At 60.5% G+C, this 110,177-nt stretch carries 100 protein-coding genes and 2 tRNA genes (1 of these 102 only partly in view); 39 read left to right on the plus strand and 63 right to left on the minus strand.

What is annotated here, in order from left to right; translation table 11 throughout:
* The 6 genes from AC07W0_RS08310 to AC07W0_RS08335 form a co-directional block, all read left to right on the plus strand.
* Positions 1 to 143, plus strand: the final stretch of a protein-coding gene (locus tag AC07W0_RS08310; RefSeq protein ID WP_102617317.1) for an HlyD family secretion protein. 901 nt of this gene lie to the left of the window's left edge; the window shows 143 of its 1,044 coding nt (coding positions 902-1,044); the start codon falls outside the window, past its left edge; its stop codon occupies positions 141 to 143.
* A gap of 2 nt (positions 144 to 145) precedes the next feature.
* Entirely contained in the window at positions 146 to 2,887 is a 2,742-nt protein-coding gene (gene rbbA / locus AC07W0_RS08315) for a ribosome-associated ATPase/putative transporter RbbA (RefSeq protein WP_102617316.1), read from the plus strand.
* Position 2,888: 1 nt separating this feature from the next.
* Positions 2,889 to 4,013 (plus strand): ABC transporter permease, encoded by a 1,125-nt coding sequence (locus tag AC07W0_RS08320; protein ID WP_046382207.1) that lies wholly within the window; start codon positions 2,889 to 2,891, stop codon positions 4,011 to 4,013.
* 174 nt (positions 4,014 to 4,187) lie between these two features.
* Positions 4,188 to 4,264, plus strand: a tRNA-Met gene (locus tag AC07W0_RS08325).
* Positions 4,265 to 4,531: 267 nt separating this feature from the next.
* Positions 4,532 to 7,174: a bifunctional lysylphosphatidylglycerol flippase/synthetase MprF gene (mprF, locus tag AC07W0_RS08330; RefSeq protein WP_102617315.1), complete on the plus strand. Its 2,643-nt coding sequence runs from the start codon at positions 4,532 to 4,534 to the stop codon at positions 7,172 to 7,174.
* Positions 7,174 to 8,454, plus strand: coding sequence for a virulence factor family protein (locus AC07W0_RS08335; protein ID WP_102617314.1), 1,281 nt, complete (start codon positions 7,174 to 7,176; stop codon positions 8,452 to 8,454). Before mprF ends, AC07W0_RS08335 begins: the two co-directional genes overlap by 1 nt.
* A gap of 107 nt (positions 8,455 to 8,561) precedes the next feature.
* Here AC07W0_RS08335 and recJ read toward each other — a convergent pair whose 3' ends face one another.
* Together recJ and AC07W0_RS08345 are read right to left on the minus strand one after the other, a co-directional pair.
* Complete coding sequence (gene recJ / locus AC07W0_RS08340) at positions 8,562 to 10,271, minus strand: single-stranded-DNA-specific exonuclease RecJ (protein ID WP_046487044.1); 1,710 nt, start codon at positions 10,269 to 10,271, stop codon at positions 8,562 to 8,564.
* Between the two features lie 57 nt (positions 10,272 to 10,328).
* Positions 10,329 to 10,871: a YaeQ family protein gene (locus AC07W0_RS08345; protein ID WP_017846127.1), complete on the minus strand. Its 543-nt coding sequence runs from the start codon at positions 10,869 to 10,871 to the stop codon at positions 10,329 to 10,331.
* Between the two features lie 148 nt (positions 10,872 to 11,019).
* On the opposite strand from AC07W0_RS08345, the gene AC07W0_RS08350 reads away from it, so the two are divergent.
* Positions 11,020 to 12,219, plus strand: a complete 1,200-nt coding sequence (locus AC07W0_RS08350) for a CaiB/BaiF CoA transferase family protein (RefSeq protein ID WP_046382203.1) — start codon at positions 11,020 to 11,022, stop codon at positions 12,217 to 12,219.
* 16 nt (positions 12,220 to 12,235) lie between these two features.
* The gene (locus AC07W0_RS08355) at positions 12,236 to 13,105 is read left to right on the plus strand and encodes a TIGR02285 family protein (RefSeq protein ID WP_102617313.1); all 870 of its coding nucleotides are present in this window, start codon (positions 12,236 to 12,238) and stop codon (positions 13,103 to 13,105) included.
* Positions 13,106 to 13,275: 170 nt separating this feature from the next.
* On the opposite strand, the gene AC07W0_RS08360 is transcribed toward AC07W0_RS08355, so the two are convergent.
* Positions 13,276 to 13,560 (minus strand): DUF3509 domain-containing protein, encoded by a 285-nt coding sequence (locus AC07W0_RS08360; RefSeq protein WP_017846130.1) that lies wholly within the window; start codon positions 13,558 to 13,560, stop codon positions 13,276 to 13,278.
* Between the two features lie 313 nt (positions 13,561 to 13,873).
* Here AC07W0_RS08360 and AC07W0_RS08365 point away from each other — a divergent pair, with 313 nt between their 5' ends.
* Entirely contained in the window at positions 13,874 to 14,095 is a 222-nt protein-coding gene (locus AC07W0_RS08365; protein ID WP_017846131.1) for a hypothetical protein, read from the plus strand.
* A gap of 97 nt (positions 14,096 to 14,192) precedes the next feature.
* On the opposite strand, the gene thrC is transcribed toward AC07W0_RS08365, so the two are convergent.
* The 9 genes from thrC to ffh form a co-directional block, all read right to left on the minus strand.
* Positions 14,193 to 15,602: a threonine synthase gene (gene thrC / locus AC07W0_RS08370; protein ID WP_017846132.1), complete on the minus strand. Its 1,410-nt coding sequence runs from the start codon at positions 15,600 to 15,602 to the stop codon at positions 14,193 to 14,195.
* A 67-nt stretch (positions 15,603 to 15,669) separates the two neighbouring features.
* Positions 15,670 to 16,974 (minus strand): homoserine dehydrogenase, encoded by a 1,305-nt coding sequence (locus tag AC07W0_RS08375; RefSeq protein WP_017846133.1) that lies wholly within the window; start codon positions 16,972 to 16,974, stop codon positions 15,670 to 15,672.
* Between the two features lie 129 nt (positions 16,975 to 17,103).
* The gene (locus tag AC07W0_RS08380; protein ID WP_003175893.1) at positions 17,104 to 17,835 is read right to left on the minus strand and encodes a thioredoxin fold domain-containing protein; all 732 of its coding nucleotides are present in this window, start codon (positions 17,833 to 17,835) and stop codon (positions 17,104 to 17,106) included.
* 156 nt (positions 17,836 to 17,991) lie between these two features.
* Positions 17,992 to 18,888, minus strand: a complete 897-nt coding sequence (xerD, locus tag AC07W0_RS08385; protein WP_017846134.1) for a site-specific tyrosine recombinase XerD — start codon at positions 18,886 to 18,888, stop codon at positions 17,992 to 17,994.
* 223 nt (positions 18,889 to 19,111) lie between these two features.
* A complete protein-coding gene (rplS, locus tag AC07W0_RS08390; RefSeq protein ID WP_003175895.1) occupies positions 19,112 to 19,462 on the minus strand; it encodes a 50S ribosomal protein L19 in 351 nt (116 codons plus the stop codon).
* 45 nt (positions 19,463 to 19,507) lie between these two features.
* Positions 19,508 to 20,281: a tRNA (guanosine(37)-N1)-methyltransferase TrmD gene (gene trmD, locus AC07W0_RS08395; RefSeq protein WP_169864091.1), complete on the minus strand. Its 774-nt coding sequence runs from the start codon at positions 20,279 to 20,281 to the stop codon at positions 19,508 to 19,510.
* The gene (gene rimM / locus AC07W0_RS08400) at positions 20,263 to 20,799 is read right to left on the minus strand and encodes a ribosome maturation factor RimM (protein WP_008014731.1); all 537 of its coding nucleotides are present in this window, start codon (positions 20,797 to 20,799) and stop codon (positions 20,263 to 20,265) included. The genes trmD and rimM overlap by 19 nt, the downstream gene beginning before the upstream one ends.
* 5 nt (positions 20,800 to 20,804) lie before the next feature.
* Complete coding sequence (rpsP, locus tag AC07W0_RS08405; protein WP_003175899.1) at positions 20,805 to 21,056, minus strand: 30S ribosomal protein S16; 252 nt, start codon at positions 21,054 to 21,056, stop codon at positions 20,805 to 20,807.
* 251 nt (positions 21,057 to 21,307) lie between these two features.
* On the minus strand, positions 21,308 to 22,684 hold the full coding sequence (gene ffh / locus AC07W0_RS08410; protein WP_017846136.1) for a signal recognition particle protein: 1,377 nt from the start codon (positions 22,682 to 22,684) through the stop codon (positions 21,308 to 21,310).
* Between the two features lie 219 nt (positions 22,685 to 22,903).
* Between ffh and AC07W0_RS08415 the strand changes: the two genes are divergently transcribed.
* The 3 genes from AC07W0_RS08415 (at position 22,904) to AC07W0_RS08425 (ending at position 26,551) form a co-directional block, all read left to right on the plus strand.
* Positions 22,904 to 23,716, plus strand: a complete 813-nt coding sequence (locus tag AC07W0_RS08415) for a cytochrome C assembly family protein (RefSeq protein ID WP_026139922.1) — start codon at positions 22,904 to 22,906, stop codon at positions 23,714 to 23,716.
* A 12-nt stretch (positions 23,717 to 23,728) separates the two neighbouring features.
* Positions 23,729 to 24,967 carry a transporter associated domain-containing protein gene (locus tag AC07W0_RS08420; RefSeq protein ID WP_102617312.1) on the plus strand — a complete coding sequence of 413 codons (1,239 nt, stop codon included), beginning with the start codon at positions 23,729 to 23,731 and terminating at the stop codon, positions 24,965 to 24,967.
* A gap of 273 nt (positions 24,968 to 25,240) precedes the next feature.
* The gene (locus tag AC07W0_RS08425) at positions 25,241 to 26,551 is read left to right on the plus strand and encodes an MFS transporter (protein ID WP_102617311.1); all 1,311 of its coding nucleotides are present in this window, start codon (positions 25,241 to 25,243) and stop codon (positions 26,549 to 26,551) included.
* A 122-nt stretch (positions 26,552 to 26,673) separates the two neighbouring features.
* Here the strand turns inward: AC07W0_RS08425 and purT are convergent, their stop codons facing one another.
* From purT to AC07W0_RS08450, 5 genes are all read right to left on the minus strand, one after another.
* Positions 26,674 to 27,855: a formate-dependent phosphoribosylglycinamide formyltransferase gene (gene purT / locus AC07W0_RS08430; RefSeq protein ID WP_026139924.1), complete on the minus strand. Its 1,182-nt coding sequence runs from the start codon at positions 27,853 to 27,855 to the stop codon at positions 26,674 to 26,676.
* A 69-nt stretch (positions 27,856 to 27,924) separates the two neighbouring features.
* A complete protein-coding gene (locus AC07W0_RS08435) occupies positions 27,925 to 28,392 on the minus strand; it encodes a VUT family protein (protein ID WP_102617310.1) in 468 nt (155 codons plus the stop codon).
* Between the two features lie 163 nt (positions 28,393 to 28,555).
* Positions 28,556 to 28,771, minus strand: a complete 216-nt coding sequence (locus AC07W0_RS08440) for a DUF1289 domain-containing protein (RefSeq protein WP_017846142.1) — start codon at positions 28,769 to 28,771, stop codon at positions 28,556 to 28,558.
* Positions 28,768 to 29,292, minus strand: a complete 525-nt coding sequence (locus AC07W0_RS08445; RefSeq protein ID WP_017846143.1) for a gamma carbonic anhydrase family protein — start codon at positions 29,290 to 29,292, stop codon at positions 28,768 to 28,770. The genes AC07W0_RS08440 and AC07W0_RS08445 overlap by 4 nt, the downstream gene beginning before the upstream one ends.
* 35 nt (positions 29,293 to 29,327) lie before the next feature.
* On the minus strand, positions 29,328 to 29,930 hold the full coding sequence (locus AC07W0_RS08450) for a CoA pyrophosphatase (protein WP_046486983.1): 603 nt from the start codon (positions 29,928 to 29,930) through the stop codon (positions 29,328 to 29,330).
* Positions 29,931 to 30,076: 146 nt separating this feature from the next.
* Here AC07W0_RS08450 and AC07W0_RS08455 point away from each other — a divergent pair, with 146 nt between their 5' ends.
* The 7 genes from AC07W0_RS08455 to nagE all read left to right on the plus strand — a co-directional run bounded on the left by AC07W0_RS08455 (position 30,077) and on the right by nagE (position 38,571).
* A complete protein-coding gene (locus tag AC07W0_RS08455; protein WP_017846145.1) occupies positions 30,077 to 30,625 on the plus strand; it encodes an NUDIX hydrolase in 549 nt (182 codons plus the stop codon).
* Positions 30,626 to 30,662: 37 nt separating this feature from the next.
* Positions 30,663 to 31,166, plus strand: coding sequence for a L,D-transpeptidase family protein (locus AC07W0_RS08460; RefSeq protein WP_017846146.1), 504 nt, complete (start codon positions 30,663 to 30,665; stop codon positions 31,164 to 31,166).
* A gap of 262 nt (positions 31,167 to 31,428) precedes the next feature.
* Complete coding sequence (locus AC07W0_RS08465) at positions 31,429 to 32,160, plus strand: GntR family transcriptional regulator (RefSeq protein ID WP_017846147.1); 732 nt, start codon at positions 31,429 to 31,431, stop codon at positions 32,158 to 32,160.
* Between the two features lie 36 nt (positions 32,161 to 32,196).
* On the plus strand, positions 32,197 to 33,303 hold the full coding sequence (gene nagA, locus AC07W0_RS08470; protein ID WP_102617309.1) for an N-acetylglucosamine-6-phosphate deacetylase: 1,107 nt from the start codon (positions 32,197 to 32,199) through the stop codon (positions 33,301 to 33,303).
* The gene (locus tag AC07W0_RS08475) at positions 33,296 to 34,306 is read left to right on the plus strand and encodes an SIS domain-containing protein (protein WP_371918416.1); all 1,011 of its coding nucleotides are present in this window, start codon (positions 33,296 to 33,298) and stop codon (positions 34,304 to 34,306) included. Before nagA ends, AC07W0_RS08475 begins: the two co-directional genes overlap by 8 nt.
* Positions 34,307 to 34,342: 36 nt before the next feature.
* The gene (ptsP, locus tag AC07W0_RS08480; RefSeq protein ID WP_102617307.1) at positions 34,343 to 36,853 is read left to right on the plus strand and encodes a phosphoenolpyruvate--protein phosphotransferase; all 2,511 of its coding nucleotides are present in this window, start codon (positions 34,343 to 34,345) and stop codon (positions 36,851 to 36,853) included.
* A 26-nt stretch (positions 36,854 to 36,879) separates the two neighbouring features.
* On the plus strand, positions 36,880 to 38,571 hold the full coding sequence (nagE, locus tag AC07W0_RS08485; protein WP_046486976.1) for an N-acetylglucosamine-specific PTS transporter subunit IIBC: 1,692 nt from the start codon (positions 36,880 to 36,882) through the stop codon (positions 38,569 to 38,571).
* A 181-nt stretch (positions 38,572 to 38,752) separates the two neighbouring features.
* On the opposite strand, the gene AC07W0_RS08490 is transcribed toward nagE, so the two are convergent.
* Positions 38,753 to 39,064: a YqfO family protein gene (locus AC07W0_RS08490; protein ID WP_017846152.1), complete on the minus strand. Its 312-nt coding sequence runs from the start codon at positions 39,062 to 39,064 to the stop codon at positions 38,753 to 38,755.
* A 4-nt stretch (positions 39,065 to 39,068) separates the two neighbouring features.
* The gene (gene purL, locus AC07W0_RS08495) at positions 39,069 to 42,965 is read right to left on the minus strand and encodes a phosphoribosylformylglycinamidine synthase (protein ID WP_017846153.1); all 3,897 of its coding nucleotides are present in this window, start codon (positions 42,963 to 42,965) and stop codon (positions 39,069 to 39,071) included.
* Positions 42,966 to 43,251: 286 nt separating this feature from the next.
* Between purL and mltF the strand changes: the two genes are divergently transcribed.
* Positions 43,252 to 44,712 carry a membrane-bound lytic murein transglycosylase MltF gene (mltF, locus tag AC07W0_RS08500; RefSeq protein WP_026139926.1) on the plus strand — a complete coding sequence of 487 codons (1,461 nt, stop codon included), beginning with the start codon at positions 43,252 to 43,254 and terminating at the stop codon, positions 44,710 to 44,712.
* Between the two features lie 39 nt (positions 44,713 to 44,751).
* Here the strand turns inward: mltF and AC07W0_RS08505 are convergent, their stop codons facing one another.
* From AC07W0_RS08505 to treP, 5 genes are all read right to left on the minus strand, one after another.
* Complete coding sequence (locus AC07W0_RS08505; RefSeq protein WP_017846155.1) at positions 44,752 to 45,048, minus strand: PTS sugar transporter subunit IIB; 297 nt, start codon at positions 45,046 to 45,048, stop codon at positions 44,752 to 44,754.
* A gap of 2 nt (positions 45,049 to 45,050) precedes the next feature.
* Entirely contained in the window at positions 45,051 to 47,582 is a 2,532-nt protein-coding gene (ptsP, locus tag AC07W0_RS08510) for a phosphoenolpyruvate--protein phosphotransferase (protein ID WP_102617306.1), read from the minus strand.
* Between the two features lie 122 nt (positions 47,583 to 47,704).
* Positions 47,705 to 48,925: a maltoporin gene (locus tag AC07W0_RS08515; protein WP_026139927.1), complete on the minus strand. Its 1,221-nt coding sequence runs from the start codon at positions 48,923 to 48,925 to the stop codon at positions 47,705 to 47,707.
* Positions 48,926 to 49,036: 111 nt separating this feature from the next.
* A complete protein-coding gene (gene treC, locus AC07W0_RS08520) occupies positions 49,037 to 50,683 on the minus strand; it encodes an alpha,alpha-phosphotrehalase (protein WP_102617305.1) in 1,647 nt (548 codons plus the stop codon).
* A 118-nt stretch (positions 50,684 to 50,801) separates the two neighbouring features.
* On the minus strand, positions 50,802 to 52,244 hold the full coding sequence (gene treP, locus AC07W0_RS08525; RefSeq protein WP_017846159.1) for a PTS system trehalose-specific EIIBC component: 1,443 nt from the start codon (positions 52,242 to 52,244) through the stop codon (positions 50,802 to 50,804).
* Positions 52,245 to 52,482: 238 nt separating this feature from the next.
* Between treP and treR the strand changes: the two genes are divergently transcribed.
* Positions 52,483 to 53,187: a trehalose operon repressor gene (gene treR, locus AC07W0_RS08530; protein ID WP_017846160.1), complete on the plus strand. Its 705-nt coding sequence runs from the start codon at positions 52,483 to 52,485 to the stop codon at positions 53,185 to 53,187.
* Positions 53,188 to 53,343: 156 nt separating this feature from the next.
* Here treR and guaA read toward each other — a convergent pair whose 3' ends face one another.
* The 4 genes from guaA to AC07W0_RS08550 form a co-directional block, all read right to left on the minus strand.
* Positions 53,344 to 54,921 carry a glutamine-hydrolyzing GMP synthase gene (gene guaA, locus AC07W0_RS08535; protein ID WP_017846161.1) on the minus strand — a complete coding sequence of 526 codons (1,578 nt, stop codon included), beginning with the start codon at positions 54,919 to 54,921 and terminating at the stop codon, positions 53,344 to 53,346.
* A gap of 82 nt (positions 54,922 to 55,003) precedes the next feature.
* Positions 55,004 to 56,473 (minus strand): IMP dehydrogenase, encoded by a 1,470-nt coding sequence (gene guaB / locus AC07W0_RS08540; RefSeq protein ID WP_017846162.1) that lies wholly within the window; start codon positions 56,471 to 56,473, stop codon positions 55,004 to 55,006.
* A 240-nt stretch (positions 56,474 to 56,713) separates the two neighbouring features.
* Entirely contained in the window at positions 56,714 to 57,262 is a 549-nt protein-coding gene (locus AC07W0_RS08545) for a sugar ABC transporter ATPase (RefSeq protein ID WP_102617303.1), read from the minus strand.
* A gap of 136 nt (positions 57,263 to 57,398) precedes the next feature.
* Positions 57,399 to 58,166 (minus strand): sulfite exporter TauE/SafE family protein, encoded by a 768-nt coding sequence (locus tag AC07W0_RS08550; protein WP_102617302.1) that lies wholly within the window; start codon positions 58,164 to 58,166, stop codon positions 57,399 to 57,401.
* Positions 58,167 to 58,265: 99 nt separating this feature from the next.
* Between AC07W0_RS08550 and AC07W0_RS08555 the strand changes: the two genes are divergently transcribed.
* The 4 genes from AC07W0_RS08555 (at position 58,266) to leuA (ending at position 63,394) form a co-directional block, all read left to right on the plus strand.
* Positions 58,266 to 59,156 (plus strand): LysR family transcriptional regulator, encoded by an 891-nt coding sequence (locus AC07W0_RS08555; protein WP_079444631.1) that lies wholly within the window; start codon positions 58,266 to 58,268, stop codon positions 59,154 to 59,156.
* 30 nt (positions 59,157 to 59,186) lie between these two features.
* The gene (xseA, locus tag AC07W0_RS08560; protein ID WP_017846166.1) at positions 59,187 to 60,566 is read left to right on the plus strand and encodes an exodeoxyribonuclease VII large subunit; all 1,380 of its coding nucleotides are present in this window, start codon (positions 59,187 to 59,189) and stop codon (positions 60,564 to 60,566) included.
* A 3-nt stretch (positions 60,567 to 60,569) separates the two neighbouring features.
* Entirely contained in the window at positions 60,570 to 61,391 is an 822-nt protein-coding gene (locus AC07W0_RS08565) for a M23 family metallopeptidase (RefSeq protein ID WP_017846167.1), read from the plus strand.
* Positions 61,392 to 61,714: 323 nt separating this feature from the next.
* Entirely contained in the window at positions 61,715 to 63,394 is a 1,680-nt protein-coding gene (gene leuA, locus AC07W0_RS08570; RefSeq protein WP_017846168.1) for a 2-isopropylmalate synthase, read from the plus strand.
* A gap of 167 nt (positions 63,395 to 63,561) precedes the next feature.
* Here leuA and AC07W0_RS08575 read toward each other — a convergent pair whose 3' ends face one another.
* From AC07W0_RS08575 to trmJ, 21 genes are all read right to left on the minus strand, one after another.
* The gene (locus AC07W0_RS08575; protein WP_017846169.1) at positions 63,562 to 64,353 is read right to left on the minus strand and encodes an amidohydrolase; all 792 of its coding nucleotides are present in this window, start codon (positions 64,351 to 64,353) and stop codon (positions 63,562 to 63,564) included.
* The gene (locus AC07W0_RS08580) at positions 64,341 to 65,489 is read right to left on the minus strand and encodes a pyridoxal phosphate-dependent aminotransferase (protein WP_046382181.1); all 1,149 of its coding nucleotides are present in this window, start codon (positions 65,487 to 65,489) and stop codon (positions 64,341 to 64,343) included. The genes AC07W0_RS08575 and AC07W0_RS08580 overlap by 13 nt, the downstream gene beginning before the upstream one ends.
* Before the next feature lie 114 nt (positions 65,490 to 65,603).
* Positions 65,604 to 67,073, minus strand: a complete 1,470-nt coding sequence (der, locus tag AC07W0_RS08585; RefSeq protein WP_017846171.1) for a ribosome biogenesis GTPase Der — start codon at positions 67,071 to 67,073, stop codon at positions 65,604 to 65,606.
* Between the two features lie 258 nt (positions 67,074 to 67,331).
* Positions 67,332 to 68,483, minus strand: a complete 1,152-nt coding sequence (gene bamB, locus AC07W0_RS08590) for an outer membrane protein assembly factor BamB (RefSeq protein ID WP_017846172.1) — start codon at positions 68,481 to 68,483, stop codon at positions 67,332 to 67,334.
* A complete protein-coding gene (locus AC07W0_RS08595; protein WP_017846173.1) occupies positions 68,476 to 69,117 on the minus strand; it encodes a YfgM family protein in 642 nt (213 codons plus the stop codon). The genes bamB and AC07W0_RS08595 overlap by 8 nt, the downstream gene beginning before the upstream one ends.
* A 41-nt stretch (positions 69,118 to 69,158) precedes the next feature.
* Complete coding sequence (gene hisS, locus AC07W0_RS08600) at positions 69,159 to 70,448, minus strand: histidine--tRNA ligase (RefSeq protein WP_017846174.1); 1,290 nt, start codon at positions 70,446 to 70,448, stop codon at positions 69,159 to 69,161.
* A gap of 23 nt (positions 70,449 to 70,471) precedes the next feature.
* The gene (gene ispG / locus AC07W0_RS08605; RefSeq protein WP_017846175.1) at positions 70,472 to 71,581 is read right to left on the minus strand and encodes a flavodoxin-dependent (E)-4-hydroxy-3-methylbut-2-enyl-diphosphate synthase; all 1,110 of its coding nucleotides are present in this window, start codon (positions 71,579 to 71,581) and stop codon (positions 70,472 to 70,474) included.
* A gap of 2 nt (positions 71,582 to 71,583) precedes the next feature.
* Positions 71,584 to 72,609 carry a RodZ domain-containing protein gene (locus AC07W0_RS08610; protein ID WP_102617301.1) on the minus strand — a complete coding sequence of 342 codons (1,026 nt, stop codon included), beginning with the start codon at positions 72,607 to 72,609 and terminating at the stop codon, positions 71,584 to 71,586.
* On the minus strand, positions 72,609 to 73,367 hold the full coding sequence (gene pilW, locus AC07W0_RS08615; RefSeq protein WP_046382178.1) for a type IV pilus biogenesis/stability protein PilW: 759 nt from the start codon (positions 73,365 to 73,367) through the stop codon (positions 72,609 to 72,611). Before pilW ends, AC07W0_RS08610 begins: the two co-directional genes overlap by 1 nt.
* Before the next feature lie 12 nt (positions 73,368 to 73,379).
* Positions 73,380 to 74,528 (minus strand): dual-specificity RNA methyltransferase RlmN, encoded by a 1,149-nt coding sequence (gene rlmN / locus AC07W0_RS08620; protein ID WP_017846178.1) that lies wholly within the window; start codon positions 74,526 to 74,528, stop codon positions 73,380 to 73,382.
* Positions 74,529 to 74,556: 28 nt separating this feature from the next.
* Entirely contained in the window at positions 74,557 to 74,982 is a 426-nt protein-coding gene (gene ndk / locus AC07W0_RS08625; protein ID WP_017846179.1) for a nucleoside-diphosphate kinase, read from the minus strand.
* 91 nt (positions 74,983 to 75,073) lie between these two features.
* Complete coding sequence (gene iscX / locus AC07W0_RS08630; protein ID WP_017846180.1) at positions 75,074 to 75,274, minus strand: Fe-S cluster assembly protein IscX; 201 nt, start codon at positions 75,272 to 75,274, stop codon at positions 75,074 to 75,076.
* Between the two features lie 14 nt (positions 75,275 to 75,288).
* The gene (gene fdx / locus AC07W0_RS08635) at positions 75,289 to 75,630 is read right to left on the minus strand and encodes an ISC system 2Fe-2S type ferredoxin (RefSeq protein WP_017846181.1); all 342 of its coding nucleotides are present in this window, start codon (positions 75,628 to 75,630) and stop codon (positions 75,289 to 75,291) included.
* 3 nt (positions 75,631 to 75,633) lie between these two features.
* Entirely contained in the window at positions 75,634 to 77,496 is a 1,863-nt protein-coding gene (gene hscA / locus AC07W0_RS08640) for a Fe-S protein assembly chaperone HscA (RefSeq protein ID WP_046382175.1), read from the minus strand.
* A 51-nt stretch (positions 77,497 to 77,547) separates the two neighbouring features.
* Entirely contained in the window at positions 77,548 to 78,069 is a 522-nt protein-coding gene (gene hscB, locus AC07W0_RS08645; protein ID WP_046382174.1) for a co-chaperone HscB, read from the minus strand.
* Between the two features lie 8 nt (positions 78,070 to 78,077).
* Positions 78,078 to 78,401 carry an iron-sulfur cluster assembly protein IscA gene (gene iscA / locus AC07W0_RS08650; RefSeq protein ID WP_010565230.1) on the minus strand — a complete coding sequence of 108 codons (324 nt, stop codon included), beginning with the start codon at positions 78,399 to 78,401 and terminating at the stop codon, positions 78,078 to 78,080.
* A gap of 29 nt (positions 78,402 to 78,430) precedes the next feature.
* On the minus strand, positions 78,431 to 78,817 hold the full coding sequence (gene iscU, locus AC07W0_RS08655; protein WP_003443374.1) for a Fe-S cluster assembly scaffold IscU: 387 nt from the start codon (positions 78,815 to 78,817) through the stop codon (positions 78,431 to 78,433).
* Positions 78,818 to 78,916: 99 nt separating this feature from the next.
* Positions 78,917 to 80,131 carry an IscS subfamily cysteine desulfurase gene (locus AC07W0_RS08660; protein ID WP_046382173.1) on the minus strand — a complete coding sequence of 405 codons (1,215 nt, stop codon included), beginning with the start codon at positions 80,129 to 80,131 and terminating at the stop codon, positions 78,917 to 78,919.
* A 50-nt stretch (positions 80,132 to 80,181) separates the two neighbouring features.
* A complete protein-coding gene (iscR, locus tag AC07W0_RS08665; protein WP_003194020.1) occupies positions 80,182 to 80,673 on the minus strand; it encodes a Fe-S cluster assembly transcriptional regulator IscR in 492 nt (163 codons plus the stop codon).
* Positions 80,674 to 80,976: 303 nt separating this feature from the next.
* Positions 80,977 to 81,759, minus strand: a complete 783-nt coding sequence (gene cysE / locus AC07W0_RS08670; protein ID WP_046382172.1) for a serine O-acetyltransferase — start codon at positions 81,757 to 81,759, stop codon at positions 80,977 to 80,979.
* Between the two features lie 2 nt (positions 81,760 to 81,761).
* Positions 81,762 to 82,532 carry a tRNA (cytosine(32)/uridine(32)-2'-O)-methyltransferase TrmJ gene (gene trmJ / locus AC07W0_RS08675; protein WP_003210307.1) on the minus strand — a complete coding sequence of 257 codons (771 nt, stop codon included), beginning with the start codon at positions 82,530 to 82,532 and terminating at the stop codon, positions 81,762 to 81,764.
* Positions 82,533 to 82,677: 145 nt separating this feature from the next.
* On the opposite strand from trmJ, the gene suhB reads away from it, so the two are divergent.
* The gene (gene suhB / locus AC07W0_RS08680; protein ID WP_017846186.1) at positions 82,678 to 83,493 is read left to right on the plus strand and encodes a type III secretion system regulator SuhB; all 816 of its coding nucleotides are present in this window, start codon (positions 82,678 to 82,680) and stop codon (positions 83,491 to 83,493) included.
* A gap of 142 nt (positions 83,494 to 83,635) precedes the next feature.
* Here the strand turns inward: suhB and AC07W0_RS08685 are convergent, their stop codons facing one another.
* From AC07W0_RS08685 to queA, 6 genes are all read right to left on the minus strand, one after another.
* Positions 83,636 to 84,178: a glycine zipper 2TM domain-containing protein gene (locus tag AC07W0_RS08685; protein ID WP_053257883.1), complete on the minus strand. Its 543-nt coding sequence runs from the start codon at positions 84,176 to 84,178 to the stop codon at positions 83,636 to 83,638.
* A 124-nt stretch (positions 84,179 to 84,302) separates the two neighbouring features.
* The gene (gene secF / locus AC07W0_RS08690) at positions 84,303 to 85,217 is read right to left on the minus strand and encodes a protein translocase subunit SecF (protein WP_017846188.1); all 915 of its coding nucleotides are present in this window, start codon (positions 85,215 to 85,217) and stop codon (positions 84,303 to 84,305) included.
* A 9-nt stretch (positions 85,218 to 85,226) separates the two neighbouring features.
* Complete coding sequence (gene secD, locus AC07W0_RS08695; RefSeq protein WP_017846189.1) at positions 85,227 to 87,095, minus strand: protein translocase subunit SecD; 1,869 nt, start codon at positions 87,093 to 87,095, stop codon at positions 85,227 to 85,229.
* A gap of 62 nt (positions 87,096 to 87,157) precedes the next feature.
* Positions 87,158 to 87,496 carry a preprotein translocase subunit YajC gene (yajC, locus tag AC07W0_RS08700; protein WP_003175975.1) on the minus strand — a complete coding sequence of 113 codons (339 nt, stop codon included), beginning with the start codon at positions 87,494 to 87,496 and terminating at the stop codon, positions 87,158 to 87,160.
* A 43-nt stretch (positions 87,497 to 87,539) separates the two neighbouring features.
* Complete coding sequence (gene tgt, locus AC07W0_RS08705; protein WP_010565220.1) at positions 87,540 to 88,655, minus strand: tRNA guanosine(34) transglycosylase Tgt; 1,116 nt, start codon at positions 88,653 to 88,655, stop codon at positions 87,540 to 87,542.
* A gap of 5 nt (positions 88,656 to 88,660) precedes the next feature.
* Positions 88,661 to 89,710: a tRNA preQ1(34) S-adenosylmethionine ribosyltransferase-isomerase QueA gene (gene queA, locus AC07W0_RS08710; protein ID WP_017846191.1), complete on the minus strand. Its 1,050-nt coding sequence runs from the start codon at positions 89,708 to 89,710 to the stop codon at positions 88,661 to 88,663.
* A gap of 108 nt (positions 89,711 to 89,818) precedes the next feature.
* Here queA and AC07W0_RS08715 point away from each other — a divergent pair.
* From AC07W0_RS08715 to AC07W0_RS08730, 4 genes are all read left to right on the plus strand, one after another.
* Positions 89,819 to 89,903: transfer RNA gene (locus AC07W0_RS08715), tRNA-Leu, on the plus strand.
* A 163-nt stretch (positions 89,904 to 90,066) separates the two neighbouring features.
* The gene (locus tag AC07W0_RS08720) at positions 90,067 to 91,395 is read left to right on the plus strand and encodes a tyrosine-type recombinase/integrase (protein WP_090400686.1); all 1,329 of its coding nucleotides are present in this window, start codon (positions 90,067 to 90,069) and stop codon (positions 91,393 to 91,395) included.
* Between the two features lie 990 nt (positions 91,396 to 92,385).
* Positions 92,386 to 93,366 carry an integrase domain-containing protein gene (locus tag AC07W0_RS08725; protein ID WP_090400688.1) on the plus strand — a complete coding sequence of 327 codons (981 nt, stop codon included), beginning with the start codon at positions 92,386 to 92,388 and terminating at the stop codon, positions 93,364 to 93,366.
* Positions 93,363 to 93,638: a hypothetical protein gene (locus AC07W0_RS08730; RefSeq protein ID WP_090400689.1), complete on the plus strand. Its 276-nt coding sequence runs from the start codon at positions 93,363 to 93,365 to the stop codon at positions 93,636 to 93,638. The genes AC07W0_RS08725 and AC07W0_RS08730 overlap by 4 nt, the downstream gene beginning before the upstream one ends.
* A 178-nt stretch (positions 93,639 to 93,816) precedes the next feature.
* On the opposite strand, the gene AC07W0_RS08735 is transcribed toward AC07W0_RS08730, so the two are convergent.
* Positions 93,817 to 96,009: a TonB-dependent receptor gene (locus tag AC07W0_RS08735; RefSeq protein WP_090400690.1), complete on the minus strand. Its 2,193-nt coding sequence runs from the start codon at positions 96,007 to 96,009 to the stop codon at positions 93,817 to 93,819.
* A 360-nt stretch (positions 96,010 to 96,369) separates the two neighbouring features.
* On the opposite strand from AC07W0_RS08735, the gene AC07W0_RS08740 reads away from it, so the two are divergent.
* Complete coding sequence (locus AC07W0_RS08740) at positions 96,370 to 96,567, plus strand: hypothetical protein (protein WP_102617300.1); 198 nt, start codon at positions 96,370 to 96,372, stop codon at positions 96,565 to 96,567.
* A gap of 430 nt (positions 96,568 to 96,997) precedes the next feature.
* Here AC07W0_RS08740 and AC07W0_RS08745 read toward each other — a convergent pair whose 3' ends face one another.
* The 3 genes from AC07W0_RS08745 to AC07W0_RS08755 all read right to left on the minus strand — a co-directional run bounded on the left by AC07W0_RS08745 (position 96,998) and on the right by AC07W0_RS08755 (position 98,775).
* On the minus strand, positions 96,998 to 97,306 hold the full coding sequence (locus AC07W0_RS08745) for a DUF3077 domain-containing protein (RefSeq protein ID WP_102617299.1): 309 nt from the start codon (positions 97,304 to 97,306) through the stop codon (positions 96,998 to 97,000).
* A 713-nt stretch (positions 97,307 to 98,019) separates the two neighbouring features.
* On the minus strand, positions 98,020 to 98,307 hold the full coding sequence (locus AC07W0_RS08750) for a hypothetical protein (protein ID WP_146013166.1): 288 nt from the start codon (positions 98,305 to 98,307) through the stop codon (positions 98,020 to 98,022).
* A gap of 72 nt (positions 98,308 to 98,379) precedes the next feature.
* Positions 98,380 to 98,775, minus strand: a complete 396-nt coding sequence (locus AC07W0_RS08755) for a DUF6966 domain-containing protein (RefSeq protein WP_309474170.1) — start codon at positions 98,773 to 98,775, stop codon at positions 98,380 to 98,382.
* Positions 98,776 to 98,896: 121 nt separating this feature from the next.
* Between AC07W0_RS08755 and AC07W0_RS08760 the strand changes: the two genes are divergently transcribed.
* Complete coding sequence (locus AC07W0_RS08760; protein WP_102617297.1) at positions 98,897 to 100,270, plus strand: transposase; 1,374 nt, start codon at positions 98,897 to 98,899, stop codon at positions 100,268 to 100,270.
* A gap of 308 nt (positions 100,271 to 100,578) precedes the next feature.
* On the opposite strand, the gene AC07W0_RS08765 is transcribed toward AC07W0_RS08760, so the two are convergent.
* On the minus strand, positions 100,579 to 101,115 hold the full coding sequence (locus tag AC07W0_RS08765) for a dihydrofolate reductase family protein (RefSeq protein WP_102617296.1): 537 nt from the start codon (positions 101,113 to 101,115) through the stop codon (positions 100,579 to 100,581).
* A 606-nt stretch (positions 101,116 to 101,721) separates the two neighbouring features.
* Between AC07W0_RS08765 and AC07W0_RS08770 the strand changes: the two genes are divergently transcribed.
* Positions 101,722 to 102,771, plus strand: coding sequence for a GIY-YIG nuclease family protein (locus tag AC07W0_RS08770; RefSeq protein WP_102617295.1), 1,050 nt, complete (start codon positions 101,722 to 101,724; stop codon positions 102,769 to 102,771).
* A gap of 189 nt (positions 102,772 to 102,960) precedes the next feature.
* Positions 102,961 to 103,323, plus strand: a complete 363-nt coding sequence (locus tag AC07W0_RS08775) for a DUF167 domain-containing protein (RefSeq protein WP_017846747.1) — start codon at positions 102,961 to 102,963, stop codon at positions 103,321 to 103,323.
* 228 nt (positions 103,324 to 103,551) lie between these two features.
* On the opposite strand, the gene AC07W0_RS08780 is transcribed toward AC07W0_RS08775, so the two are convergent.
* Positions 103,552 to 104,202 (minus strand): LysE/ArgO family amino acid transporter, encoded by a 651-nt coding sequence (locus tag AC07W0_RS08780; RefSeq protein ID WP_017846746.1) that lies wholly within the window; start codon positions 104,200 to 104,202, stop codon positions 103,552 to 103,554.
* Between the two features lie 544 nt (positions 104,203 to 104,746).
* On the opposite strand from AC07W0_RS08780, the gene AC07W0_RS08785 reads away from it, so the two are divergent.
* Positions 104,747 to 105,400 carry an NBR1-Ig-like domain-containing protein gene (locus AC07W0_RS08785; protein WP_017846744.1) on the plus strand — a complete coding sequence of 218 codons (654 nt, stop codon included), beginning with the start codon at positions 104,747 to 104,749 and terminating at the stop codon, positions 105,398 to 105,400.
* A 449-nt stretch (positions 105,401 to 105,849) separates the two neighbouring features.
* Here AC07W0_RS08785 and AC07W0_RS08790 read toward each other — a convergent pair whose 3' ends face one another.
* On the minus strand, positions 105,850 to 106,737 hold the full coding sequence (locus tag AC07W0_RS08790; protein WP_046484739.1) for a LysR substrate-binding domain-containing protein: 888 nt from the start codon (positions 106,735 to 106,737) through the stop codon (positions 105,850 to 105,852).
* 126 nt (positions 106,738 to 106,863) lie between these two features.
* Between AC07W0_RS08790 and AC07W0_RS08795 the strand changes: the two genes are divergently transcribed.
* Together AC07W0_RS08795 and AC07W0_RS08800 are read left to right on the plus strand one after the other, a co-directional pair.
* The gene (locus AC07W0_RS08795; RefSeq protein ID WP_026139993.1) at positions 106,864 to 107,373 is read left to right on the plus strand and encodes a hypothetical protein; all 510 of its coding nucleotides are present in this window, start codon (positions 106,864 to 106,866) and stop codon (positions 107,371 to 107,373) included.
* Positions 107,374 to 107,743: 370 nt separating this feature from the next.
* Positions 107,744 to 108,073 (plus strand): hypothetical protein, encoded by a 330-nt coding sequence (locus AC07W0_RS08800; RefSeq protein ID WP_017846741.1) that lies wholly within the window; start codon positions 107,744 to 107,746, stop codon positions 108,071 to 108,073.
* A 44-nt stretch (positions 108,074 to 108,117) separates the two neighbouring features.
* Here AC07W0_RS08800 and AC07W0_RS08805 read toward each other — a convergent pair whose 3' ends face one another.
* Positions 108,118 to 108,753 (minus strand): LysE family translocator, encoded by a 636-nt coding sequence (locus AC07W0_RS08805; protein WP_102617294.1) that lies wholly within the window; start codon positions 108,751 to 108,753, stop codon positions 108,118 to 108,120.
* Between the two features lie 166 nt (positions 108,754 to 108,919).
* Here AC07W0_RS08805 and AC07W0_RS08810 point away from each other — a divergent pair, with 166 nt between their 5' ends.
* Positions 108,920 to 109,291, plus strand: coding sequence for a PH domain-containing protein (locus tag AC07W0_RS08810; RefSeq protein ID WP_102617293.1), 372 nt, complete (start codon positions 108,920 to 108,922; stop codon positions 109,289 to 109,291).
* A gap of 200 nt (positions 109,292 to 109,491) precedes the next feature.
* On the plus strand, positions 109,492 to 110,004 hold the full coding sequence (locus AC07W0_RS08815) for a type VI secretion system amidase effector protein Tae4 (RefSeq protein WP_079444668.1): 513 nt from the start codon (positions 109,492 to 109,494) through the stop codon (positions 110,002 to 110,004).
* Positions 110,005 to 110,177 lie beyond the last annotated feature (173 nt).

Below are 110,177 nucleotides of genomic sequence, written 5' to 3' on the forward strand. Positions count from 1 at the left end.
CGAGCCTCATCGCGCGCCACCTCAACCAAGTGAAAACGGGCACCCGCGGCATCGGCTATGCGCGCCTCGATCCGAACCCGCCCAATTGGCCGGACACCCTGCAAAAGCGCATTCAGGCCGATCCTGTCGACGCCGAGGATTGATAATGGAGACTCGCGCAGCGCTGATTGCCGAGGTTTCCAACGCGAGCCATGTCTACGGCAAGGTTCTAGCGCTCGACAATGTCTCGCTCGCACTGCCAAGCGGCCAGATGACGGGCATCATCGGCCCTGACGCCGCTGGCAAGTCCACGCTGCTCGGCCTGATCGCCGGTGCGCGGAAGATGCAGACCGGATCGGTCGAGGTCCTCGGCGGCAGCATGAGCAATGCCCGGCACCGCCGCTCTGTCTGCACACGCATTGCCTATATGCCGCAAGGGCTCGGCAAAAACCTCTATCAGGAGATCAGCGTCCGCGAGAACCTGGCCTTCTTCGCCACCCTCTTCGGCCTGTCCGCATCGGAACGTGACGCACGCACCCGGCGCCTGGCGGCGGCGATTGGCTTACTCGCGTTTCTCGAGCGGCCGGCCGGAAAGCTGTCGGGCGGCATGAAGCAAAAGCTCGGCCTGTGCTGCGCGCTCATTCACGACCCCGACCTACTCATTCTCGATGAGCCGACGACCGGCGTCGATCCGTTGTCGCGTCGACAGTTCTGGGACCTGATCAGCGAACTGCGGCGCGAGCGGCCGACGATGAGTGTCGTCATCTCCACCGCCTATATGGACGAGGCCGGCCAATGCGACTGGCTCATCGCGATGGATCACGCCCGCGTGCTTGCCTGCGGCACTGCGGATGAACTGCGCGAGAAGACTGGCCAACAAGACATCGAAGCGGTGTTTGCCGCCCTGCAGCCGGGGCAAAAATCGACGGTGCAGCGCTTCGTCATTCCGCCGCGCCAACCAGGCAGCGAGGCGCCGGTCATTGTCGCGAGGAATCTGACACGCCGTTTCGGCAGTTTCACCGCGGTCGATAACGTCAGCTTCGCCATCGAGCGCGGAGAAATCTTCGGCTTCCTCGGTTCGAACGGCAGCGGCAAGACCACCACCATGAAGATGCTGACCGGACTGCTGGCGCCAAGCGAGGGAGAGGCCGAGGTCTGCGGCAAACCAGTCGATGCCAACGACCTGTCGGTCCGCCAGCGCGTCGGCTTCATGTCGCAATCGTTCTCGCTCTATGGCGAACTCACCGTGCGGCAAAACCTGCGTCTTCATGCGCGCCTTTTTCATCTGGCCGCGGACCACGCTAACGCGCGTATCGCCCAGCTCATGGTCGATGTCGGCCTTGTCGACTATGCCGACACCGAAGCGAACTCGCTGCCGCTCGGCGTGCGACAGCGCCTTTCGCTGGCCGTGGGGATCGTTCACGACCCCGAGCTGCTGATCCTTGACGAGCCGACCTCGGGCGTCGATCCGCTGGCACGCGATGAATTCTGGCGCTTGCTCGGCGATCTCTCGCGAACCCGCAATGTCACGATCTTCGTCTCCACGCATTTCATGAGCGAAGCCATGCGCTGCGACCGCATCTCATTGATGCACGCAGGTCGTGTCCTCGTCTGCGACACACCGCAAAACGTCATTACCGCCAAGGGCAGCGCGAATCTCGAAGAGGCGTTCATCGCCTATATCGAGGATGCCGAGCCCGCTGCGCCCGCGCCCTCCGTGGCGGATGCCGAGGCGCAGACCCAGCGCGATGCAGCGGCGTTGTCGCCCAGCCGCTCGACCTTCATGCCGCTGCGCCGCCTCCTGGCCTTTACCAAGTGCGAGACGTTGTCGCTTATGCGCGATCCGGTGCGGCTCGCCTTCGCCTTCCTCGGCTCCTTCATCATGCTGTTGATCTTCGGCTTCGGCGTCTCCAGCGATGTGACCAACCTCACCTATGCGGCGTTCGACCACGACGACACGCCGGAGAGCAGAGCCTATCTCGCCAACTACTCGAGCTCCCGATATTTCACCGAAAAGACGCCGATCCGCAGTGTCGACGAAATGCAAAGGCGCCTGAAGTCGAACGACATCACGCTGGCCATCGAAATCCCACCTGGCTTCGGGCGCCTGGTAAAGCGCGACTCGGATTGGCAGGTATCGGCCTGGATCGACGGCGCCAACACCTCGCGCGCCGCCACCATCGAGGGTTACGTCGAGTCGGCGCACAACCTCTTCGCCGAAGAGAGAAAGCGCCAGTCCAGCGACGTAGCGAGCAAGAAACCGACGACCAGCATCGTGATCCGCAACCGTTACAACCCGACGGCCGAGAGCATTTATGCAATCGGGCCGGCCGTGCCGGCGATGCTGCTCATGATGTTTCTCGCCATTCTCACAGCCGTCAGCGTTGCCCGTGAAAAGGAGATCGGCACGATCACGAACTTCTACGCCACGCCCACGACGCGCCTGGAGTTCCTGATCGGCAAACAACTGCCCTACATTGGCGTCGGCATGATCAATTTCTTCATCATGACCGTGACCGTGCGGTTCCTCTTCGATGTTCCGCTCAAGGGCGACGGCCTCACGCTGACCCTGGGCGCGCTGTTCTATGTGGCGGCGGCCACCGGCTACGGGCTGTTCATCTCGACGTTCACCTCAAGCCAGGTCGCAGCGGTGTTCGCCGGAGCGGTGCTGTCGATGCTGCCGACCATGCAGTTCTCCGGCATGCTGCAGCCCGTCTCGACGCTGGAGGGCGGCGCGCGCCTCATGGGGTACCTCTGGCCGACGAGCTATTACATGCACATGAGTGTCGGTGCGTTCACCAAGGGGCTTGGCTTCACCGACATGGTGACCGACCTGCTCGCGCTGAGCCTGTTTTGCCCGGCCTTCTTATTGCTGTCCGCGCTGCTCCTGCGCAAACAGGAGAAATAAGATGCAGAGTCTCTCCAACATTTTCTGGCTCGGCGTCAAAGATCTGCGCACCCTCTCGAAGGACCTGATGATGATCCTCTTCATCATCTATTCCTTCGGCCTCAGCATTTATATGCAGTCGACCGGAGCCGGCGAGACCGTCAACAATGCCTCCGTGGCGATCGTCGACGAGGACCACTCCAGCCTGTCGCGATCGATTGCCGGACTGTTCTATCCGCCGTACTTCCAGGCAGCCAAGATGATCAGCGCCGCCGACATCGATCGCGGCATGGACAACGGCCTTTACACCCTCGTCATCGTGATTCCTCCGCACTTTGAAGCGGATGTGCGAAAGGGCCGCGATATCGAAGTCCAGGTCAACGCAGACGCCACCGCAGTCCAGCAGGCGTCCCTGGGGTCGGGCTATATCCAGAACATGGTGACCGACGAAGTCACGCGCTACCGACAGGAAGCGCAGCAAACCACCGGGCTGCCCTCCGATCTCGTCGTGCGCCGCGCCTTCAATGCCAACGGCACACAATCCTGGTTCCGCGCGATCGTCGGCCTTGCCGATCAGTTGTCGATGCTGATCATTATCCTGACCGGCGCGGCGCTCTTGCGCGAGCGCGAGCACGGCACGATCGAGCACTTGTTGGTGATGCCGTTGACGGCCTTCGAGATAGCGCTCGCCAAAGTGTGGTCGAGCGGGCTGGTGATCTTCATCGGTTTCATCTGTTCCCTGTTGTTCGTGGTCGAGGGCCTTCTCGACGTTCCGATTGCCGGCTCGCGCGGTGTGCTGCTGCTCGGCACCCTCATCTATATCTTCGCAACAGCGGCGATCGGCATCTTCCTCGGCACCCTCGCCCGCACCATGGCGCAATTTGCCCTGCTGATGATGATGGCCGTCATGCCGATGATGATGCTGTCGGGCGGCATGTCGCCCATCGAGAGCCAGCCGCAATGGGTCCAGTACGTGACGTGGTTTTTCCCGTCGCGGCACTATGTGAGCTTCATGCAGGCGATCGTGTATCGAGGCGCGGGCCTCGACATCGTGTGGAAAGAGTTCGTGACGGTCCTGGTGATGGGCGTGACATTTATCGCGATGAGTTTGCTGCTGTTCCGTCAGTCTGTTGCGACCTTGCGTTAAGGCTTTTTTGCGCCTGCCCGCGTCAGGCGTGGACGATTGTCCGACAAAAAACCTTGCCCGAGCGCGCACTTAGCGCATTTCGTTGAGATTCAACGGCAAATTCGCACTTATTTGACCCAACGGCCCATTAACGGTTGACACTCCGCCGCTGGGCTGTAGAATGCCGGCCACAGACGCGGGATGGAGCAGTCTGGTAGCTCGTCGGGCTCATAACCCGAAGGTCGTCGGTTCAAATCCGGCTCCCGCAACCAAACATCAAAAAAGGCTACTCGAAAGAGTGGCCTTTTTTGTATCTGGAAAAAAAGTTCTTCTGAAACAATGACATGGCATCTTTCATGAAACCCTAGACGTTTCGTGGAGTCCATTTCATCGCACCCTATGCTTGATCCTTCTACGACCAATGGCCGCAGTCGCCGCATCCGGTGATCCGCGTTAATATTTGTAATTATTTTGTCCATAGGGATTGGTAACTTGGCTGGATACCCCCATCCTGTCGCGCACAATCCACGAGGTGATTGATGCGCGCCAACTCGTCTGAACCACAAGACCCTGTCACAGCGACACAACCGATCACTCCCACCCGTTTGCGCTGGCTGGATCTGTTAAGCAAGTATCGGCAACCCATCGGGTTGGCCGTGACGCTGTTGCTGTTCGCAATCGCCCTGATCGCCTGCCGACACCTGCTGCTGGAACTGGATCTCTACGCCCTCCACGACTCGATCCTGGAAGTACCCAAACCGGCGTTGCTGGGCGCGTTCGTCGCCGCCATCGCCGGCTTCGTCATTCTATTGGGCTATGAGTTCTCCGGCGCACGCTACGCCGGGGTGAAACTGCCCCGCAAGACCCTCGCCCTCGGCGGCTTTACCGCCTTTGCCATCGGCAACGCCATTGGCCTGTCGATGCTCTCGGGCGGTTCGGTGCGTTACCGTTTATATGCGCGCCATGGCATCGGGGCTTCGGAAGTCGCCCGCATGACCGTGTTCGCCAGCCTCTCCCTGGGCTGCGCCCTGCCGCCGCTGGCGGCCTTGGCCACCTTGAGCAACTTGCCCGCCGCGTCCACTGCCCTGCATGTGTCGCAAGGCTTGCTGGGGGCGATTGCCGGCGTCGTGTTGCTGTTGTCGGCCGCGCTGTGCATCGGGATTTATCGCCGTCGCCTGCCGGAACAGCCCTACACGGACAACCTGCTGGTCAAGGTCGGCCGCCGCACCCTGCGCCTGCCCGGTCGACGCCTGACGTTCCTGCAACTGATCATCACCGCGCTGGACGTCGCCGCTGCCGCCACCGTCCTTTATATGCTGCTGCCGGAAGCGCCACCGTTCGGCCCGTTCCTGCTGGTGTACCTGCTGGCGCTGGCCGCTGGCGTACTCAGCCATGTGCCGGGTGGTGTCGGGGTGTTCGAGGCGATCCTGCTCGCGGCCTTTGCCGATAAGCTCGGCGCCGCGCCATTGGCCGCCGCCCTGCTGCTGTACCGCATGATCTATGTGGTGCTGCCGCTGCTGATCGCCTGTGTGTTCCTGCTGGTCAACGAGGCCCAGCGCCTGTTCCAGACCCAGCAGAGTCTGCGCGTGGCGTCGGGCTTCGCCGCGCCGGTGCTGGCCTTACTGGTTTTTTTGTCCGGCGTGGTCCTGCTGTTTTCCGGCGCCACGCCGGAGATCGACTCACGCCTGGAAAACATCGGCTTCCTGATTCCCCACCGCCTGATTGACGCCTCGCACTTTGGCGCGAGCCTGATCGGCGTGTTGTGTCTGTTGCTGGCCCAAGGCCTGCGTCGACGCTTGTCGGCGGCCTGGATGTTGACCATGGTGCTGCTGCTGACCGGCGCCCTGCTCTCGCTGCTCAAGGGCTTCGACTGGGAAGAAGCCAGCCTGATGACCATGACCGCCGTGCTGCTGGCGATCTTCCGCCGCTCCTTCTACCGCGCCAGCCGACTGACCGAATTGCCGTTCTCGCCGCTGTATCTGGTAGCCAGCGTGTGCGTGCTGGGGGCGTCGATCTGGCTGCTGCTGTTTGCCTATCAAGACGTCCCGTATAGCCACCAACTGTGGTGGCAGTTCACCCTCGACGCCAACGCCCCGCGCGGCCTGCGCTCGCTGTTGGGGGCTGCGGTGCTGCTGGTGATCGTGTCGCTGACCTGGCTGCTGCGTACCGCGCGCCCGGTGATCCACCTGCCGACAGCCGAAGAACTGGAACGCGCCACCAAGATCCTGATGGCCTCATCGCAACCCGACGGCGGCCTGGCGCTGACCGGCGACAAGGCGCTGCTGTTCCACCCCAACGACGAAGCCTTCCTGATGTACGCCCGTCGCGGGCGCAGCCTGGTCGCCCTGTACGACCCGATCGGCCCGACCCAACCCCGCGCCGAGATGATCTGGCAGTTCCGCGACCTGTGCGACATCCACCATGCGCGCCCGGTGTTCTACCAGGTACGCGCGGAAAACCTGCCGTACTACATGGACATCGGCCTGACCGCGATCAAGCTGGGCGAAGAAGCCCGCGTCGACCTGAAACGCTTTGACCTGGAAGCCAAGGGCAAAGAGATGAAGGATTTGCGCTACACCTGGAACCGTGGCACCCGGGATGGCTTGTCCCTGGAGATCCACGAACCGGGCACGGCGCCGATGGACGAACTCAAGGTTATTTCCGACGCCTGGCTGACCGGCAAGAACGTGCGGGAGAAGGGGTTTTCCCTGGGACGCTTCAGCGACGACTACCTCAAGCACTTTCGCATCGCGATCATTCGCTTCGAAGGGCACCCGGTGGCCTTCGCCAACCTGCTCGAGACCCACAGCCACGACCTGGCCAGCCTCGACCTGATGCGCGCCCACCCCGATGCGCCCAAGCTGACCATGGAATTCATGATGGTCGGCCTGATTCAACACTATAAGAGCCACGGTTATGCTCGCTTCAGCCTCGGCATGGTGCCATTGTCTGGCCTGCAACCGCGTCGTGGCGCGCCGCTGACCCAACGCCTGGGCTCGATGGTGTTCCGCCGTGGCGAGCAACTGTATAACTTCCAAGGTTTGCGCCGCTTCAAAGACAAGTTCCAGCCTGACTGGGAACCCCGTTACATGGCCGTGCCCGCAGGACTTGATCCGCTGGTGGCACTGGCCGATACCGCCGCCCTGATCGCAGGCGGCTTGACTGGATTGGTGAAACGCTGATGATTCGACGCTCCTGGCGGTATGTATTAGCCTTTGTGGTGCTGCTCGCCGTGGTCCTGGGTGGCGGCTATTGGTACTGGAACCGCCCCGCCCCACAGCCGACCCTGGAGCAACTGCCCCAGGCCGATGGCTCGGTGATGACCCGCGTCACCCCGGCCGGCACCCCCAAAGCCCGCGTGGCCGTGGCGGTGATGGCCGACGAGACCCTGACCGACAGCCAACTGATTGCCCTCAGCCAGGGCGGCAAGGCGCAGATCGTGCAGGTGATCCTGCCCAAGGATGACTGCACACTGCAGCAACAGGCACTGCAAGGCGCCCTGAGCCAGCTCAAGGGCCCTGCGACGCTGGTCAGCGGCATCGGCCCTGGCGCCGCCCTCGCCTGGCGCTGGCTGGCCACACAGAACGACGACAAGGCCAATGCCATCTCCGTCGGCTTCGCCCTGGTGCAGGAAGGCTGCAAAGACCCGCTGCCGAAAACCGCCGCCCACGGCAACTGGCTGGTGGCGTGGAACGACAACCCTGACGATGAAAGCGCCAGTTTCGTGCGCGACACCCCGCGTGCCACCACCAGCATCAGCGACTACGACATTCACTACCCTCAAGTGCTGAATAACGAACTGCGCAAGCAACTGGTCGGTTCGGACAACGGCGGCCTGGCGATTCCGGTCGTGGAAGTCCCGGCAGGCCAGGCCAAGGACACCGTGACCCTGTTCCTCTCCGGTGACGGCGGCTGGCGTGACCTCGACCGCGACGTGGCCGGTGAAATGGCCAAGATCGGCTACCCGGTCGTGGGCATCGACACCCTGCGCTACTACTGGCAGCACAAGACCCCGGAACAAAGCGCCAAGGACCTCAGCGAGCTGATGCAGCACTATCGGCAGAAATGGGGCACCAAGCGCTTCGTACTGACCGGCTATTCGTTCGGCGCCGACGTGTTGCCGGCCATCTACAACCGCATGCCGGAAAGCGAGCAGCAGCGCGTCGACGCAATCATCCTGCTGGCGTTCGCACGCACCGGCAGCTTTGAAATCGAAGTGGAAGGTTGGCTGGGCAACGCCGGCAAAGAAGCCGCGACCGGCCCGGAAATGGCCAAGCTGCCAGCGGCCAAGGTGGTGTGCATCTACGGTGCCGAAGAGGTCGACGAGAGCGGCTGCACTGACAAGACCGCCGTCGGCGAAGCGATCGAGCTGCCGGGCGGGCACCACTTCGATGAGAACTACCCGGCGCTGGCCAAGCGTTTGGTGGATATCATCGTCAAGCACCAGGCCAAGGCCGAGTAATTCCGCGCTGTACGCAAAACCCAATGTGGGAGGGGGCTTGCCCCCGATAGCGATAGGTCAGTCATACCGCTATCGGGGGCAAGCCCCCTCCCACATTGGGGTTGGAACTAGCGCGGCTCGATATGCGCAATCATCAACTGCACGGTTTCCTGCCCACGGAACTCGTTCACATCCAGCTTGTAGGCCAACTCCACCCAACGCACGGTCGGGTTCGGCCAGACTTCACGGTCAACCCCAAACGCAATGCCATCGAGCTTCACGGAGCCGCATTCGCTCTTGAGCACCACTTTCAGGTGCCGCTCCCCCACCACACGCTGCTCGACCAACTGAAACACCCCGTGAAACAACGGCTCGGGGAAGTGCTGCCCCCAGGGGCCGGCATGCCGCAGCGCGCGCGCCAGCTCCAGGTGAAACTCTTCCACCGCCAGGGTGCCGTCGGACAATAGCCGGCCGGTCAAGTCTTCTTCGCGCAGTTGCCGACGCACTTCGGCATCGAAGGCCTGGGCAAACAACGGGAAATTCGCCTCGGGCAATGTCAGGCCGGCCGCCATGGCGTGTCCGCCGTATTTGCTGATCAGGTTGGGATGCTGGCTCGCCACCACCGCCAGCGCATCGCGGATGTGAAAGCCCTGCACAGAGCGGCCCGAGCCCTTGAGCAGGCCATCACCGGCGTCGGCAAAGGCGATGGTCGGGCGGAAATAGCGCTCTTTCATGCGCGACGCCAGGATCCCGATCACACCTTGGTGCCACTCCGGGTCGAACAGGCACAAGCCATACGGCATCGACTCCAGCGGCAAGTCCTTGAGCTGGGCCAGGGCCTCGCGCTGCATGCCTTGTTCGATGGATTTGCGGTCCTGGTTCATGCCGTCCAGTTGCGCGGCCATCTCCCGTGCGGCGGCGAAATCCGTGGTGAGCAGGCATTCGATGCCCAGGCTCATATCGTCCAGGCGCCCGGCGGCATTGAGCCGTGGCCCGAGGATAAACCCGAGGTCGGTGGACGTGAGGCGAGCGTGGTCACGCTTGGCCACTTCGAGGATCGCCTTGATCCCTGGCCGCGCGCGACCGGCACGAATACGCTCCAGGCCCTGGTGGACCAGGATGCGGTTATTGGCGTCCAGCGGCACCACGTCGGCAACGCTGCCCAGGGCGACCAAGTCAAGCAACTCGCCAATGTTCGGCTGCTGCGTGTTCTCGTACCAGCCCAGGCTGCGCAAACGGGCACGCAGGGCCATCAAGACATAAAAGATCACCCCGACCCCGGCCAACGCCTTGCTCGGAAACTCACAGCCGGGCTGGTTCGGGTTGACGATGGCATCCGCCGCCGGCAACTCATCCCCCGGCAAGTGGTGGTCGGTGACCAGCACCTTGAGCCCCGCCGCTTTCGCTGCCGCCACGCCTTCGACGCTGGAGATGCCGTTATCCACGGTGATCAGCAACTGCGGCTCGCGCTGCAGCGCTACGGCGACGATTTCCGGCGTCAGGCCGTAGCCGTATTCGAAACGGTTGGGCACCAGGTAATCAACATGGGCCGCACCGAGCAAGCGCAGGCCCAGGGTGCCCACCGTACTGGCAGTGGCGCCATCGGCGTCGAAGTCGCCGACGATCAGGATGCGCTGGCGTTGCTCCAAGGCCGTCACCAGCAGGTCTACCGCGGCGTCGATGCCCTTGAGCTGCTGATAAGGGATCAACCGCGCCAGGCTCTTGTCCAGCTCAGCCTCCGAGCGCACCCCGCGCGCGGCGTAGAGGCGGGTCAACAGCGGTGGCAAGTCTCCGAGAAACGGCAGGACAGCAGGCAAAGGGCGGGGATCGATACGCATGGGACGCTGGGGAATTCTCTGTAGGGGAAATATTAGCGGCAAGCTACAAGCGCTAGCTCAACCGCGCTCGCCGATCAGCCATTGCAGTTGCACTTCATGCTGGCCACGATCATCGGTGACGAAGATCGTGCCTTCACTGATCATCACGTCCCACTTGATCACGCGGGGCATGTCCTTGGCCAGGGTCTCGAGGACTTCCTGCGGCACGGCGGCGATGTGGACGTTCTTCAGGGTTTTCGCCACCGGAATCACCTTGCCTTCCCACACGCGCAGGCTGCCGTAAGCCAGCAGACTGGTACGCTCGGCGCGACGCGAGCACCAGGTCAGGCGGTCGGCATCGGGCTGGCCGACTTCGATCCAGTGCAAAACCCGATCATCCAGACTTTTTTCCCACAGGGCTGGCTCGTCTACATCTGACAGACCACGGCCAAACGACAGCTGCTCGCTGTACCAAAGGGCGTAGGCCAGCAGACGCACGGTCATGCGCTCTTCGGTTTCCGAAGGGTGGCGGGCAATGGTCTGTTTGACGCTCTCGTACACCGAGCGATCGAGGTCGGTGAGGTTGAGTTCGAACTTGTAGGTCGTGGACGGCTGGGCCATGAACGGGCTTCTAGAGACAGGGAAAGGCGGGCAGTCTAACCGATGGTAGGGCTATTCAACGAATCCTGCGCTGCATCATCCTTATCCCTGCGCGACTCGCCTATGTTAAAAGGCATTACACCACTGTGCTGCGTATGAAAGGTTCCTCATGTCGTTTAACGCCAAACCGCTTGCCGGCCTGAAAGTCATCGAACTCGGCACCCTGATCGCCGGCCCGTTCGCTTCACGCATCTGCGCCGAATTCGGCGCCGAAGTGATCAAGGTCGAATCCCCGGACGGCGGCGACCCGCTGCGCAAATGGCGCAAGCTGTACGAAGGCACCTCACTGTGGTGGTTCGTACAGGCACGCAACAAAAAATCACTGACGCTGAACCTCAAGCACCCCGACGGTCTGGCCATCCTCAAGCAGTTGCTGGCGGACGCCGACATCCTGATCGAAAACTTCCGCCCCGGCGTCCTGGAAAAGCTCGGCCTGAGCTGGGACACCCTGCACGCGCTGAACCCCAAGCTGGTGATGGTGCGCCTCTCGGGCTTTGGCCAGACCGGCCCGATGAAAGACCAGCCGGGGTTTGGCGCGGTCGGCGAATCGATGGGCGGGCTGCGTTACATCACCGGCTTTGAAGACCGCCCGCCGGTACGCACCGGGATTTCCATCGGCGACTCCATTGCCGCCCTGTGGGCGGTGATCGGCGCGCTGATGGCGTTGCGTCACCGCGAGGTCAACGGCGGGCTGGGCCAGGTGGTGGATGTGGCACTGTATGAGGCCATCTTCGCCATGATGGAAAGCATGATCCCGGAGTTCGATGTGTTCGGGTTCATCCGCGAACGCACCGGCAACATCATGCCCGGCATCACACCGTCCTCGATCCACACCAGCGCGGACGGCAAGCATGTGCAGATCGGCGCCAACGGCGATGCGATCTTCAAGCGCTTCATGTCCGCCATCGGCCGTGAGGATCTGGCCAACGACCCGCAATTGGCCAGCAATGACGGGCGTGACGAGCGCCGCGACGAGCTGTATGGCGTGATTGATCGCTGGGTCAATTCGCTGCCGCTGGAACAGGTGGTCGAGCAGCTCAACAAGGCCGAGGTGCCGGCCAGCCGCATCTATAGCGCCGAAGACATGCTCGGGGACCCGCAATTCCTGGCGCGGGAAATGTTCCTCAAGGCGCAACTGCCCGACGGCAAGGACTTCAAGATGCCAGGCATCGTGCCCAAGCTCTCCGACACCCCTGGCAGTTGCGAGTGGGTGGGGCCGCAACTGGGCGAACACAACAGCGTGGTACTCGGTGAGCTGGGCTATGACGCGGCGGCCATCATCCGCTTGCGTGAGCAAGGGGCGATCTGATGGCGCGTTCAAGATAATGACTCGCCGCTGGCTATTGCACCTGTGCGCGCCCTTGCTGGCGCTATTGCCGCTACCGACCCAGGCGGCGCAGACCTTGATCTGGCTGGTTCGCGACCTGCCGCCGCTGACGATCTTCGAAGGCCCGCAAAAAGGCCAGGGCGCCATCGACGAATTGTTGCCGATGCTGATGGAGCACCTGCCGGAGTATCAGCACCAGGTCCAGCACGTCAACCGTGCGCGGGGCATGCAGATGCTCCAGGCGCCCTCCCTCACCTGCGACCCTACCCTGCTGTGGACGCCGGAGCGGACCCAATGGATTGTGTATTCCGACCAGGCGTTTCCCGTGGTGAGCAATGGCGTGGTCGTCCGCCAGCAAAACCGTGAAGTCCTGGCGCCCTTTGTCGTGCAAGGCAAGGTCGACCTGGACGCGATGCTACGGGACAAGAGCACACGCCTGGGCATCATCGCCGAGCGCAGCTACGGGCCATTCATCGACGGCATGTTGCAGCAAGGCGACACGCACAATCGGGTGATGCACTACGGCACCGACGCCTTGGGCAGCCTGCTGCAAATGCAGCGCCTGGGACGCCTGGAAGGCGTACTGGGTTACTGGACCGAAATTCGCTATCACGCATTGCGGCAAGGCATCGATCCCGAAGGGCTGGCGTTCTATCCGATTGCCGGCACCGCGCCCTATCAGCACATCCATATCGGTTGTTCGGATACGCCCGAGGGGCGCGAGGTCATGGCGCGTATCAACCAGTTGCTGGGCGACCTGCCGCAGGCGCAGTTGCTGCGTTCCTACGCGTCATGGCTCGACCCGGCCCTGCGCGAGCAATACCTGCTGGACCATTCGCGATTCTATGAAGAAGTGCCCACCCCGTGATAAATCGCGGGCAAAAAGAAACCCCGAAGAGTGGGGAGACACTTCGGGGTTAAACGTGGCCTACAAAGACCAGTACAGCAAGTCACAAACACCGGAGCACAATGTCTGCTCTTGCTGTTACTAAATCTGACCGGCCACGCCGTAGGAAGTTTCCGCGGATAAACAATTCTTCATGCGAGGGCGCTGCTGCGGGTCTGGGCCGCATTGCGCAAGGCAGCGATGACCGAGGGCTCCAGGCGCCCTTCGGCGATTTTCAGATCGCGCAGCAAGCAATCCACGACATCCACCAGGACGCGCTTGTCGGTCAGTTGCGCCCGGTCGACTTCACGCTCGACCACGATGGCACCAGCAGGGTTCTTTACGGTTACCAGGCACTCGCCCTGCACACCAGCGGTGGTCAGCGTAACCTGATAAGGGCTCAGCGCTTCTTCGAGCAATAGGCTGATACTTTCCATTTCGATCACCACTCAATAGTTCGGGAACAATCGTTTCAATGGGGGTTGCCTCTCTCCTAAGTGACTGTTTGTAACGTAGGAAAGTTCGCTTTTTCGTGTTTATGGAGCCGTCAGGGAGTGACTTGATCCAGCATGCGCTTGCAACATGACAACGAAAAAACGGCCGCACATAACTGCTTACGCAATGGGCGGCCGTTTCAGGGTTCGCCCTGCAGCGCGGCGGAGGGTGAACCCTATATTCGGTAAGCGCTGATCACGCTGTCACGCAGCTAGAAGTGCATGTCAAAGGCCCTTATTGCTAAGGATGAACATGATGGTGGAACACAACGAACAACAAGCGTCGATGGAGAAGATGCATGCTGACGTATCTCGCATCTATGCCGAGATTTCACGCATGCATGCCGAGCGAGGCAAGCTCAACGCGGAGTCCTTGAAGATAACCTGTGAGACTTTCTGGTACCCCGTGGGTATCGCCACGGGTTTCTACGCCGCTGTCGGCACCGTGATTGTCGTGGCGCAGAAACTACTCTCATAACGCTCAGCAACCCGGGCCTGCCTGAAACGAAAAGCGCCGCTGACCCACGGAAGGGAAAGCGGCGTTTTTGTCTGCGCCAGGGCGCCGGCCGTTTGCCTTACAGCGGCTTACCGCGATTGCCATGCTGGCTGACAAACGCCTGCATCGCCTTCAGGTCATTCGGCAGCACGGTGCAACGCTCTTCACGCTCGAACAGGTCGGACAGATGCGCCGGCAACTCCAGCGCCTTGCCAACGCCGGCCTTCTCCACCGCTTCCGGGAATTTGACCGGGTGCGCGGTGCCGAGAATCACCATCGGGATATCCAGGCTGCGACGGCATTCGCGCGCAGCCCTCACGCCGATCGCGGTGTGCGGGTCGAGCAGTTCGCCGGTCTGGGCATAGACTTCCGCGATGGTTTCGCAGGTCTGTGCATCGTCCACGGCCAGGGAGTCGAACAGCTTGCGGGTTTCGGTCCAGCGCTCTTCATCGACACTGAAACCGCCACCGCTTTTGAAGGTGTCCATCAAGCCGGCAATCGCCGCACCGTTGCGGCCGTGCATGTCGAACAGCAGGCGTTCGAAGTTCGACGACACCATGATGTCCATCGACGGCGACAAGGTGGCGTGCAGGGTTTCCTTGACGTACTGGTTGCCGCTCATGAAGCGGTGCAGGATGTCGTTGCGGTTGGTGGCGACGATCAACTGGTTGATCGGCAGGCCCATGTTGCGCGCCAGGTAGCCGGCGAAGATGTCGCCGAAGTTGCCGGTCGGCACCGAGAACGACACCGAACGCGCCGGCCCGCCCAGCTGCAGCGCGGCGTGGAAGTAGTAGACGATCTGGGCCATGATCCGCGCCCAGTTGATCGAGTTCACCGCAACCAGGCGCGTGCCCTTGAGGAAGCTCTGGTCAGCGAAGCTGTTCTTGACCATTTCCTGGCAGTCGTCGAAGTTGCCTTCGATGGCGATGTTGTGGATGTTCTCACCGAAGATGGTGGTCATCTGCCGACGCTGTACTTCCGACACGCGCTTGTGCGGGTGCAGGATGAAGATGTCGACGTTTTCGCAGTGCTTGCAGCCTTCGATGGCCGCCGAGCCGGTATCACCGGAAGTGGCGCCGATGATCACCACGCGCTCGCCGCGCTTCTCCAGCACGTAATCGAGCAGGCGCCCCAGCAGTTGCAGAGCGAAGTCCTTGAACGCCAGGGTCGGGCCATGGAACAGCTCCAGGACCCACTCATTGCCATTCAGCTGGCGCAGAGGCGCGATGGCGTTGTGGGAAAACACGCCATAGGTCTCTTCCAGGATCTTTTTGAAATCCGCATCCGGAATGCTGCCGGTGACGAACGGGCGCATCACCCGGAACGCCAGTTCGTGATACGGCAGGCCGGCCCAGGAAGCGATTTCTTCCTGGGTGAAGCGTGGCAGGTTTTCCGGCACGTACAGGCCGCCGTCGGTGGCAAGACCTGCCAACAAAACGTCTTCGAAATTCAGGGCCGGTGCCTGGCCGCGGGTGCTGATGTAACGCATGACTGGCTCCTCTAAAACATTCTCGAACAGGGGCCGCCGATCACACGGGGCCCCTGGAACAAATCGGTTAGTTCAGGTGTTCGACGCGAATCCGTACCACCGGCCCCACTACGCCTTGCAAGGCTTCCAGGGCTTTGATGGCATCGTTGATGTGCTGCTCGAGCACGCGGTGAGTCAGCAGGATCATCGGCACCTGGCCGTTCTGCTCCTCGACTTCCTTCTGCATGATCGACTCGATGTTGATGCCACGTTCCGACAGGATGCTGGCAACCTGGGCCAGTACGCCCGGATGATCCTTGGCCTGGATGCGCAGGTAGTAGGCGCTTTCGCACGCCTCGATCGGCAGGATCGGGTGGGCCGACAACGAATCCGGCTGGAAGGCCAGGTGCGGCACGCGGTTTTCCGGGTCGCTGGTCATGGCGCGAACCACGTCCACCAGGTCGGCGATCACCGACGAAGCGGTCGGTTCCATACCGGCGCCGGCACCGTAGAACAGGGTCGAACCGGCGGCGTCACCGTTGACCATCACGGCGTTCATCACGCCATTGACGTTGGCGATCAGGCGGTCGGCCGGGATCAGCGTCGGGTGTACGCGCAACTCGATACCGGCCGCGGTGCAGCGCGCCACGCCCAGGTGCTTGATGCGATAGCCCAGGGCTTCGGCGTAATTCACGTCGGCAGTGGTCAGTTGGGTGATGCCTTCGGTGTAGGCCTTGTCGAACTGCAGCGGGATGCCAAAGGCAATGGACGCAAGGATGGTCAGTTTGTGCGCCGCGTCGATGCCTTCAACGTCGAAGGTCGGGTCGGCTTCGGCGTAACCCAGGGCCTGGGCTTCGGCCAGCACGTCTTCGAAGGTGCGGCCCTTCTCGCGCATTTCGGTGAGGATGAAGTTACCGGTGCCGTTGATGATGCCGGCCACCCAGTTGATGCGGTTGGCGGACAGGCCTTCACGGATCGCCTTGATCACCGGGATACCACCGGCCACCGCGGCTTCGAACGCGACGATCACGCCCTTCTCACGCGCCTTGGCGAAGATCTCGTTGCCGTGGACGGCGATCAGCGCCTTGTTGGCGGTGACCACGTGCTTGCCGTTTTCGATCGCCTTGAGCACCAGCTCGCGGGCAATGGTATAGCCGCCCACCAGCTCGATGACGATATCGATTTCTGGGTTGGTCGCCACGGCGAAGACATCGTTGGTAATCGCAATACCGGTCGTTTCGAACTGAGGCTTTGGCGAACGCGTGGCAATTTGCGCCACTTCAATCCCGCGCCCTGCACGGCGGGAAATTTCTTCAGCATTACGCTGAAGTACGTTGAAGGTGCCGCCACCGACGGTCCCTAACCCACAGATGCCTACTTTGACCGGTTTCACTGAAGAACTCCCCATGAAACGGCCGACGCGAGGTCGGCCGTGGAAAACAGCCGCACAACCGCGGCTTTCAATTAATGGCCCATCGACTTATCGAAGGGCCATGATCGTCAAAGGTTCGACGATGCTGGTTTATTTGGCACTCAGCGCCAGTTTGGCAACTTGCGGTGCCGGCTGATAGCCCGGAATCACCTGGCCGTCAGCCAAAACGATGGCCGGTGTACCGTTCACACCAATGGACTGGCCCAGGGCGAACTGCTTGGAAACCGGATTGGCGCACTTGGCCGCTTTGATTTCCTTGCCGTCGACCATCTTGTCCATCGCCGCTTTCTTGTCGGCCGAGCACCAGACCGCCTGCAACTGCTCGTCGCCCGGCGAACCGAGGCCCTGACGCGGAAACGCGACATAGCGCACTTCCACACCGAGCTTGTTCAGCGCCGGCACTTCGGCGTGCAGCTTGTGGCAGTACGGGCAGGTGGTGTCGGTGAACACGGTGATGTGCGTCTTGGTCTCGCCGATGGCTGGGTAGACCACGGTTTCTGCAACCGGAATGCCGTTGATCAGCTTGGACACGCCCAGGCGCTCGGCTTTCTCGGTCAGGTTGACCGGCTTACCGTCCTTCAACTGGAACAGGTAGCCCTGGACAATGTACTGGCCGTCGGCACTGGCATACAACACGCGGCTGCCCTTGAGCTTGACTTCGTACAGGCCGGCCATCGGGCTGGCACTGATGCTTTCGATCGGTGTGTCGAGTTGCAGGTTGGCCAGGCTCTTGCGAATAGTCTGCTCGGCAGCGTCATCGGCGACGGCAAAGGTGGAAACCAACGCAATGGCTGCGGCGGCAATAATCTGGGTCAAGCGCATGGGAACTCCTGAAGGCAGATGCAGGGACGGGTGTGTCGAACACCGATCTGGAAACACGGCACTGTAATCACAAGTCACGCCGTCCCCTTTGCTAACCGGCAAAGCCTACCACAGTTGGGCCGCAGGGCAGCCCGTGGCGGGATAATTTGGCGGTTTTCAGCCTCGCGGATGGTGCTTGGCGTGCATATCCTGCAAGCGCGCCCGTGCCACATGGGTGTAGATCTGGGTTGTGGATAAGTCGCTGTGGCCAAGGAGCATTTGCACCACGCGCAAATCCGCGCCGTGGTTGAGCAAATGCGTGGCAAATGCATGGCGCAGGGTATGCGGCGACAGGCTCTTGCCGATCCCCGCCACCTTGGCCTGGTGCTTGATGCGATGCCAGAAAGTCTGGCGGGTCATCTGCTCACCGCGCTGGCTGGGGAACAGCACATCGCTGGGGCGCCCACCGAGCAGTTCGCCGCGCGCATCGCGCATGTAGCGCTCGACCCACACAATCGCTTCTTCGCCCATCGGTACCAGCCGCTCCTTGCTGCCCTTGCCCATCACCCGCAGCACGCCCTGGCGCAGGTTGACTTGCTCGAGGGTCAGGCTGATCAGCTCGGTCACCCGCAGGCCGCAGGCGTACAGCACTTCGAGCATGGCACGGTCGCGCTGGCCGATGGCTTCGCTCAAGTCCGGGGCGGCGAGCAAGGCGTCGACATCGGCTTCCGACAAGGACTTGGGCAATGGCCGACCCAATTGCGGCATGTCGACCTGTAACGTCGGGTCGAGGGCAATGAGCTTTTCCCGCAGCAGGTAGCGATAAAAGCCACGCACACCGGAAAGGAAGCGCGCGGTGGAGCGCGGCTTGTAGTTCTGCTCCAGGCGCCAGGCCAGGTGATCGAGGATCAACTCACGGCCAGCATTGATCAGCTCGAGGTTTTTTTCCTGCAGCCAGCCGTTGAACAGCGCCAGGTCGCTGCGGTAGGCCTGGCGGGTGTTGTCCGACAGGCCTTTTTCCAGCCAGAGGGCGTCGAGGAAGCGGTCAATCAGAGGATGGTCGATGGCGGGCATGGGGGCTCAGGCAGATGACGGAGGTGCCTGGTAGATCCTATCGCAAGCAAGTCGGCTCCCACATTGGATTTGTGTCGTGCATCGATTTTATGACCACTAATGATCAAGTGTGCAAGCTGGCCCGCCTGCGATAGCCGCGCCGCCGACCCGGACCCGTCAATAAATCCCAGGCACAAAAAAAGCAGCCCGCAGGCTGCTTTTTTTCTGCATCGGGAAGCTGGACTTAAGCCAGTTTTTCCTTGATGCGAGCTGCTTTACCGGACAGGTCACGCAGGTAGTACAGCTTGGCTTTACGCACGTCACCGCGACGCTTAACAGCCATGCTGTCGATTTGCGGGCTGTAGGTCTGGAAAGTACGCTCTACGCCAACACCGTTGGAGATTTTACGAACAGTGAAAGCACTGTTCACACCACGGTTACGCTTGGCGATTACCACGCCTTCGAACGCTTGCAGACGCGAACGGTCGCCTTCCTTCACTTTCACCTGAACGACAATGGTGTCGCCCGGGGCAAAGGTAGGGATCTCTTTGGTCATCTGCTCTGCTTCGAGTGCAAGGATGATTTTGTTAGTCATGCTGTGCTCCTAAGGTAAGTCAATGGACCTACCATCGATACGTTGTTAACTATCGTCCCGCGCGAGGATGTATTCCTCGAGCAGCTTCTTCTCTTCTCCAGAAAGCGAGCGGCTTTCCAGAAGATCGGCGCGTCGTTCATAGGTCCGACCAAGGGACTGCTGTAAACGCCAACGCCGGATGTGTGCGTGATTGCCACTTAGCAATACGTCGGGAACACGCTGATCCGCATACACCTCCGGTCGGGTGTAGTGCGGGCAATCCAGCAAACCATCCGTGAAGGAATCTTCCTCCGCGGAGTCCGCATGCCCTAAAGCTCCAGGCAGCAGTCGTGTAACCGCATCTATCAGGACCATCGCCGGCAGCTCACCGCCAGACAGGACATAGTCCCCAATCGACCACTCTTCATCGACATGAGCTTCAATGAAACGCTCGTCAATGCCTTCATAGCGACCGGCAATCAGGATCAGTGCTTCCTCATTCGCCAGTTCGCGTACCGCCGCCTGTTTCAGCTGACGGCCTTGAGGGGACAGGTAAATTACCTTCGCCTTCTCCCCGGCGGCAGCCTTGGCCTGAGCCAACGCGTCTTCCAGGGGCTTGATCTTCATCACCATGCCCGGGCCACCGCCAAATGGGCGATCGTCCACAGTGTGATGTCGATCCGTCGTGTAGTCTCGCGGGTTCCAACAGGTGAGCTGCAAGAGCCCCTGTTTCACCGCCCGACTGGTGATGCCGTACTCGCTGATGGCGGAGAACATCTCGGGAAACAAACTGATCACTTCAATGCGCAAATTAGCCACGCTTAGAAGTCCGCGTCCCATTCCACCTTCATCTCGCCCGCGGCCAGGTCGACGGCCAACACGCATTGCTCGGTATAGGGCAACAGGCGTTCGCGATCATCCAGGCTGCCAGCGCAAGGCTTGACCACCATTACATCATTGGCGCCGGTTTCCAGAAGATGATCGATTTTCCCGAGCAATTGCCCGAGTTGATCAATAACCTTCAGACCTTCCAGCTGGTACCAGTAGTACTCGCCGTCGGTCAATTCAGGGAACAGGTTGCGCGGCACGCAGATCTCATAACCGGCCAGAAGACGAGCTTCTTCACGATCATCAAGACCCTTGAGCTTTGCGACCAGGAACTTATCGTTCCCGCGTCCACTGACCAGCTCGACCTGTTTCACATTCCCCTCGCGCTTGAGCGTCCAGGTTTTGTACTGCAACAGGTTTTCAGTCGGATCAGTAAAGGAATACACCTTCACTTCGCCGCGAACGCCATGAACAGAGTAAATCTTGCCGATAACGATCAAATCATCAGCAACAGCTGGCGTCGCGTTCATATTGCTCAGGCTGCGGCCTTAGCCGAGTCCTTCAACAACTTGGCAACACGCTCGGAAGGCTGTGCACCAACGCTCAGCCAGTAGGCTACGCGCTCTTGGTTCACGGACAGACGAACTTCTTGACCACGAGCAACAGGGTTGAAGAAACCAACCTGTTCCTTGTGCGAACCGTCACGCGGGTTGCGGCTGTCGGTTACGGTCAAGTGGTAAAACGGGCGCTTTTTGGAGCCGCCAAGGGCAAGACGGATTGTTAGCATGTGAACATCGTTCCTGTAGTCGGTGCTGCAAATCTAAATGCACAGCGGGCATAGGTGCCCGAAAGGCCGCATATTCTAAAGAATATCCGGACTTTTGCAAATGTCTTTTTCTGGCGCCTATCAGCGTGCCATTCAGATCTGCTATAGAGCCGTCGGTTAAAACGGCAAGTCAGCTCCCGCCAGACGGCGGGTTTGCTGGAGATCCCACATCCCTGTGGGGCGGAGCAGGAGCACGCTCCCGCTCGAATACTTTACATTTTCGGCATGCCGCCGCCGGGCAACATACCGCCCATGCCGCGCATCATCTTGGCCATTCCGCCCTTGGCGGAGAATTTCTTCATCATCTTCTGCATCTGCTTGTGCTGCTTGATCAAGCGACCGATGTCCTGCACCTGGGTGCCGGAGCCCATGGCGATCCGACGCTTGCGCGAACCGCTGATCAGCTCAGGGTCGCGGCGCTCGGCCGGGGTCATGGAGTTGATGATGGCTTCCATCTGCTTGAACTGCTTCTCTGCCGCGCCCTGGGCATTGCCCATTTGCGCCAGGTTCACACCGCCGATGTTCGGCAGCTTGTCCATCAGGCCGCCGAGGCCGCCCATGTTCTTCATTTGTTGCAACTGATCGCGGAAGTCTTCGAGGTCGAAGCCCTTGCCCTTCTTCAGTTTCTTGGCCAGTTTATCGGCCTTGTCCTTGTCGAGCGTCGCTTCGGCCTGCTCGATCAGGCTGAGCACGTCGCCCATGCCGAGGATACGCGAAGCGATACGTTCAGGGTGGAACGGTTCGAGCGCGTCGCTCTTCTCGCCCATACCGATGAATTTGATCGGCTTGCCGGTGATGGCGCGCACCGACAGCGCGGCACCGCCACGGGCGTCGCCGTCGACCTTGGTCAGGATCACGCCGGTCAGCGGCAGTGCGTCACCAAAGGCTTTGGCGGTGTTGGCCGCATCCTGGCCGGTCATGGCGTCGACCACGAACAGCGTCTCGACCGGGTTGATCGCGGCATGCAGCGCCTTGATCTCGCCCATCATCTCTTCGTCGATGTGCAGGCGACCGGCGGTATCGACGATGACCACGTCGATGAACTTCAGCCTGGCTTCTTTGATCGCCGCGTTGGCGATGTCGACCGGCTTCTGGCTCAGGTCGGACGGGAAGAAGGTCACGCCCACTTCGCCCGCGAGCATTTCCAGCTGCTTGATGGCCGCCGGACGGTATACGTCGGCCGACACCACCATCACGGTTTTTTTCTTGCGCTCTTTAAGGAAGCGCGCCAGCTTGCCAGCGGTGGTGGTCTTACCCGCACCTTGCAGACCGGCCATCAGCACGACGGCCGGCGGCACGGCGCTGAGGTTCAGGTCTTCGTTGGCCGCGCCCATCAGGCTTTCGAGCTCGGCCTGGACGATCTTCACAAAAGCCTGGCCCGGCGTCAGGCTGCGGGACACTTCGGTGCCGACCGCGCGCTCCTTGACCGAGTTGACGAAGTCCTTGACCACAGGCAAGGCCACGTCGGCTTCCAGCAACGCCATGCGTACTTCACGCAGGGTGTCTTTGATATTGTCCTCGGTCAGCTTGGCCTTGCCGGTTACATGGCGCAGCGTCTGCGAGAGACGGTCAGTCAAGTTTTCAAACATGCGCGATCCTTTCAGGCCCTATGGTAGACCGAGGTAATGGCGGCCCAGGCTGTGATAAATCGCTATTAAAAACAGCGCTCGGCGAGCCTGCGGCGTGGGCAGGTCGCGGATTATAGCGAAGACTGCGCCCATGCACACCCGCTGTCTGGCCCTGAAGTCTTTCGTGGAACGCAGGTGTATGCCAAACTCAGCGCCTTTCGGGCTTGCCTAACAGGATTTATGCTCCCTTTGTCACCCAGTTTGCTACCCAGTCTCGCCGCCGCCTTTTTATATGCCGCTGCGACCCTCTACCAGGGCACTCGCCTGGCGCAAGGCGCCAAGGCCGACACTCGCCTGCTGGCAGGCCTTGGCGTCCTCGCCCTGCTCGCCCATGCCGCGAGCCTGTTCACCCACTTGATGACGCCGGTCGGCCTGGGCCTGGATTTTTTCAGCGCCGCCAGCCTGATCGCCGCCGCGGTGATCGCCCTCACGCTGATCGCCTGCGCACGCATCCCGGTGGAAAACCTGCTGGTGCTGCTATTCCCCCTGGGCATGCTGACGGTGCTGCTGGCGCAATTCGCCCCCACCGGCACGGTGCAGGTGATCGACGAAGAGCCGGGCATCCTTGCGCATATCCTGCTGTCGATCCTGGCCTATGGCATGTTCACCATCGCGGTGTTCCAGGCGTTGCTCCTGCTCGTGCAGGACCATCAGCTCAAGCACAAGCATCCGTCGGGCCTGATCAAGAACTTCCCGCCGCTGCAAACCATGGAAAGCCTGCTGTTCAGCTTCCTGTGGGCCGGCTGGACGCTGCTGTCGCTGTCGCTGATCTCTGGCTGGCTGTTCGTCGAGAACCTGTTCGCCCAGCACCTTGTGCATAAAACCCTGCTGGCGTGCCTGGCGTGGGTGGTGTTCAGTGTGCTGCTGTGGGGCCGCAACCGCCTTGGCTGGCGCGGGCACAAGGCGATCCGCTGGACCCTGGCCGGTTTCTGCCTGCTGATGCTGGCCTACTTCGGCAGCAAGCTGGTTCGCGAATACATCCTGCATATCTGACGGGCAGCGATCATGGACAACTTGCCCTTAGGGCCGATGCTCGCGGTAATCGCCTTGCTGATTTTGTGGGCGGCGCTGTTTACCGCCATCGAAGCCGCACAACAACACCTGCTGGCCCTGCGCCCCGGTACCCGCCAGGGCGACAAAGCCGCCGCCCGCCTGCACTTCCCACGCCCCAGCATGATCCTCTGCAACACCCTGTGCCGTGCTGGCGTGGTGATCCTTTGCACCCTGCTGGCGATCTACGCCTGGGCGCAAAACGGCGCGTGGCTGGGCTGGCTGGTCTCCTGCACGATCCTGCTGGTGCTGGCCGATTACCTGCCGCGCGCCCTGGCCACCCGCCATCCGCAAGCGGTGCTGGGCTTCGGCAACGCCCTGCTGGGCGTGCCGCTGAAAATTATCTACCCCCTCGCCTGGCTGCTCAATGGCATCAGCCTGCTGTTGCTGCGCCCCTTTGCCCGCCCGCCGGGCATGGTGAAAAAAAGCGACGACCCGCAGCCCGACCATGATGACGAACCCGAGCCAGAGGGAGATGAACGTCGCACGCCCGGCATGCCCGGCATCCACGCGCTGGACAACATCACCGTCAACGACATCCTGGTGCCGCGCAGCGAAGTGGACGGCATCAATCTGGACGACTCGCTCGAAGCGATCCTCGAGCAACTGCGCAACTCCCAGCGCACCCGCCTGCCGGTGTTCCACAGCGACATCAACCAAGTCGAAGCCGTGCTCAACACCCGGCTGATCCAGCACCTGCTACCGGATGCCAGCCTGACCAAGGAGACCTTGCTCGAGGCCTGCTACGAACCCTACTTCGTCCCGGAAAGCACGCCCCTGCAACTGCAACTGCTGAACTTCCACAAGCAACAGCGGCGCCTGGGCATGGTGGTGGACGAGTATGGCGAAGTGCTGGGCATCGTCACCCTGGAAGACATTCTCGAAGAAATCGTCGGCGAATTCGAAAGCGAACAAAGTGCCGACAACCCGCATATCGAAGCGCAACCGGACGGCCGCTACATCGTCGACGGCACCGCCTCGATCCGCGAATTGAACAAGAGCCTGGCCTGGCACCTGCCCAGCGACGGGCCCAAGACCCTCAACGGCCTGGTGACCGAAGCGCTGGAAACCATTCCCGATTGCGCGGTGTGCCTGAAGATCGGCCGCTACCGCCTGGAAATCCTCGAGACCGAAGACAACCGCGTGAGCAAGGTGCTGATCTGGCACACCAGCCGCGTGCCGGTTGCCACGTAGCCTCGCCGACGGAACACACTGATCCACTGTGTGCAGACGATCAGATTTTCCCCCTTGTTGGATGCGCAACCCCCTTCCTATAATCGGGTCGGCTTACCCAAGCCGCGCCCGACCGCGTGCTATCCGCACGGACCGCGTCCAGGCACTGCCTTGCCCTGTACGACCGGTGTCCGCTCTCATCCCGAGCCGCTCCGCCCACAACCCTGATCCATGGGTGTTCGACCAATAATAATCCGCGTCCAAACGCGCACTGCCCCTCAGGGATACCGCCATATGAGCACCACCTATAACGAGGCTTCGACCGCCGCCCCGACCAACTCGACCGCCCGCGTCGCCACTGCCAGCATCGTCGGCACGGCCATCGAGTTCTACGACTTCTATATCTATGCCACTGCGGCCGCGCTGGTGATCGGCCCGGTGTTCTTCCCACAGACCTCCGGCACGGCGCAGATGCTCGCGTCGTTCCTGACCTTCGGCATCGCGTTCATCGCCCGCCCGCTGGGTTCGGCGCTGTTCGGCCACTTTGGCGACCGTATCGGCCGCAAATCGACGCTGGTGGCTTCGCTGCTGCTGATGGGGGTGTGTACCACGCTGATCGGCTTGCTGCCGGGGTATGACAGCATCGGCGCCTGGGCACCGATTCTGTTGTGCGTGCTGCGTTTCGGCCAAGGCCTGGGGCTGGGCGGGGAATGGGGCGGTGCGGCGTTGCTCGCCACCGAGAACGCGCCGAAGGGCAAACGCGCGTGGTTCGGCATGTTCCCGCAACTCGGTCCTTCGATTGGCTTCCTGGCGGCCAACGGCCTGTTCCTGATCCTGGCCATGAACCTGAACGACGAGCAGTTCCGCAGTTGGGGCTGGCGCATCCCGTTCATCCTCAGCGCAGCGCTGGTGATGGTCGGCCTGTATGCGCGGCTGAAGCTGCATGAAACCCCGGTATTCGCCAGTGCGGTAGCGAAAGAAGCGCCGGTAAAAGTGCCGTTGGTGGAACTGTTCAGCCAGCATTGGCTGCCGGTGCTGCTGGGTGCCGCGTCGATGGTGGTGTGTTATGCGCTGTTCTATATCACCACGGCGTTTTCCCTGAGCTACGGCGTTTCGACCCTGGGCTACAGCCGCGAGACATTCCTCGGCTTGCTGTGTTTTGCCGTGTTGTTCATGGGCCTGGCGACGCCGCTGGCAGCCTTGGCCAGCGATCGATTCGGGCGCAAGCCGGTGCTGATTGTCGGTGCGCTGCTGGCGATTCTGTCGGGGTTCACCATGGAGCCGTTGCTGACCCACGGTTCGACCTGGGCCGTGGCGCTGTTCCTGGCCCTGGAGCTGTTCCTGATGGGTGTGACCTTCGCGCCGATGGGCGCGTTGCTGCCGGAACTGTTCCCGACCCGCGTGCGTTATACCGGCGCTTCGGCGGCGTATAACCTGGGTGGGATCGTCGGTGCGTCGGCGGCACCGTTCTTCGCGACCAAGCTGGTGGCGATGGGCGGGCTGAGTTATGTCGGCGGGTATGTGTCGGCGGCAGCGTTGCTGAGTTTGATTGCGGTGCTGTGCCTGAAAGAGACGCGGGATAACGATTTGAACAAGGTTGCCTGATAGATCGCTATCGGGGGCAAGTCGAATCGTCGCACCGCCCCTCCCACACTTAACCGCGTTTAATCTGTAGGAATGCGGTCAAAATGTGGGAGGGGGCTTGCCCCCGATAGGCACGACGCGGTTTAGAGCTCTACAACAACCGCCTGAGCCGCACGGGTCGCCTTGGCGCGAGCCGCTTCAATCGACTCATCCCGCGCCAACGCCACGCCCATGCGGCGCTGGCCGTTGACTTCCGGCTTACCGAACAGACGCAACGCCGTGTCCGGCTCGCTCAGGGCCGCGCCGAGGTTGGCGAAAGCGGTCTGGGTCGATTGCCCTTCCACCAGGATCACCGCCGATGCCGAAGGCCCGAACTGACGGATCAATGGGATCGGCAGGCCCAGGATGGCGCGCGCGTGCAGGGCGAACTGCGACAGGTCCTGGGAAATCAAGGTGACCAGGCCGGTGTCATGCGGGCGTGGCGACACTTCGCTGAACCACACCTGATCGCCCTTGATGAACAACTCCACGCCAAACAGGCCGCGGCCGCCCAGGGATTCCGTGACGGCCTTGGCCACGCGCTCAGATTCCGCCAGGGCAATCGGGCTCATGGCCTGAGGCTGCCAGGATTCCTGGTAATCGCCTTTCTCCTGACGGTGGCCGACCGGCGCACAGAAGGTCGTGCCGCCGATGTGGCGCACGGTCAGCAGGGTGATTTCGTAGTCGAAGTCGATAAAGCCTTCGATGATCACCCGGCCCTTGCCGGCACGCCCGCCTTCCTGAGCGTAATCCCAGGCTTTCTGCACGTCGTCGGCACTGCGCAGCAGGCTCTGGCCCTTGCCCGACGAACTCATCACCGGCTTGACCACACACGGGAAGCCCAGGTCTTGCACGGCCTTGCTGTAGTCTTCGAAGGTATCGGCGAAGTGGTACGGCGAGGTCGGCAGGTCCAGCTCTTCGGCGGCCAGGCGCCGGATGCCTTCGCGGTTCATGGTCAGCGACGCGGCGCGCGCGGTCGGGATCACGGTGAAGCCTTCGGCCTCCAGCTCCACCAGGGTGGCGGTGGCGATGGCTTCGATTTCCGGCACGATGAAGTGCGGTTTTTCCGCCTCGATCACCGCACGCAGGGCCGCGCCGTCGAGCATGTTGATCACATGGCTGCGATGAGCCACCTGCATCGCCGGCGCGTTGGCGTAGCGATCCACGGCAATCACTTCAACGCCCAGGCGTTGCAGTTCGATTACCACTTCCTTGCCCAGCTCACCGCAGCCACACAGCAAAACGCGGGTCGCGGTTGGCGACAATGGAGTTCCGATTCGGGTCATCTCAGGTCCTCAGGGGAGCGGATCATGGGGAGAAAGGCCGGCATTTTACATGAACTGCACAGATTGGCTTCAGTTGGCGACAGCACCTTTGCGGATACGCCAGGCCATGATCAGCCAGACCGCGGTGACCCCGGCGAATTTCGACGCCAGCGCGGTGCCCACCACGGCAGGCGTAAGCGCGCCGATCAAGCCGAAAAAGATAAAGGTATCGAGGGGAATGCTCAGCGCCGAACTTATCCACAGGCGATCGTGGAGCGGGCGCTTGGTGATGCTGAATACCAGCCAGTCAATGCACTCGGACACCGCGAACGCAGTGGCGCTGGCCAGCGCGATGGACGGATCGGAGGTGATATACGACAGCGCCAGCGCCGCCAGCATGGCAAGAATCGCGCCGTGGCCGAAGCGGGTTTGCACCATGTCGCGCAGGATAAACACCAGGCCACCCCAGGCGGACCAGATCACATCCAGGTGCGGCGCGGTGGAGAAGGCGAAGTTGATCAGCACGACGCTGCTGATGTAGGCGATCAGGAAGAGCATGGGGGGGATGGACCTGTGGGTAATGCCGCACAGGGTACACAATTACAGGGATGTCGTCTGGGATGGCGCCATCGGGGGCGAGCCCCCTCCCACATTCGACCGCGTTTAATCTGTAGGAACGCGGTCAAAATGTGGGAGGGGGCTTGCCCCCGATAACGATGGTTCAGCCAGCGGATTTACCGGACGCCATAAACACCAACCCACCCGCCAGCGCCCGCTCATGACACAACCCCAACACCACCCGACGCTCGGCGTTGTCCATGCGGCTCCAACGCGTGATTTCTTCCACGGTACGCTGGCAGCCGGTGCAAATGTCGTCGTCATCCAGCGCGCAAATGCTCACGCACGGCGAGGCGACGGGGCGCTCTGGCGGCTTCATTCTTCCTGCTCGACCAGATCCCGCGCATAACGCTGGGCGTTATGCACATAGTGCGCAGCGCTGGCCTCGAGCATCTTCTTCTGCGCGTCGGTCAATTCGCGCACGACTTTGCCCGGCGAGCCCATGACCAGGGAGCCATCGGGAATCTCCTTGCCTTCTCCGATCAGCGAATTGGCGCCGATGATGCAGTGCTTGCCGATCTTCGCGCCGTTGAGGATCACCGCGTTGATGCCGATCAGGCTGTAGTCGCCGACGGTGCAGCCATGCAGCATGGCGTTATGGCCGATGGTCACGCCGGTGCCCAGGGTCAGCGGGTAACCCATGTCGGTGTGCATCACGCTGCCGTCCTGCACATTGCTGTTCTTGCCGATCAGGATCAGTTCGTTGTCGCCACGCAACACCGCGTTGAACCAGACATTGGCGCCCTCCTCCAGCTTGACCTTGCCCACCAGCGTGGCATTCGGCGCCACCCAGCTGTGTGGGTGCGTCTCGACGCGGGCGTCGCCCAGGCGGTATTTCATGATATGTCCTCACGACTGGCCATTTAAACGATGGCTTATAGATGGATGAAGCTCTTGGGCGGCTGGTGCAGGCTGATGTTGGCATCGTCATAGAGCAAATTGATCAGTTCGACGATCATGATTGCCGTCAGCCCCCAGATCTTGTATTCGCCGAACCGATAGCTCGGCACGTACCAACTGCGGCCCTGGTAATCGATGCGGTGCGTATGTTCGCGCGGGTCCTGGCGGAAAAACTCCAGGGGCACGCTGAAGACGGCGGCGATTTCGGCGTCGTTGGCCAGGTATTCGACGTAGTCCGGGATGACGCCAACGTAGGGCGTGACCCGAATGCCATGCAGGGAAATCAGCGGGCTCAACGGGCCGATCACCTCGACCAGGCCGGGCGGCAGGCCGATTTCTTCTTCGGCTTCGCGCAGGGCGGTGAAGATCAGGTCCGGGTCTTCGGGGTCGCGACGCCCGCCGGGAAAGGCCACTTCGCCACCATGGGTCGACAGGCCGCTGGCGCGCAGGGTCAGGATCAGCTCAGGTTCGTCACTGCGGGTAATCGGCACCAGCACGGCGGCCTCGGGGAAACGCCCGTCGGTCTCAAGCCGTTGCGGTGTGTGATTGCTTACCCGGCGAAGTAGCTCGTCCAGCATGAGTCATCTCGGTCTGTTGGCTACTTTGCATCATGCACCAAAGCGCGCGGGCGCCCAACCCCAAAACCGAAGGGCTGTCGCGAAACGACAACTTGCAGGGCCCTGCCGCCCACGCCAAGATAGGCAGACTTTCCAGGAACCCCAGCATGAATTTCTGCAGCCAGTGCGGTAAACCGGTCACCCAACGCATTCCCGAAGGCGACGCACGCCTGCGTTTTGTATGCGATCACTGTCATACCATTCACTACCAGAACCCCAATATCGTCGCCGGCACCGTGCCGGTGTGGGGCGATCAAGTGTTGTTGTGTCGCCGCGCCATCGAGCCCCGCCTGGGTTACTGGACCCTGCCCGCCGGTTTCATGGAGAACGGCGAGACCGTGGAACAGGCCGCCATGCGCGAGACCATGGAAGAAGCCTGCGCCCATGTACGCAACCTGAGTCTCTATACGCTGATCGACGTGCCGCATATCAGCCAGGTGCACGTGTTCTACCGCGCCGAGCTGATTGACCTGAACTTCGCCGCTGGCCCCGAAAGCCTGGAAGTGCGACTGTTCGACGAGGCCGATATCCCTTGGTCCGAGCTGGCTTTCCGCACAGTCGGGCGTACCTTAGAATACTTCTTCGCCGACCGTCGCCTACGGTCGTTCCCGGTGCGCAACGAAGCTGTGCCGCCGCTGTCCCAGCCCGCCCAATAACAAACCGGCAGATCGTCGTCCAAGGGAAATCGTTTTAATGCGTTGGTTGCTTGCTTTGCTCTGCCTGTCGTTCGCCACGTTGTCCTCAGCCACCACCCTGGAAACCCTGGGCGGCAAAACGGTCGAGAAAATTCTGGTCCTCAAGTCCGCCCATCAGTTGCAACTGATCAACGACGGCAAACCCCTCAAGACCTACCGTATCTCCCTGGGCAAAAACCCCAAGGGCACCAAGCTGATCGAGGGCGACCGTCGCACGCCGGAAGGCTTGTATTGGATCGACTGGCGCAAAACCAGCGACCGCTACAACCTGTCCATGCACATCTCCTACCCCAATATCAGCGATTCGGCCCGTGCCCGCCGCCAAGGCGTGAACCCCGGCAGCATGATCATGATCCACGGCACGCCCGACACCGCAGAGTACCCGGAACAGTGGTTTCACACCCTGGACTGGACCGACGGCTGCATCGGCATGCGTAACGTCGACATGCGCGAAGTCTGGAACCTGGTCAAGGACGGCACCCTGGTCGAGATCCGCCCGTAACCTTCGCCCCTCGGTCAATTAACTAAAAAAAGTTTCCTGCCCTCGACAGCGCCTGCCGGTGAATACCAATTCACCCCGCAGGCTGCGCAGCTCTGCGCGCCTTAAAGACCTCTCTAATACCACTTGATACCAGACACCACTAAGGCGCCCTTAAACCAGGAGCCAAAGCGTTTTGGCAGCATTGACATGGTATTTAAGTGGTATTAGTTTCCGGCCAATACCGGGCGACAACACACTAATAACCGCATCGGAAACCTGACAGATGAACCCCATCCTGACGCTGCGTCCCGACGACAAGCAATCCACGCCGCTGTACCTGCAACTGGCCCGCAACCTGGAAGCGGCGATCCACGCCGGCCAATGGAAATCTGAACAGGCCCTGCCGTCGGAACGCGCCCTCAGCGAGCAGTTGAGCATCTCGCGCGTCACCGCCCGCAAGGCGCTGGAAGTCTTGTTTGCCCAAGGCCTGATCCGTCGCAGCCAAGGCTCCGGCACCTTTATCACGCCACGCCTGGAACAACCGCTGTCGCGCCTGTCGGGCTTCAGCGAGATGCTGCGACTCAAGGGGTTTGTGCCCAGCTCCCAGTGGCTGGAACGCGACATCAGCGCGCCGACCCACGAAGAGCTGATCCGCCTGGGCCTGTCGCCGACCGACAAAGTGGCGCGGCTCAAGCGCCTGCGCAAGGCGGACGACACGGTGATGGCCATCGAAATGACCACCATGCCCGCCGCCGTGCTGCCGCACCCGCAAGCCATCGGCCAGTCCCTCTACGAGTACCTCGAAGGCATCGGCAAACCCATCGTGCGCGCCCTGCAGCATATCCAGGCGATCAACGCCTCAGACGAGTTCGCCGCGCTGGTCGGCATCGCCCCCGGCACCGCCATGCTGTTGATGACCCGTGTCGGCTACACCGCCGACAACACCCCAATCGAAATCACCGACACCTACTGCCGCAACGACTACTACGACTTTGTCGCCGAGCTGCGTCGATAGGCCTTTGCCGCGCACTGCGGCCTTAGAGAACTGCCCATGTCCGAAGACAATATCCTCACACCCCATGGCTGGATTCGCGGCCGCCTGGTGCATGAACACGGCAAGGTGATCGCCATTGAAGGCGCACCTTGCGACCCGGCCGACAACGACCAGCCCTACCTGCTGCCGGGTTTTATCGACCTGCACGTCCACGGCGGTGGCGGCAAAGACATCATGGAAGGTGCCGACGCCTTCGAAACCATCACCCGCACCCACGTGCGCTTTGGCACCACGTCGCTGCTGGCCACCACCATGACCGCGCCGGTGGATGAAATCTCCAGCGTGCTCGGCCAGCTCGGCAGCTTCTGCGCGCAGCGCCCGAGCGGCAGCGCCCGGGTCCTCGGCGTACACCTGGAAGGGCCCTACATCAATCCGGGCAAACTCGGCGCGCAACCCAACTTCGCCCACACCGCATTGATGGAAGAAGTGGAAGCCTACCTGCGCCTGGCGCCGATCCGGGTGATCACCATCGCCCCGGAAATCGCCGGGCATGACCGCCTGATCCGCGCCCTCAGTACACGCGGCGTGCGTATGCAGATCGGCCACACCCTGGGCAGCTATGAAGAAGGCGTCGCGGCCCTCGCCGCCGGCGCCACCAGCTTCACGCATTTGTATAACGCCATGAGCCCGCTGCATCACCGCGAGCCCGGCATCGTCGGCGCGGCGCTGGCCCACGCGCAGTACGCGGAATTGATCCCGGATTTGCTCCACGTACACCCCGGCGCCATGCGCGTGGCCCTGCGCGCGATCCCATGCCTGTACTGCGTCACCGATTCCACCGCTGCCGCCGGCATGCCCGACGGCGAATACAAGCTGGGCAGCCACACCGTGACCAAATGCCTGGGCGGCGTGCGCCTGGCCGACGGCACCCTGGCCGGCAGCACCCTGACCATGGATCAGGCGCTGCGCAACCTGGTGAAGATCGGCCTGCCCATCAGCGAAGCCTCACAACGCCTGTCGCAATTTCCGGCGGACTACCTGGGCCTGGAACAACGCGGCCGCCTGCAACCCGGCAGCTTTGCCGACTGCGTGCGCCTGGACCGCTCCCTGCACCTCACCGACGTCATGGTCGAAGGAGAAACCATTGTCTTCAAAAATGCTTGAAGAGGCCCTCGCCTCCAGCGACGCGGTCGCGGCGCAGCTGCAACGCCTGGCCCCCCGCCTGCAAGACATCGCCGAGCGCCTGCGCCGTCAGCCGCCGCACGTGGCGATGACTGTCGCTCGCGGCAGTTCCGACCACGCCGCGAGCTACTTCGCCTACCTGGCCATGCAGCACGTGGGCATTCCGGTGGCGTCGTTGCCGATGTCGGTGGTGACCCTGCTGCACGCGCCGTTGAAGGTCAGCGGCCAGGTCGCGTTCGGCTTCTCTCAGTCGGGCCAGAGCCCGGACCTGGTCGACAGCCTGCGCCTGCTGCGCCAACGCGGCGCCTTGAGCATCTCGCTGGTGAATGCCGAAGACTCGCCCCTGGAAGCCGCCTGCGAATTCCATGTGCCGCTGTGCGCCGGGCCGGAACTCAGCGTGGCCGCGACCAAGAGCTTTATCGCCACCCTCAGCGCCAGCGCGCTGTTGATCGGCCACTGGAACCAGGAAACCGACCTGCTGCACGCCTGCCGTGCGTTGCCCGATGGCCTGCGCGAGGCGGCCAAACAGGATTGGACGAACGCCATCGACGCCCTGCGCGACTGCCAGCAGTTGATGGTCATCGGCCGAGGCGCCGGTTTTGCCATCGCCCAGGAAGCCGCGCTCAAGCTCAAGGAAACCTCGGCGATCCAGGCCGAAGCCTTCAGCAGCGCCGAGGTGCGTCATGGGCCGATGGCCTTGATCGACGACAACTACCCGCTGCTGATATTCGCCCCACGCGGTGCCGAGCAAGCCGGCCTGTTGAGCCTGGCCGCCGATATGCGCCAACGCGGCGCCCGCGTGTTGCTGGCGGCGCCGGACGATATCGCCGAACGCGACCTGCCGCTGAGCCGCGCCGAACACCCGAGCCTGGACCCGATCCTGGCCATCCAGAGTTTCTATGTCATGGCCGCCGGCCTGGCGCTCACCCGTGGCATGAACCCGGACCAGCCGCGCCACCTGAGCAAAGTGACCCGCACCCACTGAGTGGCGTGCCGCGATTTCCTGATGAGTACCGTGCCCATGTCCAACAACAATAATGCATTGACCCTCGGCGCCCCCCTCAGCGGGCCGGTGCTGGCCCTGGGCAACGTCCCCGACGAAGTATTCGCCAGCGGCGCCATGGGTGACGGCCTGGCCATCGATCCGCTGAACGATAGCCTGTACGCACCGTGCGACGGCGAGATCATCCATGTCGCGCGCACCGGGCATGCGCTGACGCTTCGCGCGCAGAACGGCGCCGAGCTGTTGATGCATGTGGGCATCGACACCGTGGAGTTGAACGGCGAAGGGTTTGCCCTGCTGGTGAAGAACGGTGCGCAGGTGAGCAAGGGCCAGGCGCTGATGCAGTTCGATCTGGACCGGATTGCGCGCCAGTGCAAAAGCCTGGTCAGCCTGATCATTCTCACCAACAGCGAGCGCTTCGAACTGACACCGCTGCCGCTGCGCTCAGTCAAACACGGTGAACCGCTGGCGCGCGTGGCGCTGCGTTCCGGCGCCGCGCTGCAAACCGCTGTGGATAACTCCGTCGCGCAAGCCAGCGCCAACGTGCGGATCACCCATCGCGGCGGCTTGCATGCGCGTCCGGCGGCATTGATCCGCAAGACCGCACAAGCGTTCAGCAGCCAGACGCAGTTGCATTTCGCCGGCAAGTCGGCGGCGTGCGACAGCTTGATCGGCCTGATGGGGCTGGGCATCGGTGAGGGCGATGAGGTGCGTGTCACCTGTCGCGGCAAGGATTGTGCGGCGGCGTTGCAGGCGCTGGTCGCCGCGCTGTCTGTCGCCATCGGCGAAGAACCTCACACGCCGATGGCGGCTGCTCCACGCCGCGCGAACACCGAGGTCGGTGTGTTGCAAGGTGTCTGTGCGGCACCGGGCCTGGTGTGCGGGCCGCTGTTCCGCCTGAGCACGATCGAGTTGCCGGCCGATACCGGCAACCACTGCGCCGACGAACAGTTGCAACGGCTGGACGCGGCCCTTGAGCAAGTGCGCGGCGAAATCCGCATCACCCTGGACCTCGCCCGCCAACGCCGAAATGCCGAAGAAGAAGACATCTTCGCCGCCCACCTCGCCTTGCTGGAAGACCCGGCCCTGCTGGACACCGCCACCCGCGCCATCGAGCACGGCAGCGCCGCGCCCCACGCCTGGCGCGATGCGATCCAGGCGCAATGCGCGGTGTTGCTGGGCCTGGGCAAGCCGTTGCTGGCCGAGCGCTCCAACGACCTGCGCGACCTGCAACAACGGGTACTGCGCGTGCTGCTCGGCGAAGCATGGCACGTCGAGTTGCCTGCCGGGGCGATTGTCAGCGCCCACGAGCTGACCCCGTCGGACCTGCTCCAACTGAGCGCGCAACACGCCGCCGGCCTTTGCATGGCCGAGGGCGGCGCCACCTCCCATGTCGCGATCCTGGCCCGCGGGAAAGGCTTGCCGTGCGTGGTGGCATTGGGCGCCGAAGTGCTCGATGTGCCCCAAGGCCAACGCGTGGTGCTCGATGCGGCCAATGGTCGCCTGGAGCTGGCACCGAGCGCGGCGCGCCACGCCGAAGTCGAGCGGATTCGCGACACGCAGAACCTGCGTCGCCAGGAACAACAGACCCAGGCCCGACTGCCAGCGAACACCCGCGATGGCATGACCATCGAAGTCGCCGCCAATGTCGCCTCCAGCGCCGAGGCCCAGGTGGCGTTTGAAAACGGCGCCGACGGCATCGGCCTGCTGCGCACCGAGTTCCTCTTCGTCGACCGCCGCACCGCGCCGGATGAACAGGAACAACGCCAGGCCTATCAAGCCGTGCTGGATGCGATGGGCGACAAGTCGGTGATCATCCGCACCATCGACGTGGGCGGCGACAAACAGCTCGACTACCTGCCGCTGCCGGTCGAGGCCAACCCGGTGCTGGGCCTGCGCGGCATTCGCCTGGCCCAGGTGCGCCCCGACGTGCTCGACCAGCAACTGCGCGCACTGCTGCAAGTCAGCCCGCTGGCGCGCTGCCGCATCCTGCTGCCGATGGTCAGCGAAGTCGACGAACTGCTGCAGATCCGCCAACGCCTGGATGAACTGTGCGCCGAGCTGCAACTGACCCAACGCCCGGAACTGGGGGTGATGATCGAAGTGCCCGCCGCCGCGCTGATGGCCGAACAACTGGCCAGGCATGCCGACTTCCTGTCCATCGGCACCAATGACCTATCCCAGTACACCCTGGCCATGGACCGCGACCACGCCGGCCTCGCCGCGCGGGTCGATGCGCTGCACCCGGCGCTGCTGCGGCTGATCGCCCAGACCTGCACGGGCGCGGCCAAACACGGGCGTTGGGTCGGCGTGTGCGGCGCCTTGGCATCCGACCCGCTGGCGACGCCGGTGTTGGTCGGGCTGGGGGTCAGCGAGCTGTCGGTCAGCCCGCCGCAGATCGGCGAAATCAAGGACCGCGTCCGCCACCTGGACGCGGCGCAATGCCGGCAACTGAGCCTGGGCCTGCTCGACCTGAGCAGCGCCAAGGCGGTACGCCAAGCCTGTCAACACCACTGGCCGCTGAGCTGACAACAACAAGAAAAGGGAGACACGCCATGTACCAACACCTTATCGAAGGCCTGCAACGCCTGGGCCGTGCGCTGATGCTGCCGATCGCGATCCTGCCGATCGCCGGCCTGCTGCTGCGCCTGGGCGACACCGACCTGCTCAACATCGCGGTGATGCACGACGCCGGGCAGGCGATCTTCGCCAACCTTGCGCTGATCTTCGCCATCGGCATCGCCGTGGGCTTTGCCCGCGACAATAACGGCACGGCCGGTTTGGCCGGGGCCATCGGCTACCTGGTGATGATCTCGACGCTCAAGGTGATGGACTCGACCATCAACATGGGCATGCTCGCCGGGATCGCCAGCGGCCTGATGGCGGGCGGGTTGTATAACCGCTTCAAGGACATCAAGCTGCCGGAGTACCTGGCGTTCTTCGGCGGGCGGCGATTCGTGCCGATTGTCACCGGGTTCAGCGCGGTCGGCCTGGGCGTGATCTTTGGCCTGATCTGGCCGCCGATCCAGCACGGCATCAACAGCTTCGGCGTGTTGCTGATGGAAAGCGGCAGCCTGGGGGCCTTCGTGTTTGGCGTGTTCAACCGCCTGCTGATCGTCACCGGCCTGCACCATATCCTCAACAACATGGCGTGGTTCGTGTTCGGCAGCTTTACCGACCCGGTGACCGGCGCGGTGGTGACCGGCGACCTGACCCGCTACTTCGCCGGTGACCCGAAAGGTGGCCAGTTCATGACCGGCATGTTCCCGGTGATGCTGTTCGGCCTGCCCGCCGCGTGCCTGGCGATGTACCGCAATGCCCTGCCGGAACGACGCAAAGTGATGGGCGGGATTTTCCTGTCGATGGCGCTGACCTCGTTCCTGACCGGCGTGACCGAGCCGATCGAATTCGCCTTCATGTTCCTCGCGCCGTTCCTGTACCTGCTGCACGCGCTGCTGACCGGGCTGTCGATGGCGGTCACCAACCTGCTGGATATCCACCTCGGGTTTACTTTCTCCGGCGGCTTTATCGACATGGTGCTGGGCTGGGGCAAGTCCACCAACGGTTGGCTGGTCGTACCGGTCGGCCTGGCTTATGCGGCGATTTACTACAGCGTGTTCAGCTACTGCATCCGCCGCTTCAACCTGAAGACACCGGGCCGCGAAGATATCCCGGTGGCGCAGGCCGAAGCGATGAGCGATAACCAGCGCGCCACGGCTTACATCCACGCGCTGGGAGGTGCGGACAACCTGCTCAGCGTCGGGGCTTGCACCACGCGCCTGCGCCTGGACATGGTCGACCGCAACAAAGCGGTGGATGCACAGTTGAAAGCCCTCGGCGCGATGGCCGTGGTGCGGCCGGGCAACGGCGGCAGTTTGCAGGTGGTGGTCGGGCCGATGGCCGACAGCATTGCCGATGAGATTCGCCTGGCGATGCCAGCGTTTGTGGCCGGCGCGCCGGTGGATAAACCGGTCGCGGTCAATGTGCAGGAAGCCGAGCAATGGTTGAGTGCACTGGGCGGCCGGGGGAATGTGCGCCAGCTGGAAGCGGTGGCGATGACCCGGTTGCGGGTGGAATTGGGGGATGATTCGGTGGTGTCCGAGGCTCAACTGACGGCGCTTGGTTGCCAAGGCGTCAGCCAACTTGATAGCGGTGTTTGGCACCTGCTGATTGGTGACAAGGCCTCGGGCTTGAGTGAGGTATTGGAGCGACTGGTCAGCGGCCATGAGGTCGGCGCCAGGGTTTAAGAGAGGTAGTGGTTGTTCTGGCCTCATCGCGGGCAAGCCCCCTCCCACATTTGACCGAGTTCCAACGCTGGAATGCGGGTAAATGTGGGAGGGGGCTTGCCCGCGATGAGGCCCTTACAGCCAACAAAAAACCCACTGACCAAACTGGCCCAGCGGGTTTCTCGTTCACGCAATCAACGAATCAGAAATCCGCCAACCGCCACACCTCATACGCCGGTGTCTCATAGGGATGGCTCAGCTTCAACGCAGCCACAACAGCCACGATCAGCTCATCCGCCACCACCAGCTCAACCTTCCACTCTTCAACCACTTCAACCTGGCCGACTTGCCCGAGAAACGGCTGGCTGCCGTCCAACGCGCGGAATTGGCCCTGGCCCAGCACTTGCCAGGCGCAGCTGTCGTAGTCGCCGATGCGCCCGCCGCCAGCTGCGAAGACGGCAGCTTTCACCGCCTCCACATGGCTGCCGGGCACGAAGAAGCTGAGCTTGTACACCGCCTTAGTTCACCCACACGCGCGCGTTGCGGAACATCCGCATCCACGCGCCGTCTTCGTTCCACTCTTCCGGGCGCCACGAGTTCTGCACGGCGCGGAATACACGCTCCGGGTGCGGCATCATGATGGTGACGCGACCGTCGCGGCTGGTGAGGCCGGTGATCCCGCGCGGCGAGCCGTTCGGGTTGGCCGGGTAGCTTTCGGTGACCTTGCCGTGGTTGTCGACGAAACGCATGGCCACGCAACCGGATACATCAGCTTCGAGCAAGGCTTCTTCACTGGCGAACTCGGCATGGCCTTCACCGTGGGCGATGGCGATGGGCATACGCGAACCGGCCATGCCTTGCAGGAAGATCGAGTTGGACTCCTGCACCTGCACCATGGCGACACGGGCTTCGAACTGCTCGGAACGGTTACGCACGAAGTGCGGCCAGAACTCGCTGCCCGGGATCAGTTCGTGGAGGTTGGACATCATCTGGCAACCGTTGCACACACCCAGGGTGAAGCTGTCGTTGCGCTCGAAGAAGCCCTGGAACGCGTCGCGGGCACGGCTGTTGAACAGGGCCGACTTGGCCCAGCCTTCACCGGCACCCAGCACGTCGCCGTAGGAGAAACCGCCGCAGGCCACCAGGCCTTTGAACTCATTGAGGTCGACGCGACCGGCGAGGATGTCGCTCATGTGTACGTCGATCGCATTGAAGCCGGCGCGGTCGAACGCGGCCGCCATTTCCACCTGACCGTTGACACCCTGCTCGCGCAGTACGGCAACCTGTGGGCGAATGCCTTTCTTGATGTACGGCGCGGCGATGTCCTGGTTGACGTCGAAGCTGAGCTTGGTGCTCAGGCCCGGGTTGTCTTCTTCCAGGATCACGTCGAATTCCTGCTCGGCGCAGTCGGCGTTATCGCGCAGGCGCTGGATCTGGTAGCTGGTCTCGGCCCACTGGCGTTGCAGCAGACGGCGCTGGCCTTCGAACACGGTGTCGCCGTTGAAGACGATGTCGATCTGACCGTTGTTGATCGGCTGGCCGATCACGGCCACGCAATCGCCCAGGCCGGCGGCGCTGAACTGTGCCAATACGTTTGGCGTCGCGTCCTGGCGCACCTGGATCACCGCACCCAGCTCTTCGTTGAACAGGATGCCGTTGAGTTCAGAGGCGTCCTCGGCAACGCTGTCGAGCACCAGGTTCAAGCCGCAGTGACCGGCGAAGGCCATCTCGACCACGCTGGTCAACAGACCACCGTCGGAACGGTCGTGGTAGGCCAGCAGGTGGCCGTCGGCGTTGAGGCCCTGGATCACGGCGAAGAAGGCTTTCAGGTCTTCGGCGTCATCGACGTCCGGGGCATGTTTGCCGAGCTTGCCATGGGTTTGCGCGAGGATCGAGGCGCCCATGCGGTTCTGGCCACGGCCCAGGTCGATCAGGATCAGATCGGTGGTGCCCTTGTCCATGCGCAGTTGCGGGGTCAGGGTCTGGCGGATGTCGGTGACCGGCGCGAAACCGGTGACGATCAACGACAGCGGCGAGGTGACGCTCTTGTCCACGCCTTCGTCGTTCCAGCGGGTGGCCATGGACATGGAGTCCTTGCCCACCGGAATGGTGATCCCCAGTTCAGGGCACAGCTCCATGCCGACAGCCTTGACGGTGTCGTACAGGCGCGCGTCTTCGCCGGGGTGACCGGCAGCAGACATCCAGTTGGCCGACAACTTGATGTCGGACAGCTTGCCGATACGGGACGCGGCGATGTTGGTGAGGGTTTCACCAATGGCCATGCGGCCCGACGCCGGAGCGTCCAACAGGGCCAGCGGCGTGCGTTCGCCCATGGCCATGGCTTCACCGGTGTAGACGTCGAAGCTGGTGGCGGTGACGGCAACGTCGGCCACCGGCACTTGCCATGGGCCGACCATTTGGTCACGGGCCACCAGGCCGGTGATGGTGCGGTCGCCGATGGTGATCAGGAAGCTTTTGCTCGCGACCGCCGGGTGGTGCAGCACGCGTTCGATGCTGTCGGCCAATTCCAGTGTGCTTGGGTCGAAGTCATCGCCCAGCTCGGTTTCACGTACCGCCGAACGGTGCATGCGCGGGGCTTTGCCCAGCAGCACTTCGAGCGGCATGTCCACCGGGCTGTTGCCGAAGTGGCTGTCGGTGACCGTCAGTTGCGGCTCGGCAGTGGCTTCGCCGACCACGGCAAACGGGCAACGCTCGCGTTCGCAGATGGCCTGGAAGCGCGCGAAGTCTTCAGGACCGACGGCCAGGACGTAGCGTTCCTGGGACTCGTTGCTCCAGATTTCGTGCGGGGCCATGCCCGGCTCGTCGTTTGGAATGTTGCGCAGTTCGAAACGGCCGCCACGCTCGCCATCGTTGACCAGTTCCGGGAAGGCGTTGGACAAACCGCCGGCGCCGACGTCGTGGATGAAGCTGATCGGGTTCTTGTCGCCCAACTGCCAGCAACGGTCGATGACTTCCTGGCAGCGACGCTCCATCTCTGGGTTTTCGCGCTGTACCGAAGCGAAGTCCAGGTCTGCCGAGCTGGTGCCGGTGGCCATGGAGGAAGCCGCGCCGCCGCCCAGGCCGATCAGCATCGCCGGGCCGCCGAGCACGATCAGCTTGGAGCCGACGAGGATCTCGCCTTTCTTGACGTGTTCTTCACGGATGTTGCCCATGCCGCCGGCCAACATGATCGGCTTGTGGTAACCGCGCACTTCGTCGCCACGCGGGGTGGTGATGGACTGTTCGAAGGTACGGAAATAACCGGTCAGCGCCGGACGGCCGAATTCGTTGTTGAACGCGGCGCCGCCCAGCGGGCCTTCGATCATGATGTCCAGCGCGGTGACGATGCGCTCCGGCTTGCCGTAGGGCACTTCCCACGGCTGTTCGAAGCCCGGGATCTGCAGGTTGGACACGGTAAAACCGGTCAGCCCGGCCTTGGGCTTGGCGCCACGGCCGGTGGCACCTTCGTCGCGGATCTCGCCGCCGGAACCGGTGGCTGCGCCCGGGAACGGGGCAATCGCGGTCGGGTGGTTGTGGGTCTCGACTTTCATCAGGATGTGTACCGGTTCCTGCACCGCGCCGTACTGGCGGGTTTCAGGGTCCGGGAAGAAACGGCCGGCGACGCTGCCGACGATGACCGAAGCGTTGTCCTTATAAGCCGACAGAACGCCTTCGCTGTGCATCACGTAGGTGTTCTTGATCATGCCGAACAGGCTTTTTTCCTGGCTTTCGCCGTCGATGTCCCAACTGGCGTTGAAGATCTTGTGACGGCAGTGCTCGGAGTTGGCCTGGGCGAACATCATCAGTTCGATGTCGTGCGGGTTGCGCTTCAAGCCGTTGAAGGCGTTGACCAGATAATCGATCTCGTCTTCGGCCAGGGCCAGGCCCAGCTCGGTGTTGGCCTTCGCGAGGGCGGCGCGGCCACCGCCGAGCACGTCAATCGCGGTCAGCGGCTTGGGCTCGGCGTGGCTGAACAGAGCACCGGCCTGTTCCAGCTGGCTGACGATGATCTGGGTCATGCGGTCGTGCAGGCTGCCGGCGATCAGCTCGGCTTCGGCCTCGCTGAACTGGCCCGCGACATAGAAGGCAATACCGCGTTCCAGGCGCTGGATTTTTTCCAGGCCGCAGTTGCGGGCGATATCGCTGGCCTTGCTCGACCAGGGCGAGATGGTGCCGAACCGCGGCAGAACCAGGAACAAGCGGCCGGTCGGCTCTTGAACGGGAACGCTTGGGCCGTACTTCAGAAGGCGTGCCAGCACTTGCTGTTCGTCGGCGGTCAAGACGCCGGTCACGTCGGCGAAATGAGCAAATTCAGCATACAGGCCTGTAACAGCTGGAACCTTCTGGCTCAGTTGCTCAAGGAGTTTGCTGTGGCGAAAGGCAGAAAGGGCAGGAGCGCCGCGCAGGATCAACATCTTCGGGACAGCCTCGGGAAGGGGTGTGCTTTGAGGCCGTGCATTCTAACGTAAACCGTCGTCAACGGCACCCGAAACACTAACGCTGGCCGCTGCCGAACGTCAGTTGGCTGGGTTTGCACGGTGTCGGGGTGTTATCCAGGGCGGCGGGCACAGTTATTTTAACCGTCACAATCGCTCTCCAAGCCACGTTTCTGCGGGCTGCAGCACAGTTTCAAGGCGGCTAGCAGACAAGTCCCCCGCTGTCGAGATATGGCGCCGTGGGCCGTTTGCGTATACTGCGCAGATGTTCTCCCCAACTGCTTTGCGCCCGCGATGCGCCAAATGGCTCATCGCCACCGGACTCTTCCTGATGCTCAGCGCCTGTGTTGATAAGCCCAGCACGCTCGAGCGAATCAAGGAGGATGGCGTATTGCGGGTGATTACCCGGAACAGCCCGGCCACGTATTTCCAGGACCGCAACGGTGAAACCGGTTTCGAATACGAACTGGTCAAGCGCTTTGCCGACGACCTGGGGGTGAAGCTGGAAATCGAGACCGCCGACAACCTCGACGACCTGTTCGGCCAGTTGGGCAAACCCAACGGCCCGGTCCTCGCCGCCGCCGGCTTGGTCAGCAGCGAGCGACGCAAGCAGCAGGTACGCTTTTCCCACCCGTACCTGGAAGTTACCCCGCAGATCATCTACCGCAACGGCCAGTCGCGCCCCACCAACGCGGCAGACCTGGCGGGCAAGAAGATCATGGTGCTCAAGGGCAGCACCCACGCCGAACAACTGGCCGAGCTTAAAAAGCAGAACCCTGCGATCGAATACGAAGAATCCGACGCCGTTGAAGTGGTCGACCTGCTGCGCATGGTCGACGAGGGCCAGATCGACCTGACCCTGGTGGACTCCAACGAAGTGGCGATGAACCAGGTGTACTTTCCCAACGTGCGCGTGGCGTTCGACCTCGGCGATGCCAGCAACCAAAGCTGGGCCGTGGCCGCCGGCGAAGACAACAGCCTGCTCAACGAGGTCAACAGCTACCTGGACAAGGTCGGCAAGAACGGCACCTTGCAGCGCCTGAAAGATCGCTATTACGGGCACGTCGATGTACTCGGCTACATGGGCGCCTACACCTTCGCCCAGCACTTGCAGCAGCGCCTGCCCAAGTACGAGAAACACTTCAAGACCTTCGCCAAGGAAGAAAAGGTCGACTGGCGCCTGTTGGCCGCCATCGGCTATCAGGAATCACTCTGGCAACCGGCGGTCACCTCCAAGACCGGCGTGCGCGGCCTGATGATGCTGACCCAGAACACCGCCCAGGCGATGGGCGTGTCCAACCGCCTGGACGCCAAGCAAAGCATCATGGGCGGCGCCAAGTACCTGGCGAAGATCAAGGACGAGCTGGACGACGATATCGCCGAGCCGGACCGCACCTGGTTTGCCCTGGCCGCCTACAACGTGGGCACCGGGCATCTGGACGACGCGCGCAAGCTGGCGCAGAAGGACGGCCTGAACCCGAACAAGTGGCTGGACGTGAAGAAAATGCTGCCGCGCCTGTCGCAGAAGCAGTGGTACAGCAAGACCCGCTACGGCTATGCACGGGGCGGCGAGCCGGTGCATTTCGTGGCGAACATCCGGCGCTACTACGACATCCTCACCTGGGTGACCCAGCCACAGCTGGAAGGCAACCAGGTAGTCGAAGGCAACCTGCATGTGCCAGGGGTCAACAAGACCAAGCCGCCGGAAGAGAACCCGCAGCTGTAAACCCGAAGCCCCCAAACACCCCCTCCCACATTTGAATCGCTACTGGCCTTGGAGGCCGGTGAGCAGATGTACCGCGCCACCCGCCAGCACCATCACTCCCGACACTCCCGCCGCCTTTAACGCCGCCGCATCCACCCGCGCCGCATCCCGCAGTTGCACACGCACCCGCGTCAGCGCCACGCGTTGTTGCGACTGGAGGTTATCCGCGCCACCGAGGGCATTCAGCACATCGGCGGACAACAGGTTCTCCGCCGCCGGCACAGGCGCCGCGACGGTTTCGGCGATCAAGTCCGGGGTCAGGGCTTTCCAGAACGCCCGCTGCAATTTCTCGAACATGCTCAGTGCTCCACGACAGGTGAGGTTTCAACGGTGGCCGCGTGGTACAGGCGCAAGGCCTCGCGCACCTGCGCGGCTTCTTCAAGGCCGAGCACCTGATGGGCGATGATCTGGCAGTCCGCCAGGTCCAGCTCGCGCACGGTGGCCTTGATGGTCGGGATCAGCGGTACGCTGACCGACAGCTCGTCCACCCCCAGCCCGATCAACACCGGCACCGCCAACGCTTCAGACGCCAGCGCCCCGCACACGCCAACCCACTTGCCATGGGCATGGGCGGCCTTGACGGTGGTGGCGATCAGACGCAGCACCGCAGGGTGAAAGCTGTCGGCCTGGCTGGCCAGGCGCGGGTGATCGCGGTCCATCGCCAGGGTGTATTGGGTCAGGTCGTTGGTGCCGATGGAGAAAAAGTCCACATGGGGCGCGAACACGTCCGCCATCAAGGCCGCGGACGGCACTTCGATCATGATGCCCAGCTTCGGCAGCTCGGTGAGCCCCAGCGCCAACGCTTCCTCTTCAAGCATCGTGCGCGCCAGGCGCAGCTCCGAGAGCAGGCTGACCATCGGCAGCATGATGTGCAGCCGCGTCAACCCGGCACTCGCGAGGATCGCGCGGAACTGTTCGCGCAACAACTCGGGGCGCTCCAGGCACAAACGAATACCGCGCAAGCCCAGGAACGGGTTGGTCTCGGCGTCCATCGGCACATAGGCCAACGGCTTATCGCCGCCGACATCCAACGTGCGTACCACCAGGTTGCGCTCCGGGCCCAGGGCGCGAGCGATGGCGTTGTAGGTGCCGGCTTGCTCCTCGGGGCTCGGTGCGCGATGGCGGTCCAGGTACAGAAACTCTGATCGCAGCAGCCCCACGCCTTCGCCGCCCAGGCTCAGGGATTGCTCGACCTCCTGAAGCGACGCGACGTTGGCCGTGACTTCGACGTGATGACCATCGCGGGTGATGGCCGCCAGGCGTGCCTGCGCGACGTCGCGTTGGCGCCGCACTATTTGCTCCCGGTGGGTGGCCTGCAATTGCTCGATCTCGGCCAGGTCCGGGTCCAGGTGCAACTCGCCCTTGTCGGCGTCCAGCAACACTTGCCGACCGTCAGCCAACGCCAGCACCTGCGGCGGCGCCCCGCAAATCGCCGGCAGCCCCAGCGCCCGGGCGAGGATCGCGACGTGGCTGGTCGCCCCGCCGCCGACGGTGACGAACCCGAGCACCTTGTGCGTGTCGAGGCTGGCGGTCTGCGACGGCGTCAGTTGCTCGGCGATCAGGATCGCGCGCTCAGGCAGTTCCCAGGCGCGGTCGTGAATGCCGAGGATCAGTTTCAGCACGCGCTGGCCGACATCGGCCAGGTCCGCCGCACGTTCGGCGAGCAGGGCATTGCCCAGGCCCTGGAACAGTTGGGCGGTGGCGAGCGTGGCGCTGTTCCAGGCAAAGGCGGCGCTTTTGCCGACGGCCAGCAGGTCGTGGGCTTGCTCCAGCAGGGTCGGGTCTTCGAGCAGTTCCTGATGGGCGCGGAAGATCTGCGCCTGGGCACTGCCGACCGCCTTGGCCTGCAAGCTCTGCAAGGCCTCGGTAGCGGCGTGCAGGCCACGGTCCAACGCCGCGCGTTCGAGTGCTTCGCCGCCGCCCGTTTCGGGAATGCTCAGCGCCGGCTCTGCCACCTGGACCACCTGGCCAAACGCCGAGCCCGGCGACGCACACACGCCCCGCAGCAGGCTCGTGGATGCCAGCGACACACGCGGTTCGACGTCCTCGACCGGCGCCGCGACGCTCTCGCCGCACCCCTCGGCCAACAGCGCCACCAACGCCTTGATCGCTGCGGCGGCATCCTCTCCCGCCGCGCTCACCTGCAAGGTGTCGCCCTGCACGGTTTGCAGTGCCATGATCGCCACCAGCGACTTGGCGTTGGCGCTCTGGGTTTGCTTGTGCAGGTAGATACTGGCGTCGAACCCCTTCGCCGCCTGGGCAAACACCGCCGCCGGGCGCGCGTGCAAACCGTTGGCATTGGGCAACGTCAACGGTTTGGAGAACAGTGCGTCGCCCTCCTCTTCGTCCTCGGTTTCAGCCGCCTCGCCTGGCGACAGGCGCACCAGCGGCTGGCCCAGCGTGACCGGGCCGCTGTCCGACGCCAGCAGCGCAAACGGCTCGCCGCTGACCACCAGCATCAAGGTCAACAGGCTCCGGGCATTGAGCGCTACGTAGTCGGCGTCGAACTCGATCAACGGCTGCCCGGCCTCCACCCGCTGGCCTTCCCCGACCAAACGGCTGAACCCCTTGCCCGCCAGGTTCACGGTGTCCAGGCCGATATGCAGCAGCACCTGGACGCCATTGTCAGCCGTGATGCTCACCGCATGGCCAGTGTTCTGGATATTGCTGATCACCCCGGCCAACGGTGCGCAGAGGGTCTGCGAGGTCGGGTCGATGCACAGGCCGTCGCCGATCAGGCGGCTGGAGAACACCGGGTCGGGGACCTTGTCCAGTGCCAGCAGCACGCCCGACAAGGGCGCAAGCAATTCCAGGGGTTGAGTTGCGGTCATGACTTCACCTGCTGTTTTGTTCTGTAAAAATCATTGGGTGGATACAAATCCCGAGGTGACAAAGATCAAATGTGGGAAGGGCTTGCCCCCTCCCCCATTTAAGCCTGTCTACATCCGAAGATTCACTTCCACCAGTACTCGACTTGCACACCGACGTTCGAGCCATGCCGCGCGGTGCCGTAGGCGCCGGTGTCAGACAACGCCGACCCAGCCGCCAGCTCATTCGCCGCGCGTTTGGCCGCTGCGTTCCAGCTCGCATAGGTGTAGTACAGACGCACTTCCGGGCGCGCCCAGAAATCCGGGCCTTTGGGCGACCAGGTCGGGGCGAAGGTGAATTTGCTCAGTTTGCGCGTACCGCCGGTGGCGTCGACCTGATCATGACCAAGCTCGGTGACCAGTTTGAACTGTTCACTGATGGCATAGGCCGGGCGCACACCGATGGACATCCAGGTCTGGTCCTGGCTGCCGGGGCGAATGTCTTTCTGGTACACGGCCTCGATCTGCCCACCGAAACGCGGGGTCACCTGCCAGTCGAAAAACTCCACGGCGCGGTAGCTTTTGCTGCTGTTATCCAGGGCCGTATTGCCGGTGTAGCCAAGGCCGGTGCCGGGACCTTCGCCATACTGCAGGGCGAACTTGTTCTTGCCGCCGAGGAAAGGTTTTTGCACATGTTGCGCGGTCAGCGCCCAACCGCTGTTGGCATCACGCCCACCGGCTTTTTCGATGTAGCTCAAGCCCAGTTCCAGCTCGCCGCCGGGGTTGGTCTTGAAGCCGGCCACGTTGAAGTCGTGACGCGTGGCGTATTCCTTCTGGTACAGGTTGTCCTTGCGCGAAAGCGCGTAGCTGTATTTCAGGTCGCCAATCAGCACATCCTCGATGCCGCCGCCCGTGGCGCTCTGGTTCCAGTAGTAGAAATCGGAGATATGGATGTCGTTACGCTTGTAGTAACGCCGCCCTGCCCACAGCGAGCCGCCGTTGAGGCTGGGCAGGTTGGACCACTGTGCATACATCTGCGGCATGCGCGCCGAGCCGTTGTCTTCGCCCTGGAATTTAAGCGCGCGGTCGTACTTGTTGTAGAGCGAAGCCATGGCGTCGACGCTGAGCACGGAGCCGTCGTCGAGGGTCAGCAGGTCCTGGCGCAGTTCCAGTTCGGCGTACTGTTCGCATTCGTTGCCCAACCGGTATTTGGATTGCGCGCCCGGCAGTTGGAAGCATTGCTGCTTGCCACTGCCGGTCGACGTCCCCGCGCCGCTACGCAAGTAACCGGCAAACTCCAGGGCCTGAGCGCCGAACGGCAAGCTCAGACACGATGCAACGAGGCCCAGCTTTATTGTTGTTTTCATGAAGTACTCCGATATTTTTATTATGTTTGTGTGAAGCGCCCGGTGCTCCCACACCGGGAATTGACCTTCTGCTTCGCGTCGCGCGGGGCAGTTGCAACGACGTTCCAGCCGTCAGTCCTTGAGGTGCAGCGCAAAGGATTCGTAAGGCCGCAACAGCAGCGGGCCCGTGCTGACCTGGCAATCGGGGTAGTTGCTGATCAGCAGGCGTTGTCGGGTAGCGGCGTTGAGGACGTGATCGGGCAGCTGGATTTCGCAGGGTTTGCCGTAGAAGTTGTTCAGCACCAGCAGGCGCTCGCCATGGCCTTCGCGCAGGTAGGCCCAGACCTGGAGGTGGCCCAGCAACAGTTCGCGGTAAACGCCGTCTTGAATCAGCGGCTCCTGGCGACGCAAGGCGATCAGGCTGCGGTAGTGATGCAGCACCGAATCCGGGTCATCCCGTTGGCTGTCGACGTTGATCTGCGCCGCGTTGGCCGGGATGCCGATCCACGGTTCGCCGCTGCTGAAACCGGCATGCTGGCGGGCATTCCACTGCATCGGCGTGCGCCCGTTGTCCCGCGACTTCTGCATGATCGCCGCCATGCTCGACGCCTCGGACTCACCGGCATCGCGCTTGAGGCGGTAGATGTTGAGAGTTTCGACATCGCGGTACTGCTCGATCGTGTCGAAACCCGGATTGGTCATGCCCAACTCCTCGCCCTGGTACACATACGGCGTGCCCTGCAGGAAGTGCAGCGCCGTGGCGAGCATCTTGGCCGAGACCACACGATGCTCACCGTCATCCCCAAAGCGCGAGACCACCCGTGGCTGGTCGTGGTTACACCAGAACAGCGCGTTCCAACCGCCGCCGGCCTGCATGCCCAGTTGCCAGTCGGAAAAGATCTGCTTGAGCTGCAGGAAATCGAAGTCGGCCTTCACCCACTTCTGCAGGTTCGGGTAGTCGACTTTCAGGTGGTGGAAGTTGAAGGTCATCGACAGTTCTTTGGACTCCGGCCGCGAGTAGCGGATGCAGTGTTCCAGGCTGGTGGATGACATCTCGCCGACGTTGATCAGGTCATGGCCTGCGAAGACTTCGCGGTGCATTTCCTGCAGGTACGCGTGTACGTTCGGACCGTCGGTGTAGAAACGCCGACCGTCGCTGGCGTCCTCGGGGAAATCGGCGGGCTTGGAGATCAGGTTGATCACATCCAGGCGGAAACCGCCGACGCCTTTGTCGCGCCAGAAACGCATCAGCTTGAACACCTCGGCGCGCACCTTGGGGTTGTCCCAATTCAGGTCGGCCTGGGTGTGATCGAACAGGTGCAGGAAGTACTGGCCGGTTTGCGCTTCGTATTCCCAGGCCGAGCCGCCGAATTTGGATTCCCAGTTGTTCGGCTGGTCGCGCCAGATATAGAAGTCGCGGTACGGGTTGTCGAGGCTGCTGCGCGCCTGCTGGAACCACTCGTGCTCGATGGAGGTGTGGTTGACCACGATGTCGAGCATCAACTTGATGCCGCGCTTGGCCGCTTCGCTGATCAGCCGGTCGCAATCGGCCATGGTCCCGTAGCTCGGGTCGATGGCGTAGTAGTCGCTGATGTCGTAGCCGTTGTCGCGCTGCGGCGAGCGCAGGAACGGGGTGATCCACAGGCAGTCGACGCCCAGCCATTGCAGGTAGTCGAGTTTGTCCACGATACCCAGCAGGTCACCGGTGGCGTTACCCGCGTGGCTGTGAAAGCTTTTGGGGTAGATCTGGTAGATCACCGAGTGTTGCCAGTTTTGCATGGTGGGTTCCTTCAGTAAAATTGTGTACCCGCCGCTCGGGCCTCATCGGGAGCAAGCCCCCTCCCACAGGGGGAACGCATTCAACTGTGGGAGCGGGTTTGCTCGCGAACGCGGTAATTCAGGCAACGCGATACCCAGGCCGCACGATCTTCATGCTCAATGCACAGGTCAGAACAAACGGCACGACCATCGCGATGACCATCCCGATCACAAACATCGGGATGGCATGCGGCACGATCGAGATAAACCCGGGCAAGCCGCCGACCCCGATGGCCGAGGCCTGCACCTTGTTCAGCGACAGGAAAATGCTGCCCAGTGCCGAGCCCAGCAGCGCGGCATAAAACGGGAACTTGAAGCGCAGGTTCACGCCGAACATCGCCGGTTCAGTGATGCCGAAATACGCGGAGACAGCGGAAGTCGAGGCCATGCTTTTGTCCCGCGCATTGCGCGCCATGTAGAACACCGCCAGCGCGGCGCTGCCCTGGGCCAGGTTGGACATGACGATCATCGGCCAGATAAACGTGCCGCCCTGGGTGGAGATCAGTTGCAGGTCCACCGCCAGGAACATGTGGTGCATGCCGGTGATCACCAGCGGCGCATACAACAGGCCGAAAATCGCTCCGCCGAGCATCGGCGCCAGGTCAAACAGGGTGACCACACCCTGGGTGATCAGGATGCCGAGGTGACGGGTCACCGGGCCGATGATCGCCAGCGCGAGCACGCCGGTGACGACGATGGTGGTGATCGGCACGACCAACAGTTGGATGGCATTCGGCACCCGCGCGCGCAGCCATTTCTCGATGACACTCATCACATACGCCGCCATCAGGATCGGCAGGATCTGCCCCTGGTAGCCGACTTTCTCGATCTTGAACCATCCGAAAATATCGAAGTACGGCAGGCTCTGGCCATCGAGGCCGGCCACCGCCTTGCCGTAGTTCCAGGCGTTGAGCAGGTCCGGGTGGACCAGCATCAGGCCAAGCACGATGCCGAGGATTTCACTGCCGCCAAAACGCTTGGCCGCCGACCAGCCCACCAGCGCCGGCAGGAACACGAACGAGGTGTTGGCCATCAGGTTGATCAGGCTCCACAGGCCATCCAGGTTCGGGTAGGCCTCCAGCAGCGTCTTGCCCTCGATGAACATGCCCTTGGCGCCCATCAGGTTGTTCACGCCCATCAACAGGCCGGCGATGATCAACGCGGGCAGGATCGGCATGAACACATCGGAGAACACCCGCACCAGACGCTGCATGGCGTTGGTCTTGTCGGCGCCCTTCTTCTTGACGTCGGCGATGGTGGCGGCGGCGAGGCCGGTCTGTTCGCGCAGGGCGGCATAGACCTTTTCCACTTCGCCGGGGCCGATCACCACCTGGAACAGCCCACCGGTAAAGAACGAGCCCTTGACCAGGTCGACTTGGTTCAACGCGCTGCCGTTGACCAGGCTCGGGTCCTTGAGCGCCAGGCGCAGGCGGGTCACGCAATGGGCGGCTTGCTCAAGATTATCGCGGCCCCCGAGGTGCTCGAGAATTTCGCGGGCGATGTTCGAATAGTCGTGGCTCATGCTTGGTTTCCACTTTGATTTTTTTATTTGGGGGGCAGTCATTGGCAGCACGCCGAAGGCAAAAGTACTCGTACAGACGAGTTAAAGCAACAACTCGTCTGTACGAGTTACATATTGTCTATTTTTTCTGGATCAGGCCCCGCCACAGCCCACAGATTTCCATGGGCCCAATGGACAAACCCCAGCCGTGCCACTAAGGTTCCTGCCTTGAACGCAAACGCGGCACAGAGCCATCCCCATGAGCAAATACAACCAGATCTATACCGATCTGCTTGCCAACATCACCACCGAACGCCTGCAACGCGGCACCCGTCTTCCCTCTGAAACCGAACTGATGGATGCCTACCAGGCCAGTCGTGGCACCGTGCGGCGGGCCATCGAGCAGCTGCAGGAGCGTGGGTTTGCGCAGAAAATCCATGGCAAAGGCACGTTTGTGTTATCGCCCAACCCCATCGAGTTCCAACTGGGCGGCATCGTCAGCTTCCACGAAACCCACGCCGACCTGGGCGATGACGTCCACACCGACGTCGTCGAATTCACCCAGTTCCCGCTGGAAGGTTCGCTGCTGCAGCATATCGAGGCCGAACCCGGCACCCTGATCACCCGCATCAAACGGGTGCGGCGCATCGGCGGCAAACGGGTGATCCTCGACATCAACCACTTCGTCGCCGACCTGATCCCCGGCCTGGACCGCACCATCGCCGAGCAGTCGATCTACGCCTTCATCGAACAGACGTTGCAGCTGCACATCAGCTACGCCCAACGCACCATCGAAGCCCTGCCCCGCGGCAAAGACGACCAGGCACACCTCGACCTCGAGGGGCAAAGCCATGTGATCGTGGTAAGCAACCAGACGTTTCTGCAGGACGGGCGGCAGTTCGAGTACACCGAGTCGCGGCATACGTTGGATAAGTTCTACTTTTCGGATATTGCGCGGCGCTAAGGCCGAGCGAAGCTCAAACGTGGCCGCGGGCCGCTATCGCGAGTAAGCCCGCTCCCACACTTTTGCTGCGGCGTTTGATTTATCGTGTTTCAGATGCGCAGAACCCCGGCATATGGCCGGGGTTCTGTTATTCAGCATCTACCTGCTAGGGCAGGATCATTCCCACTCAATCGTCGCTGGCGGCTTGCTCGACACGTCATACGTCACGCGCGAGATGCCTTCGATTTCATTGATGATACGGCCGCTGACGGTTTCCAGCAGTTCGTAAGGCAGGTGTGCCCAACGGGCGGTCATGAAGTCGATGGTTTCCACCGCACGCAGGGCCACGACCCAGGCGTAACGACGGCCGTCACCGACCACGCCCACCGATTTCACCGGCTGGAACACTACGAACGCCTGGCTGACTTTGTGATACCAGTCGGCCTTGCGCAGTTCTTCGATGAAGATGTGGTCGGCGCGACGCAGCAGGTCGGCGTATTCCTTCTTCACTTCACCGAGGATCCGCACACCCAGGCCCGGGCCCGGGAATGGGTGGCGGTAGACCATGTCGTAGGGCAGGCCCAGTTCCAGGCCGAGACGGCGGACTTCGTCCTTGAACAGCTCACGCAGCGGTTCGACCAGCTTGAGGTTCATTTCCTCGGGCAGGCCACCCACGTTGTGGTGGGACTTGATCACGTGGGCCTTGCCGCTTTTGGCGCCGGCCGACTCGATCACGTCGGGGTAGATGGTGCCCTGGGCGAGGTACTTGATGTTGTCCAGTTTGTTGGACTGGGCATCGAATACGTCGATGAAGGTGCGGCCGATGATCTTGCGCTTCTTCTCCGGGTCGGACTCGCCGGCCAGGTTGTTCAGGAACTGATCTTCAGCGTTGGCGCGGATCACCTTGACGCCCATGTTCTCGGCGAACATGGCCATCACTTGCTCGCCTTCGTGCAGGCGCAGCAGGCCGTTGTCGACGAATACGCAGGTCAGTTGATCACCGATGGCCTTGTGCAGCAGCGCGGCAACCACGGAGGAGTCAACGCCGCCGGACAGGCCGAGCAGGACGTTGTCGGTGCCGACCTGGGCACGCACGTGGGCGATGGCGTCTTCAGCGATTTTCGACGGAGTCCACAGGGCTTCACACTCGCAGATATCGAGGATGAAGCGCGACAGGATGCGCCCGCCTTGCTTGGTGTGGGTCACCTCCGGGTGGAACTGCACGCCGTAGTAACCACGCTCGTCATTGAACATGCCGGCGATCGGGCAGCTCGGGGTGCTGGCCAGGATGTGGAAGTCTTGCGGCATCTTGGTGACTTTGTCACCGTGGCTCATCCACACGTCGAGGCCGAACAGGCCGTCGGCGTCGACGTGGTCTTCGATGCCGTCCAACAGGCGGCTCTTGCCGACCACGTCGACACGGGCATAACCGAATTCACGCAGCTCGGAACCTTCAACCTTGCCGCCCAACTGCTCGGCCATGGTCTGCATGCCGTAGCAGATACCGAACACGGGCACGCCCAGGTCGAATACGGCTTGCGGGCAGCGCGGGCTGTTGGCTTCGTGTACCGACTCGGGGCCGCCGGCGAGGATGACGCCTTTCGGTGCGAATTCGCGGATCGCTGCGTCGTCCATGTCGAACGGATGCAGTTCGCAGTACACGCCGATTTCACGCACGCGACGGGCGATCAGTTGGGTGTACTGGGAACCGAAATCGAGGATCAGGATACGGTGGGCGTGAATGTCGAGGGCCATGAGATCAGTCTCGTCTAATGAATCAGAAACAACTCGGGGCTGAATAAGACAGCCCCGGTTACTTAACTTTATGCTGGAAGCCTCAACCTACGCGGTAGTTTGGCGCTTCCTTGGTGATCTGCACGTCATGGACGTGGGATTCGGCCATACCGGCGCCGGTGATCCGCACGAACTCTGGCTTGGTACGCATTTCGTCGATGTTGGCGCTACCGGTGTAGCCCATCGAGGAACGCAGGCCGCCCATCAGTTGATGGATGATCGCGCTCAGGGTGCCTTTGTACGGCACACGGCCTTCGATGCCTTCCGGAACGAGTTTCTCGGCGCCTGCCGAAGAGTCCTGGAAGTAACGGTCGGAAGAACCTTGCGCCTGGGACATGGCGCCCAGCGAACCCATGCCGCGGTAAGCCTTGTACGAACGCCCCTGGAACAGTTCGATCTCGCCCGGGGCTTCTTCAGTACCGGCGAACATCGAGCCCATCATCACGCAGGAAGCACCGGCGACGATGGCCTTGGACAGGTCACCGGAGAACCGGATACCGCCGTCGGCGATCAACGGAACGCCCGTGCCTTCGAGGGCCTCGGCGACGTTGGCGATGGCGCTGATTTGCGGCACGCCCACGCCGGCGACGATACGCGTGGTGCAGATCGAGCCAGGGCCGATACCGACCTTGACCGCATCCGCGCCCGCTTCGGCCAGGGCCTTGGCGGCAGCGCCGGTGGCGATGTTGCCGCCGATCACCTGGACTTCAGGGAAATTCTGTTTGACCCAGCGAACGCGGTCGATCACGCCCTTGGAGTGACCGTGGGCGGTGTCGACCACCACCACGTCCACACCGGCAGCAACCAGGGCCGCTACGCGATCACCGGTGTCTTTACCGGTGCCGACTGCCGCGCCGACGCGCAGACGACCTTGGTCATCCTTGCTGGCCAGCGGGTAAGCCTTGGCTTTTTCGATGTCGTTGACGGTCATCATGCCCTTGAGGGCGAACTTGTCGTCGACGATCAGCACGCGCTCGATGCGGTGCTTGTGCAGCAATTCGCGCACGTCGTTCTTGTTGGCGCCTTCCTTGACCGTGACCAGACGCTCTTTAGGCGTCATCACTTCGCGGACGGTGACTTCAAGACGGTTCTCGAAACGCACGTCACGGGAGGTGACGATGCCGACGAGGTCGCCATTGTGCAGCACCGGAACGCCGGAGATGTTGTGCAGACGGGTCAGTTCGAACAGGTCGCGCACGGTGGCGTCAGCGTCGATGGTGATCGGATCTTTCACCACCCCGGCTTCATAACGCTTGACCTTGCGCACTTCGGCAGCTTGCTGCTCGACGGTCATGTTCTTGTGGATGATGCCGATACCGCCTTCCTGAGCCATGGCGATGGCCAGACGGGCTTCGGTGACGGTATCCATGGCAGCGGAAACCAGGGGAATATTCAGCTCGATGCCACGGGTTAGGCGGGTCTTGAGACTGACTTCGTTAGGAAGCACCTCGGAATAACCGGGCACTAGGAGAATGTCGTCGAATGTCAGAGCTTCTTGGCTGATACGCAGCATCGCGGGGGCTCCCGAGCGGGAAAATGGAAGCGCGCCATTATACTCAGACACCCCTCAGGTCTCAACGTAAAACTCTGACAAACTTGGTAATACTGATAGATGGAGAAAAGATGCTGCTTTTCTGTAGGAGCGAGCTTGCTCGCGAAGAACACCAAGACACCGCGTTTAACCAGACTACCCGGATTATCGTTGACGATTTTCGCGAGCAAGCTCGCTCCTACAAAGGGTTGAGCTTGCAGCCTACAACTCGACTTTGACCCAACTGATCTTCTGGTCCAACCAATCGGCAAATTCGTCGATAAAGCTCTGCTTGAACCCCGCCTCCGCCCAGTTGTTGAAGATGAATCCGAGGTTGGAAAACCCACATTCCTGCAGGAACAGAAAACCGTTGATGTCATCCTCATGCCCACACAGCGGGCAGGTGAAGTTGTCGGTGTGGCCGGGCATCCACTCTTCCAGGCTGTCGAACAGCGCCTCGCCGATTTCCTTGAGGCATTCCGGGCAGCCGGCTTCTTCGAGAAAACCCTTGGCCGGTGTATAGATGCAACGCTTGTAGATGATTTCCAGGCCATTGACGGGTTCGTTGAACGGCAGCGCATCCGGGTGCAGCACCACGGCGCGGGCGCCGTCGGCCAGGGCGTAGGCCATGCGGTTGCCGGTGCGCCCGCAGGTGGCCAGCTCTTCCTTGATGATGTTCTTGCGCACCAGCCAGCGCACGATCGCCCGGGCACGGGGTTCGTGGACGGGCAAGGTGGAGATTTTCGGGACAAGGATGCTTTGGGAATTCATGGGAGCCCTGCGGTATGACGTCTGGCGCCGTCGCGGGCAAGCCCGGCTCCCACCTTGCAATGCGATCGACTGTGGGAGCGGGCTTGCTCGCGAAGAAGCCCTGAAGGCAGGCAGCTTAATCCCTGCCCGACACAGGTCAAGTACTCAGGTACCGCCCAATCAAGGCAATGCCACTGCCCAGCACCAGCCACGTGACCAATCGCACAAACGCCTCACGGGACATGCGCAACGTCAGCCGCCGCCCACACCACAACCCCAGGGCCATCGCCGGCAGCAGGCAAAACGCCAGCAGCAACAGCGGCATGTCGGCATACACCCCGGCGATCAGGAACAGGCTCAGGCGCACCACGGTGCTGCAACTGATCAACGCGCTTTGCGTGGCGCGCGCGGCGTCCTTGGGCAAACGACTGCTCAAGTAGATCGCATATAAAAAGCCGCCACTGCCGAACAACGCACCGAACAAACCGCCGACGGTGCCCATGGGAACCGCCCAGCCCGCCGCCAGTTGCGCCGGCCGGGCCTTCACCGCCAAGGTGTAAATCGCGTAGGCGCTGATAAACAGCCCCATCAACAACAGCAACAGATCCGAATGCAGGTTGAGCAAAAACACCACGCCCAGGGTGCAACCGATCGCCATGCACGGCAGCAGTTGCAACAGCTCCGGCTTGTTCACATCCCGTCGCGATTGCAGCAGGTTGCCGAAGGCCGCGATGAAATCCAGCAACACCAGCAGCGGGATGATCTTCGACAGCGGCATGAACACAAGCAGGATCGGCCCCGCCACCAGCGCCGTACCGAACCCGGCGATGCCAAACACGATATAGGCCACGGCAACGCCCAGGCCGATCACCAGCCAATCTGTACCGCCAAACGACCAATGACTCATCAGCTCAACCGGGCTCATGGGCAATTCCTTGAAAGAGAGGTGCATCACTTTAGCCATCGGTGAGAGTTGCGACTAATATCTTCAAAGCCCTCTACCCATCTCGAAAAGGCATGACGCGTGATTTCCACCCGCCAACTGCGCTACTTCGTCGAAATCGCCGACAGCGGCAGCTTCAGCGCCGCCGCCGAGCGCCTGTTTGTCGCACAATCGGCCCTGAGCCGGCAGATCAAAGAACTGGAAAACCAACTGCACACGCCATTGTTCGAACGCACCGCGCGCCAGCCTCGGCTGACCGCCGCCGGTGAAGCCTTCTACCCGCGGGCGCGCAACCTGCTGAGTGAACTGCACAAGGCCAGCGAGATGGCGACGCAAGTGGGTAACGGCCAGGTCGGCACCCTGCGCTTGAGCCATTCGAGCACCGTGCCGATGAGCGGCGCGCTGCTGCGCGGCATCAGCACCTGGCTGGAGCGCTGCCCCGGCGTATCGATGGATATCGCCAAACTGTCCTCCGAAGCCCAACTCGAAGAAATTGCCGACGGTCGCCTGGACGTCGGCCTACTGCGCCTGCCGGTGCTGCGCCAGCGCGAAGGCGTGCGTGTGGTGCCTTTATACAGCGAGCAGTTACTGCTGGCCGTACCGCCGAACCACGCGCTAGCCCGCTGCCAGGCACCGGTCGAATTGGCCCAACTCAAGGACGAAGCGTTTATCTCGGTCCCCCATCCCCAGCGCGGCGGGCTGAGCTATCTGTCGGCCGAGTTGTGCATGCGTGCCGGATTTTTCCCCAAGGCTGCACGGGTCATGTCGCGCAAGACCACGCAGTTGCAGTTGATCCAGGCCGGCTTCGGTATTGCCTTGTTACCAAAATCGATGCAGGACATCGCCCCGGCCGCCGTGCATTTTTTACCCCTGGCCGACCCGGACTGCCTGAGTACCGTGGCCCTGGCCTGCCCGCACACACCGAGCGCGTTGGTGGAGCAATTCTGCCAAACCTTGCGCGAATGCCTATAAACTGCCGCCCATGATTAAAGATCCCTCTCCATGATTAAAGATCCGTTCGCCCGCCTGGGCCTGGACCGCGAGGTCCTGACTGTCAGCCAACTCAACGGCCGTGCGCGGGTGTTGCTGGAAGACGTGTTCACCAATATCTGGGTCGAAGGCGAGATCTCCAACCTCGCCCGCCCGGCGTCCGGCCATGTGTACTTCACCCTCAAGGACAGCGGCGCCCAAGTGCGTTGCGCGCTGTTCCGGCAGAACGCCGCGCGGGTGCGCCAGGCCTTGAAGGACGGCCTGGCGGTGAAAGTGCGCGGCAAGGTCTCGCTGTTCGAGGGCCGTGGCGACTATCAACTGATCCTCGACACTGTCGAGCCCGCCGGCGATGGCGCGCTGCGCCTGGCCTTCGATGCGCTGAAGGAAAAACTCAGCGCCGAAGGCCTGTTCAGCGCCGACCGCAAGGTGGCGTTGCCGGCCCATCCGCAGCGCATCGGCATTATCAGCTCGCCGACCGGCGCGGTGATCCGCGACATCATCAGCGTGTTCCGCCGCCGCGCGCCGCAGGTGCAACTCACCTTGATCCCCACGGCCGTACAGGGCCGCGAAGCGGTGGCGCAGATTGTGCGCGCGCTGAAGCTGGCCGATGCGCGTGGCTTCGACGCATTGATCCTGGCCCGTGGCGGCGGCTCGCTGGAAGACCTCTGGTGCTTCAACGAAGAAGCCGTGGCCCGCGCGGTGGATGCGTGCGTGACGCCGATCGTCAGCGCCATCGGCCATGAGACCGATGTGTCGATCAGCGACTTTGTCGCCGACGTGCGCGCGCCGACACCGTCTGCCGCTGCAGAACTGCTGGCTCCGGACGCCAGCAACCTGGTGCGCCAGGTCGACAGCCTGCACCGCCGCCTGGTGATGCTAATGCGCAACCGGCTAAGCCACGACCGCCTGCGCCTCGAAGGCATGGCCCGCCGCCTGCGCCACCCCGGCGAACGTCTGCGCCAACAGGCCCAGCGCCTGGACGACCTGGACATGCGTCTGCGCCGCGCCTTCGAACGCAGCCTCAATACCCGCCGCGAACGCTTGATCCGCCTGGAAACCCGCCTCGCCGGCCAACACCCCGGCCGCCAACTGGCCTTGCTGCGCCAACGCCTGGACAGCCTCGCCGAACGCCTGCCCCGCGCCATGCGCGAAGGCCTCAAGGCGCGCCGCCTGCAACTGCAAAGCCAGGTGCAGACGCTGCAAGTGGTCAGCCCGCTGGCGACTCTCGGCCGCGGCTACAGCATCCTGCTCGACGAGCGCGGCCAGGCGATTCGCAATGCCGCGCAGACCCACACCGGCCAGCGCCTGACTGCGCGCCTCGGTGAAGGCCAATTGCAAGTGCGGGTGGAAGACAACCACCTGACACCCGTCACCCTTTCGTTATTGGATTGATCGATGCCACGTTTTTTCAGCCTGTTGATGCTGCTGTGCCTGACCGTCAACGCCCACGCCGACAGCTTCATCATCCGGGCCTTGAACAAGCCGGTGCCCGGCGGTGTGGCTGTCGTCGACCTGGGCCCCGCGGCGGCCGCGCCGAAAGCCACCTACCAGGGCAAGCCGGTCTTGGTGGTCAAGGAGCAGGCCAACTGGCTGGCGATTGTCGGCATTCCGTTGACGGTCAAACCGGGCAACGAACGCATCAGCAGCGGCGGGCGCAACCTGCCGTTTATCGTCGGCTACAAGCAGTACCCGGAACAGCGCATCACCCTGAAGAACAAAAGCCAGGTCAACCCCGCCCCGGCGCAACTCAAGCGCATCGAGGCCGAGCTGGCGGTGCAGATCAAGGCTTACCGCCGTTTCAGCCCTAACCTGCCAAGCAACCTGCTGCTGGACAAACCGGTCAACGGCCCGCTGTCGAGCAAGTTCGGCGTGCGTCGCTTCTTCAACGGCGAAGAACGCAATCCGCATTCAGGCCTGGATTTCGCCGTCCCCGCCGGCACACCGATCAAGACCCCGGCGGCGGGCAAGGTGATCCTGACCGGCAACTACTTCTTCAACGGCAACACCGTGTTCGTCGACCACGGCCAGGGCTTTATCAGCATGTTCTGCCATATGTCGAAGATCGATGTCAGTGCGGGCCAGCAACTGGCACGCGGCGCGGTGGTGGGCAAGGTCGGCGCGACGGGTCGCGCGACCGGGCCGCATATGCACTGGAATGTCAGCCTGAACGATGCACGGGTGGATCCCGCGATCTTTATCGGCGCATTTCAACCTTGACCGACTCGATTGCGCAGCCGATAAAGGCCGCGCAATTAAAACCAGCCTCAGACTATTTACCAAGCATAAAATCTCGTTTCCTACGCCCACAGAAGAACTTATCTCAATTTTTCTGGACTACTTGCCATCTTTCACCCCGGCGGTTAGGGTTGAGCTTATGAAAACCTCTCACACACTCATTTTGCTCCGCCAGCACCGCAGCCTGTGCCTTGTCAGCGCACGACTGCCAGGCTGAATCGATCTGCCTCGTCCCTTGTTTTATACCCCATAACAGTTTTCCGGCAGGCCGCCCTTTTTCGGCCCCTCCACCAAAGGATTTCCCGATGAGCATGCTCAAAGACCCGTCTTCGAAGTACCGCGCGTTTCCGACTATCGATATTCCGGACCGCACCTGGCCGTCGAAAACCATCACCACCGCGCCGATCTGGTGCAGCTCCGACCTGCGTGATGGCAACCAGTCGCTGATCGAACCGATGGATGCAGTGAAAAAACTGCGCTTCTGGAAGACCCTGGTAGCCGTCGGCGTGAAGGAAATCGAAGCCTCGTTCCCGGCCGCTTCGCAAACCGACTTCGACTTCGTCCGCACCCTGATCGAAGGCAACCACATCCCCGAGGACACCACCATCCAGGTGCTGACCCAGGGCCGTGAAGACTTGATCGAGCGCACCTTCGAATCCCTGCGCGGCGCGAAAAAAGCCATCGTCCACCTGTACAACGCCACCTCGCCGTCCTTCCGTCGCATCGTGTTCAACCAGGACAAGGACGGGATCAAGGCCATCGCGGTCAACGCGGCCAAGCTGTTCGTCAAATACGCCGCCCAGCAGCCGGAAACCCAGTGGACGTTCGAATACTCGCCAGAGACCTTCAGCGCCACCGAGCTGGAATTCGCCAAGGAAGTGTGTGACGCAGTGATCGAGGTGTGGAACCCGACGCCCGAGCACAAGATGATCCTCAACCTGCCGGCCACCGTTGAATGCGCCACGCCGAACATCTATGCCGACCAGATCGAGTGGTTCGGTCGTCATGTCAACCGTCGTGACAGCGTGATCATCAGCCTGCACACCCACAACGACCGTGGCACCGGCGTAGCCGCCACCGAATTGGGCCTGATGGCCGGCGCCGACCGTGTCGAAGGCTGCCTGTTCGGCAACGGTGAGCGTACCGGTAACGTCGACCTGGTCAACGTGGCGTTGAACCTCTACACCCAGGGCGTGAACCCTGAGCTGGACTTCTCCGACATCGACGGCGTGCGCAAAGTGGTCGAGGAATGCAACCAGATCCAGGTGCATCCACGTCACCCGTATGTCGGCGACCTGGTACACACAGCATTCTCCGGCTCCCACCAGGACGCAATCCGCAAGGGCTTCGCCCAGCAGAAACCCGACGCCCTGTGGGAAGTGCCGTACTTGCCGATCGACCCGGCCGACATCGGCCGCAGCTACGAGGCGGTGATCCGGGTGAACAGCCAGTCGGGCAAAGGCGGCATCGCCTACCTGCTGGAGCAGGAATACGGCATCAGCTTGCCGCGTCGCATGCAGATCGAGTTCAGCCAAGTGGTTCAGGCCGAAACCGACCGCGTGGGCCTGGAGATGAGCGCTTCGCAGATTCACGCGCTGTTGCAGCGTGAATACCTGCAAGCCAACACGCCCTACGCGCTGGTCAGCCATCGTCTGCAGGAAGAAAACGGTAACAGCACCGTGGAAGTGGAAGTCTCGGGCAAAGGCCAGGGCGAAACCAACCTGCACTGGCACGGCAAGGGCAACGGTGCGCTCGAAGCCCTGGTCGCCAGCCTGCCGATTGGCGTGGAAATCATGGATTACAACGAACACGCAATCGGTGCCGGCACCAACGCCAAGGCTGCGGCCTACATCGAGCTGCGAGTGAACGGTGAGCGTCCGGTGCATGGCGTGGGCATTGATGAAAACTTCACCACGGCCAGCTTCAAGGCGGTATTCAGCGCCCTGAACCGCTCGCTGAGCCATCTGGAAGCGAAAGCGGCGTAAACGAGCGCTGACATGCAAAAGGCCCCTGGGTGAGAACTCAGGGGCCTTTTTTGTTGGGCTTTGGATGTGTGTGGTCTGTTGGGGCCTCATCGCGGGCAAGCCCACTCCCACATTTTGACCGTGTTCGGCTCGAATGTGGGAGTGGGCTTGCCCGCGATAGCGGTCTGTCAGACAAACTGAAAAGTATCGGCATCCAGGTTCGCCGGAAATTTGCTGCGGTAAGCCGCCAATTCATCCGCTTTGAGGCACACCGTAAACACCCCATCCGCCTCCCCCGCACTCAACAGGCTCTCACCCTGGAAGTCCAGCACCTGGCTATCCCCGGTATAAGCGAAGCCTTTGCCGTCGGTACCCACCCGATTGACCGCCGCCACATAACACAGGTTCTCGATCGCCCGCGCTGGCAGCAACCGGTTCCAATGCTGGCGTCGCGCCCCCGGCCAGTTGGCCGTGTACAGCAGCAGGTCGGTGTCCTGAGCGTCACGACTCCACACCGGAAAGCGCAGGTCGTAGCAAATCAATGGGCGAATACGCCAGCCCTTTATCTCGAACAGCACCTGGCGCTCGCCGGGCGTGTAGTGATTGTGCTCGCCGGCCATGCGGAACAGGTGGCGCTTATCGTAATGCAGCACCTCGCCATCCGGCCGCGCCCATAACAGGCGGTTGCGGTGGCTGCCGTCGGCGGCCTGGATGATCACACTGCCGGTGATCACCGCGTTGTACTTCGCCGCCTGGCTCTGGAGCCAGCGATGGGTCGGGCCATTTTCCGGTTCGGCCTGGGTGGCCGAGTCCATGGAGAAACCGGTGGTGAACATCTCCGGCAGGATGATCAGGTCGGCGCCACGGGCCTGTTCCAGCAACAGTTCGAAGTGATCGAGGTTGGCCTGGCGGTTGTGCCAGGCCAGGCTGGTCTGGACCAGGGCGATGTTCAGGTCGGGTAGTGCATTCAGATCACGCATAGTTTCTCAGCTGCTTGTTGCAGCGTCTCCTCGCGTTTGGCAAAGCACAGGCGCACCAGGCGCTGGCCTTGGGGTGGATGCTGATAGAACACCGAAACCGGGATCGTCGCTACGCCATGCTCGCGGGTCATCCACAACGACATGGCAACGTCATCCAGGTCTGGGCGAATCGCTGAATAATCCACCAGTTGGAAGTAAGTACCGGTGACCCGGGTAAAGCTGAAACGCGACGGCGTCAACAGGTCGCAGAACAGGTCGCGCTTGGCCTGGTAAAAGGCCGGCAGTTCTTCGACGTGTTCCGGGTGTTCGGCCATGAAGTCTGCCAACGCGTACTGCAGCGGGGTCACGCCGCAAAAGTTGACATATTGATGCACCTTGCGCAATTCGATGGTCAGTGCCGGTGGCGCGACCACGTAGCCGGTTTTCCAGCCGGTGACGTGATAGGTCTTGCCGAAGGAACTGACCACGAACGCACGTTGATACAGTTCTTCGTGGGCCAGCACGCTGACATGAGGCACACCGTCAAACACCAGATGTTCGTAGACCTCATCGCTGACCAGGTAAATATCGCGGTCGCGGATCAAGGCCGCCAACAGGTCCAGCTCGGCGCGGCTGATCAGTGCGCCGGTGGGGTTATGCGGCGTGTTCAGGATGATCATGCGCGTGCGCGCAGACAACGCCGCCTGGATCTTTTCAAAGTCGAGGCTGAAGTTTTCCAGGTTCAGTTGCACATGCACGCAGCGACCGCCGGCCAACTCGACCGAAGGCTCATAGCTGTCGTAGCACGGGTCGAACACGATGACCTCATCGCCGCTGCGGATCACCGCCTGGATCGCGCAGAAGATCGCCGCCGTGGCTCCGGGCGTGATCGTCACTTCGCTGTCGGGGCTGACCGTGGCGCCATAGCTGCGCGCGATCTTGGCCGCCACTTGCTGGCGCAGGGCTGGCAGGCCGGTCATCGGTGCGTATTGGTTATGGCCGCTGGCGACATGCTTGCCCACGGCATCGAGCAAACCCTGCGGGCCATTGAAGTCAGGGAAGCCCTGGGACAGGTTGAGCGCGCCGGTTTCGGCAGCGAGTTGCGACATGGTGGTGAAAATGGTCGTGCCGACATTTGGCAGCTTGCTGTTGATCATCGGAGGCCCCTGCAGGTGAACCGCAAGTTTTAAGCTGCCAACTGCATCGGGTCAAGGCGCAAACCACCGCGCACAAAAAAGGGCCCGTAAAGAGCCCTTTTTGCGAGGTCGGAATCAGCGCTTGTCGCGGCGCTTCTTGTCGGCCTTCTTGTGGTGAGTCATCAAACGACGCTTCTTGTTCACCTGACGGTCAGTCAGTGTGTTCTTGTTGCCTTCGTATGGGTTCTCGCCACCCTTGAACTCGATACGGATCGGCGTACCGACCAGCTTCAAGACACGGCGGTAGGTGTTTTCCAGGTAACGCACGTAGGATTTAGGCACCTTCTCGATCTGGTTACCGTGGATCACGATAATCGGCGGGTTGGCACCACCCAAGTGGGCGTAACGCAGTTTGATCCGGCGGTTGTTGACCATCGGCGGTGCGTGCTCGCCGACCGCGTCTTCGAGGATCTGGGTCAGACGGTTGGTCGGCCAGCGGGTGACCGCGGACTTGAACGAGTTCTGTACGGACGCGTAGAGGTTGCCCACGCCGGTACCGTGCAGTGCCGAGATGAAGTGGATATCGGCGAACTCGACGAAGAACAGACGACGCTGCAGTTCGATCTTGACGAAATCGCGCTCGCTCGGCGTCATGCCGTCCCACTTGTTGATCGCGATCACCAGCGCCCGACCAGCCTCAAGGGCGAAGCCCAGCAGGTTGAGGTCGTGGTCCACCACGCCTTCGCGGGCGTCCATCACGAAGATCACCACGTTGGCGTCTTTGATCGCCTGCAGGGTTTTCACCACGGAGAACTTTTCAACTTCCTCGTGGATCTTGCCGCGCTTGCGCACACCAGCGGTGTCGATCAGCGTGTACTTCTCGTCGTTACGCTCGAACGGGATGTAGATACTGTCGCGAGTAGTGCCGGGCTGGTCATACACGATGACCCGGTCTTCACCGAGCATACGGTTGACCAGGGTCGACTTGCCGACGTTGGGACGGCCGATGATGGCGATCTTGATACCGTCTTTTTCGCTCGGGCCCGGAATGCGCTTGGCTTCCTCGCCTTCGGCGACGACCTCTTCTTCGCCCTCTTCTTCCTCGGCGTCATCCTTAGGGAAGTCGCGCAGGGCGATTTCCAACATCTGGGTGATGCCGCGACCGTGGGCACCGGCGATCGGGATCGCGTCGCCCAGGCCCATCGGGCTGAATTCGGCACGGGCCATTTCAGGATCGATGTTGTCGATCTTGTTGGCGACCACGTAGGAACGCTTGTTGCGCTTGCGCAGGTGCTCGCCGATCATCTGGTCGGCAGCGGTGTAGCCCGCGCGGGCGTCCACCAGGAACAACACGACATCGGCTTCTTCAATGGCCAGCAGCGACTGCTCGGCCATCTTTTCGTCCATGCCATGCTCGTCACCGGAGATACCACCGGTGTCGACAATAATGTAGGAGCGCCCTTGCCACTTTGCCTCACCGTATTGGCGATCACGGGTCAGACCGGACAAGTCGCCGACAATGGCGTCGCGAGTCCTGGTCAGGCGGTTGAACAAGGTGGACTTGCCGACGTTAGGTCGGCCCACCAGGGCGATTACGGGAACCATGCGGCTCTCCACTTCGTTATTTCAGAAAATACAAAAGCCGCTGCAAGGCAGCGGCTGGTGCTCGGGGCGGCATTTGAAATGCCACATACCCTGCCCGACACTGGTTCCTGTAGGAGCGAGCTTGCTCGCGAAAACCTGAGGACGCCGCGTTTATCCAGAAACCCGCGTGAGCGTTGACGTCCTTCGCGAGCAAGCTCGCTCCTACATTAAGCAATGAAGCAGGGCCGCCTGGGGGTAACCCCAAGCATAGTCAAACCTTTACTTGATGGTCAGGGCTTCCAGCTTGCCGCTGTTGCCAAACACATAAAGCATGTTACCCACGACCAGCGGACGCGCACGCAGGCCGTCGCTGTCGATGCGCTCGCGACCCACAAAGCGACCGTCTACCTGGCTCAGCAGGTGCAGGTAGCCTTCGAAGTCGCCTACCGCTACGTAGCTGGAGAACACTTCCGGTGCCGACAGTTGACGGCGGGCCAGAGAGTCGTTGCTCCACAGCGCAGTGGTGGAACGTTCGTCGACACTTTCAACGGTGCCGGACGACAGGCTTACGTAGACGCTGCCAAACCCTTGGGCGACACCGGCGTAGCTGGAAGCATCACGCTGCCAGTTGACGCGGCCGCTTTGCAGGTCCAGTGCCGCGACACGGCCTTGGTAGGTAGCGACGTAGAGGGTTTCGCCGGACAGCAGCAAGCCACCGTCGATGTCGACGACGCGATCCAGTTCCGAACGACCTTGCGGGATCGCCACACGCGTTTCCCAGATCGGCACGCCGTTCTGGGTATTCAGGGCGACCACTTTACCGGTCGACAGTCCCGCAACGGCCAGATTATTGGTCACAACCGGACCACTGGTACCGCGCAGGGTCAGCACCGCAGGGGTGCTGTCGTACAACCAGCGCTGGGCGCCAGTGCTGGCGTCGAGGCCGATCACACGGTCGTCCTGGGTTTGCACCACGACGATGTCGCCGTTGGTGGCAGGCGGTGCGAGGACTTCACTGGTCACGCGAGCGCGCCATTTCTCTTCACCGGTGCTGGAGTCCAGCGCCACGACTTCGCCCTTGAGCGTGCCGAGCATGACCATGCCGTAACCCACGCCGACGGCGCCGGATACAGGCAGTTCGAGGTCTTTCTTCCACTTCACGTCGCCGTTCATGCGATCCATGGAGATCACCACGCCGGTCACGTCAGCGGCCACAATATTGTCACCGTCGATTGCCGGTACCAACATGTTGTAGGTTTCGCCCTGACCGTCACCGATGGAGCGGCTCCACTGCTTTTGCAGGACCACTTCTTCCTTGAAGCTGGTCAGCTCGGCCGGAGGCAGTTCTTTTTTACTGTTGCTGCTGCAACCCGCGGCCAGAACGGCCAGAGCCAGCAATGCTGCATGTTTCCAACGGATCACGTCACGCATCCCCTTTGGCCAAGTCGTCGAGCTTGATTTGTAAGCCACCGACCGCCGCTTCATCAGACAGCGCCGCCTTGGCTTTTTGGTACGCAGCATTGGCTTCGTCGGTACGACCCAATTGGACCAACAGGTCACCCTTGAGCTCTTCGCGAGTGGCTACAAATGCCTTGTCAGCGTCGCCGTCGAGCAGTTTGAGTGCTTCGTCGGCCTTGTTCTGTGCCGCCAATACCTGAGCCAGGCGCTGACGTGCGATTTCACCCAGGGTCGGGTTGGTCGGCTTGTCGGCGATGGCCTTCAGTTCGGCGACGGCGTCATCCAGCTTGCCGGTGTCGACCGCGACTTTCGCGACGAACAGGCTGCCGTATTGGGCGTAGGTGCTACCGCCAAATTCGCTCTTGAGCTTGCCGGCCAGGTCTGCCACTTGCGCAGGATCGGGCTTGCCGCTCGGCGTCAGCGTGCTTTCCAGCAATTGCTGATAGAGGATCGAGGCGCCCTGGGACTGGTTGGCCTGATACTTGTGCCAGGCTTGCCAGCCGAACACCACCACTAAAGCCAGCAGGCCGCCGGTAACCAGGGGCTTGCCGTTACGCTGCCACCAGTCCTTGAACTCGGCCAGTTGCTCATCATCAGTACTCGACACCCCAACACTCCTTAATCGCTAAATTCGGCTGTTCGACAGCTTCAACCCTGCACGACGCAGGTGGCCAAGTGCGCGGCGAGCGCATCAAAGGCAATGTTCTGTTGCTCGCCCTGGCCACGCAGGGGTTTGAAACCTATCACTTGCTGGGCCAATTCGTCATCGCCGAGGATCAGTGCGTACAGCGCACCGCTCTTGTCGGCCTTCTTGAACTGGCTCTTGAAGCTGCCGGCGCCGGCATTGATCTGCAGGCGCAGGTTCGGCAGTTGGTCGCGCACTTTTTCGCTCAGGGCCAGGGCAGCCAGTTCGGCGGCCTCGCCAAAGGCGCACAGGTACACATCCACCTGACGGGAGATTTCTTCCGGAACCTGTTCCAGGGTTTCCAGCAGCAGGATCAGGCGCTCGATACCCATCGCAAAACCCACACCAGGTGTCGGCTTGCCGCCCATCTGCTCGACCAGGCCGTCATAACGGCCACCGGCACACACGGTGCCCTGGGCGCCGAGCTTGTCGGTGACCCACTCGAACACGGTCTTGCTGTAGTAATCGAGGCCGCGCACCAGTTTCGGGTTGATCACGTAAGGAATCCCGGCGGCTTCCAGGCGCGCCTTGAGCCCCTCGAAGTGGGTGCGGGATTCGTCGTCCAGGTAATCAGCCATCTTCGGCGCATTGACCAGCACGGCCTGCGTGTCGGCGTTCTTGGTATCGAGGACGCGCAACGGGTTGGTTTTCAGACGGCGCTGGCTGTCTTCGTCCAACTTGTCCAGGTGGGCAGACAGGTACTCGACCAGGGCGACGCGATAGCGGCCCCGGGACTCACTGGTGCCCAGGCTGTTGAGTTCAAGCTTGACCGCATCGCGGATGCCCAGCAGGCCCCACAGGCGCCAGGTCAGCACGATCAGTTCGGCGTCGATGTCCGGACCGTCGAGGTTGAACACTTCCAGGCCGATCTGGTGGAACTGGCGATAACGGCCTTTCTGCGGGCGCTCGTGGCGGAACATCGGCCCGATGTACCACAGCTTCTGCGGCTGACCACCGCCGGTGAGGCCATGCTCGAGCACGGCGCGCACGCACGCGGCGGTGCCTTCCGGACGCAAGGTCAGGGAATCACCATTGCGGTCTTCGAAGGTGTACATCTCTTTTTCGACGATGTCGGTCACTTCACCGATGGAGCGCTTGAACAGCTCGGTGAACTCGACGATCGGCATACGGATCTGTTTGTAACCGTAGTTATCCAGCAGACGCGCAACGGTGTTCTCGAAGTAGCGCCACAGCGGCGTCTGCTCCGGAAGGATGTCGTTCATGCCACGAATGGCTTGCAGAGACTTGCTCACATCTATTCCTTAAATTCGCTGGATCAGCCGCGCGCGATAACTGCAGCGTCAGCCTCGACCTTTTCGGCCGCTTTCTGGCGGATCAGTCTTTCGAGCTCATCCACCAGATTGTCATTCGTCAGTTTCTGCGACGGCTTGCCGTCGATGTAAATCAGGTTCGGCGTGCCGCCGGTCAAGCCGATATGGGCTTCCTTGGCTTCACCCGGCCCGTTGACCACACAACCGATCACCGCGACATCCAGCGGCACCAGCAGGTCTTCGAGGCGCCCTTCCAGTTCGTTCATGGTTTTCACCACGTCGAAGTTCTGCCGCGAGCAGCTCGGGCAGGCAATGAAGTTGATGCCACGGGAACGCAAATGCAGGGATTTGAGAATGTCGTAACCGACCTTCACTTCCTCTACCGGGTCTGCCGCCAGGGAGATGCGGATAGTATCGCCAATCCCTTCGGCGAGCAGCATACCGAGACCCACCGCAGATTTCACTGTGCCTGAGCGCAAACCGCCCGCTTCAGTGATACCCAGGTGCAGCGGCTGCACGATTTCCTTGGCCAGCAGGCGGTAGGCTTCTACCGCCATGAACACGTCGGAGGCCTTTACGCTGACCTTGAAGTCCTGGAAGTTCAGACGCTCAAGGTGTTCAACGTGGCGCAGCGCCGATTCAACCAGCGCGGCCGGGGTAGGCTCGCCGTATTTTTTTTGCAGGTCTTTTTCCAGGGAACCGGCGTTGACGCCGATGCGGATCGGAATCCCGCGATCACGGGCAGCATCCACCACCGCGCGTACACGGTCTTCGCGACCGATGTTGCCCGGGTTGATGCGCAGGCAATCGACGCCCAGTTCGGCCACGCGCAAAGCGATCCGGTAGTCGAAGTGGATGTCGGCAACCAGCGGCACCTTGACCAGTTGCTTGATGCGGCCGAAGGCTTCGGCGGCATCCATATCCGGTACGGAAACCCGCACGATGTCGACGCCGGCGGCTTCCAGACGGTTGATCTGGGCGACGGTGGCAGCAACATCGTTGGTGTCGCTGTTGGTCATGCTCTGTACCGCGATGGGGGCGTCGCCACCCACTGGCACCGAGCCGACCCAGATCTTGCGCGATACGCGACGTTTGATTGGAGATTCGCCGTGCATGACTATTGTCCCAACTTCAGGCGAGCAGTTTCGCCACTGGTGAACGGCGCTACGTCGACAGGCTGGCCGTTGTAGGCCACTTGCGCGCCACGGGCAAAGCCCAGACGCAGCGTCAAAGGAGGCTTGCCGCCCTGGTCGAGCGTATCTCCCTTACGCTTCAGACCGCTAAACAGCACTTTGCCGTTGCCATCGCTGAGTTGCGTCCAGCAGTCAGCAATGAAGGTAATTTGTACGTGCCCGTCACCGGCGATCAACGCGGGGGTGGTCGGCGGCGAAATCGCGGGGGCCGCCGGGGCGGCGGCAGGCGCTGGCGCCGGCACGGGAGCGACCGGGGCGGTGGCTTGCGCCACAGGCGCCGCCGGAGTGTGCGCCGGTGCAGCCGGTACGACCGGGGCGTGCGCCGATACGGCTGGAGCCGGCACCGCAGCAGTGGTGGCCGCCGGGGCCGATTCCGCCGCGGGTTGCTCGGCCGTCACTGGCGCTTCGGGCGCAGCCTGGCCTTCGGCGACAGCCTGGTCTTCCGGCTCGTCCAACGGGTGAATCTGCGTGGTGCCGTCGGCGCTTTCGACTTCGACGTGCTCCATGGCGTTGCTGGTCAGGTCCTTGGTGCGCTGGGATGCCTGGTCCTGCCACCAGACGAAACCGCCACCAATCACGGCGATCAGCAGCAACAGGCTGACGATGCGCAGGATCGTGTGGGACACCCGCACCGGCTCTTCGATGCGCCCCAGACCATGGACGTTGCTGCCCTGGGAGTCGGTGCCGGTGACCTGGTCGAATTGCTGGACCAAGATGGCCTGGTCGATACCCAACAATTTGGCGTAGGCGCGAATATAGCCGCGGGCGAAGGTATGCCCAGGCAGCTTATCGAACGCGCCGGCTTCCAGGTTGCCCAGTGACGTGGTGGTCAAATTGAGCTTTAGGGCCACTTCCGCCAGCGACCAACCATTGCTTTCGCGGGCCTGACGCAAGGTGTCGCCTGGGTTTACGCGATTAGCTGCTACAACTTCCGGGTGCGCCGCTTTCATCATTGCTCCGACAGGTATTGCTGATATTCCGGCGTACCGGGATAGAGTCGTTCGAGTTGCTGGCCATAACGTGCGGCCGTGTCGCGTTCTTCATGAACCGTCGCCAGGCGCACACCGAGCAATAGACTACGTGCATTTTGCCCGCTGAGCAGGCTAAAACGTTCGTAATAGTCACGTGCCGGCACATAATGCCTGTCTTCGTAAGACAACTCAGCCATTTCGAGCAAAGCGCGAGGCTGGCGACTGTTCAGGTGCAGGGCTTTTTCCAGGTGTTGGCGCGCGATGTCACGCTGGCCGAGACGCTTGGAGGCCACCCCAAGGTTCTCGAACACGCGCGACCGCTCTGGGTAGAGGGTATCGGCGCTGGCTTGCTGGAAATAACGGGAAGCCTGGTCATAGCGTTTCTGCTCGAACAGGAAGCTGCCGTAGTTATTCAGCAGCCGGGGATCGGCAGGACGGGAAGCCAGAGCCTTGCTGAAATACTGCTCGGCCAACTCAGGCTCGGCCTGGGCCTGGAACACCAGGGCGAGTGCGCCATTGGCCTCGGCATCGTCGCCGTCCAGTTCAAGGGCCTTTTTCAACGGCACCTTGGCCTGCTCGCTCATGCCCTGACGCAGGTAACCCAAGCCCAGTTGCACATAAGCCACTCGCGCCTCTTCGCGGCCCTTGCCGGTTTGCAAAGGGCTGTCATAGCCCGATGAAACACAACCGGTCGCAAGACCGGTAACAAGCAAAAGCAGCGCAAGGCGCAAGGGCATAGAGATCCTCTCTCAGGTTCGAGTCGCAGCGCTTTGCGGCACATCGTCGGCGGCGCTCAGTTCGCGCACGGCGATATAACGTTCGCTGCGACGGGTGCGATCCAGCACCTGTCCTACCAATTGGCCACAGGCGGCGTCGATGTCTTCACCACGGGTGGTACGCACGGTGACGTTGAAGCCGGCCTGGTGCAGTTGATCCTGGAAACGGCGGATGGCGTTGTTGCTCGGCCGCTCATAGCCAGAATGGGGAAACGGGTTGAACGGAATCAGGTTGATCTTGCACGGGATGTTCTTGAGCAACTCGATCATCTCGATCGCGTGTTCGACCTTGTCGTTGATGTCCTTGAGCAAGGTGTACTCGATGGTCAGCACGCGCTTTTCGCCCAAGGACGACATGTAGCGCTGGCAAGATTCAAGCAGCATCTTAAGCGGATACTTCTTGTTGATCGGCACCAATTGGTTACGCAATGCGTCATTGGGTGCGTGCAGCGACAACGCCAGGGAGACGTCGATGTGCTTGGACAGCTCATCGATCATCGGCACCACGCCGGAGGTCGACAGGGTCACACGGCGCTTGGAGATGCCGTAACCCAGGTCGTCCATCATCAGGTGCATGGCCGCGATCACGTTGTCGAAGTTCAGCAGCGGCTCACCCATGCCCATCATCACCACGTTGGTGATGGCACGGTCGACGGTCGCCGGGACGCTGCCAAAGGATTTGTTGGCAATCCACACCTGGCCGATGACTTCGGCGGCGGTGAGGTTGCTATTGAAGCCTTGCTTGCCGGTGGAGCAGAAACTGCAGTCCAGGGCACAGCCTGCCTGGGACGAAACGCACAAGGTGCCACGTTTGCCCTGGGGAATGTAGACGGTCTCGACGCAGCTGCCGGACGCCACGCGCACCACCCACTTACGGGTGCCGTCGCTGGAGATGTCCTCGCTGACAACTTCGGGACCACGGACCTCGGCAATAGCCTTGAGCTTGTCGCGCAGGGCCTTGCTGACGTTCGTCATGGCGTCGAAATCATCGACGCCAAAGTGGTGAATCCATTTCATTACCTGACCGGCACGGAAACGCTTCTCCCCGATCGAGTCGAAGAATTTTTCCATTTCCTGTTGAGTCAAACCCAGCAGGTTGGTTTTTACAGTCGATGTAGTCATGGATTCACCTTCACTCTTAAGCCAATGCTTAGCGAGTGGTTACTTCAGTAGCTGCGAAGAAGTACGAGATTTCGCGGGCAGCAGCGGCTTCGGAGTCCGAACCGTGTACAGCGTTGGCGTCGATGGAATCAGCGAAATCAGCACGGATGGTGCCGGCAGCTGCTTCTTTAGGGTTGGTAGCGCCCATCAGCTCACGGTTCAGAGCGATAGCGTTTTCGCCTTCCAGAACCTGAACGACAACAGGACCGGAGATCATGAAGGCAACCAGGTCGCCGAAGAAGCCACGAGCGCTGTGCTCAGCGTAGAAGCCTTCAGCTTCAGCCTTGGACAGTTGCTTGAGTTTCGAGGCTACAACCTTCAGGCCGGCTTTTTCGAAACGAGTGGTGATCTCGCCGATGACGTTTTTTGCAACAGCGTCAGGCTTGATGATGGAGAAAGTACGTTGAACAGCCATGGTGTAACTCCAGAAACGGTAATTTGCGAAAAATTAAACCCGCGAATTATACGCGGGTTCTTGGGTATTGCCTAACTGCGTAAAGGAGGCGTCAGTCCTGTTCTTCTTTCCAGGCAGTCTGGATCGCTTCCAGGACCTTTTCACCGCCGCGGTCGCGCTCATCGTCAAACCCGGGCAAAGCCATGACCATGTCACGCAAAGCGACAAAGTTCAGCGAGTAGGGATCCATATCCGGATTGCCATCGGCCAACAGGATAGCGATCTCTTGCACATCAACCCATTTAAGACTCATGACACTTCCTTGAATCAATGCGGCGCTTCGGCCGCATGGTTGAGCGAATATTTCGGAATTTCGACGGTGATGTCTTCGGTCCCGACCTTGGCCTGACAGCTTAGGCGAGAAGTCGGCTCCAGGCCCCAGGCACGGTCAAGAAAGTCTTCTTCCAACTCGTCAGCTTCTTCCAGAGAGTCGAAACCCTCGCGAATGATGCAGTGACAAGTAGTGCAAGCGCAGACACCGCCGCAGGCACTTTCGATCTCGATGTGGTTTTCATGGGCAACTTCGAGGATGGACTTGCCGGTCTCAGCCTCCACGACCATACCGTCCGGGCAATGCTCGGCGTGTGGCAGAAAAATGACCTGCGGCATCAATTATTCCTCAATTTCATTCAGGTTGCGGCCCGCCAGGGCGGCTTTTACCGTCTGGTTCATGCGGCGGGCAGCGAAGGCATCGGTCACTTGCGACAGGCGCTTGGTCTGCTGCTCGATGGCATAGCCATCGGAGCCTTTCATCAATTCGGCCAGTTCCTGCATCTGCAGGTCGATGACCATGCGTTCTTCGGCATCCAACAGGCGTTCGCCGTCGACATCCAGGGCGCCCTGCACCGCTTCGAGCAGGCGTTGGGCATCGACTTGCTGCTCGCGCAGTACGCGGGCGACCTTGTCGTCACTGGCATACTGGAACGAATCCTTGAGCATCTTGGCGATTTCGCCGTCGGTCAGACCGTAGGACGGCTTGACCTGGATGCTGGCTTCAACGCCCGAGCCCAATTCACGCGCAGCCACACTGAGCAGGCCATCGGCGTCGACCTGGAAGGTCACGCGAATCTTCGCCGCGCCCGCGACCATCGCCGGGATACCGCGCAATTCAAAGCGCGCCAGGGAGCGGCAGTCGCTGATCAGCTCGCGCTCGCCTTGCAGCACATGAATCATCATGGCCGTCTGGCCGTCTTTGTAGGTGGTGAAGTCCTGGGCGCGGGCGACAGGGATGGTGGTGTTGCGCGGAATCACCTTCTCCATCAGGCCGCCCATGGTTTCCAGGCCCAGGGACAGCGGAATCACGTCGAGCAGCAACAGTTCGCCACCGTCGCGCTTGTTGCCCGCCAGGGTATCGGCCTGGATCGCAGCACCGATGGCCACCACTTGATCCGGGTCGATTTCTGTCAGCGGCTGACGACCGAACGCTTCGGCAACGGCTTCGCGCACGCGCGGCACGCGGGTCGAACCACCGACCATGACCACGGCAGCCACGTCTTCGAGTTCTACGCCGGAGTCACGCACGGCGCGGCGACAGGCTTTGAGGCTACGGGCGACCATCGGCTCGATCAGCGCATCGAAGGCTTCGCGGGTCAGTTTGGCCGACCAATTGCCGTAGGAAACGTCAACAGAGGCCGCGTCAGTCAGGGCTTCTTTGGCGGCGCAGGCGGTTTGCAGCAGATGGCGCTGCTCGCCCGGGTCCAGGTCATCGGACAAACCGGCACTGCTGATGATCCAGCGCGCGATCGCATGGTCGAAGTCATCGCCGCCCAGGGCAGTATCGCCGCCGGTGGCCAACACCTCGAAGACCCCGCCGGTCAGGCGCAGGATCGAAATATCAAAGGTACCGCCGCCCAGGTCGTAAATGGCGACCAGGCCTTCGGCCTGCTGGTCGAGGCCATAGGCCACGGCGGCCGCGGTCGGCTCATTGAGCAGGCGCAGTACGTTCAGGCCGGCGAGTTTCGCCGCGTCCTTGGTCGCCTGGCGCTGGGCGTCGTCGAAATACGCCGGCACGGTGATCACCGCCCCCACCAGTTCGCCACCCAGGGTGGTCTCTGCGCGCTGGCGCAGCACCTTGAGGATATCGGCCGACACTTCCACCGGGCTTTTCGGGCCCTGGACGGTGTCGATGAACGGCATGTGCGACTCGCCGCCGACAAAGCGGTACGGCAGTTGATCGCCCAATTGCTTGACGTCGGACAACCCACGACCCATCAAGCGCTTGACCGACAGCACGGTGTTCAACGGGTCGGTGGACGCCGCCAACTTGGCCGACTCACCGACTTCAGTGCGATCGGCGTGATAGCGCACCGCCGACGGCAGGATCACCTGGCCATCAGCATCGGGCAACGGCTCGGACAGGCCGCTGCGCAAGGCGGCGACCAGGGAATTGGTGGTGCCCAAGTCAATCCCGACCGCCAGGCGACGCTGGTGCGGTTGAGGACTTTGGCCGGGTTCGGCGATCTGCAGTAGGGCCATGGTAATCAGGTCTTATCTGTCTTTCAGGCGTGCAACAGGGGCAGCGCTGGGTTAATCGTCGAGGCGCTCTTCTAACTGGCGCACTTCGTAGGAGAGCTTGTCGAGGAACTGCATGCGCCGCATCAGGCGTTCGGCCTGCTCACGTTGCGCTGCATCGTCCCAACAGGCTGCGAAGCTTTCGTTGAGCTCATCCTGGGCCACTTTCAGACGCCGCTTGAAGACTGCGACACCCGCCAGATCGGCTTCGTCCTGCAAGTCTTCGAGTTCCTCGCGCCACTGCATCTGCTGCATCAGAAAGTCCGGATCATGCACCGTGACTTCCAGCGGCAACTCACCACCGTTCATCGCGAGCAGGTAACGCGCGCGCTTGGGGGGGCTTTTGAGGGTCTGATAGGCTTCGTTGAGGCTGGCCGACTGCTCCAGCGCCAGGCGCTGTTCACGCTCGGAAGCGTCGGCAAAGCGGTCCGGATGCACGCCACGCGCCAATTCACGGTAGCGCGTGGCAAGCTGCTCGAGGTCCAGCCGAAAGCTCGGTTGCAACTCGAATAAAGCGAAATGACAAGGAGTGCCCACAAGTAGCCTCAGATGTTGAAGCTTTCGCCGCAGCCACATTCACCGCGCACGTTGGGGTTGTTGAACTTGAAGCCTTCGTTCAACCCTTCCTTGACGAAATCGAGTTCGGTGCCGTCCAGGTAGGTCAGGCTTTTCGGGTCGATGATCACTTTCTCGCCGTGACTTTCGAACACCTGATCTTCCGCCACTACCTCGTCGACGAACTCCAGCACATAGGCAAGGCCGGAACAGCCCGTGGTGCGAACACCCAGACGAATCCCCTCACCTTTACCGCGCCCATCCAGGGAGCGTCGCACGTGCCGCGCAGCCGCTTCTGTCATGCTGATAGCCATCGTTGACTCCTTACTCGTCGCCAAATGCTTTAGATCAAGCCTTTCTTCTGCTTGTAGTCGCGAACGGCCGCCTTGATGGCGTCTTCTGCGAGTACGGAGCAGTGAATCTTCACTGGCGGCAAGGCCAGTTCTTCGGCCAGCTGAGTGTTCTTGATGGTCTCTGCTTCATCCAGAGTCTTGCCTTTCATCCACTCGGTCGCCAGGGAGCTGGAAGCGATGGCCGAACCGCAGCCGTAAGTCTTGAACTTGGCGTCTTCGATGATGCCTTGTTCGTTGACCTTGATCTGCAGGCGCATCACATCGCCGCACGCCGGAGCGCCGACCATGCCGGTGCCGACATCAGGGTCTTCCGCGTCCATCTTGCCGACGTTGCGCGGGTTTTCGTAGTGGTCGATGACCTTTTCGCTGTAAGCCATGGTACTGAATCCTCACTCATCAGGGCCGCTCTGGAACCCTGTAAAAACGTCTGCGTTTTCCGCCACGTTCCTACAGAGCTGGGGTGGCGGCTTCTATAGTTAGTGTGCCGCCCACTCGATCTTGGAAATGTCGATGCCGTCTTTGTACATGTCCCACAGCGGCGACAAGGTGCGCAGCTTGGTGACGGCCTCGCAGACTTTCTGCGCGGCGTAGTCGACTTCTTCTTCGGTGGTGAAACGGCCAAACGTAAAGCGGATCGAGCTGTGCGCCAGTTCGTCGTTGCGGCCCAGGGCGCGCAGTACGTAGGACGGCTCAAGGGAGGCCGAGGTGCAGGCCGAACCGGACGAAACCGCCAGGTCCTTGAGCGCCATGATCAGCGACTCGCCTTCGACGTAGTTGAAGCTCAAATTCAGGTTGTGCGGTACACGGGCAGTCATGCTGCCGTTGATGTACAGCTCTTCAAGGTTTTCGACCTGCTTGTAGAAGCGATCGCTCAGGCCCTTGATACGCACGTTTTCGGCAGCCATTTCTTCCTTGGCGATACGGAACGCTTCGCCCATGCCGACGATCTGGTGAGTCGCCAGGGTGCCCGAACGCATGCCGCGCTCGTGACCGCCGCCGTGCATGGTGGCTTCGATGCGAACGCGAGGCTTGCGGCTCACGTACAGGGCGCCGATGCCTTTGGGGCCGTAGGTTTTGTGCGCCGAGAACGACATCAGGTCGACTTTCAGCTTCGACAGGTCGATGTCGACCTTGCCGGTGGACTGAGCCGCGTCGACGTGCAGCAACACACCTTTGGAGCGGGTCAGCTCGCCGATGGCCGCGATGTCGTTGATGGTGCCGATTTCGTTGTTCACGTGGATCACGGAAACCAGGATGGTGTCTTCACGCATGGCCGCTTCGATCATCGCCGGCGTCACAATACCGTCGGTGGTCGGCTCGATGTAGGTGACTTCGAACCCTTCACGCTCCAGTTGGCGCATGGTGTCGAGGACCGCCTTGTGCTCGATCTTGGTGGTGATCAGGTGCTTGCCTTTGGTCGCGTAGAAATGCGCGGCGCCCTTGATTGCCAGGTTGTCGGATTCGGTGGCGCCGGAGGTCCAGACGATTTCGCGTGGATCTGCACCCACCAGGTCGGCGACTTGGCGACGAGCGTTTTCAACCGCTTCTTCGGCTTTCCAGCCGAATACGTGGGAACGCGACGCCGGGTTGCCGAAGTTTCCGTCAACCAGCAGGCATTCGCTCATCTTTTGCGCGACACGCGGATCAACCGGGGTGGTCGCTGAGTAATCAAGGTAAATCGGCAATTTCATGGACTTTCTCCTAAATCAGGCTGGCTGGCGTGCCGTTAGCTCTTCGGCTGTCACTCGACGGCGGACGCTTCAATCTTGTCCAGACGCGGCGCCTTGGTGTTGCAACGGCGCTGGTCCTGACGCTGGGCTACTTCTTGCACCTCACGGCGAGTCACAAGATCAGCCAAGCTGATACCACTCAAAAACTCATGGATCTGCAGGCTCAAGTCACACCACAAGTGGTGGGTCAGGCAGGTGTCGCCGGCATGGCAATCACCCAAACCCTGGCATTTGGTGGCATCGACGGATTCGTTGACCGCGTCGATCACCTGGGCCACCTGAATGCCCTGCATGTCGCGGGACAGTTGATAGCCGCCACCCGGCCCACGCACACTGGAGACCAGATTGCTGCGGCGCAATTTGGCGAACAGTTGCTCGAGGTAGGACAGGGAAATGCCTTGGCGCTCGGAGATATCGGCCAGGGACACCGGCCCAGTTTGCGCGTGCAAAGCCAAGTCAAGCATGGCGGTCACCGCGTATCGGCCTTTTGTAGTCAGTCTCATGGACAAGTACCAAGGTGTTTCAGAATGGGAGCAAGTATGCTATTCCCGAGTATTTAAGTCAACTATAAGACCTAGTACTTTAGTCAGGATTACCCGTAAAAAGGGCGCGCAAATAATAGCAGGATGGGGTGGGGACGAACAGAAGGAACAGCGGCCAAGCAGGAATTCCAAGACCAATGGAGAACAACCTGTGGGAAGGGGCTTGCTCCCGATAGCGGTGGGGCGGTCACCCATACATTGACTGGTCCTTCGCCATCGGGAGCAAGCCCCCTCCCACAGGGGACTTTTGGTGATCGTGAGGCTTCAGCCAGCCTTGGTGGCGGCTTCGTCTTTGATCTCGGCGAAGTCCTCTTCGCGCAGCTCAGGCAGGTCTTTCGCACAATAGTTACTGCCCAGCTCCTTCAGCGCGCCGCACATGCCGTCCAGCTTGCCATCTACCGCCTGCAGGTGGTCGAGCAACTGGCCGATGGCACGGGCCACCGGGTCGGGCATGTCTTCGCTGACGCCGTAGGCATCGAAGCCGATCTTCTCAGCCATGGCCTTGCGCTTGGCCTCCTGCTCATCGCCGACTTCCGGCTTGACGATGATGCGCCCCGGAATGCCGACCACGGTTGCGCCCGGCGGCACCGCCTTGGTCACCACCGCATTGGAGCCAACCTTGGCCCCGGCCCCCACGGTGAACGGACCCAGCACCTTGGCGCCCGCCCCGACCACTACACCGTTTTCCAGGGTCGGGTGACGCTTGCCCTTGTTCCAGCTGGTGCCGCCCAGGGTTACGCCCTGGTACAGGGTCACGTCGTCACCGATTTCGGCGGTCTCGCCAATCACGATGCCCATGCCGTGGTCGATAAAGAAGCGGCGGCCGACCTTGGCGCCCGGGTGAATCTCGATGCCGGTCAACCAGCGCCCAAAGTTGGACACCACCCGCGCCAGCCATTTCCAGCCCATGCCCCACAAGGCACCGGACAGGCGATGAATCCAGATCGCATGCATGCCCGGGTAGCAGGTCAGTACTTCAAAGGCGTTGCGCGCCGCCGGGTCACGGTGGAAAACACTCTGGATATCTTCTCGCAAACGCTCGAACATTTTTAATCCTTCCGCTTAAGAAGCTCGCCACGGGCCGCTTTCTGGGTTTCCGTGAGGATGCCACGCAATATATTCATTTCCGCCCGGCTGACCGAGCTGCGTCCGTACAGACGACGCAGGCGCGCCATCAAGTGCCGCGGTTTTTCCGGATCGAGGAATTCGATGGCCACCAGGGTTTGCTCCAGGTGTTCATAGAACCGCTCCAGCTCGTCCATGGTGGCCAACTCGCCACTCTTGGTCGACGCCACTTCATCCTTCTCAACCTTGCTCGGCTGCCCTTCAGCGGCCAGCCAGGCCATGCGTACTTCGTAACTCAACACCTGCACCGCCGCCCCGAGGTTCAGCGAGCTGAACTCCGGGTCTGATGGAATATGCACATGATAATGACATCGCTGCAGCTCTTCGTTGGTCAGGCCGGAGTCTTCACGGCCGAACACCAGGGCGATTTCAGCGCCGCCGGCGGCCTCTTCCACCACTTTAGTCCCGCATTCACGCGGATCGAGCAATGGCCAGGGGATGCGCCGGTCGCGGGCGCTGGTGCCGAGCACCAGGTTGCAGCCGACCAATGCGTCTTCCAAAGTGGCGACGACCTGGGCTTTTTCAAGGATGTCATTGGCGCCGGATGCGCGGGCATCGGCCTCGTGGTGCGGGAACACGCGCGGCTCGACCAGCACCAGGCGCGTCAGCCCCATGTTTTTCATGGCTCGCGCCACCCCGCCGATATTGCCGGGATGACTGGTATTGACCAAGACGACACGAATGTTTTGCAGCAAGGGAGGCGCTCTCGGACACGGGAAAGGGGAGCAAATCTTACAGAACAGCCTAAGGTTATGCCACGAAAGCTCACGCCGTCCTTCACCTGAAGAAAGTTTCTGCTAGAATGCTCGGCTTTCTTTAACAACCTTAGGTGACACATCCATGCAGCCCATGCTGAATATCGCGCTGCGCGCCGCCCGCAGCGCCAGTGAATTGATCTTCCGCTCCATCGAGCGCCTGGATACCATCAAGGTCGACGAAAAAGACGCCAAGGATTATGTATCCGAGGTGGATCGCGCCGCCGAACAGAAAATCATCGACGCCCTGCGCAAGGCCTACCCGACCCACGGCATTCTCGGCGAAGAAACCGGCCTGCACAAAGGTAGCGGCGAAGGCGAAGACTACCTGTGGATCATCGATCCACTGGATGGCACCACCAACTTCCTGCGCGGTATCCCGCACTTTGCCGTGAGCATTGCCTGCAAATACCGTGGCCGCCTGGAACACGCCGTTGTGCTGGACCCGGTTCGCCAGGAAGAATTCACCGCAAGCCGTGGCCGTGGCGCCCAGTTGAACGGTCGTCGCCTGCGCGTCAGCGGCCGCACCAGCCTGGACGGCGCCCTGCTGGGCACCGGCTTCCCATTCCGTGACGACCAGATGGACAACCTGGACAACTACCTGGGTATGTTCCGCGCCCTGGTTGGCCAGACCGCCGGCATCCGCCGCGCCGGTGCAGCCAGCCTGGACCTGGCCTACGTCGCCGCCGGTCGTTTCGATGCCTTCTGGGAATCGGGCCTGTCCGAGTGGGACATGGCAGCGGGCGCCCTGCTGATCCAAGAGGCCGGCGGCCTGGTGAGCGACTTCACCGGCGGTCATGACTTCCTGGAGAAAGGCCACGTGGTAGCCGGCAACACCAAATGCTTCAAGGCAGTGCTGACGGCGATCCAGCCGCACCTGCCGGCTTCGCTGAAGCGCTAAGCGAGCGAGCACAAAAAAGCACCCTTCGGTGCTTTTTTTATGCCTGGAATTTGGTGTGAGCTTAAATACCAGCAACACCACAAGCCAACTGTGGGAGGGGGGCTTGCCCCCTCCCACATTGTGAACTGTGCCAGGCCCGGGGTTATTGCTGGTTCTGGCCGAGGATCAGACGCCCCTCTTTATCGACCGGGATCTGGCCGCCCGGGTCACGGTCCATACGCACTGAACCTTCCTTGCCATCCAAGGTGTAACGCACGTCATAACCGACGACCTTGTCGCTGATGTCGTTGACGGTGTTACAACGGGTTTGCGTGGTGGTGTAGGTATCACGGTTCTGCATACCCTCCTGCACCTTGTTACCGGCATAACCGCCACCGACCGCACCGGCCACGGTGGCCAGCTTCTTACCGTTACCGCCACCGACCTGGTTGCCCAACAGGCCACCGGCCAGCGCACCGACCACCGTACCGACGATCTGGTGTTGATCCTGCACCGGCTTCTGCCGGGTCACGGCGACGTCCTTGCAGACCTCGCGCGGGGTTTTAATCTGGGTTTTCACCGGCTGCACCGCCAGCACTTGCGCATACTCAGGGCCGCTTTTTACCAGGCTGTAGGTGGCAACAGCACCCCCGGCAGTCACACCGACAGCACCCAATACCGCACCAACCAGTAACGACTTGTTCACGTTGAACCTCCTGACCATCACAAACGGACCGAAAGATCCGCGCTATACCCAGCCTTGGAGCAAAAAAAAAGGCGCGAGTTCAATACTCGCGCCTTCTTTGTAACAGCAGATCAACAAACACCCATCAAGGGCGGTCGTCGACCTCCTTGCCAGTCGCGGCCGGAGGGATCAGGTCTTCGCTGTTGAGGTTCAGCCAGATCAGCACCACGTTGGCGATGTAGATCGACGAGTAGGTGCCCGCCAGAACGCCGATAAACAGCGCCAGGGAGAAGCCCCACAGGTTGTCGCCACCGAAGATCATCAGTGCTGCGATCGCCAGCAAGGTGGAGATCGACGTCGCCATGGTGCGCAACAGGGTCTGGGTAGTGGAGATGTTGATGTTCTCGATCAACGTCGCCTTGCGCAGTACGCGGAAGTTCTCGCGAACCCGGTCGAATACCACGATGGTGTCGTTGAGCGAGTAACCAATGATCGCCAGCACCGCGGCCAGCACGGTCAGGTCGAAGGTGATCTGGAAGTACGCCAGGATGCCCACGGTCACGACCACGTCGTGGATCAGCGAGACAATGGCGCCGACACCGAACTTCCACTGAAAGCGGAACGCCAGGTAGATCATGATGCCGACCAGCGCCATCAGCATGCCGAGGCCGCCCTGGTCGCGCAGCTCTTCACCCACTTGCGGGCCGACGAACTCGACGCGCTTGACCGCCGCCGGGTTATCACCGCCGACCTTCTGCAAGGCCTCGGCAACCTGGTGACCCAGTTGCGGGTCTTCGCCCGGCATACGCACCAGCAGATCGGTGGTCGCACCAAAGCTCTGCACGATAGCTTCGTGATAGCCGGCCTTGACCAGCTCTTCGCGCACCTGAGTCACGTCGGCCGGCTTCTCGTAGGTCAGCTCGATGAGCGTACCGCCGGTGAAGTCCAGACCGTAGTTCAGGCCCTTATGGAACCAGCTGAACAACGCCAGAACGGTAAGGAGCACGGTGACGCCGAACGCAATATTGCGAACGCCCATGAAGTTGATTGTACGTAACATGGCAGCCCCTTAAATCCACAACTTCTTGAAGTCACGCCCGCCAAAGATCAGGTTGACCATTGCGCGGGTCACCATGATGGCCGTGAACATCGAGGTAAAGATACCGAGGGACATGGTCACCGCAAAACCTTTGACCGGGCCGGTGCCCATGGCAAAGAGAATCCCGCCGACCAGCAATGTGGTCAGGTTGGAGTCGAGAATCGCGGTAAATGCCCGGCCGAAGCCTTCGTTGATTGCGCGCTGCACGGTCATGCCGGCGGCGATCTCTTCACGAATCCGCGAGAAGATCAGCACGTTGGCGTCCACCGCCATCCCCATGGTGAGGACGATACCGGCGATGCCTGGCAGGGTCAGCGTAGCGCCCAGCAACGACATCAAGGCCAGCAGCATCACCATGTTGCCCGCCAGGGCCACGGTGGCGATGACACCGAAGAAGCGGTAGATGGCGATGATGAACAGCGACACGAACAGCATGCCCCACAAGGCCGCATTGATACCCTTGGTGATGTTGTCGGCACCCAGGCTCGGGCCGATGGTGCGTTCTTCAGCGAAGTACATCGGCGCAGCCAGGCCACCGGCACGCAGCAGCAGGGCCAGTTCCGAGGATTCGCCCTGACCGTTCAGGCCGGTGATGCGGAACTGAGCACCCAGCGGCGACTGGATGGTCGCCAGGCTGATGATCTTCTTCTCTTCCTTGAAGGTCTGCACCGGCACGTCTTTCTCGACGCCGTTGACCATTTGCTTGGTGTAGGTGGTGACCGGGCGTTGCTCGATGAAGATCACCGCCATGCTGCGCCCGACGTTGCTGCGCGTGGCGCGGCTCATCAGTTCGCCACCATGGCCATCCAGGCGGATGTTCACTTCAGGCGTACCGTGCTCGCCGAAACCGGCCTTGGCGTCAGTCACCTGGTCGCCGGTGATGATCAAGCCACGCTCGATCTGCGCCGCAGGGCGGTTGCCTTCACGGAACTCGAAGGTCTCGGAAGTGGCTTTGGAAGCACCCGGCTCGGCGGCCAGACGGAATTCCAGGTTGGCGGTCTTGCCGAGGATACGCTTGGCTTCAGCGGTATCCTGCACGCCCGGCAGCTCAACCACGATGCGGTTGGCGCCCTGGCGCTGAACGATCGGCTCGGCCACACCCAGCTCGTTGACGCGGTTACGCACCGTGGTCAAGTTCTGCTTGATGGAGTATTCGCGGATTTCCGCCAGCTTGGCCGGGGTCATCGCCAGACGCAGTACAGGTTGACCGTTGAGGTCGGCCGGTACGATGTCGAAATCGTTGAAGTTCTTGCGGATCAGCGCACGGGCCTGCTCGCGGGACGCTTCGTCAGAGAAGCCCAGCTGGATGGCACCGTTGAGCTGCGGCAGGCTGCGATAACGCAACTTCTCTTTACGCAGCAGGCTCTTCACGTCGCCTTCGTAGACTTTCAGGCGCGCGTCGAGGGCTTTGTCCATGTCGACTTCCAGCAGGAAGTGCACACCACCGGACAAGTCCAGACCCAGCTTCATCGGGTGCGCGCCAATGCTGCGCAGCCATTTTGGCGTGGTCTGTGCCAGGTTGAGCGCGACAACGTAGTCGTCACCCATGGCCTTGCGCACGACGTCTTTGGCCGGCAATTGGTCTTCTTGCTTGGTCAGGCGCAACAAGCCGCCCTTCGCATCAGCTGCCAACGTTGCCGCTTTGACCTGGATGCCCGCATCGGTGAGCGCTTTGCTCGCGCGTTCCAGGTCAGCCTGATTGACCTTCAGCGAAGTGCTGGCGCCAGAGATCTGGATCGCAGGGTCATCAGGATAGAGATTGGGAGCGGAATAAATAAAACCGATCGCCAGCACCGCCAGGATCAGTAGGTATTTCCACAGAGGGTATTTGTTCAGCATCACGCCGCCCGCTTATAACGCGGGGCGCCTTGCGCGCCCCGTCGATTGGTAAAAGTTGTTACTTAGATCGCTTTGAGCGTGCCTTTAGGCAGCGTGGCGGCGATGGCGCCCTTCTGGAACTTCATTTCGACGGTGTCGGAGACTTCCAGAACCACGAAAGCATCGGAAACCTTGGTGATCTTGCCCGCGATACCGCCGGTGGTCACGACTTCGTCACCTTTCTGCAGGCTGCCGAGCAGGTTTTTCTGCTCTTTGGCGCGCTTGGCCTGTGGACGCCAGATCATCAGGTAGAAGATGACCAGGAAGCCGACCAGGAAAATCCACTCGAAACCACCGCCCATAGGGCCGGCAGCAGCAGGCGCAGCGGCATCAGCCATGGCGTTAGAGATAAAAAAGCTCATTTAGCACTCCAGTTGCAAATAGTGAATCTTAGGGTCGGAAAACTCAGTCCAAGGGCGGCACAGGGAGCCCGCGCTTGGCATAGAAGGCATCGACGAAGGCGGCCAATGTACCCTGTTGAATAGCCTCGCGCAAACCAGCCATCAGGACTTGGTAATGACGCAAATTGTGGATGGTATTCAACATGCTACCCAGCATTTCCCCACACTTGTCCAGATGGTGCAGATAAGCACGGGAGAAGTTCTGGCAGGTATAGCAGTCACAGGTGGGATCCAGCGGCGAATCATCATGGCGATGGAACGCGTTACGGATCTTCAGCACGCCTGTATCGATGAACAGATGCCCATTGCGGGCATTACGGGTTGGCATCACGCAATCGAACATGTCCACACCGCGGCGCACACCCTCTACGAGATCCTCCGGTTTGCCAACGCCCATAAGGTAACGAGGTTTGTCAGCGGGCATCAGGCCCGGCAGGTAATCCAGCACCTTGATCATCTCGTGCTTGGGCTCACCCACCGACAGACCGCCGATGGCCAGGCCGTCGAAGCCGATCTTGTCCAGGCCTTCCAGCGAGCGCTTGCGCAGGCTTTCATGCATGCCGCCCTGGACGATACCAAACAGCGCCGCAGTGTTGTCGCCGTGGGCGTTCTTCGAGCGCTGGGCCCAGCGCAGCGACAACTCCATGGAAACCCGCGCGACGTCTTCGTCGGCCGGGTACGGCGTGCATTCGTCGAAAATCATCACGATGTCGGAGCCCAGGTCGCGCTGGACCTGCATCGACTCTTCCGGGCCCATGAACACTTTGGAACCGTCGACCGGCGAGGCGAAGGTCACGCCCTCCTCCTTGATCTTGCGCATGGCGCCCAGGCTGAACACCTGGAAACCACCCGAGTCAGTGAGGATCGGGCCTTGCCACTTCATGAAGTCATGCAGGTCGCCGTGCTTCTTGATCACTTCCGTGCCCGGGCGCAGCCACAGGTGGAAGGTGTTGCCGAGGATGATTTCGGCGCCGGTGGCGACGATATCGCGCGGCAGCATGCCTTTGACGGTGCCGTAGGTGCCGACCGGCATGAACGCCGGGGTCTCTACCGTACCGCGCGGAAAGGTCAGACGACCGCGACGGGCTTTGCCGTCAGTGGCCAGCAATTCAAACGACATACGACTCATAGTTGTTCCTCTGGGCCGCGTGGCGCCGGATTACGGGTGATAAACATCGCATCACCGTAGCTGAAAAAACGGTACCCATTGTCGATGGCAGCCTGATAAGCAGCCATGGTTTCCGGATAACCGGCAAATGCCGACACCAGCATCAACAGCGTGGATTCCGGCAAATGGAAGTTGGTCACCAGCGCATCGACCACATGAAACGGCCGGCCTGGGTAAATAAAGATATCGGTGTCGCCGCTGAACGGCTTGAGCACGCCATCACGCGCCGCGCTTTCCAGGGAACGCACGCTGGTGGTGCCCACGGCAATCACCCGCCCGCCGCGCGCCTTGCACGCGTTGACCGCGTCCACGACGTCCTGGCTGACTTCCAGCCATTCGCTGTGCATATGGTGGTCTTCGATGTTATCCACACGCACCGGCTGAAACGTGCCGGCCCCCACGTGCAGGGTCACATACGCGCTCTCGACGCCCTTGGCGGCGATCGCATCCAGCAGCGGCTGGTCGAAATGCAGCCCGGCCGTCGGCGCTGCGACGGCACCGAGGCGCTGGGAATACACCGTCTGATAGCGCTCGCGGTCCGCATCTTCGTCGGGGCGGTCTATATAAGGAGGCAACGGCATATGGCCGACGCGCTCCAGCAGCGGCAACACTTCCTCGGCAAACTTGAGCTCGAACAACGCATCATGACGCGCCACCATCTCGGCCTCGCCACCGCCATCGATCAGCAGGGTCGAACCCGGTTTCGGCGACTTGCTGGAGCGCACATGGGCCAGCACGCGATGGCTGTCCAGCACCCGCTCCACCAGAATTTCCAGCTTGCCGCCGGAAGCTTTCTGGCCAAACAGCCGCGCCGGAATCACCCGGGTATTGTTGAACACCATCAAATCGCCTGGGCGCAAATGCTCAAGCAAATCAGTGAATTGACGGTGTGCGAGGGCACCGCTGAGCCCGTCCAGGGTCAGCAGTCGACTGGCGCGACGCTCGGCCAAAGGGTGGCGGGCGATCAGCGAATCAGGGAGCTCAAAAGTAAAGTCAGCAACGCGCATGATGGGGTTCGTCTAGCAGGGCCGGGAAGTCTAGCGGAAATAGTCAAAATTGACCATGAAACGTGATTGACCAACGGTAATCTCATCTCTATACTTCGCCGCCATTGAGCCCTGATGGCGGAATTGGTAGACGCGGCGGATTCAAAATCCGTTTTCGAAAGGAGTGGGAGTTCGAGTCTCCCTCGGGGCACCATTTGCAGTACATAGACGACTACCAACGTCTACGTAACACCCCTAGAGCCCGTTAACTGCGGGCTTTTCGGTCTCTGGGGTTCCACCCCCATCTCTTGCAAGCCAACCTCTTTTTGGTACATTTTCTGTACATATTCCAGTTCGAGAACCGGAGGTGTACAGCGATGCCATTGACCGTCTTGCAAATCAAAGCATCCAAGCCTGCCGACAGACCGTTCACGTTGAGTGATAGTTCGGGTCTTGCCTTGCTGGTGAAACCCAACGGCAGCAAGTATTGGCACTTCAGGTACACCTATCAGGGGCGGGCGGCGCGCATGTCACTGGGCGTGTATCCGTATATCTCCTTGCAGGAAGCCCGTGAACGAGCTGCAGAATGCCGCAACCTACTCAAGCAAGGCACCAACCCCGGCGCCAAACGCCGCTATGACAAACTGCGACAGCAGGAGGCCGGACTCAACACCTTCAGGCGAGCCGCGGAGTACTGGTACCAATTCAAATCGGACTCCGGCCGCAGCAGCGCGACGCTGAAGAAGATCCGCGACTATCTCGATAAGGATCTACTGCCCGCTCTCGGCGAGAAGCAACTGGAGCTCATCACGCGAAGCGACTGCGCAAAACTGCAGGCCTGCATCGAAAAACGAGGCGCGTTCAATGTTGCGGACAAGACCCGGACCTGGCTGAAACAGATTTTCAGTCAAGCCATTGCACGCGGCCTGTGCGAACACAATCCAGCCTCCGAACTCCATGCCATTGCGATAGCGCCACCGCCCACTCAACACTACCCACATCTGCACGAACACGAACTACCTGAGTTTCTCCGGGCCTTAAGCAAGACCACCAGCCGGCTACCAGCGAGGATTGCATCATGGATGACAATTCTGACGGCGAGCCGCCCCGGCATGGTTCGCTACGCAAAATGGGAGGAAATCGATTTTGAGGAAGGGATATGGACCATCCCGGCCGCCCGCATGAAGATGCGCAGAGACTACGTCAGCCCTCTACCTCATCAATTGATCGCCATGCTTACCAAACTGAACCAAAGCACTGGCCGCAGTCGATATCTATTCCCAGGCAATGGGGAAAAGCAGCCAGTCATCAGTGAAAACACGATCAACCTAGTGTTCGCCAAGATCGGCTATAAAGGACGACTCGTCAGCCATGGCACTCGTCATACCGCAAGCACGCTGCTGCGCGAACATGGTTGGCTGAAGGACCATGTCGAAAGCCAGCTGGCTCACGTCGAGGGCGGTATCTCTGGCGAGTACAATCAAGCTCTATACCTGCCGCAACGTCGGATCATGATGCAGTGGTATGCAGACTATCTCGACGCCCTCAAAGAAGGCATTACAGCCAACCTTCGCGATCAATTTGATACTCGCGTTAATCAGTTCCTCGCACGCCCTTCTGCATCGCCTCTAACAGCATCTCGTGCACACAAAGATGATCACCTCCAAAAGTTGCCTATCGAGACAGACTCAACGGAGACTCAGTGATCACGTGACGCCTCACCAATTCGACCCGGTCGACGACAACATCATCGCCTTGCAAAACTACCGTGGCGTATTCCAGCACTGGTAAGTCGGTGAGATCTCCACAGCCCAGCCTTCCACGCGGGTCCATCCAAACAGGGCTGCAAAGCCGCCCTGCTTGGATGGACCTCACTTAAAAAATCTAAAGCCCATGCAACTGTCTGTGGAAAACCACAGATTTCCACCGGTGGATAACTTCATCCACCGCCGCAGAACTCCGGAAAATTCGAGCCTTGACCCGAATTATCCACAGGCGTAGAAAAGATCGGGCAAAGCGCTGTCGTTGACAGCAACCCAGGTAACCAGAACCTTTAAGGCTACGCCACACCGTGGTGGTTCTCCCAAAGTGCGATTAGCGTCCGGCGGTTCGCACGGTCACAGCGATGTGATGGATGCCTACTTTTACCAGCGTGCCCACTGCGGCAACTCATTCCCTTTCATAGCTGCCCTGCAGCAACCTATCCGCTTGGCCATTTCCTTGCGCCAACCTACGCCCGTCTCTTTCTCCCGGAAAGAGACGGGCGCTCGTACCGCTGCTGCAGCCCAACTCGTACAAGGCATTGCGGCATTTCCCCTCGTGACAATCGGCGTGACAAACACCGAAGTCACCAGCAACAGCGATGCAGATGATGGTACCGCAGCCCATGGGATGGACTGCACCTGACTGACAGTCAGGCATGCCCCGGTCATCGCTTCACTGCCTTCACCTGACTCAGGATCTCGCGGCACTGGTCTCGTCAGCCAGTGCAGCCTCCACCCGCCCACTTCTTCGGAAGTGCTCAGGAGACCAGATCATGAGATGCCCAAGCTCCCGGTCGTAAAGAGCCGCCAGTCCTGCGTTAGTGGACAACCCTCACAGGCCGCAGGGGCCTTGATCCCTGATAACACTCAACATTCTTGGCGGGATGACGTGGGGAAAGTTTCAAAGATTTTGGCTTCGAGAGGAGTTTGATCATGGCGCTAGTAGGTAGACGCGATGGGCGTAATTTTGGCTATGGCCGGCAGCTGAGTTATGCCGGACCGCAGGCGCTGCGCGACCTATTTGGCGGCGGGCATTACGGCACGGTCAAGGCGCACAGTGATCGATGGCAGGCGTTTGTACGCTGGTGTCGGTCGGAGGATGGACCAGGGCTTAACGATGCGCGGCGGATTGATCGGCAGACTTTGCTGGACTACGCCGGGCACTTGCGTCAAAAAGTTGAGTTGGGTGAGCTAGCCATCGCCACAGCGCAAAACCGGTTGTCCAGCGTCAACCGGACCATGGCCGCGCTTCGCGGTGATCAATATGTGAAAGTGCCGAGCCCGAGCAAGGCGTTAGGAATGCGGCGGACCACCGTTCGCACAACCGCGCCCCAAGGCCAAGATCGTGAGCAAGTTATGCGCATCGTCGAAGCACTTCGCGAACACCAAATGCCGCGCGCGGCGGCTATCGCTCAGTTGGCGCGAGCCACCGGCATGCGCTTACGCGAGGCGATTTTGGCCGACCTACCGCGTTTAAAACGTGAGGCCGAACGCTACGGCAAGATCAACATCCAGGATGGCACCAAAGGTGGCCGTTCAGGCGCGTTGGCACCTCGCTGGATCACTGTGGATGATCACATCCGTGACGCGCTGAGGTTTGCCCAAAAGGTCTCGCCCGACGATAGCCGCAACCTGCTTGCACCGAACGAACGCTACCTCGATTTCTTGCAGGGAATCGTCGGCCCCGCACGGGACATCCTCCATAAGAACAACCTCAAAGGCTTCCATGAATTGCGGGCAGCCTATGCATGCGAACGTTACGAGCAAATCACCCATCATCCCGCGCCTATCAACGGTGGCCATTGCTATCAGCTCAACCGACACCTCGATCAGGAGACCCGAGTACAAATCAGCTATGAGCTGGGGCACGGCCGTATCGGCGTGGTATCGGCTTACATTGGTGGTCGAGCATGAACACGGCATTCGATATGGAGCTGTTCCTGGCGGGCGTCTTGACCGGGTCACACACCACACGCCAACGCCACCTGCGTCAGGCGAAGACTATCCAAACAGCGATCGCTGAGCGCTGGCAATGCGACAATCCATGGACTTGGCAGAGAAAACACCTTGCATGGTTTTTTAATCACCATCTAAACCAGCGCACTGAATCGACGCGCTATTACTATTTGCTGACCATGCAATTACTCACTCGTCGTCTAGGAAAATCCTGGCAGTTCACCCCCTAAGCGAAGGTCAGAAAACGGCCAAAAGCAGCTACTCACGAGCGGCTGCTTTCGGTCAAAGGCTTACTATAATGTCGCTGAAGCACATCTATCCATGCTCGCTTCGACTGTCGCTTGTCGATTCGATGATCTTTCCGTCAACATGAATAGCGTTGATGCTCCAAGCTGTCGCGGGCCGTATTCAGAAATCAATGGTTCCCGAGAACTTCACCAAGCGGGGGTCGCCCTGCGAGAGGTAGCCGCCATTTGCCGACGCCCAGTAATTCTTGTCGGTAATGTTTTCCATGTTGACTCGTAGAGTCAGTTCTTTTTCAGCGAGCTTCATCTTATAGCGTGCCCCAGCGTCGAAACGGTTCCAGGTAGGCAAGCTCAGGTTGTTCGCCTGATCAGCATACTGCCCGCCAGTGCGCAGCATCCTCGCGCTCAAAGCGGCCCCTTCGATACCTGGAACGTCCCAATCTACGCTGGCATTGAGTTGAAACGTAGGCACGCCAATGGCGTGGTTGCCATCGTTCAGGCCGCCAGCAGTTTTCTTCAGCTCAGATGTCATGCGAGTGCCGCCCGCCATCAACCGAAGGCCCTCAATGGGTTCGCCAAAGACGCTGATCTCTAGCCCTTTGTTAACCTGTTCGCCATCACGCACATAGAGTCTCTGCGCGTTGTCGACATAACCATCGGAAGGTTTCTCGATGCGGAATACACTCAAGTTGGCGCCGAAGGTTTGCATGTCCAGCTTGATGCCCGCTTCCAGCTGCTTTGTGCGTCCAGGAGGAAAGGCTTCGCCCAAGTTTGTGATGCCTGTACCCGACGCCACTGGGCCTTTTGCGAGTCCTTCGATTCGGTTGGCGTAAAGAGAGACGCTGTCCACGGGCTTGAACACGATGCCATATACAGGCGTGGTGATGGACTCATCGTAAATGGTGCTACGACTGCCATCGTTTGCCGGATTGGCTACACCGTTTGAAGTGGTGCCGTCGTACAGGTAGTTTTCGACACGTAATTGCTGACGCCGGACACCATAAGTGACGAGCAGTTTGTCATCGAACATACCCAGCGTATCGGAAACCGCAAGGCTACGATTTCGGGTTTTGCCAGTCACCCCTGGGTCACCCATTTCACCACCGGTGATGGACACAGCAGTAGGCTTGGGAAGCGCTGGGGTATTGTAAATATTGCTGTTGCCGGTAACCGAGCGATAGAACGTGTATGCGTTCTCCTGCTCTGTCCAGATGGTTGAGCCGCCAATAGCGATCTGGTGGGAAATCGGGCCAGTGTTGAAGCGCCCATTTAACCCTGCGCTGAACGTCGTATTGTCTTCATTGTGCGGGATCTCTGAGCCACCAATCGTAGCTACGCCGTTATTGCCTACGAGTGTTGGCGTGGCATAGACGCCCGTTTCTCGGGTGTGCTTCACACCGCCAGCAAGGTATGCCGTCCAGTTCTCGCTCAGGTCCCAGTCACCGCGAATCATGCCGAAAGTGTCTTCGGTTTCCGAGTAAGTCCAGTCCTGACCATAGTTATGACTAGCGTGAGGTGCAGTGGGAATGTGAGTGGCATTGCCAACGTTGACAGAGTTACGCAGTCCGTTGACCCGCTGTTTCTGGTACCCAAAATCGGTGGAAGCGCGGAAGCCGTCACCGCGATAATCAAGGCCCGCTACGAACAGCTTTGTACGTTGATCCTCATTATCGATCGCCGTTTCACCTTCCCGCTGGCTCAGGTTTACCCTGGCACCAAACCGATTATCTTCGCCGAAGCGCTGCCCGATATCCAAATGCTCACCAATACGGCCATCGGTGCTGATGTCTTGCGTATAGCGTCGAGTCGATACATCCTCTGCGCGTTTCGGCTGAAGATTGACGCCACCCCCAAGACCCGAGCCAGTGGGGCTCACACCGTTGATGAAAGCATTGGGGCCTTTGAACACCTCGATGCGCTCAATGGCGTCCGTCGACAGAATTTGACGTGGCAAGACGCCATACAACCCGTTGTAGGAAATGTCGTCGCCGGTCAGTGGCAAGCCTCGAATGACGAACACCTGGGACTGGTTACCAAACCCGTAGGATTGACGCACCGACGGATCATTTAGCAGTACGTCGCCTACGTCTTCTGCTTGTTGATCCTCAATCAGCTTCGAGGTGTAACTGGTCATTACAAAGGGGACATCCATATTGTCCTGATTACCCAGCACTCCCATTTGACCGCCCCTCGCCACCTGACCGCCAGCATAGGGGGCTGGTAGGGTGTTGGAGTTGGGTTTGATCGCATTGGCAGTGACATCGGTTACTCCCAGTTCGAGCGGTTCCGCAGCCTGGGCGAAGAAACTGACCGAGCAGCATACTGCGAGCAGCGTAGGGCGAGATGGAAACAACATGGGTTAGGTACCTGCGAGGGAGGGTAATTTTTCGCGCTATTAATAATGATTCGCAGATGTATTATCTATATGAGCTGGGCAAATTGCCATAAGAAATTGCAAGGCTTGCGGATTCTAAGCCATCCGTAGATCGGTAAATGCTGAACGGACTAATCTGGCCGGCAGCTCCTGCCCACCAGCAGCATTGGGTCGGTAACCGCAGGAAATGATTGACCGCTTCTGGCCGACTGCGGCCCTTCGTGACTGGCAGCAATCGACTGTGGATGCACCCTCCTCCCGGCGTCCTTCCCACCATGCGCAACTCCCTACCGAAGTCAGTAATCCCCCTGCTACGCTGAAAATTTCACGGAGGATTGCACAATGCCAAACTCAGACTTACTCCCTTCCCTACTATTTAAGATCAATGAAAACCAGCTCGCCCTAGAGGCCGCCATCATGGAGCTGTCGAACTGGGTAGAGATGCGCGGATCGGCGGACGTCGCCGACAATGTTCGGGGCGCCCTGGACACGATCGATCGAAACGAGGAGTTCATCAAGATAACGCTTGCTGTGCTATGACTCCCGACTAATCGCGAAAGTTCGCCATGTGTCGGTTCGGCATTTTTTTGGCAGTCCAGGGAGTCTATCCGTAACCAGTTCCTTGTAGATATTATTCACAGCTCGTCGGAAATCGGATGGAGAAATCTGATCAAGCGTCCATCCACACCAGTCCTAATTGGAGGCAGGTAGGGTGTACACTTCACGGTACAACGTGGAAGTGTACACATGCAAAAAACCATGTTAATTATATAGTTATGCTATTATTCGAGTCTCCCTCGGGCACCATCTTAAAAAAAGACCTTGAAATTCAAGGTCTTTTTTTTCGCCTGTCGAAAAGTGGGCAACCAGCAAAACCCCTGACCAGCGCAACATCAACTTGAAACACAGCCCCTTGTGGGAGCTGGCTTGCCTGCGATAGCGTCAGCCGCAACACCCTCAAACCACCAGACTAACTACCCGCCACTTCACCCTCCTCCGTCACCCCATTGGCCAACATCCCATTCGCCAAATCATCCACCACCGCCTTCGCCATCTCCCCCAAATAATGCGCCGCCCAGGCATAACGATCCGCGCCCGTGTCCATGGCGGCATCCAACGCCAGCAGTTTTGAACAGTGGAGAAGTTCGGAGGCATGCTCCAACGCATCGCGGATGGGCACGCCGGAGTTCACGCGGAATAGTCGGTGAAGGTTGGGCTGCTTGCCACAGGTGGAAAAGGTGATGACGCCGAGGGTTTTGTTGAGGGGTGGGTTGATCATTGGGCACCTCCTGGATGGGCGGAGGTGCGGGTGGTGGGGTTGTGAGGGTATGGCCTGTCAGAAATGCTCATTGCTTAAGCTCCTAATATAGTGAGCCTATTGTTTCTCGGATTCTCAAGTCCGGTCGCTGGGTTGGAAGCGACGGGGAGGAAGTTAGCGCAGGAGCGATTAGGGTTGAAAGTCAGTATCTGTGGCGAAAAATTTCCGTTAGGTCGGTCGGGGTTGGCGAACGACGCCGATTCCCCCCAGATGCAGGAAACAACCGGGGTCTGCCCCCGATTACCTCCGGGAAAACGTATTGGTTTAATGGGCATCAGAAATGACAGTGTGCGCCGACGCGATGGCTGATATCTTTCCAGCGCGCCCAATCGCGTCCAATCAACGCCGGTCCCATCAAGGAAGATAAAAACAATGAAAGTATTGCTTATCGCTTCGCTAGGAATGTTGTCGCTGACTCAAACATCACTACAAGGGCAATTTTTTCGCAGACCACTGAATCTTGCGTTTTGAACGATGCTTCAACAATTAAAGATTGCTTGAGTCGCCCTATTTCTGTAGAGGCCTACAAGCTTCAAGGGCTGCTGTTCTGCGCATCTGCCCGCTTTTGGCCGGTTCCGGTCTTTCGCGACCGGCTACAACCCACCCATTGCAGACGTTCCCGAACGCCCAGGCATGCATTCCCAGTAAACGGAGCGAATGACTTGAGTCGCCTGTCAGGAGCTGAGCTGGTCGAATAGCTTTTGCAGAAAAACATCGCCCGCCACTGAGTCGGATAGCAAATAATGCCCAGACCAATTGTCCCAGCCAGCTGCGAGGCTGAACTCAGCACATTGGAAATTCTGGTGAATTTTTTCATCAACGCCTATGACAGGTGAACCCAATCGTTTGAACCCTCGGCGTTTGATCAGGTTTTCAGCTAGCGATAGCCAACAAGCGTCTGACAACTCGTTGAAACTGAGTGTCAGATGTCCATTGGCTGCCGTGTCGAGAGTTGGGTTCATCTATTGCCGTCTAAGGTTTGACGCGAAGGGAATGCACAAACGTGGCTGCGGGGGCGTTGTTTAGGTGCCTGATCAAGTTTGAGAGCGTTTTATTGCGTTGGAGAGCTGTTCGGCGTTGTTCCGCAATTCAATGAATTTTTCGTTTAGCTCGACATGACCTGGATTCCAAGAAAGGACGCCATCGACATAGCTTTGACCAAGAATGAGATCATTTAATGAGCCCATTCCGCCATAGGCTGACAGTAGATACTCAATCCCAGAGTAATCAGAATCCAGCAATAGTGCCCTTGCCTTACGCATCCAAAAGCTCCAGTGGGTGTCTCCATAGCTTTCGAGCACGATTGCAAGCTGATCAAGAATGCAGATCAACTCTTCAGTTTTCGGTCCCATTTCTCGACATCGTCCAAAGTGAAACGCGGCATGGGCGGGATGATCCGCTGTTGAGTATTTCTCGCCCGCTAGCAACATAAGCTACTGTTTCGCCATTAGGGTGTCCACGGGCTGCTTTTGGCCGATTCTGTTGAAAAAGTAGCTCTCCTGTTTGGCCTGGGGCAAAATCACTCCATCGGCCAGCGGGAGAATACGCAGCATGATGGGACAGTTATCGAGTGGGCAGGAGCGGCTGTTTTACTCGTTCAACATTGAAGATCACATCCCAGCCAATCACCTCCTGCGCAGCATTGATCGATGCCTTGATCTCAGCGATCTGCGCCATTATCTCGCCGATTTTTATAGCCCAATCGGGCGCCCATCGATTGATCCCGAACTGATGATTCGCCTGTTGGTGGTGGGCTACTGCTACGGTATTCGCTCCGAACGTCGGTTGTGCGAAGAGGCTCATTTGAACCTGGCATATCGCTGGTTCTGCCGCTTAAGCCTCGAAGACGAAATCCCCAATCACTCTACGTTTTCCAAGAATCGGCACGGTCGCTTTCGTGACAGCTCGCTGTTTCGCTGGCTGTTCAACGAGGTGCTGCGTCGCTGCATGGACGCAGGTCTGGTCAAGGGCGAAGGGTTTGCGGTCGACGCCAGCGTCATCAAGGCAGATGCCAGTCGGCAACATGGCGTACCTGGCGATGATGAAATCAACTGGCGCGATCCGGCGCTGAGTACTCGCGCCGTGCGTGAGTACCTTGAAGCGCTGGATGAAGAGGCGTTAGGCGAAGCACTGCCTAAGCGCCTGTCATTGACTGATCCACTTTCTCGTTGGACCGCAGCGCCAGGAGGCCCGGCGTTTTTCGCCTACTCGACGAACTATCTGATTGATGTCGAGCATGGCGTGATCATGGATGTGGAGCCGACCCCAGCGCATCGAACCGCCGAGGTCGAGAGCACCAAGACCATGATCGAGCGGGTCGAAGAACAGTTCGACATCAAGCCGGATCGGCTCATCGGCGATACCGCTTACGGCACCGCACCGATGCTGGCCTGGATGGTGAACGAAAAAGACATCGAGCCGCATGTGCCGGTTTGGGACAAAACCGAGCGTAAGAACGAGAGCCTCTCGATCAGTGATTTTCAATGGAATGAAGAAGCGCAGGAATATCGTTGCCCCACGGGGCACGCCCTGCGCAGTGAGTGGCGGGCCTTCAAGAACCAGCGATCACATGTCACGAAAGCCGACACCATCATCTTTCGATCCCGGCAAACAGACTGCTCTGAATGCTCAATGAAAGAGCGCTGCTGCCCAAACACCTCGTTCCGAAAAATCGCCCGTAGCGTCCATGAGGCGGCACGCAATGTTGCTCGGCGAATTGCCGCAACACCACAATACGTGCGCTCTCGCCATGAGCGCAAAAAGGTCGAAATGTTGTTCGCTCATCTCAAACGAATCCTGAAACTGGATCGATTAAGGCTACGAGGAATGACCGGTGCAAACGACGAATTTACCTTGGCCGCTGCGGTACAGAATTTAAGACGACTGGCGAAACTGACCTCACAAGGGCCGCCGACCACGGGATAGGTACGCCCGGAATCAGCAAAAACCCTCAAATTAACCTATTAACCAAGCTGCAACGGTCAACGCAGAACTGGAAAGCCACGCAACGTGGTGACCAGGTTCTGAAGCGAGGGCCAACGTCGCCTTCTTCCAGCCTGAAATTCCGACTTTTTCAACAGAATCGGCCGATTTCTGCCTGTCATATCCGGCAGAAGTCGACCACTAACTGACTGCCAGCCAGAAGAAAAGGCAACGTTCACGAGAATCGGCCTCGGCAAATAAATCCCCCCCTCTCCCCTCATTGCTCTAGATCGAACACCCTCCCGAACCGGTCATACCGTCAACCGATAGGTAGACTGCACCAACCCCGAAGGAAAGCTGCAGCTGGATACCAGTTCCAAGTCAATGTCCTGCTGAAGGGCCCCAAACAATCGCCTTCCCGATCCGATCAGTACGGGAACAGTGGTAATCACCATATCGGCGACTAACCCATCGCGCAGGAAGGATTGCACCAACTGCCCGCCATCGACATAGACACGATGCACGCCTTGCCTATCCAGTTCGGCCATCAGGTCCCCTGGTGCGAGGTTTGAGAAGCGCAGCTTGCCCTTCAACGCCTCGGGCACCGGCGTAGCGGCCAGTTGTTCAGACAGCACCACGACGGGCCGGTCGTAGAACCATGTGTCGAAGGTCAGCACCTTCTCATAGCTGCCTCGCCCCATCACGATCACATCCTTGTCGGCAATGAAGGCGCAGTAGCCATGATCTTCAGTTGGATCATCACGCTGCAAAAGCCAATCAATGTCGCCATCTGGCCGGGCGATGAAGCCGTCCAGGCTGACGGCGATGAAAACATGTGCAGTGGCCATCAGGACCTCCTAATTGAAACGACGTTTATTCATCCTTGATCATAAGCCGAATAAAAGGTTCGCCTTCGCTGACTGCCGTTCATAGGTACGATCCCATAAGCGCCAAGATGGCAACAGGGCCAAGCTAAACCGTTTCTATGAACTTAGAGACTGTTGAGAGTGCCGTCGCGGTCGTTGAACTCCCATATTATTCTTTCTCCAGCGTGACGCGCCCAAGTCTACTTGGTGAGCGACGACATTGAGGCATTTCAGCCCTTTTTGATTTTTCAGAGTTTGACTATAATTACCCTAGGTCATACGAAGTTGAAAGCACTGTCAGATACCTCAGAGTCGAGGTCGACGATGCCTTTAAGACGGCGGAACAGGCGAAAGTCTGACTATTTATAACGACAGTCGACTCTAAACCGTCGCTATCCGCCCCGGAGCGGTCGATCGAGCCTCGGCCTTAACTCAATCATTCGGCCTGTAGGCGACTCCGCGTGCTAAATTGATATTTTCAAGGCGAGTTACCTTCACGCCAGGTGGTAAGTGGCAAGTGCTGTTTGCAAGCCATTCCGACCGGTGACTTAAGGAGCTAGTTTCCTATACAACTGTAGGTAAACCATTATGGAAAACTATCCTGCCCCTGAGAGAGGATATGTATATATCCTCGGGGTTAAAGACATCGAACTTCCGGTGTGCAAGATCGGAAGAACCGCTAGAGATCCTGCTGTTCGCTGTGCAGAAATAAATCAGAGCTCGACGGGTGATTTTCTTTGGGAGGTAACCCATCAGATTGCAGTGAACGACTGCCAGAAGTTTGAGTCGCTGGTTCATACAAAGCTCCTGCCACTCCGACAGAGAAGGCGTGAGTTCTTCAATCTTCACCCGGACGATGCAATTCTTGCGGTTCAATCCATACTCGCGTCGGTATCGGACGTAAGTGCAGTAACCATCATGGAAGCGCAAAAAGAAGACATCGATGTATCAAAAGCGGGTGCTCCTCCCCGCAAACAATCTACGCGCTCCAGCAGGAACACCCTATACGCCCATCTATTACACGGATTCACCGAATTGCTGGATATTAAAGGACGACCATTCGGCCAATTAAACAAACCCTCCTTTGGAATTAGTGATGGACACGAAGGAGTTCAATGGAACCTCGCGATATACCCGAACGATGGGAAAGCGCGCGTGGGAGTCAATCTCGAGGGCTTGCAATACAGCGGCTGGCCGATTGCAACGCTGATAAAATCCGAACTAGAAATCCCTGCGTTACTACGACTTGTGCCAGATATACTCGATCCTCAGGACATCACCCTGCGTTTCGCGAGAGACGCGTGGCAGCTAAGTTCAAGACCGAAAATCCTGGAGGACACTTTAGGTGGACGCGAGTTTCGTCTCTCCGAAATCACCGATGGGTTATGGCGTTCAATACTCACCGAAGCCATCGGCTGCCTCAACAAAGACCGGAGCTACCATGGCCGAGCCCGCCAAGCTGTGACCGTGCTGAGAAAGGATGGGGCAGACGCGAATTCGACGTTTATGTTGGTTTCGCCTCACCTGACTATTTGGACTCCAATTGACCCATTGAGCGACTCGATCGAAGCGTTGTCCGCTGCGATTGATCGCTTAAAGCCCGTCCATGAATGGGCATCGAAGGTGAGCGGCGGTTAGGGTCGGCATTTGAAAAAAACGCCAACCAACTACACAATCAACCGGGCGTTTGGGCGTTTTCGCGTCGCGCAATTCCTCCGGGTCGGCGCAACCAAGCGCCGTTTATTGCGACCTTAGCCGACAGAACAATCGGGGACTGACCCCGATTACCTTAGTTAGGCATTTTTATCCGACCTACGCAGGATCCATGTGAAGAAAGCAAAAGCGATTACCAAAAAGAAATCATCCGGCCGAGGCTTTGAGATGTCCTCGTTTTGTGGGTGGGATGGAGAGACTTTAGTTCTGAACATACTTGGAACTCCGAGCGCCAAAAAGGATGCCATCGGCAAGGCGAAAGGAAGTCAACTCAAGATCAGCGTCACCGCCGCACCCGTAGCAGGCAGGGCGACTGACCACATGGTTAAGTTTCTCGCCCGAGAGTTTGACGTCTCGGTTTCTGACATCACGGTTGTGTTCGGTCGTTTTAATTTGAACAAGCAAATGCGTATAAGGGCGCCCGGAAGCTTACCTGCCGTAGTGGCCAAGGCCCTGTCAGAAGCAGAAAGCACCTGACCATTCGCTACGGGCGCGTGCAGCCTAATGAGCCGCCCTGCTGTCATGGACTGTTCCAGTGTCTGCTTGCAATAAAAGGGGGGACAGATTTATTTTCTGCACTCTAAGCGTCCGCTTCTGGCCGACTTCGGCCTATCGCAACCGGCAGATTACTCTTTCTCCAGCGCGATACGCCCAAGCCGACTTGGTGAAAGACGACATTGAGGCGTTCGCAGCCCTTTGGACTCTTCAGAGTCTGACCCCGATTACCTGCTGAAAGACACTCACTGAATCAGTGATCAACATCCCGGCCAGGTACACCATCAACACCGCCACACCCGCATCCAACCAGCGCCACACCACTGGCGCCTGGAACAGCCGCGTCAAACGCTGACATCCCAGCGCCAGTATCACAAACCACACCAACGACGCCGTCATCGCGCCGCTCGCGAACAGCGCTTGTTGGCCGGTGGGTTTGGCTGCGCCGATCGAGCCGATCAGCACGACGGTATCAAGCCAGGCGTAGGGATTGGCAAACCCGAGCACCAGTGCTGTGCGCAGCAAGCCTCGTTGCGAGTGACCGCCTTGCGTGTTGGGCATGGACTGGTTACGTAGGCACGCCAGCAAGCGTTGACCGCCAAACCAAAGCAAATACGCCGCACCGGACAGCAGCAACAGCGCCACCACACCCGGCCGACTTCCCAGCAATGAACCCAACCCTGCGACGCCAACAGCGATCAGTAGGACATCGGCGAGTACGCAGATAGCAACCACGGCCCAGATCGGACCCCGGCCCACACCTTGGCGGATGACCAAGGTGTCTTTCGGACCAGGCGCGGCGAACAGCCCCATGCCCAAAAGCAAGCCTTCGAGGTAAAGAGCGTTGAAGTTTAGAAACATGGGATGTTCGAACCCGCTAGAATATTAGAGAAGTTGAATCGGTTGATTACCGAACTTGGTGTGCGGACGTTTATGGCACTATTTAAACTGATGGTTGCGAGCGGGAAAAATTTAGCAGCGTTTGAACAAAGAAAAATGAATCTTTAGTGGCCTGAGAGATTGCTGAATATCCATCAACAATTTTTTGTAGTCCTGCAGCATGGCATCAGACATTTGCAGGATGCCGAAGCCTGATCGAACAATGGATTCACAGCACGTTTTTATTTGAGTCATCGCTATATCCAAAGATGATTGTAAAGGAATGCAACACACACAAGGTTCGCAAGCATGCGAGAAACCACGACACTGGATGTAGCCACCCCAAAAGGGACCTATCCATGTCCTTCACCACGTCGCTAGCAGGTCGCAAGTGTGCATCGCTCGATATACGTAGCGGCGAGCAGGTTGTCCTTTTTGGCGAACAACGTGACGACTATCACCAAGGACCGGAGATCAACACTCGAATATGAACATCAGAACACGCGATACGCTTCGAGCCTTGGTTATGCGACGCAGCCGAGAACTGGGAAAGCCCCTGACAGCCCTGGCCAAAGAAGCCGGCATTTCCCGAACCTACCTCTACGGATTGACCGGCGGAGCCTCACAAGATCCCTCAGTACGCACCCTGATCAAACTGGCCAAGGCGTTGCAGGTTTCGCCGCTGCTGTTATTCCGCTACTTCGCCGACCTGGCTGGCGCACCGGGGGATGCCTGTTCAATGGCAACCACTAATCGCGCCACCGGCCTGCGTGACCCCAGCGATATAGCTGTCTTCAACGCGGATGTCACCACCCCAGACCAGACCGTGGTGCTGCCCGGTGAGACGTTTCAGAAAACCTGGGAGATCCAGAACCTTGGCGCCCGCCCGTGGCGCGGTCGGAAATTGGTACGGGTCGACGGCGAATACGTAATCGCTCGCCGCAGCGCGTCCGGCGTTCCCTTGGAAGTGGTGATGGACACCCACCTGCGCAGCCTGAACAACGAAATCCCCATCGCCGAAACCCTGCCCGGCCAGCCGGTACGTATCAGCGTGGAGTTCGGCGCCCCAAGAGAGACCTGCACACTCACATCCATCTGGCGTATCGAAGATGAACAGGGCCAGCCTTGTTATGGACCCGCCTTCATCCTGCATGTAATCGTCAACGTCATGGCACGTTAAGGCCCGACGGGAGCCCCACAAATCTGTCCCAAACTCTGTGCCTGATGACGGGCGTCTATCAATGTAGACCGCAACGGCATTTACACCCCCATAAAAATAAAACCTCGACTACTGTATTAAACCAACTAACCCCCTCTTCCTTATTACCACAAAATCAAAAAAACACATTGCACGCCCCTTCAACTCATCCAAAAGTCTTACCCCCCTATTAATAGGTCGTGGTTTTACAAACAGACATTGACGCATTTATCCCGCCAGGAATAAGGAACCCCACAGGGGCTGGCGGTTTATCTCAATGGCGTGCGGATCAATGAAGCGTTCGGCGATACCGTGAATTTCGACCTGGTACCCTGCGTGGCCATCGACTGCGCTGATGCATGCCGGTTTCAATGTGAAGTTCTGAGTCGCTCAGCGTCTGAACCAATCCGGTACAGGCCCCACCGCATCCCCTACTTCACCTGCGCTTCCTCCAACAGCCAACGCGCAAATACCTGGATGGGCGCGCGGCTCAGTTCAAGCGGTTCGGGTAGCACGAGGCAAAAGGCCTTGGCGACATTCTTCTCTTGTGGCCATGGCGCGACCAGCCGGCCTTGCGCCAGTTCGGCTTCCACGTACAGGCGCGGTACGAGTGCCACGCCGAGCCCCGCCAGCGCGGCTTCGATCAGCATCGCATGCAAATCGTAGCGCGCGCCCATCGCGGCGTTGCTCAGGACAATCCCGGTTTGCTGGGCGTAACGCTGCCAGGCATCCGGGTTCTGTCGTCGGTGTAATCGCGGCAGTGAATCCAGAGCCGTTGCCTGCTTGCCCGGCTTCAGCAGGCCAGGGTGACAAACCGGAATTAACACTTCGTTCAACAGGCGGTGCGTCTGCATGCCTGTCCACGCCGGGTGCTCAAAATGGATGGCGGCATCAAAACCGCTACCGACGAGCACGAACGGTTCCATACGCTCCGAGAGGTGTACGCAGATATTCGGGTGTTGCTGGCCAAAGCCGGCCAACCGCGGAATTAGCCAGCGCAGGGCAAAGGTTGGGCTGACGGCGATATCCAGGCTGGCGCCGTCGCTGGGCTGGCCCATCAAATACTGGCTGTCCCTGTCGAGCCGGTCGAGTAGTTCGCGCACTTGGGCCGCGTAGCGCTCACCGTTGGGCAAGAGCCGCACGCGGTTGCCAACACGCTCGAATAACGTGACCCCCAGAAACGCCTCCAGACGGCCTATCTGCCGGCTGATGGCGCCTTCAGTCAGGGCCAACTCGTCTGCGGCACGGGCGAAACTGCCATGCCGGGCTGCGGCTTCAAAGGCCATCAGGGCAGCGTTACTCGGGAGCTTTCGACGCATGGGCATTCCTGGTTCAAGTCAAGGCCTCCACCTTGATGTTTAATCACTGAAGAGTGCCGAAAAGTCGTTTTATGGATCATTACCGTGTCACTAGCATGATGAAACATCAACCAACGAAGTGACATGATGATTTATACAGTCGAATGCAACTACGCTGACCCCGCCAGCGAAGCTGAGTGGAATGCGTTTTACAGCCTGGAAAAACTGCCAGCGCTGATCTCGGTGAGCGGATTCAGCTCCTCGCAGCGGTTCAAAGCCTTGAGCGGCGATTGCCCGGCCTACCTGGCCCTGCATTCAGTCGACACGCTTGCCGTGTTGCAGAGCGACGAGTACCGCCAAAAAGGGGGAGGCAATTTTGCCCGTTGGCAGTCGCACATCACTGATTGGAAGCGCAACCTCTATGCCGGGCTGGACCGGGCAGTTGGCGTAGGCGCGGACGAATTCCTGTTGGTCAGTGAACAAGGCCCTCAAGTACTGATTGGATTAGGCCTTACACCTGTAGCGCTGCACGCGGTTGCGTTGGACAAGAACCCTGCACACCGTTGGCTGGCCAAACTGGGTTGCACTCAGGCAAGGGCCAGCGATCTGCAGGGGCTGAAGGTATATAGCGCAATGACCATGCAGTTACTGTCATGAGCCACGCGGACATAAATCACTGGAGGCTTGCCGGCCGGCACAGGATTTGAAATCCATATTTAAGCGCCCGAAGCATAATCGTTCTAACTGTGGTCTGAATCGCCCCTGATTTACTGGTCGAATCTGACGGACTGCTTTTAGCCGATTTCTCCCGGTTTGGGGAACCATAGAAATGTGTCCGTTCTGCACAATCGAAAGCAGCCCCTCTCGGGCGGCCACTTCGGGTCGGTATCCCACCTATCGCTTGATCTAGGTTTTGCACGCGCCCGCCGCGTGGAGCTGATCCTGGAGCGCTGACGCGTGGGTCTTTTTTTTCCGGCGCAGAACAGTGATCATCGCCCTCCCCACCAAAACCCGAGGAAGCGAGACCATGGAATTGACGCTGGAAGCGGTTGCGCTCTTCGCACTGAAACTGGTGTACGAGACCGACGGCGGCAGCCCGGTCTTGCGTGACGATCTGGTGATGGACGGGTACGAGCGGGAAGTGTTTGGGTTACTGGTACGGCAGCGGGATTTGGCTGCGATTCAACGCAAGATCGAGGAATGCGTGGTGCAGGCGCTGGAGGCATTGGGCGGCGCCCACACGGTGCTGGGGCGGGAGTTGCGGCGGTTGGCGACTGACGTGCAAAACGTCCATCAACTCGACGCACTGCCCACGCCGCTAACCACCCTCAAGGACTATTTGAAAGACATCCTGTGAATCGCTGATCAGCGTGCCCGCCGCGGCCAAACGCGCATGCCCGGTTAGCGCCGCCCTTCAACCGCCATCCGCACGGCCAAGCCCATCAGCACCGAGCCCATCAGCCAGCGCTGCACCACCTGCCAACCGGGCCGGGTGACGAAAAACACCGCGATGGAGCCCGCCATCATGGCAATCATTGCGTTGACGCTCACGCTGATGAAAATCTGCGTAAAGCCCAGCACCAGGGATTGCGTCAGCACACTGCCGTGGCCGTTCGGGTCGATGAACTGAGGCAGCAACGACAGGTACATCACCGCGACTTTAGGATTCAGCAGGTTGGTCACAAAGCCCATCATGAACAGCTTGCGCGGGCTATCCAGGGGCAGGTCCCGCACCTGAAAAGGCGAACGACCACCCGGCTTGACCGCCTGCCAGGCCAGGTAGACCAGGTACAACGCGCCGCCGAGCCGCAGCGCGTCATACGCCAAGGGAACCGCCATCACCAATGCGGTGATACCCAATGCTGCGCACAACATGTAAACGATAAACCCCAACGCCACCCCGCCCAGGGAGATCATCCCGGCCATGCGTCCCTGGCAAATCGAGCGGGAAATGAGGTAAATCATGTTCGGCCCGGGCGTCAGCACCATGCCGAGTGAGATCAGCGCGTAGGCAAACAAGCTGGACATATCGGGCATTGTTTAGCTCCTGGATTTTTATTCTGCCGGCGTGAAATCCTTCGCCGACGTTGCAGTGTCAGGCGCCATGGTAGGGCGTTGAAAAGCAGGGCGTTAGATACAGATCCACGAGCAAAACGTCATACACCGGCTGACGATTACCGACTCACTCACCCAGGACAGGCACATGATCGACTTCAACAACAAAGGCTTCTTCAAACTCAAGCAAAACAACGAATACGCCGAACGCGTTGCCGCCCTGCTGCTGGACGGCGAAGAAGTGATCGATGCCTACAAAGCCATGCGCGACGGCGTGGTCTTCACCACCAAGCGCATCATCGCGGTGAACGTGCAGGGGATTACCGGCAGCAAGAAGGACTTCACCTCGCTGCCGTACAAAAACATCGTGGCGTATTCGGTGGAAACCTCCGGGACGTTCGATCTGGATTCGGAGTTGGAGATTTACTTTTCGTCACTGGGGAAAGTGAAATTCGAGTTCACGGGGAAGACTTCGATTGTTGAAATCTCGCGGATCATTTCCAGGCACCTGCTGGCGTGATCAGCGGGCAGAAAAAGACCTTGGCGTTCCAAGGTCTCTTATTACTGCATGCGCGGCTGATTCAATGGATACGGGCCATGTGAGTTATACCCTGCAATCAAAACTGACAGGCAAGTAGGACCGTTCTGATTTTATCTGATCCCCCTCTTAAGCAGCAGAGCGTTTGCTATGGTCGCGAAAAAACGCAACGGAAATGCTGAATGCTGACGTTCTATACGCTATGGAAAAACCATCCGGAAATCTTCGGAGACGCCGCCCCGTGCCGAACCAATGGCGCGAAAAATTTCAGCGATCAATGCGCGATCAATCTAGGCGTGGCATTGCGCAGATCTGGTGCCGACCTAAGCAGATTAAGGGGGGTGCGCTATTGTTGGCAGCACCCCAAAAGTGAAGGTCACGTACTGGCCGCAGAGGAAATGGCCAAGGCATTAAGCAGCGCCAATATCCCTGGTATACAGCCCGTAAAGAAGGTAAAGCCTGAAGACTTTGAGGATATGTTGGTCGGGCAGCAAGGCATCATCTTCTTCAAAGATTTTTGGCGCAGGAGGAATGAGACGTTTGGCAATCGCAGTGGTGACCACATTGATTTATGGAATGGACGGCGATTAACGGATTGGCTGAGCTACCCGCGAATTCAGTTGGGGTTCTCGATCGAAGGGACGTTCTCGGATTATCACGACTCCAGGGAAATATGGTTTTGGAGGGTTATATGAAGGTATGTAAGGCGGTCGTGTTCGTGTTTTTGGTGGTTGCCGTCGCTGTTGGGGTGTTTAACGGTGTGGTGATGGCGGTGGCGGCGTACTTTGGGCCGTTTTATGAGGGGGATGCGGAGCAGACTCGGAACTTTGGGATTTGGTTGGTGGGGAACGGGGTCACTGTTGTGGGG

It is taken from the genome of Pseudomonas sp. GW704-F2 (assembly GCF_059423025.1).

What these genes read in the sequence shown, in the direction of transcription:
- rbbA (WP_102617316.1), top strand. Translation starts at nt 146, where the DNA reads ATGGAGACTCGCGCAGCGCTGATTGCCGAGGTTTCCAACGCGAGCCAT.
- AC07W0_RS08320 (WP_046382207.1), top strand. Translation starts at nt 2,889, where the DNA reads ATGCAGAGTCTCTCCAACATTTTCTGGCTCGGCGTCAAAGATCTGCGC.
- mprF (WP_102617315.1), top strand. Translation starts at nt 4,532, where the DNA reads ATGCGCGCCAACTCGTCTGAACCACAAGACCCTGTCACAGCGACACAA.
- AC07W0_RS08335 (WP_102617314.1), top strand. Translation starts at nt 7,174, where the DNA reads ATGATTCGACGCTCCTGGCGGTATGTATTAGCCTTTGTGGTGCTGCTC.
- recJ (WP_046487044.1), bottom strand. Translation starts at nt 10,271, where the DNA reads ATGCGTATCGATCCCCGCCCTTTGCCTGCTGTCCTGCCGTTTCTCGGA.
- AC07W0_RS08345 (WP_017846127.1), bottom strand. Translation starts at nt 10,871, where the DNA reads ATGGCCCAGCCGTCCACGACCTACAAGTTCGAACTCAACCTCACCGAC.
- AC07W0_RS08350 (WP_046382203.1), top strand. Translation starts at nt 11,020, where the DNA reads ATGTCGTTTAACGCCAAACCGCTTGCCGGCCTGAAAGTCATCGAACTC.
- AC07W0_RS08355 (WP_102617313.1), top strand. Translation starts at nt 12,236, where the DNA reads ATGACTCGCCGCTGGCTATTGCACCTGTGCGCGCCCTTGCTGGCGCTA.
- AC07W0_RS08360 (WP_017846130.1), bottom strand. Translation starts at nt 13,560, where the DNA reads ATGGAAAGTATCAGCCTATTGCTCGAAGAAGCGCTGAGCCCTTATCAG.
- AC07W0_RS08365 (WP_017846131.1), top strand. Translation starts at nt 13,874, where the DNA reads ATGGTGGAACACAACGAACAACAAGCGTCGATGGAGAAGATGCATGCT.
- thrC (WP_017846132.1), bottom strand. Translation starts at nt 15,602, where the DNA reads ATGCGTTACATCAGCACCCGCGGCCAGGCACCGGCCCTGAATTTCGAA.
- AC07W0_RS08380 (WP_003175893.1), bottom strand. Translation starts at nt 17,835, where the DNA reads ATGCGCTTGACCCAGATTATTGCCGCCGCAGCCATTGCGTTGGTTTCC.
- xerD (WP_017846134.1), bottom strand. Translation starts at nt 18,888, where the DNA reads ATGCCCGCCATCGACCATCCTCTGATTGACCGCTTCCTCGACGCCCTC.
- rplS (WP_003175895.1), bottom strand. Translation starts at nt 19,462, where the DNA reads ATGACTAACAAAATCATCCTTGCACTCGAAGCAGAGCAGATGACCAAA.
- trmD (WP_169864091.1), bottom strand. Translation starts at nt 20,281, where the DNA reads ATGGGACGCGGACTTCTAAGCGTGGCTAATTTGCGCATTGAAGTGATC.
- rimM (WP_008014731.1), bottom strand. Translation starts at nt 20,799, where the DNA reads ATGAACGCGACGCCAGCTGTTGCTGATGATTTGATCGTTATCGGCAAG.
- rpsP (WP_003175899.1), bottom strand. Translation starts at nt 21,056, where the DNA reads ATGCTAACAATCCGTCTTGCCCTTGGCGGCTCCAAAAAGCGCCCGTTT.
- ffh (WP_017846136.1), bottom strand. Translation starts at nt 22,684, where the DNA reads ATGTTTGAAAACTTGACTGACCGTCTCTCGCAGACGCTGCGCCATGTA.
- AC07W0_RS08415 (WP_026139922.1), top strand. Translation starts at nt 22,904, where the DNA reads ATGCTCCCTTTGTCACCCAGTTTGCTACCCAGTCTCGCCGCCGCCTTT.
- AC07W0_RS08420 (WP_102617312.1), top strand. Translation starts at nt 23,729, where the DNA reads ATGGACAACTTGCCCTTAGGGCCGATGCTCGCGGTAATCGCCTTGCTG.
- AC07W0_RS08425 (WP_102617311.1), top strand. Translation starts at nt 25,241, where the DNA reads ATGAGCACCACCTATAACGAGGCTTCGACCGCCGCCCCGACCAACTCG.
- purT (WP_026139924.1), bottom strand. Translation starts at nt 27,855, where the DNA reads ATGACCCGAATCGGAACTCCATTGTCGCCAACCGCGACCCGCGTTTTG.
- AC07W0_RS08435 (WP_102617310.1), bottom strand. Translation starts at nt 28,392, where the DNA reads ATGCTCTTCCTGATCGCCTACATCAGCAGCGTCGTGCTGATCAACTTC.
- AC07W0_RS08440 (WP_017846142.1), bottom strand. Translation starts at nt 28,771, where the DNA reads ATGAAGCCGCCAGAGCGCCCCGTCGCCTCGCCGTGCGTGAGCATTTGC.
- AC07W0_RS08445 (WP_017846143.1), bottom strand. Translation starts at nt 29,292, where the DNA reads ATGAAATACCGCCTGGGCGACGCCCGCGTCGAGACGCACCCACACAGC.
- AC07W0_RS08450 (WP_046486983.1), bottom strand. Translation starts at nt 29,930, where the DNA reads ATGCTGGACGAGCTACTTCGCCGGGTAAGCAATCACACACCGCAACGG.
- AC07W0_RS08455 (WP_017846145.1), top strand. Translation starts at nt 30,077, where the DNA reads ATGAATTTCTGCAGCCAGTGCGGTAAACCGGTCACCCAACGCATTCCC.
- AC07W0_RS08460 (WP_017846146.1), top strand. Translation starts at nt 30,663, where the DNA reads ATGCGTTGGTTGCTTGCTTTGCTCTGCCTGTCGTTCGCCACGTTGTCC.
- AC07W0_RS08465 (WP_017846147.1), top strand. Translation starts at nt 31,429, where the DNA reads ATGAACCCCATCCTGACGCTGCGTCCCGACGACAAGCAATCCACGCCG.
- nagA (WP_102617309.1), top strand. Translation starts at nt 32,197, where the DNA reads ATGTCCGAAGACAATATCCTCACACCCCATGGCTGGATTCGCGGCCGC.
- AC07W0_RS08475 (WP_371918416.1), top strand. Translation starts at nt 33,296, where the DNA reads ATGCTTGAAGAGGCCCTCGCCTCCAGCGACGCGGTCGCGGCGCAGCTG.
- ptsP (WP_102617307.1), top strand. Translation starts at nt 34,343, where the DNA reads ATGTCCAACAACAATAATGCATTGACCCTCGGCGCCCCCCTCAGCGGG.
- nagE (WP_046486976.1), top strand. Translation starts at nt 36,880, where the DNA reads ATGTACCAACACCTTATCGAAGGCCTGCAACGCCTGGGCCGTGCGCTG.
- purL (WP_017846153.1), bottom strand. Translation starts at nt 42,965, where the DNA reads ATGTTGATCCTGCGCGGCGCTCCTGCCCTTTCTGCCTTTCGCCACAGC.
- mltF (WP_026139926.1), top strand. Translation starts at nt 43,252, where the DNA reads ATGTTCTCCCCAACTGCTTTGCGCCCGCGATGCGCCAAATGGCTCATC.
- AC07W0_RS08505 (WP_017846155.1), bottom strand. Translation starts at nt 45,048, where the DNA reads ATGTTCGAGAAATTGCAGCGGGCGTTCTGGAAAGCCCTGACCCCGGAC.
- ptsP (WP_102617306.1), bottom strand. Translation starts at nt 47,582, where the DNA reads ATGACCGCAACTCAACCCCTGGAATTGCTTGCGCCCTTGTCGGGCGTG.
- AC07W0_RS08515 (WP_026139927.1), bottom strand. Translation starts at nt 48,925, where the DNA reads ATGAAAACAACAATAAAGCTGGGCCTCGTTGCATCGTGTCTGAGCTTG.
- treC (WP_102617305.1), bottom strand. Translation starts at nt 50,683, where the DNA reads ATGCAAAACTGGCAACACTCGGTGATCTACCAGATCTACCCCAAAAGC.
- treP (WP_017846159.1), bottom strand. Translation starts at nt 52,244, where the DNA reads ATGAGCCACGACTATTCGAACATCGCCCGCGAAATTCTCGAGCACCTC.
- treR (WP_017846160.1), top strand. Translation starts at nt 52,483, where the DNA reads ATGAGCAAATACAACCAGATCTATACCGATCTGCTTGCCAACATCACC.
- guaA (WP_017846161.1), bottom strand. Translation starts at nt 54,921, where the DNA reads ATGGCCCTCGACATTCACGCCCACCGTATCCTGATCCTCGATTTCGGT.
- guaB (WP_017846162.1), bottom strand. Translation starts at nt 56,473, where the DNA reads ATGCTGCGTATCAGCCAAGAAGCTCTGACATTCGACGACATTCTCCTA.
- AC07W0_RS08545 (WP_102617303.1), bottom strand. Translation starts at nt 57,262, where the DNA reads ATGAATTCCCAAAGCATCCTTGTCCCGAAAATCTCCACCTTGCCCGTC.
- AC07W0_RS08550 (WP_102617302.1), bottom strand. Translation starts at nt 58,166, where the DNA reads ATGAGCCCGGTTGAGCTGATGAGTCATTGGTCGTTTGGCGGTACAGAT.
- xseA (WP_017846166.1), top strand. Translation starts at nt 59,187, where the DNA reads ATGATTAAAGATCCGTTCGCCCGCCTGGGCCTGGACCGCGAGGTCCTG.
- AC07W0_RS08565 (WP_017846167.1), top strand. Translation starts at nt 60,570, where the DNA reads ATGCCACGTTTTTTCAGCCTGTTGATGCTGCTGTGCCTGACCGTCAAC.
- leuA (WP_017846168.1), top strand. Translation starts at nt 61,715, where the DNA reads ATGAGCATGCTCAAAGACCCGTCTTCGAAGTACCGCGCGTTTCCGACT.
- AC07W0_RS08575 (WP_017846169.1), bottom strand. Translation starts at nt 64,353, where the DNA reads ATGCGTGATCTGAATGCACTACCCGACCTGAACATCGCCCTGGTCCAG.
- AC07W0_RS08580 (WP_046382181.1), bottom strand. Translation starts at nt 65,489, where the DNA reads ATGATCAACAGCAAGCTGCCAAATGTCGGCACGACCATTTTCACCACC.
- der (WP_017846171.1), bottom strand. Translation starts at nt 67,073, where the DNA reads ATGGTTCCCGTAATCGCCCTGGTGGGCCGACCTAACGTCGGCAAGTCC.
- bamB (WP_017846172.1), bottom strand. Translation starts at nt 68,483, where the DNA reads ATGCGTGACGTGATCCGTTGGAAACATGCAGCATTGCTGGCTCTGGCC.
- ispG (WP_017846175.1), bottom strand. Translation starts at nt 71,581, where the DNA reads ATGCACGGCGAATCTCCAATCAAACGTCGCGTATCGCGCAAGATCTGG.
- AC07W0_RS08610 (WP_102617301.1), bottom strand. Translation starts at nt 72,609, where the DNA reads ATGAAAGCGGCGCACCCGGAAGTTGTAGCAGCTAATCGCGTAAACCCA.
- pilW (WP_046382178.1), bottom strand. Translation starts at nt 73,367, where the DNA reads ATGCCCTTGCGCCTTGCGCTGCTTTTGCTTGTTACCGGTCTTGCGACC.
- rlmN (WP_017846178.1), bottom strand. Translation starts at nt 74,528, where the DNA reads ATGACTACATCGACTGTAAAAACCAACCTGCTGGGTTTGACTCAACAG.
- ndk (WP_017846179.1), bottom strand. Translation starts at nt 74,982, where the DNA reads ATGGCTGTTCAACGTACTTTCTCCATCATCAAGCCTGACGCTGTTGCA.
- iscX (WP_017846180.1), bottom strand. Translation starts at nt 75,274, where the DNA reads ATGAGTCTTAAATGGGTTGATGTGCAAGAGATCGCTATCCTGTTGGCC.
- fdx (WP_017846181.1), bottom strand. Translation starts at nt 75,630, where the DNA reads ATGCCGCAGGTCATTTTTCTGCCACACGCCGAGCATTGCCCGGACGGT.
- hscA (WP_046382175.1), bottom strand. Translation starts at nt 77,496, where the DNA reads ATGGCCCTACTGCAGATCGCCGAACCCGGCCAAAGTCCTCAACCGCAC.
- iscA (WP_010565230.1), bottom strand. Translation starts at nt 78,401, where the DNA reads ATGGCTATCAGCATGACAGAAGCGGCTGCGCGGCACGTGCGACGCTCC.
- iscU (WP_003443374.1), bottom strand. Translation starts at nt 78,817, where the DNA reads ATGGCTTACAGCGAAAAGGTCATCGACCACTACGAAAACCCGCGCAAC.
- AC07W0_RS08660 (WP_046382173.1), bottom strand. Translation starts at nt 80,131, where the DNA reads ATGAAATTGCCGATTTACCTTGATTACTCAGCGACCACCCCGGTTGAT.
- iscR (WP_003194020.1), bottom strand. Translation starts at nt 80,673, where the DNA reads ATGAGACTGACTACAAAAGGCCGATACGCGGTGACCGCCATGCTTGAC.
- cysE (WP_046382172.1), bottom strand. Translation starts at nt 81,759, where the DNA reads ATGTTCGAGCGTTTGCGAGAAGATATCCAGAGTGTTTTCCACCGTGAC.
- suhB (WP_017846186.1), top strand. Translation starts at nt 82,678, where the DNA reads ATGCAGCCCATGCTGAATATCGCGCTGCGCGCCGCCCGCAGCGCCAGT.
- secF (WP_017846188.1), bottom strand. Translation starts at nt 85,217, where the DNA reads ATGTTACGTACAATCAACTTCATGGGCGTTCGCAATATTGCGTTCGGC.
- secD (WP_017846189.1), bottom strand. Translation starts at nt 87,095, where the DNA reads ATGCTGAACAAATACCCTCTGTGGAAATACCTACTGATCCTGGCGGTG.
- yajC (WP_003175975.1), bottom strand. Translation starts at nt 87,496, where the DNA reads ATGAGCTTTTTTATCTCTAACGCCATGGCTGATGCCGCTGCGCCTGCT.
- tgt (WP_010565220.1), bottom strand. Translation starts at nt 88,655, where the DNA reads ATGTCGTTTGAATTGCTGGCCACTGACGGCAAAGCCCGTCGCGGTCGT.
- queA (WP_017846191.1), bottom strand. Translation starts at nt 89,710, where the DNA reads ATGCGCGTTGCTGACTTTACTTTTGAGCTCCCTGATTCGCTGATCGCC.
- AC07W0_RS08720 (WP_090400686.1), top strand. Translation starts at nt 90,067, where the DNA reads ATGCCATTGACCGTCTTGCAAATCAAAGCATCCAAGCCTGCCGACAGA.
- AC07W0_RS08725 (WP_090400688.1), top strand. Translation starts at nt 92,386, where the DNA reads ATGGCGCTAGTAGGTAGACGCGATGGGCGTAATTTTGGCTATGGCCGG.
- AC07W0_RS08730 (WP_090400689.1), top strand. Translation starts at nt 93,363, where the DNA reads ATGAACACGGCATTCGATATGGAGCTGTTCCTGGCGGGCGTCTTGACC.
- AC07W0_RS08735 (WP_090400690.1), bottom strand. Translation starts at nt 96,009, where the DNA reads ATGTTGTTTCCATCTCGCCCTACGCTGCTCGCAGTATGCTGCTCGGTC.
- AC07W0_RS08740 (WP_102617300.1), top strand. Translation starts at nt 96,370, where the DNA reads ATGCCAAACTCAGACTTACTCCCTTCCCTACTATTTAAGATCAATGAA.
- AC07W0_RS08745 (WP_102617299.1), bottom strand. Translation starts at nt 97,306, where the DNA reads ATGATCAACCCACCCCTCAACAAAACCCTCGGCGTCATCACCTTTTCC.
- AC07W0_RS08750 (WP_146013166.1), bottom strand. Translation starts at nt 98,307, where the DNA reads ATGAACCCAACTCTCGACACGGCAGCCAATGGACATCTGACACTCAGT.
- AC07W0_RS08755 (WP_309474170.1), bottom strand. Translation starts at nt 98,775, where the DNA reads ATGTTGCTAGCGGGCGAGAAATACTCAACAGCGGATCATCCCGCCCAT.
- AC07W0_RS08760 (WP_102617297.1), top strand. Translation starts at nt 98,897, where the DNA reads ATGATGGGACAGTTATCGAGTGGGCAGGAGCGGCTGTTTTACTCGTTC.
- AC07W0_RS08765 (WP_102617296.1), bottom strand. Translation starts at nt 101,115, where the DNA reads ATGGCCACTGCACATGTTTTCATCGCCGTCAGCCTGGACGGCTTCATC.
- AC07W0_RS08770 (WP_102617295.1), top strand. Translation starts at nt 101,722, where the DNA reads ATGGAAAACTATCCTGCCCCTGAGAGAGGATATGTATATATCCTCGGG.
- AC07W0_RS08780 (WP_017846746.1), bottom strand. Translation starts at nt 104,202, where the DNA reads ATGTTTCTAAACTTCAACGCTCTTTACCTCGAAGGCTTGCTTTTGGGC.
- AC07W0_RS08785 (WP_017846744.1), top strand. Translation starts at nt 104,747, where the DNA reads ATGCGACGCAGCCGAGAACTGGGAAAGCCCCTGACAGCCCTGGCCAAA.
- AC07W0_RS08790 (WP_046484739.1), bottom strand. Translation starts at nt 106,737, where the DNA reads ATGCGTCGAAAGCTCCCGAGTAACGCTGCCCTGATGGCCTTTGAAGCC.
- AC07W0_RS08795 (WP_026139993.1), top strand. Translation starts at nt 106,864, where the DNA reads ATGATTTATACAGTCGAATGCAACTACGCTGACCCCGCCAGCGAAGCT.
- AC07W0_RS08800 (WP_017846741.1), top strand. Translation starts at nt 107,744, where the DNA reads ATGGAATTGACGCTGGAAGCGGTTGCGCTCTTCGCACTGAAACTGGTG.
- AC07W0_RS08805 (WP_102617294.1), bottom strand. Translation starts at nt 108,753, where the DNA reads ATGCCCGATATGTCCAGCTTGTTTGCCTACGCGCTGATCTCACTCGGC.
- AC07W0_RS08810 (WP_102617293.1), top strand. Translation starts at nt 108,920, where the DNA reads ATGATCGACTTCAACAACAAAGGCTTCTTCAAACTCAAGCAAAACAAC.
- AC07W0_RS08815 (WP_079444668.1), top strand. Translation starts at nt 109,492, where the DNA reads ATGCTGACGTTCTATACGCTATGGAAAAACCATCCGGAAATCTTCGGA.